This is a genomic window from Streptomyces sp. NBC_00223, assembly GCF_036199905.1.
Classification (GTDB): Bacteria; Actinomycetota; Actinomycetes; order Streptomycetales; family Streptomycetaceae; genus Actinacidiphila.
The window spans coordinates 3,181,915-3,295,070 of the sequence record NZ_CP108109.1 but is presented as its reverse complement, the minus strand read 5'-3'; the positions used below and the strand labels follow the sequence as shown (position 1 = coordinate 3,295,070).

The 113,156-nt window shown below is 72.8% G+C and carries 105 protein-coding genes, 1 pseudogene and 1 riboswitch (2 of these 107 only partly in view); of the genes and pseudogenes, 58 read left to right on the top strand and 48 right to left on the bottom strand.

Annotated features, from left to right (window positions below):
• The 6 genes in view from OHA30_RS13785 to OHA30_RS13760 are tightly spaced (at most 41 nt apart) and all read right to left on the bottom strand, a layout consistent with a single transcriptional unit that may run on beyond the window.
• Positions 1–665, bottom strand: the 5' portion of a protein-coding gene (locus OHA30_RS13785) for a S8 family peptidase (RefSeq protein WP_328914129.1). 190 nt of this gene lie to the left of the window's left edge; the window shows 665 of its 855 coding nt (coding positions 1–665); it begins with the start codon at positions 663–665; its stop codon lies beyond the left edge, outside the window.
• A 4-nt stretch (positions 666–669) separates the two neighbouring features.
• Positions 670–3,843 carry an adenylate/guanylate cyclase domain-containing protein gene (locus OHA30_RS13780; protein ID WP_328914128.1) on the bottom strand — a complete coding sequence of 1,058 codons (3,174 nt, stop codon included), beginning with the start codon at positions 3,841–3,843 and terminating at the stop codon, positions 670–672.
• A gap of 13 nt (positions 3,844–3,856) precedes the next feature.
• The gene (locus OHA30_RS13775) at positions 3,857–4,210 is read right to left on the bottom strand and encodes an aroma-sacti cluster domain-containing protein (RefSeq protein ID WP_328914127.1); all 354 of its coding nucleotides are present in this window, start codon (positions 4,208–4,210) and stop codon (positions 3,857–3,859) included.
• Positions 4,200–4,847, bottom strand: a complete 648-nt coding sequence (locus tag OHA30_RS13770; RefSeq protein ID WP_405786107.1) for an iron-containing redox enzyme family protein — start codon at positions 4,845–4,847, stop codon at positions 4,200–4,202. Before OHA30_RS13770 ends, OHA30_RS13775 begins: the two co-directional genes overlap by 11 nt.
• Positions 4,848–4,888: 41 nt before the next feature.
• Positions 4,889–6,340 (bottom strand): radical SAM protein, encoded by a 1,452-nt coding sequence (locus OHA30_RS13765; RefSeq protein ID WP_328914125.1) that lies wholly within the window; start codon positions 6,338–6,340, stop codon positions 4,889–4,891.
• The gene (locus tag OHA30_RS13760; protein ID WP_328914124.1) at positions 6,328–7,446 is read right to left on the bottom strand and encodes a radical SAM/SPASM domain-containing protein; all 1,119 of its coding nucleotides are present in this window, start codon (positions 7,444–7,446) and stop codon (positions 6,328–6,330) included. Before OHA30_RS13760 ends, OHA30_RS13765 begins: the two co-directional genes overlap by 13 nt.
• 233 nt (positions 7,447–7,679) lie before the next feature.
• On the opposite strand from OHA30_RS13760, the gene OHA30_RS13755 reads away from it, so the two are divergent.
• From OHA30_RS13755 to OHA30_RS13740, 4 genes are all read left to right on the top strand, one after another.
• Positions 7,680–8,045, top strand: coding sequence for a hypothetical protein (locus tag OHA30_RS13755; protein WP_328914123.1), 366 nt, complete (start codon positions 7,680–7,682; stop codon positions 8,043–8,045).
• Positions 8,042–8,449 carry a hypothetical protein gene (locus tag OHA30_RS13750; protein ID WP_328914122.1) on the top strand — a complete coding sequence of 136 codons (408 nt, stop codon included), beginning with the start codon at positions 8,042–8,044 and terminating at the stop codon, positions 8,447–8,449. The genes OHA30_RS13755 and OHA30_RS13750 overlap by 4 nt, the downstream gene beginning before the upstream one ends.
• Positions 8,446–8,820: a hypothetical protein gene (locus tag OHA30_RS13745; protein ID WP_328914121.1), complete on the top strand. Its 375-nt coding sequence runs from the start codon at positions 8,446–8,448 to the stop codon at positions 8,818–8,820. Before OHA30_RS13750 ends, OHA30_RS13745 begins: the two co-directional genes overlap by 4 nt.
• A gap of 73 nt (positions 8,821–8,893) precedes the next feature.
• On the top strand, positions 8,894–10,837 hold the full coding sequence (locus OHA30_RS13740; protein WP_328914120.1) for an ABC transporter ATP-binding protein: 1,944 nt from the start codon (positions 8,894–8,896) through the stop codon (positions 10,835–10,837).
• A 43-nt stretch (positions 10,838–10,880) separates the two neighbouring features.
• Here OHA30_RS13740 and OHA30_RS13735 read toward each other — a convergent pair whose 3' ends face one another.
• Positions 10,881–11,600 (bottom strand): MgtC/SapB family protein, encoded by a 720-nt coding sequence (locus OHA30_RS13735; RefSeq protein WP_328914119.1) that lies wholly within the window; start codon positions 11,598–11,600, stop codon positions 10,881–10,883.
• A gap of 261 nt (positions 11,601–11,861) precedes the next feature.
• Here OHA30_RS13735 and OHA30_RS13730 point away from each other — a divergent pair, with 261 nt between their 5' ends.
• The 3 genes from OHA30_RS13730 (at position 11,862) to OHA30_RS13720 (ending at position 14,643) form a co-directional block, all read left to right on the top strand.
• Positions 11,862–13,217 carry an MFS transporter gene (locus OHA30_RS13730; RefSeq protein WP_328914118.1) on the top strand — a complete coding sequence of 452 codons (1,356 nt, stop codon included), beginning with the start codon at positions 11,862–11,864 and terminating at the stop codon, positions 13,215–13,217.
• 88 nt (positions 13,218–13,305) lie between these two features.
• Complete coding sequence (locus OHA30_RS13725) at positions 13,306–13,992, top strand: TetR/AcrR family transcriptional regulator (RefSeq protein ID WP_328914117.1); 687 nt, start codon at positions 13,306–13,308, stop codon at positions 13,990–13,992.
• Between the two features lie 165 nt (positions 13,993–14,157).
• The gene (locus OHA30_RS13720) at positions 14,158–14,643 is read left to right on the top strand and encodes an SPW repeat protein (protein ID WP_328914116.1); all 486 of its coding nucleotides are present in this window, start codon (positions 14,158–14,160) and stop codon (positions 14,641–14,643) included.
• Positions 14,644–14,752: 109 nt separating this feature from the next.
• On the opposite strand, the gene OHA30_RS13715 is transcribed toward OHA30_RS13720, so the two are convergent.
• The 3 genes from OHA30_RS13715 to OHA30_RS13705 form a co-directional block, all read right to left on the bottom strand.
• A complete protein-coding gene (locus OHA30_RS13715) occupies positions 14,753–15,409 on the bottom strand; it encodes a response regulator transcription factor (protein ID WP_328914115.1) in 657 nt (218 codons plus the stop codon).
• Positions 15,406–16,548, bottom strand: a complete 1,143-nt coding sequence (locus OHA30_RS13710; protein WP_328917856.1) for a sensor histidine kinase — start codon at positions 16,546–16,548, stop codon at positions 15,406–15,408. The genes OHA30_RS13715 and OHA30_RS13710 overlap by 4 nt, the downstream gene beginning before the upstream one ends.
• A 410-nt stretch (positions 16,549–16,958) precedes the next feature.
• Positions 16,959–17,459 (bottom strand): hypothetical protein, encoded by a 501-nt coding sequence (locus tag OHA30_RS13705; protein WP_328914114.1) that lies wholly within the window; start codon positions 17,457–17,459, stop codon positions 16,959–16,961.
• Between the two features lie 572 nt (positions 17,460–18,031).
• On the opposite strand from OHA30_RS13705, the gene OHA30_RS13700 reads away from it, so the two are divergent.
• Entirely contained in the window at positions 18,032–18,979 is a 948-nt protein-coding gene (locus tag OHA30_RS13700; RefSeq protein WP_328914113.1) for a sigma-70 family RNA polymerase sigma factor, read from the top strand.
• 374 nt (positions 18,980–19,353) lie between these two features.
• On the opposite strand, the gene OHA30_RS13695 is transcribed toward OHA30_RS13700, so the two are convergent.
• Entirely contained in the window at positions 19,354–20,976 is a 1,623-nt protein-coding gene (locus tag OHA30_RS13695) for an MFS transporter (RefSeq protein ID WP_328917855.1), read from the bottom strand.
• A 97-nt stretch (positions 20,977–21,073) separates the two neighbouring features.
• Positions 21,074–21,655, bottom strand: coding sequence for a MarR family winged helix-turn-helix transcriptional regulator (locus OHA30_RS13690; protein WP_328914112.1), 582 nt, complete (start codon positions 21,653–21,655; stop codon positions 21,074–21,076).
• A gap of 49 nt (positions 21,656–21,704) precedes the next feature.
• On the opposite strand from OHA30_RS13690, the gene OHA30_RS13685 reads away from it, so the two are divergent.
• Positions 21,705–22,460, top strand: coding sequence for a dienelactone hydrolase family protein (locus OHA30_RS13685; protein ID WP_328914111.1), 756 nt, complete (start codon positions 21,705–21,707; stop codon positions 22,458–22,460).
• A 2-nt stretch (positions 22,461–22,462) separates the two neighbouring features.
• Positions 22,463–22,729, top strand: coding sequence for a DUF6295 family protein (locus OHA30_RS13680; protein ID WP_328914110.1), 267 nt, complete (start codon positions 22,463–22,465; stop codon positions 22,727–22,729).
• A 100-nt stretch (positions 22,730–22,829) separates the two neighbouring features.
• Here the strand turns inward: OHA30_RS13680 and OHA30_RS13675 are convergent, their stop codons facing one another.
• Entirely contained in the window at positions 22,830–23,411 is a 582-nt protein-coding gene (locus OHA30_RS13675) for a TetR/AcrR family transcriptional regulator (protein WP_328914109.1), read from the bottom strand.
• Between the two features lie 136 nt (positions 23,412–23,547).
• On the opposite strand from OHA30_RS13675, the gene OHA30_RS13670 reads away from it, so the two are divergent.
• The 5 genes from OHA30_RS13670 (at position 23,548) to OHA30_RS13650 (ending at position 28,304) form a co-directional block, all read left to right on the top strand.
• The gene (locus tag OHA30_RS13670; protein WP_328914108.1) at positions 23,548–24,561 is read left to right on the top strand and encodes an SDR family NAD(P)-dependent oxidoreductase; all 1,014 of its coding nucleotides are present in this window, start codon (positions 23,548–23,550) and stop codon (positions 24,559–24,561) included.
• Between the two features lie 171 nt (positions 24,562–24,732).
• Entirely contained in the window at positions 24,733–25,275 is a 543-nt protein-coding gene (locus OHA30_RS13665; RefSeq protein ID WP_328914107.1) for an effector-associated constant component EACC1, read from the top strand.
• On the top strand, positions 25,262–26,305 hold the full coding sequence (locus tag OHA30_RS13660) for a caspase, EACC1-associated type (RefSeq protein WP_328914106.1): 1,044 nt from the start codon (positions 25,262–25,264) through the stop codon (positions 26,303–26,305). Before OHA30_RS13665 ends, OHA30_RS13660 begins: the two co-directional genes overlap by 14 nt.
• Before the next feature lie 120 nt (positions 26,306–26,425).
• On the top strand, positions 26,426–27,847 hold the full coding sequence (locus tag OHA30_RS13655; protein WP_328914105.1) for an ATP-binding protein: 1,422 nt from the start codon (positions 26,426–26,428) through the stop codon (positions 27,845–27,847).
• Positions 27,848–27,971: 124 nt separating this feature from the next.
• Positions 27,972–28,304 (top strand): cupin domain-containing protein, encoded by a 333-nt coding sequence (locus tag OHA30_RS13650; protein WP_328914104.1) that lies wholly within the window; start codon positions 27,972–27,974, stop codon positions 28,302–28,304.
• Between the two features lie 46 nt (positions 28,305–28,350).
• Here OHA30_RS13650 and OHA30_RS13645 read toward each other — a convergent pair whose 3' ends face one another.
• A complete protein-coding gene (locus OHA30_RS13645; protein WP_328914103.1) occupies positions 28,351–28,764 on the bottom strand; it encodes a cupin domain-containing protein in 414 nt (137 codons plus the stop codon).
• The gene (locus OHA30_RS13640; protein ID WP_328914102.1) at positions 28,757–29,110 is read right to left on the bottom strand and encodes a DUF2249 domain-containing protein; all 354 of its coding nucleotides are present in this window, start codon (positions 29,108–29,110) and stop codon (positions 28,757–28,759) included. The genes OHA30_RS13645 and OHA30_RS13640 overlap by 8 nt, the downstream gene beginning before the upstream one ends.
• Positions 29,111–29,338: 228 nt before the next feature.
• On the opposite strand from OHA30_RS13640, the gene OHA30_RS13635 reads away from it, so the two are divergent.
• Complete coding sequence (locus OHA30_RS13635) at positions 29,339–30,037, top strand: helix-turn-helix transcriptional regulator (protein ID WP_328914101.1); 699 nt, start codon at positions 29,339–29,341, stop codon at positions 30,035–30,037.
• Between the two features lie 42 nt (positions 30,038–30,079).
• Here the strand turns inward: OHA30_RS13635 and OHA30_RS13630 are convergent, their stop codons facing one another.
• On the bottom strand, positions 30,080–31,171 hold the full coding sequence (locus OHA30_RS13630) for an ATP-binding protein (protein WP_328914100.1): 1,092 nt from the start codon (positions 31,169–31,171) through the stop codon (positions 30,080–30,082).
• 38 nt (positions 31,172–31,209) lie between these two features.
• Positions 31,210–35,661 carry an ATP-binding protein gene (locus OHA30_RS13625; RefSeq protein WP_328914099.1) on the bottom strand — a complete coding sequence of 1,484 codons (4,452 nt, stop codon included), beginning with the start codon at positions 35,659–35,661 and terminating at the stop codon, positions 31,210–31,212.
• 150 nt (positions 35,662–35,811) lie between these two features.
• Here OHA30_RS13625 and OHA30_RS13620 point away from each other — a divergent pair, with 150 nt between their 5' ends.
• The 3 genes from OHA30_RS13620 to OHA30_RS13610 all read left to right on the top strand — a co-directional run bounded on the left by OHA30_RS13620 (position 35,812) and on the right by OHA30_RS13610 (position 38,390).
• The gene (locus tag OHA30_RS13620; RefSeq protein ID WP_328914098.1) at positions 35,812–36,459 is read left to right on the top strand and encodes a GtrA family protein; all 648 of its coding nucleotides are present in this window, start codon (positions 35,812–35,814) and stop codon (positions 36,457–36,459) included.
• A gap of 344 nt (positions 36,460–36,803) precedes the next feature.
• Positions 36,804–37,079: a Sec-independent protein translocase subunit TatA gene (gene tatA, locus OHA30_RS13615; protein ID WP_328914097.1), complete on the top strand. Its 276-nt coding sequence runs from the start codon at positions 36,804–36,806 to the stop codon at positions 37,077–37,079.
• Between the two features lie 204 nt (positions 37,080–37,283).
• Complete coding sequence (locus tag OHA30_RS13610; RefSeq protein ID WP_328914096.1) at positions 37,284–38,390, top strand: PucR family transcriptional regulator; 1,107 nt, start codon at positions 37,284–37,286, stop codon at positions 38,388–38,390.
• A 630-nt stretch (positions 38,391–39,020) separates the two neighbouring features.
• Here the strand turns inward: OHA30_RS13610 and OHA30_RS13605 are convergent.
• The gene (locus OHA30_RS13605) at positions 39,021–39,551 is read right to left on the bottom strand and encodes a MarR family winged helix-turn-helix transcriptional regulator (protein ID WP_328914095.1); all 531 of its coding nucleotides are present in this window, start codon (positions 39,549–39,551) and stop codon (positions 39,021–39,023) included.
• 102 nt (positions 39,552–39,653) lie between these two features.
• On the opposite strand from OHA30_RS13605, the gene OHA30_RS13600 reads away from it, so the two are divergent.
• The 4 genes from OHA30_RS13600 to OHA30_RS13585 all read left to right on the top strand — a co-directional run bounded on the left by OHA30_RS13600 (position 39,654) and on the right by OHA30_RS13585 (position 48,817).
• Positions 39,654–40,193, top strand: a complete 540-nt coding sequence (locus OHA30_RS13600) for a YceI family protein (RefSeq protein WP_328914094.1) — start codon at positions 39,654–39,656, stop codon at positions 40,191–40,193.
• 219 nt (positions 40,194–40,412) lie between these two features.
• Positions 40,413–41,261 carry a hypothetical protein gene (locus tag OHA30_RS13595; RefSeq protein WP_328914093.1) on the top strand — a complete coding sequence of 283 codons (849 nt, stop codon included), beginning with the start codon at positions 40,413–40,415 and terminating at the stop codon, positions 41,259–41,261.
• Between the two features lie 42 nt (positions 41,262–41,303).
• A complete protein-coding gene (locus tag OHA30_RS13590) occupies positions 41,304–43,427 on the top strand; it encodes a flotillin family protein (RefSeq protein ID WP_328914092.1) in 2,124 nt (707 codons plus the stop codon).
• Positions 43,424–48,817, top strand: coding sequence for a DNA repair ATPase (locus OHA30_RS13585; RefSeq protein ID WP_328914091.1), 5,394 nt, complete (start codon positions 43,424–43,426; stop codon positions 48,815–48,817). Before OHA30_RS13590 ends, OHA30_RS13585 begins: the two co-directional genes overlap by 4 nt.
• A 123-nt stretch (positions 48,818–48,940) precedes the next feature.
• Here the strand turns inward: OHA30_RS13585 and OHA30_RS13580 are convergent, their stop codons facing one another.
• From OHA30_RS13580 to OHA30_RS13570, 3 genes and pseudogenes are all read right to left on the bottom strand, one after another.
• Complete coding sequence (locus OHA30_RS13580) at positions 48,941–49,324, bottom strand: rodlin (protein WP_328914090.1); 384 nt, start codon at positions 49,322–49,324, stop codon at positions 48,941–48,943.
• Between the two features lie 68 nt (positions 49,325–49,392).
• A complete protein-coding gene (locus tag OHA30_RS13575; protein ID WP_328914089.1) occupies positions 49,393–50,007 on the bottom strand; it encodes a phosphatase PAP2 family protein in 615 nt (204 codons plus the stop codon).
• A 197-nt stretch (positions 50,008–50,204) separates the two neighbouring features.
• A pseudogene (locus tag OHA30_RS13570) lies at positions 50,205–50,855 on the bottom strand (DedA family protein); the annotation flags it as partial.
• Positions 50,856–50,971: 116 nt separating this feature from the next.
• Here OHA30_RS13570 and OHA30_RS13565 point away from each other — a divergent pair.
• The 3 genes from OHA30_RS13565 (at position 50,972) to OHA30_RS13555 (ending at position 53,708) form a co-directional block, all read left to right on the top strand.
• Entirely contained in the window at positions 50,972–51,379 is a 408-nt protein-coding gene (locus OHA30_RS13565; protein ID WP_328914088.1) for a BlaI/MecI/CopY family transcriptional regulator, read from the top strand.
• 310 nt (positions 51,380–51,689) lie between these two features.
• Complete coding sequence (locus OHA30_RS13560) at positions 51,690–52,625, top strand: M56 family metallopeptidase (protein ID WP_328914087.1); 936 nt, start codon at positions 51,690–51,692, stop codon at positions 52,623–52,625.
• 48 nt (positions 52,626–52,673) lie between these two features.
• Positions 52,674–53,708, top strand: a complete 1,035-nt coding sequence (locus tag OHA30_RS13555) for a DUF2786 domain-containing protein (protein WP_328914086.1) — start codon at positions 52,674–52,676, stop codon at positions 53,706–53,708.
• A 33-nt stretch (positions 53,709–53,741) separates the two neighbouring features.
• On the opposite strand, the gene OHA30_RS13550 is transcribed toward OHA30_RS13555, so the two are convergent.
• From OHA30_RS13550 to OHA30_RS13525, 6 genes are all read right to left on the bottom strand, one after another.
• Positions 53,742–54,806 (bottom strand): rod shape-determining protein, encoded by a 1,065-nt coding sequence (locus OHA30_RS13550; protein WP_328914085.1) that lies wholly within the window; start codon positions 54,804–54,806, stop codon positions 53,742–53,744.
• Positions 54,803–55,339 carry a DUF7144 family membrane protein gene (locus OHA30_RS13545; protein WP_328914084.1) on the bottom strand — a complete coding sequence of 179 codons (537 nt, stop codon included), beginning with the start codon at positions 55,337–55,339 and terminating at the stop codon, positions 54,803–54,805. Before OHA30_RS13545 ends, OHA30_RS13550 begins: the two co-directional genes overlap by 4 nt.
• 287 nt (positions 55,340–55,626) lie before the next feature.
• Positions 55,627–55,842 (bottom strand): dodecin, encoded by a 216-nt coding sequence (locus tag OHA30_RS13540; protein WP_328914083.1) that lies wholly within the window; start codon positions 55,840–55,842, stop codon positions 55,627–55,629.
• A 26-nt stretch (positions 55,843–55,868) separates the two neighbouring features.
• Positions 55,869–57,269, bottom strand: coding sequence for a glutamate decarboxylase (locus OHA30_RS13535; protein ID WP_328914082.1), 1,401 nt, complete (start codon positions 57,267–57,269; stop codon positions 55,869–55,871).
• 50 nt (positions 57,270–57,319) lie between these two features.
• Positions 57,320–57,685 (bottom strand): YbjQ family protein, encoded by a 366-nt coding sequence (locus OHA30_RS13530; RefSeq protein ID WP_328914081.1) that lies wholly within the window; start codon positions 57,683–57,685, stop codon positions 57,320–57,322.
• A gap of 63 nt (positions 57,686–57,748) precedes the next feature.
• Positions 57,749–59,137: an ABC transporter ATP-binding protein gene (locus OHA30_RS13525; protein ID WP_328914080.1), complete on the bottom strand. Its 1,389-nt coding sequence runs from the start codon at positions 59,135–59,137 to the stop codon at positions 57,749–57,751.
• Between the two features lie 238 nt (positions 59,138–59,375).
• Between OHA30_RS13525 and OHA30_RS13520 the strand changes: the two genes are divergently transcribed.
• On the top strand, positions 59,376–60,113 hold the full coding sequence (locus tag OHA30_RS13520) for a DedA family protein (RefSeq protein WP_328914079.1): 738 nt from the start codon (positions 59,376–59,378) through the stop codon (positions 60,111–60,113).
• Positions 60,114–60,117: 4 nt separating this feature from the next.
• Complete coding sequence (locus tag OHA30_RS13515; protein WP_328914078.1) at positions 60,118–61,683, top strand: threonine/serine ThrE exporter family protein; 1,566 nt, start codon at positions 60,118–60,120, stop codon at positions 61,681–61,683.
• An 86-nt stretch (positions 61,684–61,769) separates the two neighbouring features.
• Here the strand turns inward: OHA30_RS13515 and dacB are convergent, their stop codons facing one another.
• Positions 61,770–63,137 carry a D-alanyl-D-alanine carboxypeptidase/D-alanyl-D-alanine endopeptidase gene (gene dacB / locus OHA30_RS13510; RefSeq protein ID WP_328914077.1) on the bottom strand — a complete coding sequence of 456 codons (1,368 nt, stop codon included), beginning with the start codon at positions 63,135–63,137 and terminating at the stop codon, positions 61,770–61,772.
• Between the two features lie 87 nt (positions 63,138–63,224).
• Here dacB and OHA30_RS13505 point away from each other — a divergent pair, with 87 nt between their 5' ends.
• The 6 genes from OHA30_RS13505 (at position 63,225) to folE (ending at position 69,989) form a co-directional block, all read left to right on the top strand.
• Entirely contained in the window at positions 63,225–63,716 is a 492-nt protein-coding gene (locus OHA30_RS13505; protein ID WP_328914076.1) for an inorganic diphosphatase, read from the top strand.
• 306 nt (positions 63,717–64,022) lie between these two features.
• Positions 64,023–65,225 (top strand): zinc-dependent metalloprotease, encoded by a 1,203-nt coding sequence (locus OHA30_RS13500; RefSeq protein ID WP_328914075.1) that lies wholly within the window; start codon positions 64,023–64,025, stop codon positions 65,223–65,225.
• A gap of 159 nt (positions 65,226–65,384) precedes the next feature.
• Positions 65,385–66,380: a tRNA lysidine(34) synthetase TilS gene (gene tilS, locus OHA30_RS13495; protein ID WP_328914074.1), complete on the top strand. Its 996-nt coding sequence runs from the start codon at positions 65,385–65,387 to the stop codon at positions 66,378–66,380.
• Between the two features lie 30 nt (positions 66,381–66,410).
• Positions 66,411–66,965, top strand: coding sequence for a hypoxanthine phosphoribosyltransferase (hpt, locus tag OHA30_RS13490; RefSeq protein ID WP_328914073.1), 555 nt, complete (start codon positions 66,411–66,413; stop codon positions 66,963–66,965).
• A 198-nt stretch (positions 66,966–67,163) separates the two neighbouring features.
• Positions 67,164–69,215 carry an ATP-dependent zinc metalloprotease FtsH gene (gene ftsH, locus OHA30_RS13485; protein ID WP_328914072.1) on the top strand — a complete coding sequence of 684 codons (2,052 nt, stop codon included), beginning with the start codon at positions 67,164–67,166 and terminating at the stop codon, positions 69,213–69,215.
• Between the two features lie 165 nt (positions 69,216–69,380).
• Positions 69,381–69,989 (top strand): GTP cyclohydrolase I FolE, encoded by a 609-nt coding sequence (folE, locus tag OHA30_RS13480; RefSeq protein ID WP_328914071.1) that lies wholly within the window; start codon positions 69,381–69,383, stop codon positions 69,987–69,989.
• Here folE and OHA30_RS13475 read toward each other — a convergent pair.
• Entirely contained in the window at positions 69,973–71,268 is a 1,296-nt protein-coding gene (locus tag OHA30_RS13475) for an alpha/beta hydrolase (RefSeq protein ID WP_328914070.1), read from the bottom strand. The genes folE and OHA30_RS13475 overlap by 17 nt on opposite strands.
• A 210-nt stretch (positions 71,269–71,478) precedes the next feature.
• Between OHA30_RS13475 and OHA30_RS13470 the strand changes: the two genes are divergently transcribed.
• The 9 genes from OHA30_RS13470 (at position 71,479) to OHA30_RS13430 (ending at position 78,745) form a co-directional block, all read left to right on the top strand.
• Positions 71,479–73,335, top strand: a complete 1,857-nt coding sequence (locus OHA30_RS13470) for a phosphatidylglycerol lysyltransferase domain-containing protein (protein WP_328914069.1) — start codon at positions 71,479–71,481, stop codon at positions 73,333–73,335.
• A gap of 16 nt (positions 73,336–73,351) precedes the next feature.
• Positions 73,352–74,257, top strand: a complete 906-nt coding sequence (gene folP, locus OHA30_RS13465; protein ID WP_328914068.1) for a dihydropteroate synthase — start codon at positions 73,352–73,354, stop codon at positions 74,255–74,257.
• On the top strand, positions 74,254–74,754 hold the full coding sequence (locus OHA30_RS13460; RefSeq protein ID WP_328914067.1) for a nuclear transport factor 2 family protein: 501 nt from the start codon (positions 74,254–74,256) through the stop codon (positions 74,752–74,754). The genes folP and OHA30_RS13460 overlap by 4 nt, the downstream gene beginning before the upstream one ends.
• A gap of 4 nt (positions 74,755–74,758) precedes the next feature.
• Positions 74,759–75,118, top strand: coding sequence for a dihydroneopterin aldolase (folB, locus tag OHA30_RS13455; protein ID WP_328914066.1), 360 nt, complete (start codon positions 74,759–74,761; stop codon positions 75,116–75,118).
• Positions 75,004–75,747 (top strand): 2-amino-4-hydroxy-6-hydroxymethyldihydropteridine diphosphokinase, encoded by a 744-nt coding sequence (folK, locus tag OHA30_RS13450; protein ID WP_328914065.1) that lies wholly within the window; start codon positions 75,004–75,006, stop codon positions 75,745–75,747. Before folB ends, folK begins: the two co-directional genes overlap by 115 nt.
• A gap of 72 nt (positions 75,748–75,819) precedes the next feature.
• Positions 75,820–76,320, top strand: a complete 501-nt coding sequence (locus OHA30_RS13445; protein ID WP_328914064.1) for a DUF3180 domain-containing protein — start codon at positions 75,820–75,822, stop codon at positions 76,318–76,320.
• A 262-nt stretch (positions 76,321–76,582) separates the two neighbouring features.
• On the top strand, positions 76,583–77,122 hold the full coding sequence (locus OHA30_RS13440) for a cysteine dioxygenase (protein WP_328914063.1): 540 nt from the start codon (positions 76,583–76,585) through the stop codon (positions 77,120–77,122).
• Positions 77,122–77,541, top strand: a complete 420-nt coding sequence (locus tag OHA30_RS13435; protein WP_328914062.1) for a rhodanese-like domain-containing protein — start codon at positions 77,122–77,124, stop codon at positions 77,539–77,541. The genes OHA30_RS13440 and OHA30_RS13435 overlap by 1 nt, the downstream gene beginning before the upstream one ends.
• Before the next feature lie 211 nt (positions 77,542–77,752).
• A complete protein-coding gene (locus tag OHA30_RS13430) occupies positions 77,753–78,745 on the top strand; it encodes a hypothetical protein (RefSeq protein ID WP_328914061.1) in 993 nt (330 codons plus the stop codon).
• Between the two features lie 85 nt (positions 78,746–78,830).
• Here OHA30_RS13430 and OHA30_RS13425 read toward each other — a convergent pair whose 3' ends face one another.
• Both OHA30_RS13425 and OHA30_RS13420 read right to left on the bottom strand, forming a co-directional pair.
• Positions 78,831–79,973, bottom strand: coding sequence for an NADH-quinone oxidoreductase subunit D (locus tag OHA30_RS13425; protein ID WP_328914060.1), 1,143 nt, complete (start codon positions 79,971–79,973; stop codon positions 78,831–78,833).
• A gap of 86 nt (positions 79,974–80,059) precedes the next feature.
• Positions 80,060–81,019, bottom strand: coding sequence for an SAM-dependent methyltransferase (locus OHA30_RS13420; RefSeq protein ID WP_328917854.1), 960 nt, complete (start codon positions 81,017–81,019; stop codon positions 80,060–80,062).
• A gap of 176 nt (positions 81,020–81,195) precedes the next feature.
• Between OHA30_RS13420 and OHA30_RS13415 the strand changes: the two genes are divergently transcribed.
• On the top strand, positions 81,196–82,278 hold the full coding sequence (locus OHA30_RS13415) for a hypothetical protein (protein ID WP_328914059.1): 1,083 nt from the start codon (positions 81,196–81,198) through the stop codon (positions 82,276–82,278).
• A 75-nt stretch (positions 82,279–82,353) separates the two neighbouring features.
• Here the strand turns inward: OHA30_RS13415 and OHA30_RS13410 are convergent, their stop codons facing one another.
• The 3 genes from OHA30_RS13410 to OHA30_RS13400 all read right to left on the bottom strand — a co-directional run bounded on the left by OHA30_RS13410 (position 82,354) and on the right by OHA30_RS13400 (position 85,545).
• A complete protein-coding gene (locus OHA30_RS13410) occupies positions 82,354–83,289 on the bottom strand; it encodes a 1-phosphofructokinase family hexose kinase (RefSeq protein ID WP_328914058.1) in 936 nt (311 codons plus the stop codon).
• 163 nt (positions 83,290–83,452) lie between these two features.
• On the bottom strand, positions 83,453–84,613 hold the full coding sequence (gene nagA, locus OHA30_RS13405; protein ID WP_328914057.1) for an N-acetylglucosamine-6-phosphate deacetylase: 1,161 nt from the start codon (positions 84,611–84,613) through the stop codon (positions 83,453–83,455).
• Positions 84,613–85,545, bottom strand: a complete 933-nt coding sequence (locus tag OHA30_RS13400; protein ID WP_328914056.1) for an ROK family protein — start codon at positions 85,543–85,545, stop codon at positions 84,613–84,615. Before OHA30_RS13400 ends, nagA begins: the two co-directional genes overlap by 1 nt.
• A gap of 256 nt (positions 85,546–85,801) precedes the next feature.
• On the opposite strand from OHA30_RS13400, the gene OHA30_RS13395 reads away from it, so the two are divergent.
• From OHA30_RS13395 to otsB, 3 genes are all read left to right on the top strand, one after another.
• Positions 85,802–87,088 carry an extracellular solute-binding protein gene (locus tag OHA30_RS13395; protein ID WP_328914055.1) on the top strand — a complete coding sequence of 429 codons (1,287 nt, stop codon included), beginning with the start codon at positions 85,802–85,804 and terminating at the stop codon, positions 87,086–87,088.
• Between the two features lie 18 nt (positions 87,089–87,106).
• The gene (locus OHA30_RS13390; RefSeq protein WP_328914054.1) at positions 87,107–87,376 is read left to right on the top strand and encodes a DUF3263 domain-containing protein; all 270 of its coding nucleotides are present in this window, start codon (positions 87,107–87,109) and stop codon (positions 87,374–87,376) included.
• Positions 87,377–87,909: 533 nt separating this feature from the next.
• Positions 87,910–88,758 carry a trehalose-phosphatase gene (gene otsB, locus OHA30_RS13385; protein ID WP_328914053.1) on the top strand — a complete coding sequence of 283 codons (849 nt, stop codon included), beginning with the start codon at positions 87,910–87,912 and terminating at the stop codon, positions 88,756–88,758.
• Positions 88,759–88,773: 15 nt separating this feature from the next.
• On the opposite strand, the gene OHA30_RS13380 is transcribed toward otsB, so the two are convergent.
• The 4 genes from OHA30_RS13380 to OHA30_RS13365 all read right to left on the bottom strand — a co-directional run bounded on the left by OHA30_RS13380 (position 88,774) and on the right by OHA30_RS13365 (position 93,044).
• Entirely contained in the window at positions 88,774–89,091 is a 318-nt protein-coding gene (locus OHA30_RS13380; protein ID WP_328914052.1) for a hypothetical protein, read from the bottom strand.
• The gene (locus OHA30_RS13375; RefSeq protein WP_328914051.1) at positions 89,088–89,906 is read right to left on the bottom strand and encodes a JmjC domain-containing protein; all 819 of its coding nucleotides are present in this window, start codon (positions 89,904–89,906) and stop codon (positions 89,088–89,090) included. Before OHA30_RS13375 ends, OHA30_RS13380 begins: the two co-directional genes overlap by 4 nt.
• 265 nt (positions 89,907–90,171) lie before the next feature.
• Positions 90,172–91,596, bottom strand: a complete 1,425-nt coding sequence (locus OHA30_RS13370) for an alpha,alpha-trehalose-phosphate synthase (UDP-forming) (protein WP_328914050.1) — start codon at positions 91,594–91,596, stop codon at positions 90,172–90,174.
• 482 nt (positions 91,597–92,078) lie between these two features.
• The gene (locus OHA30_RS13365) at positions 92,079–93,044 is read right to left on the bottom strand and encodes a glucosyl-3-phosphoglycerate synthase (RefSeq protein WP_328914049.1); all 966 of its coding nucleotides are present in this window, start codon (positions 93,042–93,044) and stop codon (positions 92,079–92,081) included.
• A 165-nt stretch (positions 93,045–93,209) separates the two neighbouring features.
• Positions 93,210–93,340: riboswitch (SAM riboswitch) on the top strand.
• A 17-nt stretch (positions 93,341–93,357) separates the two neighbouring features.
• Here OHA30_RS13365 and thrC point away from each other — a divergent pair.
• The 5 genes from thrC (at position 93,358) to OHA30_RS13340 (ending at position 97,927) form a co-directional block, all read left to right on the top strand.
• Positions 93,358–94,668, top strand: a complete 1,311-nt coding sequence (gene thrC / locus OHA30_RS13360) for a threonine synthase (protein ID WP_328914048.1) — start codon at positions 93,358–93,360, stop codon at positions 94,666–94,668.
• The gene (locus tag OHA30_RS13355; protein ID WP_328914047.1) at positions 94,665–94,940 is read left to right on the top strand and encodes a MoaD/ThiS family protein; all 276 of its coding nucleotides are present in this window, start codon (positions 94,665–94,667) and stop codon (positions 94,938–94,940) included. The genes thrC and OHA30_RS13355 overlap by 4 nt, the downstream gene beginning before the upstream one ends.
• A 435-nt stretch (positions 94,941–95,375) precedes the next feature.
• Positions 95,376–95,579 carry a cold-shock protein gene (locus OHA30_RS13350; RefSeq protein WP_009339379.1) on the top strand — a complete coding sequence of 68 codons (204 nt, stop codon included), beginning with the start codon at positions 95,376–95,378 and terminating at the stop codon, positions 95,577–95,579.
• Positions 95,580–96,018: 439 nt separating this feature from the next.
• Positions 96,019–97,641 carry a chaperonin GroEL gene (gene groL / locus OHA30_RS13345; RefSeq protein ID WP_328914046.1) on the top strand — a complete coding sequence of 541 codons (1,623 nt, stop codon included), beginning with the start codon at positions 96,019–96,021 and terminating at the stop codon, positions 97,639–97,641.
• Between the two features lie 121 nt (positions 97,642–97,762).
• Positions 97,763–97,927, top strand: a complete 165-nt coding sequence (locus tag OHA30_RS13340; RefSeq protein WP_328914045.1) for a hypothetical protein — start codon at positions 97,763–97,765, stop codon at positions 97,925–97,927.
• Positions 97,928–98,025: 98 nt separating this feature from the next.
• On the opposite strand, the gene OHA30_RS13335 is transcribed toward OHA30_RS13340, so the two are convergent.
• The 3 genes from OHA30_RS13335 to OHA30_RS13325 form a co-directional block, all read right to left on the bottom strand.
• Entirely contained in the window at positions 98,026–98,367 is a 342-nt protein-coding gene (locus OHA30_RS13335; protein WP_328914044.1) for a DUF5713 family protein, read from the bottom strand.
• Positions 98,368–98,502: 135 nt separating this feature from the next.
• Positions 98,503–99,432, bottom strand: a complete 930-nt coding sequence (gene murQ / locus OHA30_RS13330) for an N-acetylmuramic acid 6-phosphate etherase (RefSeq protein ID WP_328914043.1) — start codon at positions 99,430–99,432, stop codon at positions 98,503–98,505.
• Between the two features lie 43 nt (positions 99,433–99,475).
• A complete protein-coding gene (locus tag OHA30_RS13325) occupies positions 99,476–100,456 on the bottom strand; it encodes a MurR/RpiR family transcriptional regulator (RefSeq protein ID WP_405785590.1) in 981 nt (326 codons plus the stop codon).
• Between the two features lie 940 nt (positions 100,457–101,396).
• On the opposite strand from OHA30_RS13325, the gene OHA30_RS13320 reads away from it, so the two are divergent.
• The 3 genes from OHA30_RS13320 (at position 101,397) to OHA30_RS13310 (ending at position 102,854) form a co-directional block, all read left to right on the top strand.
• On the top strand, positions 101,397–101,759 hold the full coding sequence (locus OHA30_RS13320; protein WP_328914042.1) for a hypothetical protein: 363 nt from the start codon (positions 101,397–101,399) through the stop codon (positions 101,757–101,759).
• A gap of 9 nt (positions 101,760–101,768) precedes the next feature.
• Positions 101,769–102,047: a DUF4031 domain-containing protein gene (locus tag OHA30_RS13315; protein ID WP_328914041.1), complete on the top strand. Its 279-nt coding sequence runs from the start codon at positions 101,769–101,771 to the stop codon at positions 102,045–102,047.
• A 189-nt stretch (positions 102,048–102,236) separates the two neighbouring features.
• Entirely contained in the window at positions 102,237–102,854 is a 618-nt protein-coding gene (locus OHA30_RS13310) for a GPP34 family phosphoprotein (protein WP_328914040.1), read from the top strand.
• Positions 102,855–103,143: 289 nt separating this feature from the next.
• On the opposite strand, the gene OHA30_RS13305 is transcribed toward OHA30_RS13310, so the two are convergent.
• Positions 103,144–104,352, bottom strand: a complete 1,209-nt coding sequence (locus OHA30_RS13305; protein WP_328914039.1) for a glycoside hydrolase family 75 protein — start codon at positions 104,350–104,352, stop codon at positions 103,144–103,146.
• A gap of 771 nt (positions 104,353–105,123) precedes the next feature.
• Here OHA30_RS13305 and OHA30_RS13300 point away from each other — a divergent pair.
• Both OHA30_RS13300 and OHA30_RS13295 read left to right on the top strand, forming a co-directional pair.
• A complete protein-coding gene (locus tag OHA30_RS13300) occupies positions 105,124–106,035 on the top strand; it encodes a radical SAM/SPASM domain-containing protein (protein ID WP_328914038.1) in 912 nt (303 codons plus the stop codon).
• A 6-nt stretch (positions 106,036–106,041) separates the two neighbouring features.
• Positions 106,042–106,836: a protein kinase gene (locus OHA30_RS13295; protein WP_328914037.1), complete on the top strand. Its 795-nt coding sequence runs from the start codon at positions 106,042–106,044 to the stop codon at positions 106,834–106,836.
• A 28-nt stretch (positions 106,837–106,864) separates the two neighbouring features.
• Here the strand turns inward: OHA30_RS13295 and OHA30_RS13290 are convergent, their stop codons facing one another.
• From OHA30_RS13290 to OHA30_RS13265, 6 genes are all read right to left on the bottom strand, one after another.
• Entirely contained in the window at positions 106,865–107,512 is a 648-nt protein-coding gene (locus OHA30_RS13290) for a TetR/AcrR family transcriptional regulator (protein ID WP_328914036.1), read from the bottom strand.
• 246 nt (positions 107,513–107,758) lie between these two features.
• Complete coding sequence (locus tag OHA30_RS13285; protein WP_328914035.1) at positions 107,759–109,318, bottom strand: cellulase family glycosylhydrolase; 1,560 nt, start codon at positions 109,316–109,318, stop codon at positions 107,759–107,761.
• Between the two features lie 686 nt (positions 109,319–110,004).
• Positions 110,005–110,295, bottom strand: a complete 291-nt coding sequence (locus OHA30_RS13280) for a DUF397 domain-containing protein (RefSeq protein ID WP_328914034.1) — start codon at positions 110,293–110,295, stop codon at positions 110,005–110,007.
• Positions 110,255–111,157: a helix-turn-helix domain-containing protein gene (locus tag OHA30_RS13275; RefSeq protein WP_328914033.1), complete on the bottom strand. Its 903-nt coding sequence runs from the start codon at positions 111,155–111,157 to the stop codon at positions 110,255–110,257. Before OHA30_RS13275 ends, OHA30_RS13280 begins: the two co-directional genes overlap by 41 nt.
• Before the next feature lie 96 nt (positions 111,158–111,253).
• Positions 111,254–111,934 carry an HD domain-containing protein gene (locus OHA30_RS13270; RefSeq protein ID WP_405785591.1) on the bottom strand — a complete coding sequence of 227 codons (681 nt, stop codon included), beginning with the start codon at positions 111,932–111,934 and terminating at the stop codon, positions 111,254–111,256.
• Positions 111,935–112,154: 220 nt separating this feature from the next.
• Entirely contained in the window at positions 112,155–112,838 is a 684-nt protein-coding gene (locus OHA30_RS13265; RefSeq protein ID WP_328914031.1) for a TetR/AcrR family transcriptional regulator, read from the bottom strand.
• Positions 112,839–112,959: 121 nt separating this feature from the next.
• Here OHA30_RS13265 and OHA30_RS13260 point away from each other — a divergent pair, with 121 nt between their 5' ends.
• Positions 112,960–113,156, top strand: the 5' end (the start) of a protein-coding gene (locus OHA30_RS13260; protein ID WP_328917852.1) for an FAD-dependent oxidoreductase. It continues 934 nt past the right edge of the window; only the first 197 of its 1,131 coding nucleotides appear in the window; it begins with the start codon at positions 112,960–112,962; its stop codon lies off the right edge, out of view.

Genomic DNA, 113,156 nt, shown 5'->3' with positions numbered 1-113,156 from the left:
AAGAACTCCACCGGCGGGGACGGGTTGTAGAGCACCAGATCCGGGTCGTCCACGTCGTGGCTGCCGACCGAGATCACCGAGGAGAACCGCCAGGGGAAGCTCTCCACCCGCATGTTGTGCGCCGACGCGACGATCACGCTGCGCCGGAAGAACGCGTCGTCGGCGACCTCCCGCAGCGGCGCGGTGAACTTGGGCCGGGAGGTGGACAGGCTCAGATTGATCACGTCGAAGCCCTGCTCCACCGCCCACCGCAGCCCCGCCACGAAGACGTCCCCGGTGCCGCCGAAACTCTCGCCGAGCACCCGCACACTGTGGATCTCGCACTCGGGCGCGAGCGAGCGGATGATGCCCGCGCACGCCGAGCCGTGCCCGCAGACGTCGACGGGCGCGGTCTCGGTCACCCGGATCGAGCCGTTCACTGGGGCGACCACCCAGGAGCCGTCCACCGGGCCGATCATCGGATGCTCCGCCTCGACCCCGCTGTCCACGACGCAGACCCGCACCCCCCGGCCGGTCGATCCGCCCCAGGCCCACTCGGGCGTGACCTCCCCGCCCCACGCGGCGGGGACCTCCGCGGTGCCGCGCTCCTGGGTGAGCAGGCTCCAGGTCAGCGAGGTGCCCGTACGCGCCTGGGCGGTACGAGCGGCGTCGGCTGTACCGGTCACGGTGTCACTCCAACCCGTCGAGGAAGGCGTCGGCCCAACCGCGGCCGACCTGATGGTCCTTGCGCAGGAACTCCGCGCGGGCGGCCCGCGCCGCCGCCGCGGCCTCCCCGCCCCGGCCGAGCGAGGCCAGCACCCGGGCCCGGTCGAGCCGGGCGGTGCCGAGCCCGGCCGGACAGTCGGTGCGCGCGGCGGCGGCCACCGCGCGGTCGGCCAGCCGCAACCCCTGCTCGCCGTCGCCGCGTTCGGCCAGGATCCTGGCCCGTACGCCGTCGGTCTCGGCCGCGTCCACCGGCGAGGACGGCTCCGCGGTGACGGCCTCGATCTCCCGGGCGGCCTCGTCGTAGCGGCCGCGCATCAGCAGCACCCGGGTGAGGTTGCGGGCCGCGGTGGCGGTCAGCGCGCTGTCGCCGAGCCGCTGGGCGGCCGTACGGGACTCCCGCAGCCGGGTCTCCGCGTCGCCGAGCCGGCCGGCCAGCAGGTCCACGGACGCGGTGAACAGCGCGGTGAACGCCTGCGCGTGGCCCAGGCCCAGATCGCGCATGATCGGCTCGGCGACGGCCAGTCCGGCCCGCGCGGGCTCGAACTCCCCGCGCAGCGCGTGCAGTACGGCCAGCGGGTAGTGGACCGCCGCCCGTACCGCCCGCCGGTCGGCGTGCGCGTCCAGCAGCGCCCGGCAGCGGACGACCGCCTCGGCGGCCGGGGTCGGGCCGAGCCACAGCGCGATGGCCAGCGCGCCCAGGGCGTTGGCGGTCTCGGTGCCCGCGCCCGCCGAGTCCGCGTGCGCCAGGGCCTGTTCGAGGTGCGTACGGCTGGCCGCGAACCGGCCCTGCACCTGCTCGTGCTGGCCCAGCCGCAATGTCACCCGGGCCAGGCCCAGATGGTCGCCGTACGCCTCGAAGACCGGCGCGGTCCCGGTGGCCGCCCGTACCGAGGCCGCGAAGTCGCCCGCCGGGTCGGTGCAGGCCAGATGGAGCCGGGCGTGCGCGGCGATCCGGCGCTCACCCGCGGCCGTCGCGTCCGTGTGGACGGTGGCGATCAGCGTACGGCCCTCCTCCGCGCGGCCGAGCCCGCACAGCACCTCGCCGAGCCGCTGGGCGGCGGGCAGGCCCTCCGGGCTGCCCCGGCCGTGCAGATGGACCGCCCGCTCCAGCAGATCGGCGGCCCGGATCAGGTCGCAGCGGTCGGCCGCGGTGAGGCCCGCGGCGCCCAGATGCCGGGCGGCGGCCTGCCGCAGCGGCTCCAACGCCGTGTCGTGGGGCCCGAGTTCGGTACGCAGCCGGTGGGCCCGCTCCAGATGGGCGCCGACCGTCTCGTCGTCGGCGCCGCGGGCCAGCAGATGGTCGGCGAGCCGTTCGTGCCGCTCGGCCCTGGTCCGCTTGGCCATCCCGCCGTACGCCACCTCGCGGATCAGCGCGCTCGCGAAGCGGTACGGGGTGCCCCGGCGGCGGGCCGCGGTGCGCGACGGCTCGACCAGGCGGCGGCGGACCAGCGCGTGCACGGCGGGCTCGACCTCCGCGGCCCGCGCGGGGTGGGCGCTCGCGCCGAGCACGGCCCCCACCTCGTCCAGGGTGAAGTCCCGCCCGGCGACCGCCGCGACGTCCAGGGTGGCCCGCTGGCCCGGCTCCAGCGCCTCGATCCGGGCGGCGAGCAGCGCGTGCATCGTCGGCGGAAGCGTGTCCGGCGGGCAGACACCGTCCGCCGTCCCGGATTCGCCGTCCCCCGGCCCGGACTCGCCCACCATGGCGAGCAGTTGCTCCAGATACAGCGGATTGCCCTCGGCCCGGTCCAGCAGCGCGTCGGCCCCCTCCGAGGCGTGCGCGACCACCTCCCGCCGTGCCCCGCCGGTCAAGTGGCCCGCGAGCAGCCGTACTTCGTCCGGCGTCAGCGGCGGTACGACGGTGGCGCTCGCGTTGAGCACCCCGCCGCCCCAGCCGGGCCGCCGGTCGAGCATTTCGGGCCGCGCGGTGCACAGCACGACCACCGGGGTGTCCCGCACCTCCGCGACGATGTGGTCCACCACGTCGTACAGCACCGGGGACGCCCAGTGGCAGTCGTCGAGCACCAGCGCGAGCGGGCGGTCCCGGCCGGCCGCCTCCAGCAGCCAGGTCACCGCCCAGCAGGTGTCCTCCAGCGACGGGCTCGGCGCGCCGTCCAACAGCAGCCCGCCGCGCAGCACCGCCAATGCCTCGGCCGCGTCCGGGTGTCCGGGCCCGTCGGCCCGGCCCACGGCGTCCGCCAGCGGCCGTACCGCGTCCGCGAGGGCCAGCAGCGAACCGCCCTCCCCGTACGGGCGGCAGCGGCCGGAGCCCACCAGCATGCCCTCGGCCGACGCCTGCGCCAGCCAGTGCCTGGCCAGCCGGGTCTTGCCGATGCCCGCGTCGCCGAAGAGGGTCAGCAGCTGGACCTGCCGTCCGCGTACCGCCCGCTCGGCGATCAGCCGCACCTCGCGCAGCTCGTCCGCGCGGCCGACGAACGGCGAGTCGAAGCGGCGCAGCACGGCCGGGTCGTCGCCGCGCAGGTCGAGCAGCCGGCGCCCGGTCACCGTGTCGGCCTTGCCCTTGAGCCGCAGCGGGCCGACCACCTCGGTCACCACCAGGCGGTGCACGGCCCGGTAGGTCTGCGGGCCGATCAGGATCTCGCCGGGACGCGCGTTCTGCTCCAGCCGGGCGGCGACATTGACCACCTCGCCGGAGACCAGCACCTGGCGGGCGAAGGGGTCGCCGGTCGCCACGACCTCACCGGTGTTGATGCCGATACGGACGTTGAGGCGGACGCCGTGGTCGCGCTCCAGCTCCTCGTTGAGCCGGTCGAGCGCGGTGAGCATCTCCAGCGCGGCCCGGACCGCGCGCTGGGCGTCGTCCTCGTGCAGCACGGGCACGCCGAAGACGGCCATCACCGCGTCGCCGATGAACTTCTCGACGGTGCCGCCGTGCCGCTCAAGGCGTTCGCGCATCACCGCGAAGTACCGCAGGGTGACCGCCCGCAGGGCCTCCGCGTCCAGCCGCCCGGACAGCTCGGTGGAGCCGGTCAGGTCGCAGAAGACGACGGTGACCAGCTTGCGGGCCTCGGGCGCGTCCGACGCCGGGTCGTGCGCGGTCTCGGCGCCGCAGTACGGGCAGAAGCGGGCCTGCTCCGGGACGGCGGCGGAGCAGTGCGGGCAGCGTGCGGTGTCGCTCATCGCAACCTCCCGGTCAGAAGAACAGGCCGCCGATGAGGCCCGCTTCGTGCGCCAGCACCTCCGGCTCGGAGTCGTCCAGCCGCCGCTTGATCTCCAGCAGCACGTCGGTCTCGGCGGGCGTGAGGGCCGCGAGAACGGCACGCTGCTCCGGGGGCATGCCGGCGACGGGGAAGCCCGCGTCGGCGAGGGCGTCCAGCGGGTGGACCCGGTCCGGGGTGTCCGGGTCGTGCGGGTCCCAGGCCGGTTCCGGGTCCCGCTGGTCCCGGGCCGGATTCGGGTCGTGCGGGTCCCGCTGGTCCCGGGCCGGTGCCGGGTCCCGCTGTTCGCGCGGGTCCCGCGGATCGTTCGGTGCGCTGTCATACGGCATGGGCGTCCACCCCCATCGGCCGGCGGTCCGCCAGCCAAGCGAAGAGCCGCGTCGCGGCCGAAACGGTGTGCAGCGCGCTGAGGGCCACCAGCGCCTCGTGGTCGGGCGCCAGCGGCAGGGCGTCCAGCACCTCGTCCAGCCGCGCGCGGTGCGCCGGGTCCTCGGCGACGTGCGCGCGCAGCGTACGGAAGCCCTCCGGGGGCAGACCGGTACGCGCGGCCAGCCGGTCCGGCAGCTCCGGCGGTCCCGGCTGCTCCTCCAGCACGGCGATGTAGCCGAGCAGGCCCACCGGGTGGTGGTGGAGCAGCCAGTAGTACTGCGCGCCGACCAACTCCGCGACGACGGGCGGCGGTACGCGCCGGACCGGCTCGGCCGGGTCCCGGCCGATCGCCGCCAGGTCGGCCAGCAGCCAGGCGTCGTGGTCGCGTTCCTCGACGCAGTGCTCACGCAGGTAGGCGGCGAGCGGTCCGGCCACGGGGTCCTGCCCCGCCAGTTCGTCGCAGCGGGCGGCGGCCGCGGTCATCAGCGGGACGCTCGCGCGGACCACGGCATGCATCAGGCACAGGTACTCGGCGTACCGCTCGGCCGGGCGGTCGCCGCGCCACACCCGGCGGGTGGCCCCCAGCAGCGCCGGCATCGCCACGCCGGTCTTGCCCCGCAGGGCCGCCGCCCGCCCGGTCACGACGCGCTCCCCGCGCCTGGCCGTGACCGGGACGGGCCCGCCGTACCGGCGGTCAGCAGGGCCAGGGCGCGCAGGGCGGGCCCGGCCGGGGGGCGGGCGGCCATCCGCCAGCACAGCGCGCACAGGTCCGTGCGCGGATGGTCTGCGAGGTCGCGGTACGCGGGCAGGGCGGTCAGCGCGGCCGCGCCGGGGCCGCCGAGGACGGTGAGGTACGGGTCGGCCGCGAGCCGGGCGAGCACGTCGGGCTCGCGGCTGTCGCGGCGCAGCCCCGCAGGCCCGCCGCCGGCCGCCACGACCTCGTTGCAGCAGACCGCGATCCGCCCGTCGTACCGCACAACCGGCGCCCCGGCCACCCCACACCGCCCCACCCCGAGCCCGCCCTCGGAAGGCGAACCACCCGTCGCCGCCGCCGAGTCGGCCCCGACGGGCCGGGAGTTCTCCGCCTCGGGCAGCGAGTCTGTTGCCGTAAACCGGGAGTCGGTCGCGGCGCCCCGCGAGTTCGCCGCCGCGGGCGATGAGCCGGTTACGGCGCCGGGTGAGTCGGCCCCGGACGGCGAGGCCCCCGTCGTTGAGGGTGAGCCGGTCGCGGCGGCTCGTGGGGGCGCCTGGGTCGCGGGGCGCGGGTTGGATTCTTCGGGTTGCGAATCCGCTTTCGTGGAAGCCGTGTTGCCCGCCGTGAGTGGCGAGTCGTCCCCGCCGGGCCGGGAGTTCTCCTCTGCCGACGGCAGAGTCGCGTTCGGTGACCACGGGTTGGTCGCTGTCGGCCGCGAGGCCGTCGTCCCGGGCCGGGAGTTCGGCGCGAGCCGAGACCCGGTCGCGGGCCGGGAGGCCGTCGGCGCGGGGTCGGGGGTGGCGGCGCGGCCGTAGGGGAGCAGGGGGACGGGTTTGATCTCCGCGTAGGAGGGCCAGTTCGGGCCGAGGGCCTCGTGGAGCAACCGGCGGGCCGCGTCCGGCTGTCCGCCGTCCGCGAGGACCTGGCAGCCGATCCAGACGCCTTCCTCCGCCGCCGTCCGCGCCGCGTTCACGAACGCGGCCGAGGGCAGCCGGGCGGCGTGGAAGCTGTCCGTGCTGAGCACCAGACACGCGCTGAGCCGCAGCACCTCCCGTATCCACGCCGGAACCCGCCCGGACGCGGCCCAGTTCCCGCTGGTGTACGGCACAAGGTGCTTGCCCGCGTCGGTGAGCCGCCGCGCGGCCAGCGTCAGACCTCGGCGCTCGACGAAGGGCTCCCCGCCGGACACGCCCACCACGGACAGCGGTTCCTCCGCGCACAGCAGGTCGAGCACCTGCTCGAACCGTTCCCAGTCGGTGATCCGCGGCCCCAGCGGCCGCGCGTCGACCGAGCAGTGCGCGCAGCCGACCGGGCAGCGGTCGGTGAGGTAGAGCAGCGCCGCGCGGCCGCGCTCCTCACGCGCGGCCGCCACCTCGTCCAGCGTCAGCCGGCGCACGGCGCCGCCCCCGGGTCGGCGGCGGCGCCGAGCAGAACGAGGTCGGCGTGACGGGCCGACCCGTACCGCCGGGCGAACCCGGCCGCCCCCGCGCGTGCCTGCAACTGCCGTACCGGGCCCTCCAGTACGGCCGCCAGCGCGTCGGTCCGCGGCTCCGTACCGCGCAGTTCGCGGCAGCGGGCGCAGGACCCGGCGCCGAGGGTGCGAATCGCCCGCAGCGCGGGGGAGCCGAGCGTACGGGAGCGGATCTCCGACCAGTCGTCGCGCCCGACGTGCCCGAGCAGGAGGTGCGGGGGCACCGGCCGCAGATCGAGCACGTCCTGGTTGCAGCACGCGGTGACCGTGCCGTCCGGTCCGACGACGGGCCACGCGGCCATCGCGCAGGGCCCGGCGTCGGAGGCCGGAGCGGGCAGGTCCGGCGTTCGCCCCCGTGCGGCGAACAGCAGCGTACGGGCCCGGCCCACCGGGGCCAGCCGCCCGACCAGCATGGGAACCCGGTCGCCGAACTCGCGCCGCACCGCGGCCGCCGTCTCGTCCGGGTAGGGGTCGTCGCCGTCCGAGGCCAGCAGATGGAGGCTGACGTCCTTGCCCCGGTCCAGCAGCTCCCGCAGCGCGCGGAAGACCGCCTCCCTGGGCACCTCGGCCTCGTGGAAGCGGTCCAGGCTGGCCGACACATGGTCGACCGCGTCGAGCGCGGCGGCGACGGGGGCCGGTACGCGGGCGGCCCGGGCGTAGAACATGCCGGTGAGCAGAAAAGTGGCGGTGCCGGACTCCCGGCAGAGGTCGGCCAGTTCACGGACCAGGCGGGGCCGCAGCAGCGGTTCGCCCCCGGTGAGCAGGGCGACGGCGGGCGGCACAGGCGGCACGGGCGCGTTGTCGGAAGCCCGGGCACCCGCCGGAGCACATACGCCGACGGCGTCGCGCCCGGCCGCCCGGGACCCGAACCCCGCCGCGAAGCGGACCAGTTCACCCGCCGGAAGGTCCGTACCCGCCCCCGTGGAGTCCGTCGAGCAGTGCGCGCAGCGCAAGGTGCAGCGCCCTGTCAGCGACAGGACGACGCCCGCCGCCGGAACCGGCCGCAGCGCCAGGTACTCCGCCAGATGCATGCCGCGAGCATGGCCGACCGTACTTTCACGTCGGCTTGCCGCCGGTTCATTTCCGGTAAGCCGCAGCCCGCCAACCCATCCTGGCGTGCGCACTGTTCGTCCGTATACCTGTGCGATACCGCTCCTGAACCGGCGACTCCTAGCTTCGTTCACCAGCAGCCCCCGGTCGCTCCGGCGCCGGGTGGCGGGAAGTCCAGCAGACGCAAGTCCAACGGAAGTCCGGGAGGACGCACATGAACGAGGACCTGAGTCCCGAGGCCGTACGCGACGCCAGTGAGCAGCTCATCCGGGTCGTGACGAGCCCCGAGTACCTCGCGCTCGCCGCCGAGATCAACGCCCTGCCCGTGGACGACCGCTTCGAGGCCACCGCGGCGCGGCTGACCCCGGAGGCCCTGCGTGAGCGCGGCCTGGAGATCCCCGAGGCGCTGCGCATCAGCCCGCGCTGGTTCGAGCCGCCGACGGCCGGCGCGCTGTCCGCCGAGGACGTGCTCGCCCACTCCAACACGACGACCACCGCGCCGATCTCCACCGCCCCCACCCTGTGCGTGTCGGTCGGGGAGATCGTCTGCGTCTCCTACGGCTCCTCTCCGGCCGCGTGACCGCCGGGCCCCTGACGCTGGTCGACGCGGAGGACGAAGGCGATCTGCTGGCCAGCGGGGTGCACCCCGAGCTGTCCCGGTGGATGGCCGAGGGGCTGGCCGCGATCGGGCGGTACACCGCGTCCGAGCCGTTCCAGCGGATGTTCTACGGCGAGATGGCGGCGATGTCCTTCGAGGAGAAGTCGCACTTCGTCCGTAGCGTCCTGCTCAACTCGGAGGAACTGGCCCGCCGGGGCCTGACGCCGCCGGAGGGCATCCGTATCCAGCGCTCGGAGTTCGGCGACCAACGGCCGACAGTTTTCTGCGTCAGCCAGGCCCTGCCCGAAGGCGCGCAGTGGAAACGCATCACCATCACGTTCGACCACGGCAACAGCTTTCCGGTGGAGGAGGGCGGTATCGGATGACGGCGGACACGGCGGCCGGGACGGTGTCGATCGACGACGTCGATCTGGAGACCAAGCGGGCCTGGATGCTCGACGCGCTCATGGACATCTACACCTATGCGCGCACCCCGGGATTCCAGGCGGTCCTGGCGGAGATGAACGAACTCCCCACGCTGGAGGCGAAGACCCTGTTCGTGCGGACGGTGCTGCTCAACCCCGAGGCGCTGGCCGCACGCGGGATCGCCCCGCCGGAGGGCGTGGTGATCCAGCGGTCCCGGTTCGCCGACGACCGTCCGACCGTGTTCTGCGTGGTCAAGTACCTGCCGGACACCACCCGCAAGATGACCCTCACGTTCGATCAGGGCCAGATGCTCTGGCCCACCGAGTACTGACCTCGACCCCGGGGGCGGCGGAGCAGCCTGCTCCGCCGCCCTCTGGGCATGCGGGAAAGGACGGCACACCCCCATGGCCGTACACCCCTCGACAACCGCGCGCGGCGCGCAGCCCTCGTACGAGCCGGGGGTGCGCGGTCTGCTGCGCTTCGCGGCCGAGCGCAGGGCCGCGCTGTTCGGCGCGTTCCTTCTGGTACTGGTCGCCGACGCCGCGACCCTGGCCCAACCCCTGGTCACCGGGCGGCTGTTGGACGCGGTCGTGGGCGGGCGGCAGATCCGCTGGATCATTCTGCTGCTCGTGGCGATCTTCGTGGTCGGCGCGGTGCTGACCGGGGTCGGCGGCTATGTGCTCAGCCGGACCGGTGAGGCGGTCGTCCGCGATCTGCGCATCCGGCTCGGCGCGCATCTGCTCTATCTGCGGATCGCCGAGCACGACCAGCGGCGTTCGGGCGATCTGCTCTCCCGGGCCAGCGGCGACACCATGCTGCTGCGGTCCATCGTCACGTCGGGCCCGGTCGCCGCGATCACCGGGGCCATCACGCTGGTCGCCTCGCTGGTGCTGATGGGCATGGTGGACGTGACGCTGCTCGGCGTCACCGCGGCCACCATGGCGGTCAGTTTCGGCGTGGTCTTCACCATCCTGCCGCGGGTCAAGCCGGCCGCGATGCAGACGCAGGCGAGTATCGGCCGGCTGATCGCCGTCCTGGACCGCGCGCTGCGGGCGATCCGCACGGTCAAGGCGAGCCGTGCCGAGGACCGCGAACTGCGCGAGATCGAGGAGCAGGCCCAGAGCGCGTACGCGGGCGGGCTGAAACTCTCCCTGATCCAGTCGCAGATCACCCCCGCGATCACCCTCGGCGTCCACGGTTCCTTCCTGGTCGTCCTCGGTCTGGGCGGCGGGCAGGTGGCCACCGGGCATCTGACGATCTCCCAACTGATCACCTTCCTGCTGTACTTGACGACGCTGGCGGTGCCGCTGGTGAGCGTCGGGCAGCTGATGTCGGACCTCCAGCGCGGTCTGGTCTCCTTCAACCGGGTCAACGAGATCCTCAACCTCCCGCTGGAGCAGGAGATCGGCGCGCCCGCGCGTGAACCGGAGACCGTGGCGCACACCGCGGGCCACGGCGGCGCCGCCGAAATCGTCTTCGAGGGCGTCGAGTTCGGCTATCTGGAGCGCCGGATACTCAACGGCGTCAGCCTCCGGATCGCGCCCGGCAGCCACACCGCGATCGTCGGTCCCTCGGGCGCGGGCAAGTCCACCGTGCTGGCCCTGGTCGAGCGCTTCTACGAGGCGGACGCCGGCCGGGTGCTGGTCGACGGGCTCGATGTGACCGAGGTCCCGCTCAACGGACTGCGCCGGATGATCGCCTACGTCGAGCAGGAGACACCCGTGCTGGCCGGCACGGTCGGCGCGAACATCCGCTACGCCTGCCCGGACGCCGACGACGCCGAGGTGGCCGCCGTGGTGGCCAGGGTCGGGCTGACCGGCCTGGTCGAACGGCTCCCGGACGGACTGGACACCGACGTCGGCGACGCCGGCGTGCTGATGTCGGGCGGTGAGCGTCAGCGGATCGCCATCGCCCGCGCGCTGCTCGGCGCCCCCCGTGTCCTGCTGCTCGACGAGGCCACCTCGCAGCTCGACGCGCTCAACGAACTGGCGATGCGCGACACCGTACGCAGTGTCGCGGGCCCGCAGTGCACGGTCGTCACGGTCGCGCACCGGCTGTCCACGGTGGTCGAGGCCGATCAGATCATCGTGCTGTCCGGCGGCCGGATCGCGGGCAGCGGCACCCACCATGAACTGCTCGCCGACAACGAGGTCTACCGGGAGCTGGTCCAGGGCCAGTTGCTCTCCGACACGGCGCCGCCGGACGGTACGGGCGTACCGGACGACCTGGACTCCCTGGAAGCCTTCGACGCCGATGAGCCCGAAGTGCTCGCGGCGGGCGCGGACGCGCTCGAACAGTGGCGCCGGGCCCAGCGCGGCAACCCGGGGATGCGCTGGCTCGACCTCTGACGGGGGCCTCTCCGGTCACCCGGCCCCGCCGGCCGCCGCGCTGTCACTCGATCGTGTTGTCCTGGGTGGTACTGACCCGGTGCACACCGTCGATCTCGGACAGCGCGGTGGCCAACTCGACCACCGGGCGCGGGCCCTGCACGGTGAGATGGACGGTGACCGTGCCGCGCTGCTCGGGCGCGTGCTCGTGCTCCGCGGACAGGTCGATCACGTTGAAGCCCATGGCGGTGCAGGAACTCAGCGCGGTACGCAGCACCCCGCGCCCGTCGTCGTAGTCGATCCGCAGCCAGGCCGGGGCGCGGGTCGAGCCCGGGATACGCGCGGCCAGCGGCGCGAAGCCCAGCACGATCAGGAAGTGCCCGGCGGTCACCACCAGCGCGAGCACCGGCAGCCCGGCCCCGGCCGCCATCCCGACCGCCGCGGTGATCCACACCACGGCCGCCGTGGTCAGCCCGCGCACCACGTCCTGCCGGACGAAGATCAGCCCGCCGCCGATGAAGCCGATGCCGGAGACGATCTGCGCGGCCACCCGCGACGGGTCGAGCACGGTGTGGCCGCCGAGCACGTCGGAGAAGCCGTACTTCGACACCAGCATGATCAGCGCGGCCCCGACGCCCACCAGGGTGTGCGTCCGCAGCCCGGCGCTCTTCTGCCGCACCTCGCGTTCCATCCCGATGGCGGCCGACAGCACGAACGCCAGCCCCAATTCCCCGACCTGAGCCCACCCCTGGCCGGTCGCCTCACCCCACGTCGCCAATTCCATCCCAGCCACTGTAGTCACGCCGTCACTCCCGACTTCCCCCCTTCGTACCGAATAGGGGGGTGAATCCGTCCGGTAGACAGTGCGGTCTGGTGGGGTCGCGCTGGACGTGCCGAGGCGGTTGCTCTCCACCGGCTCCAGCTGGGTGTCCGTGCTCACACTTGACGTGGATAGACAGGTCTGTCTATGGTCGGCGAGTGCAATAGACAGCTCGGTCTACTGCTGGGCCACCGGGTGGCCTTCGCGCGACCAGGGAGCAGGACCATGACCAGCACCACGGCGTTGCAGCGGAAGACGGCCGTCACGGCGGGGGCGCCGGGCGGGGAGCGGTCGGCACCGCCCGGAGCCGGGCGGCGACGAGGGCTCGGGGGACGGGGGCTCGGGCGGCAGGGGTCCGGGCGGCAGGGGTCCGGGCGTCGGGGGCTCGGCGCGACCGCCTCGCTCGTCCTGCTCGCGTCGATCATCGTCTCGCTGCTGGCCGCCTCCAGCGCCCCGACGCCGCTCTACGCGGTGTACCAGCAGAAGTGGGGCTTCTCGCCCATCACCACGACCGTGGTCTTCGGCGTCTACGCGCTCGCCGTCCTGGCCGCGCTGCTGACCTTCGGCAAGATCTCGGACCACGTCGGCCGCCGCCCGGTGCTCTTCACGGCGCTGGCCGGGCAGATCGCGGCCATGGTCGTCTTCGCCACGGCGGGAAGCGTCTCGGCGCTGATGGTCGCCCGGGTCGTCCAGGGGGTCTCCACCGGCGCCGCGATCGGCGCGATCGGCGCGGGAATGCTCGACATCGACCGGGTCAAGGGCGCCCTGGCCAACTCCTTCGCCCCCGCGACCGGCACCGCCACCGGCGCGCTGGCCTCCGGACTCGTCGTGCGGTTCCTGCCCGCCCCGACCCACCTGATCTATCTGGCGCTGCTCGGCGTCTTCGCGCTCCAGGCGGTCGGCCTGGTCCTGCTGCCCGAGACGGCGACCCGCAAGCCGGGCGCGCTGGCCAGCATGACCCCGGAGATCAAGCTGCCCCGCTCGGCCCGCGCCTCGGTGGCCGTCGCGGCTCCCGTGCTGTTCGCCGTGTGGGCGCTCGCCGGGTTCTACGGTTCGCTCGGCCCGGCCCTCACCGCCCGGCTGACCCACTCCCACTCGGTGGTGTACGGCGGGCTGGGCCTGTTCGTCCTGGCCGGGTCCGCGGCCCTGTCGGTCCTGCTGCTGCGCGCGGTGCCGGCCCGTACGGTCATGGTCCTCGGCGTCGTCACCCTCATCGTGGGCGTGGCCGTCACCCTGCTCGCGATCGGCTCGGGGGAGGGCGGCACCGGCGCGGAGATCGGCTTCTTCGCCGGCAGCGCGGTGGCCGGATTCGGCTTCGGCGCCGGCTTCCAGGGCGGGATACGGCTGGTGATCCCGCAGGTCAGGGCGCATGAGCGGTCCGGGGTGCTGTCGCTGCTGTACGTCGTGTCGTACCTGGGCATGGGCGTGCCCGCGGTGATCGGCGGGGTGCTGGTGGTGGACGGCGGCGGGCTGCTGGACACCGCGCGGGAGTACGGCGCCGCGGTGATCGTGCTCGCGGGCGCCGCGCTGGCCGGGCTGCTGTTCGGGGGCCGCGCGCCCCGGGCCGTGACAGAGGCGTGAGCGGCCGCGGTCCGGGCCGCTGGATGGACCCGGCGCCGGGCCGAACGGTAGAATAGACAGACCTGTCTGGGACGAGAGGGTGAGGGTGATGGCGACCGGTACCGCGGCCAAGCCGAGCGCGCGTGAGCGCCTGCTCGCGTCCGCCAACGAGCTGTTCTACCGCGAGGGCGTCCACACCGTCGGCATCGATCGCATCATCGAGCACGCCGGGGTCGCCAAGGCCTCGCTGTACAACACCTTCGGCAACAAAGAGGGCCTGGTCAGCGCCTATCTGGCGTCCCGCCACGAGCGCACCCGGGACCGTATCACCCGGGCCCTGACCCGCTTCCGCACCCCGCGCGAGCGCCTGCTGGGCATCTTCGACGCCCAGGGCGAGATCTTCACCGCGCCGGAGTTCAACGGCTGCGCGTTCGTCGCCGCGAGCGCCGAGTCGCCGCGCGGCGGGGTCGTCGAGCACGCGGCGGACGACTACCGGGCGTGGATCCGTACGCTCCTCACCGACCTCTCCGCCGAGGCGGGCGTCGCCGATCCGGAGGGGCTGGCCCGGCAGTTGCACCTGCTCTACGACGGCTCGCTGCTCTCCGCCCGGATGGACCGCGACCCGTCCGCCGCCAGTACGGCCCGCGAGGCCGCCGCCGCGCTGCTGGACGCGGCGCCGCGGGCGGCCGAGCAGAGTGTTCGGGCCGCTCAGGTCGCTGAGGCCGTCGGGGAGTCCGGGGTGGCCGTCGCGCAGGGTCCTGAGCCCGGGGCCGGGCGGGTCGCGGCCGGCGCCTGACCCCCTTTACCGCCGAGATCATCCCAAAACGTCACCCGCTCGGGTGGCAGCCTGGCAGTCAGGAGTTTTACGCTGAGTAAGGATGCGGCAGCTTCGGAATGGAGAACCGAAGGACATCCTGCTGTAGAAGCGACTGCAACTGCACTTGCGAGGGAGGTGGCTTACATGGCCACCGATGCATCAAATTCTCCGAGGACACCCAACACCCAGACGACGAAGACGACGCAGACGGCTCAGATGGACAGCCACCCGGACATCGTGGCCATGCGCGACCGGTACGCGGCCATCTCCGCGAAGCCGGTGGCGGGACTGGTCGAGGGGCTGTGCCTGCTGACCGGTCTGTACCTGGCGATCTCGCCGTGGGTGGTGGGCTTCCAGTCACTCGCCCCGCTGCGGATGAGCAATCTGATCACCGGAATCGCGCTGGCGGTCCTGGCCATGGGCTTCGGCTCCGTGCTGGAGCGGACCCACGGGCTGGGCTGGGTCGCCATCGGGATCGGTGTGTGGACGATCATCGCGCCGTGGGTGATCGCGGGGCACTTCGACACGCACAAGACGATCACGAACAACGCGATCGTTGGAGGTGTGGCGTGCCTGCTTGGGCTGGCCACCATGGGGATGGGCCTGATGAGGCGGCGTACCGCCCGCTGATCCCCACTCGGCGCACCCCCACACGGACGGCTCCCCCAGGGAGCCGTCCGCTCCTTTGCCGGGGCGGCCCGATGGGGGCCCGTACGGCAGGGCGCGCAGCAGGCCCCCGTCAGACCAGGCCGTGCCGACCCGCGTAGCGCGTGGCGGCGGCGCGGTCGCGCGAGCCGGTCTTGGCGAAGATCCGGTTGATGTGCGTCTTGACCGTGTTGCCGCTGAGGAAGAGCTCCGCGGCGATCTCCGCGTTCGTCATCCCCCGCGCGATGAGCGTGAGGATCTCCGCCTCGCGCCGGGTGAGCCCGTCCGGCGGCTCGGCGGCCGCCGGCGCGGGCGCCGGGAGCGTCGCGGCCAGCAGCGTCGCCTGCACCTGCGGGTCGAGCACGGTCAGCCCCGCGACGGCCCCGCGCAGCGTCTGCGCGATGTGCCGGCGGTCGGCGTCCTTCGTGAGGTAGCTGCGTGCCCCCGCCCGCAGCGTGTCCAGCACCGAACGGTCGTCCGCGTACGTCGTCAGGACGACGATCGCGACCTCGGGGTGGTCGGCGGTGAGCCGCCGCGTCGCCTCGATCCCGTCCATCACCGGCATGTGCAGATCGAGCAGGATCGCGTCCGGGCGGTGCTCGGCCACCTGATCGAGCGCCTGCTGCCCGTCCGCGGCCGAGCCGACCACGTCGATGTCCGGCATCAGGTCGAGCATGAGGACCAGGCCCTCCCGTACGGTCGCCTGGTCGTCGGCCACCACGACCCGCAACGGCCGTTCCGGCGCGCTCACTTCGGCACCCGCGCGGTGACGACCCAGCGCCCGTCCCGTACCCCCGCCGCGAGAGTGCCGCCGAGCAGCAGCAGCCGCTCGCGCATCCCGGTCAGGCCGTAACCGCCGTCCACTGTGGCGAAGCCGCCCGCCCCGGCCCCGGCGGTGCCCGGCGGGTTGGAGACGGTCAGCGTCACGCCGTCGTCCGCGTAGCGCAGGGTGAGGGTCACGGGCCGGTGCGGCGCGTGCTTGGCGGAGTTGGTCAGCGACTCCTGGGCCGTACGCACCAGGGCCAGCGTCTGTTCCGGGGGCAGCGGTACGGCCGCGCCCTCGACGGTCAGCGTCACCGGCGAGCCGTGACGCTGTTCGTGCGTGGCCGTCATCCGGGCCAACTCCTCGTCCAGCGGCGGGGTGTCCGTACGCAGCGCGTGCACCGCCCGGCGGGTCTCGGTCAGCCCGTCCGACGCGATGCGCTGCGCCACGGACAGTACGCCCACCGCCCGCTCGACGTCCGGCCCCTCCCCGCCGTCGGTCAGCAGCGCGCGGGCGGCCTGGATCTGGATGCCCAGCGCGCCCAGCGAGTGGGCGAGCACGTCGTGGATCTCGCGGGCGATCCGGGTGCGTTCGTCGAGCACGGCGACCTGCCGCTGCTGCTCGCGCAACTGCTCGACCTGCGCGAGCATCGCCGCGGCCTGCTCGGCCTGTGCGCGGTAGGAGCGGCGGTTGCGGCCCGCCAGCATGATCACGGCGAGCAGCAGGGGGAAGCCGAACGCGGTGGCCCGGTCCACGCCGCCGAGCACGGCGCTCACCACCATGACCGGCAGAGCGGCACCGAACAGCGCCCAGGCGGCGGGCAGCGGGGTCCGGTTTCCCGCGTACATCGCCGCCATCAACGTGAGCGCGATCATGCTGCCCGTGTCCGGCAGCATCGCCACGGCGCCGGAGGCGACCATCACCCCGCCGAGCGCGTACGGCAGCCACCGCGAGTACGGCCCCGCGCCCCGCCGCAGATCCAGCACCGCCCAGAGCGCCATCAGCAGCCCGCTCAGCGCGTACCCGGCGACGGTCACGGGCAGCGCGACCGGGCCGCCCGGCGCCACGGTGAGGACCTGGACGCCGACCAGCGCGAAGACCCCCGCCCTGATCAGCCAGGACACCATGCGCGGCACGACAGCACGATAACCGCCGGACGCGGGGCCGGACCGTGATGGGCGCTGCCCTGCGGGCAACGGGGGCCGGCGCCGCCGGTTCGCGCCGTCTGTCGTCCCGCCGTCGCGGCGGACGGGGACGGCTCGCGCTGTGGCGGGCGTGGCTGCCCCGGGTAGCGGGGACGAAGGGGAGTGTCGGCGTGTGCCCCCTTCTTCCGCCGCCGCGGTGGGACACGGGACGGCGGTTGTCGGCGGTGCCGGACGTGCCGGTTCGGGTCGTACGCGGGTCGCCGGTCCGCCTCCGACGTCCGCCGCCGCGGTGGGACACGGGACGGCGGTTGTCGGCGGTGCCGGACATGCCGGTTCGGGTCGTACGCGGGGCGGGGTCGCCGGTCCGTCTCTGACGTCCGGCCGCGGCGCCGTCAACGGGTCCGTCCGGCCGGGAACACCGAGCCGTCCTTCTCCGGGGCGAAGGCGATGCCCGCGCTGTGCGCCCGGCGGGTGATCATCGCGGCCTGGCCGAGCCGGTTGACCCCCAGCATCAGCACGATCGGCGCAGTCGAGGCCGCCACATGGGCGTCCATCGAGCCCGCGAGCAGCGCCATCACGATCCGCGAGGCGATCAGCGCGCCCCACAGCCACAGCCCGTAGACCGGCATCCGGCCCCACAGCCCGCCGTCGCGCTCTTCGAGCCGGATCACCGAGCCCTGCCCGGCGCCGATCGCGGCGGCGATCACCGCGCCGGCGGCCAGGCAGACGACATCGGCCGCGCCGACCGGGCCGTGCTTGCCGAGGGTGAAGAGCCCGACGACCACCAGGAGCAGCGGCAGCCGGATCACCCGCTTGCCCCGCAGCGGGCCGCCGCGCAGCTGACGGCCGATGACGTAGACCACGATCGCGACGACGGCCAGGGCCTCAAGCACGGATGTCTCCTCCGGACGGGGTGCGGCGGCGAGCGAACGGCCCACCACCTGCGGTGTTGACGAATTCGACGCTACGAATCCCCGCCCCCGACGGCGTCACCCCGCGGTGTGACATCCGGGGTGACGCCGGTCGACGCCGACTCACCCGCCGTGGGGTGGGCGCGCCGGTTCGGGGGCCGTGCGCGTGCCCGCGTGGGGGATGCGGGGGCGGGCGGACAGAATGCCGCGCGCTACGAATCCGTGCCCCCGACGGCGTCGCCCCGGGTGACGCCGGTCGACGCCGACTCACCCGCCGTGGGGTGGGCGCGCCGGTTCGGGGGCCGTGCGCGCGCCCGGGTGGGGGATGCGGGGGCGGGCGGACAGAATGCCGCACGCTACGAATCCGTGCCCCCGACGGCCTCGCCCCGGGGTGACGCCGGTCGACGCTGACTCAGCCCTGCCGTCGGGTGGGCGTCGGTTCGGGAGCCGTGCGCGTGCCTGCGTGGGGCGGGCGGAGAGAATCGGGTCGTGGAGGACCGCGGGACGTGTCACATTCGGCGCGGGCGGGACGTCAGGGGGGTGTGAACGCGTTGATGGACTTTCCCCGTGATGACTCGGGCGTCTCCTCGGGCGGCGGCCGGCCGGACGCCGAGACGTTGGTCGACCGCTTCGAGGAGCACCGCGCGCACCTGCGGGCGGTCGGCTATCGGATGCTCGGCTCGCTGAGCGAGGCCGACGACGCCGTGCAGGAGGCGTGGCTGCGGCTGAACCGTACGGGCGCGGCCGGAGTGGACAACCTCGGCGGCTGGCTGACCACCGTCACCGCGCGGGTCTGCCTCGACATCCTGCGCTCGCGCACCTCCCGGCGCGAGGAACCGTTGGACACGCACGTACCGGACCCCGTGGTGAGCGGGGCGGCCGGGTCCGACCCCGAGCAGCAGGCGCTGCTCGCCGACTCCGTCGGGCTCGCGCTGCTCGTCGTCCTCGACACCCTCGGGCCCGCCGAACGGCTGGCGTTCGTGCTGCACGACATGTTCCACGTGCCGTTCGACGACATCGCGCCCGTCGTCGGCCGTACCCCGGCGGCCGCCCGGCAGCTCGCCAGCCGGGCCCGGCGCCGGGTGCGCGGCGCGGACGCCGCGCCCGACCCCGATCTGCGGCGGCAGCGGGTGGTCGTGGACGCCTTCCTCGCGGCCTCGCGCGGAGGCGACTTCGACGCGCTGGTCGCCGTACTCGACCCCGACGTGGTGCTGCGCGCGGACGCCGGCGCGGGCCTGCCCGGCGTCTCGAAGGAGATCCGCGGCGCCCGTGCGGTGGCGGAGTCGGCGCTGATGTACTCGGCCGCCGCGGCGTACGGCCGGCCGGTGCTGATCAACGGCGCGGCGGGCATCGTCACGGCGCCCGGCGGCAACCCGGTGGCGCTGATGGCGTTCACCGTGCGGGACGGCCTGATCAAGCAGATCCACATCCTCGCCGACCCGGACCGGCTGGCGGGCATGCGCTTCCCCGAATTTCCCGAATTTCCCGAGCGGGAGGGCTGAGGTCGGCCGCGGGGCCGCCGTCCGGCGGTCGGGGGCGGGGCCCGGCCTGTGTGCGCAGCCGCCGGACCGGTACGGCGCCGGACCGCTGTAACGAAACCCGCCCGCGCCGGGCCCGTCGCGCCTCGCGCGCCGACCCGCTCCCGTTAACCGGCCGGGCGAGGCGGCGTACACAGGCCCGGCGCCGTCCGGACCCACCGGGCCCCGCCGCGGCCCGGCGCCGAAACCCGCGCGCCGCGCGCCGCGTCCAGACCCGCTCCCGCCAACCGGCCCGGCGGGCGTACGCAGGCCCGGCGCCGACCCGGCCCGCCCCCGACCGGCGCCGGAATCCGTCCGCGCGCCGCGCGACGCCCGCCGCGCCCAGACCCGCTCCCGCCTCAGCCCTTCCCCTCCTCCAGATCCTCCCCAGGCGTCCCCCGCAGCGCGGACGCCGTGGCAGCCAGCAGCGCCATCCCCGTGGCCGTCGCGAAGACGATCACCAGGCCGTGGTGGAAGGGCGAGGAGATCAGATGCGGGAAGAACTCCTTGCCGGTCAGCACCGCCCGGTTGTGCGCGGGCAACCGGTCGAGCACCCCGCTCGGCCCGAGCAGCGTCTGCACCGGGTTCACCCCGAGGAACGCCGAGAACACCGTCGAGACCGGCGGTAGCTCCGCCGCGTGGTGGGCGATGTCCGGCGGTACGCCCTGCGCCCGCAGCCCCGCGTAGAGCGTGCCCGGCAGCCGGTTGGCGAGGCCCGCGATCAGCAGCGAGAAGAAGACGCCGATCGACAGCGCCATCCCGGAGTTCTGGAAGGTGGACCGCATCCCCGAGGCCGCTCCCCGGTAGGAGGCCGGGACGCTGCTCATGATCGACGAGGTGTTCGGCGCCGAGAACATCCCCGACCCCATCCCGTTGGCCATGATGAGCAGCGCGAACGCCCAGTACGGGAAGGTGATCGGCAGCAGGAGCAGCCCCACGAAGCTCGCGCCGAACAGCAGCAGCCCGCCGGTGGTGAAGTACCGCACCCCGAGCCGGTCGGACAGATAGCCCGACAGCGGCCCGGAGATCAGGAAACCCGCGGTGAGCGGCAGCAGGAAGATGCCGGCCCACAGCGGCGCGTCGTCGAAGTTGTACCCGTGCAGCGGCAGCCAGATGCCCTGGAGCCAGATGATCAGCATGAACTGCAACCCGCCGCGGGCGATCGAGGCCAGCAGCGAGGCCGCGTTCCCGGCCGCGAAGTGCCGGTTGCGGAAGAGCCCGAGATAGAACATCGGCTGCGCCACCCGTGTCTCGATGACGATGAAGGCCACCAGCAGCAGCGCCCCGAGGCCGAGCCCGGTCAGCACCTTGGGGCTCAGCCAGCCCATGGTGTCGTGGCCGTACGGCTGGATGCCGTAGGTGATCGACACCAGCAGCAGCCCGCAGCCCAGGGCGAAGGTCAGATTGCCCCACCAGTCGATCCGGGCCGGCTGGCGCTCCGAGATCTCCCGCAGCGAGCGGTACGCCCAGATGGTGCCGAAGATCCCGACGGGCACGTTCACCCAGAACACCGCACGCCAGTCCCACGCGGAGAGCAGCCCGCCGAGCACCAGGCCGATGAACTGCCCGGACAGCGCCGAGATCTGATTGATGCCCAGCGCCATACCGCGCTGATGGGCAGGGAAGGCGTCGGTGAGGATCGCCGCCGAGTTCGCCATCAGCATCGAGCCGCCCAGCGCCTGGACGACCCGCCAGCCGATCAGCCACAGCGCGCCGTGGGCGCCGTCGAACGGGTCGAAGGACAGCGCGATCGAGGCCAGGGTGAAGACGACGAAGCCGAGGTTGTAGATGCGGACCCGGCCGACGATGTCGCCCAGCCGGCCGAGCGTCACCACCAGCACCGCGGTGACCAGCAGATAGCCCATGATCATCCACAGCAGATAGCTGATGTTCCCCGGCGCGAAGGGGTCCAGGTGGATGCCGCGGAAGATCGCGGGCATCGAGATGATCACGATCGAGGCGTCCACGGTCGCCATGAACATTCCGAGGCTGGTGTTGGTCAGCGCGATCCACTTGTAGCGGCCGGGGCGGTCCCCCGGCCTGTCGGCGGGGTCGGCGGTGACGGTGGCGCCCGGGCGGTCAGACACGGGGGGTGATCCTCTCCAACAGTGGGATCGCGGCGGCCAGTTGCTTCTGCTCCTGTGGGGTCAGCTCCTCGGATATCGCCAGGGCCAGCCGGCGGCCGCGCTCGCGGCGGGCGCCGTTGAGTCCGTCGCGGCCCTCGGCGGTGAGCGAGACGACCATGCGCCGGCCGTCGTGCGGGTCGGGGTGACGGGTCACCAGGCCGCGTTCCCCCAGCGTGTTGACGATCGTGCACATCGACTGCGGGCGGATGCCCTCGGCCGCGGCCAGCTCGGAGGCGGTCGCCGGGCCCTCGCGGTCGAGCCGGACCAGTACCGAGGTCTGGGAGAGGGTGGCCTCGTCGTCCGGCCTGAACTGCCGCAGTCTGCGGACCAGCGGACCGAGGGCGGCCCGCAGATCCGTGGCGATACGGGCGGCGGACTCGGCACGGTCGCTGTCGCGCTCACCGCCGTTGTCGGTACGGTCCTCGGCGCGGGCGTCGGTGGCGTCCGCGGCGGTCTCCGCGTACTCGGCGCTGGGGCCGACCCCGGTGTGCCCGGTGTGCTCGTCCGTGCGGTCCTCGGTGCCGTGGGATGACATGATCGGCAGTATAAACTGATCAGTCCAGGCTTATGATATAGGTGGCGACATGAGTCAATCCCCCACTGGTTCCCTGACCGCGACCACTGTCGGCATCACCGGCCACGGCGGCGACGCGATCGAGGCGTATCTGGCCCGTCCGGAGGACAACACGCGCCGCGGCGGGGTCGTCGTCATCCACCACATGCCCGGATACGACCGTGCGACCAAGGAGATCGTGCGGCGCTTCGCCGAACTGGGCTACGACGCGATCTGCCCCAACCTGTACTCCCGCGAGGCGCCGGGGGCCGAGCCCGACGACGCGGCGGCGGTCGCCCGCGCGCAGGGCGGCGTACCGGACGAGCGGCTGGTCGGCGACGTGGCCGCGGCCGCCGCGTATCTGCGGGCGCTGCCCACCTCCAACGGCAAGGCGGGCGTGATCGGTTACTGCTCCGGCGGCCGGCAGTCCGTACTCGCCGGCTGCAACCTCGACCTCGACGCGGCCGTCGACTGCTACGGCGCCTTCGTCACCGGTACGGTCCCCGAGGGCATCCCGCTGAAGGTCACCAACCTGGTCGACCAGCTGCCGAACCTGCGGCCCCCGCTGCTGGGCCTGTTCGGCGCCGAGGACTCGCACCCGAGCCAGGAGCAGGTCGCCGAGCTGGGGCAGATCCTCACCGAGTACGACAAGGACTTCGAGTTCCACACCTACGAGGGCGCGGGCCACGGCTTCTTCGCGGTGAACCGGCCCAACTACGACGTGGCCGCCGCCAACGACGGCTGGGAGCGGATCGCCGCCTTTTACGGTACTCACCTGGGGAGCTGACCATGTGCACGTACACCACGGTCAAGGACGCGATCGACGGCAGCGCGAAGGGGCCGGGCGGGTCCTGGTTCCATGTCACCGATGTGACGGTCTACTTCGACCACCCGGTCCACGCGATGGCCGAGCACACCCTCAACATCGACTTCACCGACCCCTCGAAGGGCCCCGCGGCGCGGGTCGCGCTCGAACTGACCGCGGAGTCGGCGCGCCAACTGGTGGCGGCGATCCAGGAGGCGCTGGCGGCGGTCCCGGAGGAGATGCGGGTCTGAGCCGTTGCCGCCCGCGCGGCTTCCGGCGGGAGTACGAAGGTGAGTACGAAGGTGCCCGGGGTGCGTACGCGCCCCGGGCACCTGCTGACTGACCGGATGGTCAGGTCGCCGACGGAGGCCGGGTGAGGCGGGCGGCGGCGAGAACCACCGCGTGCCGGCGCAGGGCGATCTCCGTCGCCGTGGCGTCCGGGGGTACGGGCTCCGGGCTGCCGTCCGTCCAGGTGGACGTGAGGGAGAGCAGCAGGGAGAGCAGCACGTGGGGCGGCAGTCCCGCGTCCACGGTGCCCGCCGCCTGGGCCTCGGCGATCGCCGACAGTTTGGCCGCGGTCGCCTCGACGGCGGCCGGCAGGACCACCGTCCCCGGGCGTTCCAGGCTGTGCCAGCGGGCCAGCCTGATGAGCCGCGGGTGGGCGAGGTTGAAGTCGAACAGCGCGCCCGCGTATCCCGGCAGGTCGGAGGCGTTCAGCGGGACGGCTTCGAGGAGGCGGGCGATGGCGGTCTCGCAGACCGCCTCGAAAAGCTGCTCCTTGCTGCCGAAGTACATGTAGATCAGGTTCTTGTTCGCCGCCGCGGCCGCCGCGATGCGGTCCACCCGGGCACCCGCGATGCCGTACGTGGCGAACTCGTCGGTGGCCGCCTGGAGCAGGCGGGCCTTGGTGGCTGCGGCGTTCCTCGTCGACATGGAGGCCAGTCTAGGGCAGCGACACGACTGACTAACCGGATGTTTACAAATGACGGCACTCCGGCGTACGGTTCAAGTGTCTAACCAGTCAGTCACAAACTGGACCGGTACCCGCGCCTGCCCTGAGGAGCCCGCCATGAACGGCTGGACCGCCGACCGCCTTCCCGAGTCGATCCCCTCCCAGAAGGGCCGCCTCGCCGTCGTCACCGGAGCCAACAGCGGCATCGGCGAGGTCACCGCCACCGCGCTGGCCGGGGCGGGCGCGGAAGTCGTCGTCGCCGGGCGCGACGCGGGCAAAGCGCGGGCCGCGGTGGAACGGATCACCGCCGCCGTGCCCGGAGCGGTCGCCAGGCCCGAGGTGCTCGACCTCGCCGACCTGGCGTCCGTCGCGGCCTTCGCCGACCGCCTCACCGCGGCCGGCCGCCCGCTTGACCTGCTGGTCAACAACGCGGGCGTGATGGCGATCCCGGACCGCCGTACGACCGCCGACGGCTTCGAACTCACCTTCGGCACCAACCACTTGGGCCACTTCGCGCTCACCGGCGGCCTGCTTCCGCTGCTGCTGCGGGCGCCCGGCGCCCGCGTGGTCACCGTCAGCGCGATGATCGCCCGCAGCCGGCTGGCCCGCCTGGACGACCTGAACAGCGAGCGGCGCTACCGGCCGATGGGGTCGTACGCCACGTCGAAGCTCGCCAACGTGCTCTTCGCCCGTGAGTTGCAGCGGCGGGCCGACGCGGCGGGGGTCGGGGAGTCGGGTGCCGCGGCCTCGGGTGCCGCGGCCTCGGGCGCCGCAGCGGCCGGGCGGGTCGGGGACGCGGCCGGTCTGACCAGCGTCGCCGTCCACCCCGGCACCGCGCTGACCGGCCTCCAGCAGCACGGTTCGCGTGCCACGCAGGCCCTCATCCGGCTGGTGCTGGGCCGGGTGATCGGGCAGTCCGTCGAGGGCGCCGCCCTGCCCTCGCTCTACGCGGCCACCGCCCCCGGCATCGAGCCCGGCGGTTTCTACGGTCCCACCGGCCGGTTCGAGGGCGCGGGCGTCCCCGGTCCGGTCCGGCCGCCCCGCGCCGCCGAGGAGCCCGCGGCGGCGCGCGAGCTGTGGGCGGCGTCGGAGGAGTTCACCGGGGTGCGGTTCGCCTGGCCGGAGGGGTGATCTCTCCGGGTGGGCGGTCCGTTTGAGGGGGCCGGCTGTTTGAGGGGGCCGGGCCTTCCGTCGGCCGTGCGGCTTGTCGGCGGGGAGTCCGCGCGTGACCCTCCGGAACTCGTAGAGTTGACCCGACAACTGCCGATCCCCGTACGGGCGGGGGGAGTTGGGGGCGCCGGCATGGAGTTGACGATCAGGACCGCGGAGGGCTCGGGGGCCGATCTCTACCGTTGGCTGGCCACGGACCCGCCGGTACGGGCCTTCGCCGCGGCCGCCGCCCCGCCCCCGCCCGCCCCCGCCCCCGGCAGCGGCACCATGGGCACCGGCTTCGACCTGCTCAATCTGATCGTGCCGAACGCCATCGGTCTGGGCGGGCTGCTCGTATCGCTGGTGTCGTTCATCGACCAGCGCCGCCGGGGGACCGGGACGGCGCCGCAGATCTCGGTCGCGGCGGGCGGGGTGGTCGTCGTGGTCAACGGGGACGTGGACCCGGCGGTGCTGACCGCGCAGATCCAGGCGGCGGTGGCGGCGCAGAGCGGGCAGGCGGCTGCGGCGGCGCAGCCCGGCCAGGCGCCGGCTGTATCGCCCGGTGCGCCGTCCGGGCCGCCGCCGTCCGGGGCGTCGGCACAGCCCGCACCGCCGCCCGTACCGCCGCTTCCCCCGGCCCCGCCCGCCGTACCGCCGCCCGCCGCGCCCGGAGGGCCGACCGGTGCCGCCGGCTGACCCCGGGGCCTCGCGGGCCGTGCTGATCGGGGTGTCGCGTTACGACGCGATGCCCGCGGACCGCCAACTGCCCGCCGTGGCACGCAATCTGGACGCCCTCGCCGCCCTCCTGACCGACCCCCGGGTGTGGGGCCTGCCCCCGGAGCACTGCGCGGTGGTCCGCGAACCGGCCGACTCCGAGGCCGTACTCGCGGCGATCCGCGCCGCCGCGAGGGCGGTCACCGGGGACGGCACGCTGCTCGTCTACTACGCGGGCCACGGCCTCACCGACCCGCTCAAGGACGGCGGCGGCGCCCTGCACCTCGCGCTCCCCGGGTCCTACGAGCCCGGCGGCACCCATCTCGCCCTGGACTACGGCCATGTCCGTACCGCGCTGCTGCGCGAGGCGGCCGGGGTGCCGCGCAAGGTCGTCGTGCTGGACTGCTGCTGGAGCGCGCTGGCGATCCCGGGGGCGATGGGCGGCGCCGCGAACGGCACGGTGTTCGCCAACTCGGCCGCGATCGAGGGCACCGCCGTACTCACCGCGTGCGCGGCCACGCGGCAGGCGCGTTCGCCCGAGGGGGAGACGTACACGGCCTTCACCGGCGCGCTGGTCGACCTGTTGGAGCAGGGGCTGCCCGGCGGGCCCGAGACGCTGGACGTCGGCACGGTCTACGCGCGGCTGACGGCACGGCTCGGCGGGCGCGGGATGCCCGCGCCGCAGCTCGGCTGTACGGGGGACGGCAGTGGTATCCCGTTGGTGCGGAACACCGCCGCCGGGCCGTCCGGCGAGCACGAGCGGGGGTGCGGCGAGGCGGAGGAGCCGCCTGCCCGGGATGCCGCCGCGGAGCTGCGGCGCCGCGGCGACTACGACCAGGCGAGCAGGACGCTGCGGTCCGCCGCGGCGGTCGGTGACCGGGACTCCGTACGCGACCTCGCCGCACACCTTCGCCGCTCGGGCCACTACGCGTACGCGGCCGAACTCGAACTGGCCCCACCCGCCACTCTCCCCGCCCTCATCACCCGCCTCCGCACAGCGGGCATCGTCTGACCCCGCACTGCGGGAGGCCACGGGACCGGGGAACCTTCCCTTGGATGGTGCTGTCTCGCGACAATGGTAGCGCGAGAGATACTATCGCTGGAGATACTATCTCTCGCGCTAGGAAGTCGTATGCAGCGTTTCATCGGTCGGAAGCGGGAGCTGCGGGCGCTCGGCACGGCACTCGACCAGGTCGGCGAGGGCGTCGGGGCGGCCCGCCCCGGGCAGTGCGTGCTGATGCGGGGGCGCCGCCGGGTCGGCAAGTCGAGCCTGGTCGAGGAGTTCCTGCGGCGTACGGGGGTGCCGTATGTCTTCTTCACGGCCGCCGGCGGCTCCGCCGAGGACGAGCTGTCCGAGCTGCTCGACGCGGTACGGACCTCGACCCTGCCGGGCCGGGACGCCTTCGTCGAGGAGGCCCCCGGGCAGTGGAACGCGGCCTTCCGGCTGCTCGCCGAGATCCTGCCCGACGACCGGCCGAGCGTGGTCGTGTTCGACGAGGTGCCCTATCTCATGGAACGGATCGACGCCTTCGAGGGCATGCTGCAACGGGCCTGGGACCGGAATCTGAGCCGCAAGCCGGTGCTGCTGCTCCTCGTCGGCTCCGACCTGTCGATGATGGAGGCGCTCAACAGCTATGAGCGGCCCTTCCACCAGCGCGGCCGGGAGATGGTGGTGGGCCCCCTCAACCCCGCCGACATCGGCGAGATGCTCGGCCTGGAACCGGCGGCGGCCTTCGACGCCACGCTGGTCACCGGCGGACTGCCGCTGATCTGCGCGGAGTGGCGGCCGGGAGCGAGCCTGTGGGAGTTCCTGCGCGAGGCCCTGGACAGCCCGATCTCCGCGCTGCTGGTCTCGGCGGAAAGGTCGCTGGCCGCGGAGTTCCCGCCACAGGCCATGAGCCGGGAGGTACTGCGGGCCATCGGTTCGGGCGAGCGGACCTTCACCAATATCGCGCGCGCGGCGGGCGGTGTCGCCCACACCACGCTCACCCGGGCCACCGACCTGCTGATCGAGAAGCGGGTGGTCGCCGCCGACCTCCCTCTCTCGCTGCGGCCCTCCAAGGAACGCCGCTACCGGGTCGCCGACCCCTATCTGCGGTTCTGGCTGGCCTTCCTCGATCCGCACATGGCGGAGATCGAACGGATGCGGGGCGACCTCACCCTGAACCGGATCAAGAAACAGTGGACGAGCTGGCGGGGCCGCGCGGTCGAACCGCTGATCCGTGAGTCCCTGGCCCGTCTGCTGCCCGACGGCAGACTGCCCGCGGCCCCGGCCGTCGGCGGCTACTGGACCCGGAGCAACGACATCGAGATCGACCTGGTGGGCGCCGACCGGCAGCCCGTGGCCAAGGAACTGCTCTTCCTCGGCTCGGTCAAGTGGCTGGAGAACTCCGCCTTCGACAGCCACGACCTCGCCGCGCTGCACAAGCACCGGGCCGCGCTCACCGACGACCCGGTCCCGCTCGTCGCGGTGTCACGCAGCGGCGTGGACTGCTCCGGCCTTCAGGCGTCGTACGGACCGGAACAGCTGCTCGCGGCCTGGCACCGCGACTGACCCGCCCGGGGCGGCGGGGGTGTGGGGGCCGCCGGCGTGGTTTCGGGACGGCGTCGCGTCGGGCCGCCGGCCGTGGTGGGGTGTGCGGGGGCGGGGTGGGGGTGGGGCGGGCAGACTGGGGGGCATGCGCAAACTCTCACTGGACGCTCAGACCCGTGAACACCTGGAGCGCGCCGCCGCGTCCTCGCACGGGCGCAGCTCGGAAACGCTCTTCGGCGGTCACGAGAACGTGCTGCGGCAGACCCTCGTCGCGCTCACCGCGGGCACGGTCCTCGCCGAGCACGAGAACCCCGGCGAGGCCACGCTGATCGTGCTGCGCGGACGGGTCCGGCTGACCGGCGGGTCCACGTCGTGGGAGGGACGGATCGGCGATCTGATCGTCGTACCGCCGGAACGGCACAGCGTGGAGGCGCTGGAGGACTCCGCCGTCCTGCTGACCGTCGCGAAGATCGTCTGAGCCTGAGCCGCCTCCGCACGCGGCGCTGCCCGCCACGCGGCACCCGTTACGCGACGTCCGGGCCCGGATCACCCTCCCGGCGCCCGATCCGCATGCCCGGCCGCCGGCGGTGAACGGTCAGATAGAACAGCCCCCGCTCGCCCGCCGTGATACTGCGCGCGGACCCGTGCGGCAGCCAGAGCAGCGTGCCCTCCGCGAGACGCTGCGGTCGGTGCGGACTGCGCAGCGTGCCCTCGCCGGAGACCACCAGCAGCAGTACGTCCAGATCCGGTTCGCTGTGCGTGTCCACGCGCTGGTGGGGCGGGAGATGGACGACATTGGCGTCCAGTTGGCGGCCGGACTCGGCCAGCTTCCACAGGGCGCCGGCCGAGCCGGGGGCGAGCGTGGTGAGGGCTTTGACGTCGCAGAGGACGCGCGGGGTTGTGGGGACCGGCGCCGGGGCGCCGTCGGCGTCAGACATCGACGGCCGCCCGTCCGATCCGCACCCGCCACAGCTCGGGGCCGGACTCGACGTAGTCCCAGGTGAAGGCGCCCGGGTGGGTGGCCTCGAACTCCCGGCGCAGCGGCTTGGGGTCGTGGTTGTTGACCAGGGTGAAGCCGTCGCCGGGAGCCAGCCGGGCCCAGCGGGCGAAGATCCGCGGATGGCGCTGCCCGTGCGGGATCTCCCGTACGTCGATCACGTCGGCCAGGTCGGCCAGGTCGGACGGGTCGGGCTGCTGAGGACAGCCGTGTTGGACGGCGGCCGCCGAACGGTCGGCCGGGTCGGTCGCGGTGGCCTGGATGTGGATCTCTGAGGACGACGTCACGGTGCTTCCCTTCTCTGCCCCCGGCAGGGGAATCACCATTATTACAGGTACTATTCGTAAAAACATCGGCGAGGGTGAGCGTGCGGAGGAAGAGGACGTCATGACCTGTGTGATCGCGCGGCCGTGCGTGGACGTGAAGGGCCGGGCCGGCGCCTCGAAGCCGGGGCTCGCCGGGCGCGACCGGCCGCTGAGCGCGGCCCTGCCTCCGCGAGCGGAGGGCCGACGGCCATGAACGCGGCACAGCGGGGTCCGCGCAGGTCGGAGGTACGGGACGTGCTGCGGGCCGCACCGACGCCGCTGGGCGCGGCCGAGGTGGCGCAGCGGCTCGGCGTCCACCCCAACACCGCGCGCTTCCACCTGGACGCGCTGGTGGCCGAGGGCTCGGTCGTACGGACCCCGGCGGAGCACTCAGGTCCCGGGCGGCCGCGCACCCAGTACGCGCCCAAGCCCGGCATGGACCGCGGGGGCACGCGCAGCTACCGGCTGCTGGCCCAGATCCTGCTGGGCCGGCTCGCGGCGGCCGGACCCGACGCGGGGGAGGCGGCGGTCGCGGCGGGCCGCGCGTGGGGCGGCTATCTGGTCGACCGGCCCGAGCCGTACGCGCGACTGACGCCGGCCCAGGCGGCGAGTCGGCTCACCGCGCTGCTGGACGACCTCGGCTTCGACCCGCAGCCGGTCCGGGGAGCGGAGGCTCAGGAGGGCGCCGGGAACCTTACGGACGGCGAAGCGCCGGAGGCGATCCGGCTGCGGCACTGCCCGTTCCTCGAACTGGCCGAGACCCACGAGCGGTTGGTGTGCCGGATTCATCTGGGCCTGATGCAGGGCGCGTTGGCGGAGCTGCGGGCCCCGCTGGACGCCACCCGGCTGGAGCCCTTCGCCGAGCCCGCCGCCTGCCTGGCACATCTGGAACGCGCCGAAGCCGCGTAACCCCCGGACCGTACAAGGCACTTCCGAGGGGACCCGCCGGGCCTACGCTTCGACCGCCGACGTCATCACGTACCGCCCGAACGCCGCCGAGAACAGCTCGGGGCGGCCGTCCGGGGCGGTCCTGACCACGCCCATCCGGCTCAGCCGGGACAGTTCGAGCGAGTGCAGGCCCGCCGGGGCCGTCCCTGCGGCGACCTGCCGCAGCAGCGCGGCCACCTCACGCCCGGTGTCGCCGCGGATGTTGCGCAGCAGCCGGGCGAACTGGTCCGCGAAGGTCTCCTCGACCTGCTCGTAGGCCGTACGGAAGTCCAGTGCGCCGGTGGCAAGTTGGACCTCGACGAGGCTGCGGCAGAGCACGTCGAGCAGGAAGGGGTGCGATCCGGTGTGCTCGACGATCCGCGGGCGGGCCGCCGCCAGCCCGATCCCGACGGCCGCCGCGCGGGCCAGCATCAGATCGGTCTCGCTGTCGTCGAACATGCCGACGTAGAGCTTGTTGACGACGACACCGCCGAGGATCGAGCCGCCCGCCGCGTCCGTCTCGATGGACTCGATGTCCCGGCGGGAGACGGTGATCAGGCCCATCGTGCAGCCGGAATCGCTCACCACGGCCCGCAGCAGCTGGAATTCGGCCAGCCGCTTGAAGACGCCCTCGGCCCGGTCGAACTCGTCGAGCACCAGCAGCCCGTGCTGGCCCGCCTCGTGCATGGTGGCGAAGAAGTCATTGACCGCGCCCTCCAAGTCGTGCCACTCGACGGCGAGTTGCACGGCCTGGCTGATGGGCGCCAGCGCGGCGAGCAGCCCCGGCGGAGCCGAGTCGCCCGCCTTCCGTAACGCGGCCACGACCGACTTCGCGATCGTGCGGAAGACATCCATGCCGGACTCCTGCCGGCTGACGTCGATCCACACCTGGATCAGATCGGGCCGGGTGCCGGGCAGGGTGGTCAACGCCCGTCTGACCAGGCTGGTCTTGCCCGTGCGGTGATGGCCGACGACCCGCAGATTGGTCGGCGTGCCCGGGTCGCGCCAGGTGGACTCCACGGTACGCAGCAGCCCGCCGCGCCCGATGAACAGCTCGCCCTCGACCACGCTCCCGGCCCGCCGGTACGGATTCACCCCGGGAACCGGCACCGGCACCGGCCCGGACCCTGGCCCCTGCGGGGGCACCGCCGCGCTCATACCGCGTTGCCGATCGACGCGTTGGAGCCGTACGCGGTGGCGCCGAAGTACCGCAGCAGCCACTCCTGGTAGAGCCTCACCACGATCCGGTAGCGCCCCGACTCGTGCCGTACGACATCGCGCACTTCGAGGTCCTGGAGCAGTTCCTGCAACCGGCTGCCCCGGTACTCGGCGTTGATCGCCTGGAGGGTGGCGGCCTGGTTCCGCGACGCACGGGCGACGGCCAGCAGCACGTCCTGGTACTCCTTGCTGGTCGCGGCGTCCGGATCGGTGTAGCCGGGGGACTCCAGGTTGTCGAAGTCCTTGACCTCCAGCTGTTCGAGGAAGTCGCCGCGGACCTGCTCGACATCGGCCTCGGTGACGAACGGTACGCGCTCGGAGTTCATGTACTCCACCAACTGCCAGCAGAACCGCTGGATGTAGAAGGGGCTGCCACCGGTCAGCTCGATCACCCGGTCGGCCGCCCGCTCCCGGTAACGGCTGATCTCACGGGTGCCGTCGGTGATCCTGATCGGCCGCTCGATGAGCTTACGGGCCTCGGTGTCCACCAGATACGTGACCCGCTCGGTGGTGAACACCCCGAAGACATTGGGGTCCTCCTGGATCAGCCGGTCCAGCGCGTCCTGCCCGACGATCACCAGATGGAAGATCTGACGCTCGATCAGCGCCTTGAACGACTGCATGAAGGACGACGACAGCATCCCGCGCCTGATCCACAGATCGATGTACTGGAACTCGTCGATCAGTACGGTCAGCGTCGGCGGCCGCCCCCGGTAGCGGTCCCGGTGCGCCTGGATCAACTCGGCGCAGTCGTGCACCGGTTCGGGGCTGCGCAGAAAGGCCGCCTTGGTCAGCCCGTCGGGGATCAGCGGCCCGGCGCCGTGGTCGTCGTCCGGGTCCAGCCGGCGCAGCGCCGCGTGCGCGCCCTCCAGGATGCGCCACATCAGCAGCGCCCGCAGCCGGGTGCCGCCCTCGTCGTCCCGCTCGGGCGAGAGCGTGCCGATGTTGCCGACGTCCACCACCGGCAGACCGTCCAACTCCCGCAGCCGCTTGCACAGATGGTGCCGGATCGAGGACTTGCCCGCGCGCTTCTGCCCGAAGATCGCCACCCCGACCCCGGGGTTGCCCGCCTCCCGCAGCCGGGAGCGGATACGGTCGATGAGGTCGTCCCGGCCGTAGAACATGTCGGGGTCGTGCACCGGCCGCCCGGTCGCGCCGTCCTGGAAGGCGTTGGGGATGCGCCGGAACTCCTCCTCGCGGGCCAGCCGTACGGGCAGATTGGCCACGAACTCCGCCTGCTCGTCGCTGATCCGCAGCCGGTACCGCAGGGTGACCGGCAGCGAGAACGCGCCCACCGCGAAGCCCTGTTCGGTGATCCGCAGCTTCACCGCCTGGATCCGGTGCTCCCCGCCGCGCACCACGGTGGCGATCCGGACGGTGGGCTCGCCGACCGTGTACAGCGTCGGGTCGTCGGCGATCACCAGCTGCGGAGACTCGACCGGGGCCATGCCGGGCGCGTTGGAGACCTTGATCTGCACGGTCACCACTCCGTTGTGCCCGCCGCTGCTCTGCTCCAGGGCCAGGCTCAGTTCGGGCCGCGGCGGCTGGCTGGTCAGCAGATATGTACGCGCCTGCTCGACCAGGTCCTGGATGTGCAGCGCGACCGGCTCGATCAGCCCGACGGCCAGGCTCGTCGGGCCGCGGGCGATGTCGGCGCGCACCTCGGCGGCGGCGCCGCGGGCCAGCCGCAGACAGTTCTCGCGCTCCTCGAAGGACACCTCGCGGCCGAACCGCTGGAGCTCGTACAGGCCGTTGAGCACCCGGTCCAGCGGTTCGTGCAGGGACTCGGGGCTGATCTCGATCAACTCGCGCACCCGGGTGATCGCCGACTCCAGGGCGCCGTCCTCGATGGTGAGCTGGCGCAGCTCGTCGCGGGCGTGCTCGATCTGCCGGCGGTAGCGGTTCCAGCGGTCGCCGACGGACTGCCAGGCGGCCAGCTCGGTGCGCAGCGGCGCCCCGGGCCGCTGGGTCACCCCGAGGTGGTCGGCCGCCGCGTCCAGCAGCGCGGGCCGCCGGGCGAGCGCTTCGAGCACCACCTCCCGGGGCTGCCCGGTGTCCGCGAACAGCGGCGGGAAGAGGTCGAAGACGGCCGTGCCGGAGCGCGTGTACTCCTCTTCGAGCACGTCGGCGACCTTGGCGACCAGCGGGATCGACTCCTCGCGGTCCCTGCGCCGCCGGGGCCCGGTCAGCCGGCCGTTGAGCGAGCGCAGATAGCCGATCAGCGCGGTGCGCACATCGCGCGGCCGGTCGTCGTCCTCGCGCTCGTCGGCGGCGGCCAGCGCCGCGCAGTACAGATCGCGGGCGGACTCCTGCTGCTGCCGGTCGCGCACGATGTCGGCCAGGATGATCAGCCCCAGGCACAGATAGCGCTGCGCGTTGGGCTCGCCCAGCTCACGGGCGAGCACGGAGGCGGAGATGTACGCCTGGACGCTGTTCTCCTCCTGGCCGGTGGCCCGCCACTGCCGGGCGGACTCGGCCATGGTGTTGAGGTCGCCGCGGTTGACCCGGCCCCGGCGCCGCTCGCGGCCCTCCTTCGTGCTGTTGGCCAGCTCCGAGTAGTTCTGCACGACGTAGGTGACCAGGGGAGGGGTGGAGTCGGCGAGGACGTCATTGGCCTCCAGCATCCGTTCCATCCAGTCCGAGGCGTCCTGGCCGCTGTTGTCGCCCTGCCGCAGGGCCGCGATCCGCCGTCTGATCGTCTCGGTCTGCCCGGCGACATGGCCGCGTACCAGCTCCTCGGCGCGGTCCAGGTCGCCGGACAGACCGCGCTGGATCAGCGCGAGCGCCAGACCGCGCTGGGCGGCTTGGTCCTCGGGGTTGAGATCGATCACCGACTGCCAGTCGGCGGTGGCGTCCTGGCCGTCGGCAAGCTTGACGTACGCGATCTGGTGCAGCAGGTGGTAACGCTTGCTGCTGGTCAGATCGCCCCTGCGGGCCTGCCGTTCCAGGCGTTCCAGCGCCTCGGGGTAGCGGCGGGCGCCGGTCAGGAAGTCGATCATGATGTTGTCGAGGGCGTCGCCCGGCCTGATCAGACCGGGGAACTCGGCCTCGACCACCCGCAGCGCCGCCTCGGGCCCGTCGATCCTGCGGGTCAGCCACGCCAGGTCCTTCACGGCGCTCTCCCGCTTGGCGCCGCCGCGTTTGATCGCCTTGCGGTAGGCGGCCTTGGCGCGCTCGAACTCCTTGCCGTGCTCCAGGTTCTTGGCCGTCTGGTAGGTGTCCTCGGCCGCCGCCCGCCCGCTTTTGCGCAGGGCCTCGGCGCGGGCGGCGGGCGCGGAACCGCGGACAGGGGTATGGACCAGGGCCGCGGGTCGTGGCGCGGGCGCCTGCCGGCCGCCGGGCAGCGGCAGCGCGCCCGCCGGTCGCGGCGCCGGGACGGTGACCGGGACCGTCGAGCCCAGCGCGGCCCCTACGTCGGCGCGGGCGTCGTCGTCGTGCCCGGGCGCGTCCCGCAGCTCGCCGAGCCGGGCCCGGGTGCCGGCGGCGGCGTCGAGCAGGACGAGCAGCGCCTGCCAGGCCGCGGGGTCGGCGGCGGGCGCGGTGTGCCGGAAGAGGCGCAGCAGCGCGTAGAGCGCGGTGTCGGGGTCGGCCCGGCGGGCGGAGGTCACCGCCAGTAGCCGCCACGCGGTGACGTCCCCGCCCTCGGCGGCCAGATTGAGATAGCGGTGGGCGGACTCCACGTCCTCCTTGAGGATCGCGAACGCGCCGAGCACCCGGGCGAGCGCGGCGTTGTCCCGCTCGGCGTTCCACAGGTGCAGGGTGCGGGCGTAGCACTTGGCGACCCGGGCGTGCCGGGGGTCCAGCTCGTGCGCCTTGACCGCGTACTGGAAGGAGTCCTTGATCCGCAGCAGTTCGCCGCGGTTCTCCGGGGCGACGTCGATCTCCAGGTCGACCGGGAGCACGGGCAGTTCGGCGACGGTGTCCAGCGCGATGGCGACGGCGGCGGCCCGGGCGGCTTCGGCGGGGGCGGTGACGGGCTGCCGTACGGGGGCGGGCTGCCGTACGGGCTCGGGTACGGCGGCGGGCGCGTGGCCTGCGACGGGCGCGTGGCCCGCGACGGGTTCGGGTACGGCGGCGGGCTCTGCCGGGGTCGGGCCGGGGAGGTGGGGTAAGGCGGCGGGTACGGGCGCGGGCGCTGGCGCGGCCTCCGGGGCGGGCGGGGTCCGGTCGGCGGTCGGGGGTAACGCCCCCTTCGACGGCGGCGACAGCGGCTTGACCATGGCGACGGCGGCCAGCGCGACGGCCACCGGGACGCCGTCCTCCTGACGTACCGTCATCCGGTTCAGGGTCAGCTCCTCCAGCAGCCCTTCGCAGCTGTCCCCGCTGAGCAGGGCGACCCTGACCCACGACCCGACCCGGGCCACCGACTGGATGAACTCCACGTCCATGCGCACCCCCTGCGAAAACCGTATCCCGCGCCCGGCGGGGCCGAGAACCGAGCGGCCGTCGACACCCCGCCGACGGGGGATGTCCGCCCCGTGCGTGCCGTGTCAGCGTCGTGTGGGCGCCGTGTCGGCGGCGCCGGGCACAGTGCTGTCATGGCAGAGAGCAGGGGGACGTCCATGGAGACGACGAGCACCGCGAGGGCGGCGGTTCCGGCGGAGGCACCGGCGGCCGGCGTGCCGGCGGCTCGGGCGGGCGTTCCTGCGCCGGCTCCGACAAAGGCCCCGACGAAGGCCCCGGCTGAGGCTCCCGCGGAGGCCCCGGCGGTTCCGGCCGGCGCGAAGCCGCGCGGGCCGGTCGCCGCGTTCGTACGGTTCGTGGTGTGCGGCGGCGGCGTGAGCCTGCTCTCCAGCGGGGTGCTGCTGCTCGTCGCGGGCCGGGTGCCGTTCGCCGTCGCCAACGCGGTCGTCACCGTGGTGTCCACGCTGCTCGCCACCGAGCTCCACCACCGCTTCACCTTCGGCACGGGAGGCGCGGGATCAGCGGGTTGGCGCATTCACGCCAAGTCCGCGCTCACCCTGGCGGCCGGCTACCTCTTCACCACCGCGGCCGTACTCGCCCTGGGCGCCCTCCACCCGCACCCGTCGCCGCTGCTGACCCAGGCCGTCTACCTCGCCGCCTCCGCGCTCGCGGGTACCGGACGCTTCCTCGTCCTGCGGCTGGTCGTCTTCGCCCGCCGACCGGCCCGGCCGCATTACCGCCACCGCGTGCTGCACCGCGGAAAGGTCACCGTCGCCGCGTGACGACCGAACGGGCGCGCTAAAGCTGTCCCACCGGTCCAGACCATTTGCCGTCCCGGTCGTACGGTCCCGGCCATCCGCCCGCGGGAGTCCGTACGGCGGTACGCGGCGCCCGGACCGCCTCCCTGGGCCGCGTACGGCTGGAAAATCCCTGGTCACACGGGGTTTGGCGCCGTGCGCGGCTCCCGCCGGGGGCCCGGGACGGGGGCGCCGGCCGAAGGGGGGTCTTTCCGTTCACGGCGTTTTTGCGCATGCTTTGAGAACCTGGGTGCCGTCGGCGCCGGCTTTCGGGTGACAATGCGAGAGCCGAAGCATCAGCTGTCGGCCCTTCAACGAAGCGAGGTCCCATGTTGCGAAACGGGCTGGAGCCGGGGCACCTGATCCTGGTGGCGATCGTCGTCATCTTGCTCTTCGGTTCCAAGAAGCTGCCGGAGGCCGCGCGCGGTCTCGGTAAGTCGATGCGCATTCTCAAGTCCGAGGCCAAGGCGATGAAGAGCGACGACGCGCCCGCCGAAGGCAGCGCGCCGACCGCCACGTCGACCCCGGCGCCCGAGGCGATCACCCCGAGCGACGTGGTGACGGCGAGCGAGGCGACCGCGACGCCGACCACCTCCGCCAAGTAGGCCCGCGGGTTCCTTCGAGCCCCGCGAGCCCGTTCGGGATCCCGCGGGCGGCCCGCCGTCCGCAGCCCCGCCCGGAGCCGGGCCCAGGGGCTGCTTCTGTATGCCCTGTTTCCGGGATCCGGCAGTCTTGGTACCTTCTCGGTGTCCGGATGTCGGAAGTGGCGTCCCGACCGAGTCGGCAGGGATGGGGGTCGGGGGGCTGTGGTGGCGTCGGCGGCGGGGGAGGGCGGCGGCGCCGTGCCCGCGGAGTTCGTGGCGGGTTTTCCGGAGTCGCTGGCCGAGATATCGCGCAGTTGCCGCGTGCTCAACCGGGCCGAGCGGGACAGCCGGCGGGTGATCGGCGAGCATGCCGCGGACTCCGGGTTCGGGCTGCGTGAACTGACTGCGGAGCATCTGGCCGCGGCCCGCCGCGCGTGGCCCACGCTGCCGGGAGTGGCCAAGGCCCGGGACGCCGCGGAACTGCGCAGGGTCGGTACGGCCGTGCTTGCCGCCCTCGAAACGGGGGTCGCGGCACTCGCGGAGGGCCACGACCGGGCCCAGCGGCACGCCGTGCGCAGGGCCGAGGCGGCACGGCGGACCTTCGTGGACGATCTGCTGTACGGCCGCAGCGACCCCGGGCGGATCGCCGAGCAGGCCGAGGGCTTCGGGCTGCGGCTGGCCGACCGGCATGTCGTCGCGGTGGCCGCGCCGCCCGAGGGGGAGGCGTACGACGCGACGCATACGCTGCTGCGGCGGATCGAACGCGAGCTGGCCGGGCGGTTCGGCGACCACGACGCGCTGGTCGCGCCCAAGGACGGTCGGCTGGTCTGTATCGCGCCCACCACGCAGCGGCCGACGCTCGACGCCTTCGTGAAGCTCGCCGCCGGCGGCCAGGTCGCGGTCAGCCGGGCGCACAGCGGGGCGGTGGGGGTGGTCCGCTCCTACGAGGAGGCGCTGAGCGCGCTGGATCTCGCGGAGCGGCTGGGTCTGACCGCTCCCGTGCTCAACGCGGCCGATCTGCTGGTCTTCCCCGTGCTGATGCGGGACCGGGCGGCGATGGCGGATCTGGTGCGTACGGTGCTGGGGCCGCTGGCGCAGGCGCGGGGCGGGGCGGAGCCGCTGGTCGAGACGATCACGGCGTACGCGGCCGCGGGCTATGTCAACGCGGAGGCGGCTCGTCGCCTGGACCTGAGTGTGCGGGCGCTGTCGTACCGGCTGGAGCGGATAGCGGCGATCACGGGTTTCGCGCCGGACGACCCCCTCCAGCGCTACACCCTCGAAACGGCAGCCCTGGGCGCCCGCCTCCTCAACTGGCCCACAAAGCCCCTCTAACCACCCCGGCCCCGCGCCCGCCCCTCTTTCCCGCTTTCCCGCCGCGACGGCGAGCACCCCGATGATGCGGACCGGCGGTGCGGAGCCCACCTGCCGGCGGGGCGTCTGGGGGCGGCGGCGAGCCCGCCCCTCTTCCCGCCGCGACGGCGGCTACCCCGACGGCGCATCCCGGCGGTGCTGAGCCCACCTGCCGGTGGGACGTCTGCATGGTCGGTGGCGAGCCCGCCAGCTTTTTCCGCCGCGACGGTGAGCACCCCGATGCCGCAGCTCGGCGGTGCCAAGCCCACCTGCCGGCGGGACGTCGGATACGACCGCGCCGCGCGTGCGCCGGTCCTGCCGGGACTGGGCGGTGTCGCCCCGGCGGCCAGGCGGGTTCGGCACCGCCGGTCCGCGCCGCGTGCGTGCTCGCCGTTGCGGCGGGGAGTTACTGGGCCCTTCGGCCCGCGCTGGGCGCTTACGCGGGGGGTCGCTGCCGCGCCGAGGCAGATTTTTGGGCACCGGCCGCCCCGGGCGCTTCCGCGAGGGTCGCTGCCCCGGCGGCCAGGCGGGTTTGGCGCCCCCGGTCCGCGCCGCGGGGGTTGCTCGCCGTGGCGGCGGGGGGTCTGGGCCTTCGGCCCGGGGTGGCTGGGGTTAGCAGGGGGGTGCGCCGGAGGCGGGGTCGCAGGGGTCGTCCTCCGCCTCCGCGGCCCTCGCCTCCTCGCACTCCGCACGGAGCCCCGCACTGATCGCCAGCCCGATCTCCCGCAACGTGTCCAGCTGCTCCGGCGTCAGGACGTCGAAAAGGTGCTCACGGACCGCCGTGACATGCCCCGGCGCCGCCGCGGCGAGCGCCGCGAACCCCGCGTCGGTCAGCTCGCACACCCACCCCCTGCGGTCGGCGTCCGCCGGCTTCCTCCGCACCCACTCGTTCTTCTCCAGCGCCGCCACCGCGTGCGAGAGCCGGCTGCGCGAGGACTGCGACGCCTCCGCGAGATCGCTCATCCTCAGACATCGCCCGTCCGACTCCGAGAGCCGGACCAGGATCTCGTAGTACGCCATGGGCATGCCGGACTCCCGGCGCATCTGCCGGTCGACATACGCCGAGAACTCCACGCTCGACGTCATGTACGCCCGCCAGATCTCCTGCTCCGCCTCCGTCAGCCACCGCACGTCGCCACTCATGGGTCCAGCATAAGGGTGGTTGAACTTTCAATACCCGAGCGTTATGGTGAGTGAAAGCTCAATCATCTACTGCTTGCCCACGCGCCCCCCGAGGAGCCCCCCATGACCACCGAAGTGATCCCTGGCTACGTCGCCGGCACCTGGAAGATCGACGCCGTCCACTCCGACGTGTCCTTCTACGTCCGCCACCTCGGCGTCTCGAAGGTCCGCGGCCACTTCACGGCCTTCGAGGGCACGATCGTGACCGCAGAGAACCCCCTGGAGTCCTCGGTGAACGCCGTGATCCAGACCGCTTCCGTGAGCACCAACAACGAGGGCCGCGACGCCCACGTGCGCAACCCGGACTTCCTGGACGTCGAGAACTTCCCCGAGCTGACCTTCTCCTCCACCACGATCCGCCCGGAGACCTCCGAGGTCTTCCAGGTCGACGGTGAGCTGAGCCTGCACGGCGTGACGAAGACCGTCACCCTCAAGCTCGAGCTGAACGGCTTCGGCAAGGGCTTCGACGGCAACGCCGTGGCCGGCTTCTCGGCCGCGACCGAGATCAGCCGCAGCGACTTCGGCATCACCGGCGGCGCGGCGGGTGCCGCGGTCGGCGACAAGATCCGGATCGCCCTTGAGGTCGAGGCCGCGCAGGTCTGACCGACCCGCTGCCAGGCCCGACCGGCTCGTACCCCACAGCCACTCACCGGCCGCCCTCCGCGCCACCGCGCGGACGGCGGCCGGTGGCGTTTCGGTTGCGGGCGGTCCAGGACGCCAAGGGCCGTCAAGACTGCCGGAAACCGGAAGTGCCGTTCACCTCTCCCCACTGCGAGGATCGTCACGGCGGTCGAAGAGCCACACGGGGGGAGGCGAGCGGGAATGGGGGAGTTCACCGACGTCGTCCTCGGCTTTCCGACCGTGCTGTTCGGAGGGGCGCTGGTGGTCGTGGTCGGCTTCTGGGGTCTGGTGCTGGTCGGCGGTGCCGACGCGCACGGACCCGGCCACCACGACCACATGGGGTCCGACCACCACGGGGGCCCCGACGGGCACGCGGACGGGGAACACGGCGAGACCGGGCTGCTGGCAGGCGCCGGCCTCGGCGGCGTGCCCGTCACCGTCGTGCTGTCGCTGCTGATCGCCCTCGCCTGGTTCCTGAGCCTGGCCGGCTCCGCCGCCGTCGACGGCCGCGGAGTCCACGGCCCGGTCCGCGCCGCCCTGTCCTGCGCCGTCCTGATCGCCGCGCTGATCGGCTCCTGGGCGCTGACCTGGCTGCTGGTACGGCCGCTGCGCCGCCTCTTCCCCGCCGAACCCGCGCCTTCCCGCGCGGACTTCGTCGGCCTGCTCTGCGTGATCCGCACCGGAAGGGTCACCGACCGGTTCGGCCAGGCCGAGGTCACCGCGGCCGACGGCTCCACCGCGATCGTCCAGGTCCGGCAGAACGGCGAGGACACCTTCACCTCGGGCAGCACCGGGCTGCTCTACGGCTATGAGCCCGAGGGCGAGTTCTTCTGGGTCGCGCCCTTCGACGACCCGGCTGCCGATCCCTTCACGGCCGATCCCTTCGCGAGCGCGGCCGCGGGCGGCACCACGGGCAAACGCCCGGACAAACGTGACGACCAGAGCGCCGGCGAACCCGCGGACCAACCCGCGGCCACCTTCGTGGACCCTCGCGCCGACCGCTCCGCGGGCCCCGACGCCGCTCCGCCGGCCGCGCCCGCCAGCACCTGAGACCCGCTCATATCCGTTAGACCGTATCGAGGTTGATCCGCCATGGATGCCACCGCCATCGGGATCGGCGTACTGCTCGCCGTCCTCGCGCTCATCGCACTCGGAGTTCTCTTCACCGTCAGCCGGCTCTTCCGCAAGGTCGCGCAGGGCCAGGCGCTGATCATCTCCAAGACACGGCAGGTGGACGTCACCTTCACCGGTGCCGTCGTCCTGCCGGTGCTGCACAACGCGGAGTTGATGGACATCTCCGTGAAGACCATCGAGATCCTGCGCACCGGCCGCGAGGGTCTGATCTGCCAGGACAACATCCGCGCCGACATCCACCTCACCTTCTTCGTCCGGGTCAACAAGACCAAGGAGGACGTGGTGAAGGTCGCGCAGGCGATCGGCACCCAGCGGGCCAGCCACCAGGAGACGCTTCAGGAGCTGTTCAGCGCGAAGTTCTCCGAGGCGCTCAAGACCGTCGGCAAGCAGCTGGACTTCGTCGACCTCTACACCCACCGCGAGCACTTCCGCGACCAGATCATCCAGGTGATCGGCACCGACCTCAACGGGTACCACCTGGAGGACTGCGCGATCGACTTCCTGGAGCAGACCCCGCTCACCCAGCTCGACCCGGCCAACATCCTGGACGCGCAGGGCATCAGGAAGATCACCGAGCTGACGGCGATCGAGCATGTGCGGACCAATGAGTTCCAGCGCACCGAGCAGAAGGAGATCACCCGGCAGAACGTCGACGCCCGCGAGACGATCCTGGAGCTCGAACGCCGCCAGGCGGAGGCCGAGATCAAGCAGCGCCGCGAGGTCGACACGATGCGGGCCCGCGAGGAGGCGGCCACCGCCCGGGTCCAGGAGGAGGAACGCCTCGGCGCCCAGGCCGCGTTCCTGCGCACCGAGGAGCAACTCGGCGTCCAGCGCGAGAACCAGGCCCGTGAGGTCGCGGTCGCCCAGAAGAACCGCGAGCGCGTCATCGCCGTCGAGAACGAGCGGATCGAGAAGGACCGCGTCCTTGAGGTGATCGCCCGCGAGCGGGAGACCGAACTCGCCCGTATCTCCAAGGAGAAGGAGGTCGAGGGCGAGCGCCGCGAGGTCGCCGACGTCGTGCGCGAGCGGATCGCGGTGGACCGTACGGTCGCCGAGCAGGAGGAGTCCATCAAGCACCTGCGGCTGGTCCAGGAGGCCGAGCGCGAGCGGCAGGCGCTGATCATCACCGCCGAGGCGCAGGCGCAGGAGCAGCTGGTCAAGGACATCAAGGCCGCCGAGGCGGCCGAGCAGGCCGCGCAGTACAAGGCCCGCGAGACGCTGACCATGGCCGAGGCCCGCAAGCGCGCGGCCGAGATGGACTCGGACGCCAAGATCCGACTCGCCGAGGGCATCAGGGCCGAGGCGGCCGCCGAGGGCCTGGCCGAGGTCGAGGTGCGCGAGCGCGGCGCCGAGGCGATCACCAAGGTCGGTGTCGCGGAGGCCGAGGCCACCTCGGCCCGGCTGAAGGCGGAGGCGGAGGGCGCGCGGCTGCTGTCGCTGGCCACCGCCGAGGGCACCACCGCGCAGGCCTCCGCGGAGGCGGCCATGATCGGCGAGAAGCTCAAGGCCGAGGCCGCGGGCCTCACCGAGAAGGCCGCGGCGATGGCCGCGCTCGACGACGCCTCGCGCGGCCACGAGGAGTACCGGCTGCGGCTCGCCGCCGAGAAGGACATCCGGCTGGCCGGGCTGGACACCCAGCGGCAGATCGCCGAGGCGCAGGCGACCGTACTGGCCACCGGTCTGGAGAAGGCCGACATCAGCATCGTCGGCGGCGACACGGTCTTCTTCGACCGGCTGATGGGCGCGGTCGCGGCCGGCCGCTCGGTGGACACCTTCATCGCCAACTCCGAGACCGTGCAGTCGATGACGGCCCCCTGGACGGACGGCTCCTCCCGCTTCACCGAGGACGCCACCCGCATCCTGTCCTCGCTGGGCGCGAACGCGGGCAACCTCACCGTCTCCGCCCTGCTGGCCCGGCTGATCGCCGACGGCGGACCGCGCACCGCCGGCCTCCAGCAACTCCTGGACCAGGCCCGCGCGCTGGGTCTGGCCGACGCCCCGGTCGCGGCGGCGGCCGCGGCGGTGGCCGGCGGGAGCGCCACGGCGGCCAACGGTTCCGTGAACGGGCTCGTGAAGCAGTGAGCGAGGCGAAGCCGGCACACGCGGCCGGGGACACGGCCCCGGCCCCCGTGCTCGACGCCGACGCGTACGACGTGCTCAGGGACCGGCTCACCGCCGCCGCCCGGGAGCTGTCGGCCAGGGCCGAGGGCCTCAACGCCCGCCGCCAGGAGGTCTTCGGCTCGGCCGAGCTGCGGCTGGACGGCACCGGGCGGGTACGCACGGCCCGGCCCGCGCTGCCCGCCGATGTGGCGCCGGTCGGCCCGTATCTGCTCTTCGCCGCCAACCCGGCCGAGGTCACGGACGTCGGGGACGTCTTCCAGGTGCGCCCGGCGGCGGACGCGGGAGACGGCGGGTCCGGCGACGCGCCGGTCGACGGGCCCGCCGGGCTGCTCGACGACCCCGGTTTCATCCGGGACTTCCGCGAGCTGTACCGCTACTACCGGGAGACCCGGGTGCTGCGGGTGCGGGTCGAGGAAGGGCGGGTGCTGGTCGTCTTCAGGACCGGCCCCGCCGTCACCGACGCGCGCGTGCTGAGCTGGCGGGTCGGCCGCGACGGGAGCTGCGGCTACGAGGGCACCGCCCGGGAGAGCGCGGAGCAGCCCGCCGGCGCCGTGGAGTGGGCGGTCGTCGGCCGGGAGGCGTACGTCGACGGGCGGCGCCCGTACATCGCGCTCACCGCGGCGGACGGCGGCACCCTCGCGCTCGACACCACCGGCGGCAGCCTGACCATCCGCACCGGTGAGACCGTCCACGAGGAGCCGGTCGAGGACGCGTTGCAGTCCCTCGCCGACGCCGAGGCCGCTTACGCCACCGCGGGCCCGCTGGTGCTGCTGCGGGTGCGGCCGTACCGGGAGCACACCGACCGGCACTTCGCCGTCAACACCCGCACCGGGCAGGTCGAGCGGATCGACGCGCTCGGCCGGGCGTGCCTGCGGCTGCCCGACGAGCAGGGCGTGGTCTTCCCCGGCGGTTACGCGCTCGCCACCGGCGGTACCCGTACCTTCGACCTCGGGCCCGAAGTCCCCGGCGAGGAGCTGGAGTTCGAGCGCCTGGTCCGCTCGGCCAACGGCGAGGACGTGCTGTACGTCTTCCACGCCGCCGCCGACGGCCGCCGGCTGCTGCTGCCGTACAACCTCATCCGCAAGGAGGCGGCCGCGCCCCTGCACGTCCAGGGCTGCGCGCTGTACGAGGACGGCACGCTGATCACGCTGCGCCCGGCCGACGGCGGCGAACCGGCCCGGGTGCACACCCTCCAGCGCTGGCACACGCCCTTTCTGTCCGACACCTACGCCGCCGCGCAGCCGGTCGGCGAAGGGCCGCTGGAGCGGATCGGCAACCCCGATCTGGTGCGGGCCGTCTCCGACGCCCTGTCGGTGGCCCGCAGCGCCCTGGAGCCCGGCTCCGCGGCGGCCGTGCACGAGGCGCTGGTCGCCGCCGCCGAGCGGGTGCTCGACCGGCACCACTGGCTGTCCGACCCCGAAACCGGCGATCTGGCCACGCCGTTGGCCGAGGTGCGCGACACCGGACGGCAGGTGCTCGCCGAGTACGCGCGGGTCCGTGAGGCCACCGCGCGGGCCACGGAGGCGATCGACGCGGCGGAGGCGCGGATCGCCGCGCTCGGCCGCCGGGTGCGCGGAGAGGCCGCCGCCACCGCCGACGAGTGGGTGCGGCGGCTGACCGAACTGCGCCGGACACAGGGCCAGTTGATGTCCCTGCGCGAGACGCGGTACGCCGACACGGCACGGCTGGACGCGCTCGACGCCCTGCTGGGCAAGGAGTTGGCGACCGCCGCAGGACGCGCGGCCACACACTTCGCCGACGAGCGGGCCTTCGACGGCTACCGCGCGCGGGTCGCCGAGACCGCCGCCCTGGCCGCCGCGATCGCCACCGCCGCCGACGCCGAACCGCTGGCCGCCGTACTGGACGAGCAGGCCGCCGGGCTGACCACCGTCACCGAGACGGCCGGCACCCTGGAGATCAGCGACGCGACCGTACGCACCCGTATCCTGGCGCTGGCCGCCGATGTGCTCGGCGCGGTCAACCAGGCCAGGGCCGTGCTCGACGGCCGCCGCAGGGAACTGCGCGCCGCCGAGACCGAGGCCGAATTCGCGGCGGAGAGCGCGCTGTTGGCGCAGAGCGTCGGCGGGGCGCTGGCCGCGGCCGACACCCCCGAGCGGTGCGAGGAGCAGCTCGGGCGGCTGCTGGTCCAGGTCGAGAACCTGACGACGCGGTTCGCCGCGGACGGTGAGCGGCTGGCCGCGCTCGACGCCCGGCGCGAGGAGATCCAGCAGACCTTCGCCACCCGCAAGCAGGCACTGGCCGACGAACGGGCCCGCCGCGCCCAGCGGTTGACCGCCTCGGCGGCGCGCATCCTCGACGGGATACGGCGCCGCGCGGCCGCGCTGTCCTCGGCCGACGAGGTCAACACGTATTTCGCCTCCGACCCGATGGCGGCCGAACACCGGCGGATCGCGGGGGAGTTGCGCACTCTCGGCGACCCCGCGCGGGCGGCAGAACTCGACGCGGCCTTCGCCGCCGCCCGCCAGGACACCGGGCGCGCGCTGCGGGACCGGCTCGACCTGTACGAGGACGGGGGCGCCGCGATCCGCCTCGGACGGCACCGGTTCGCCGTCAACACCCAGCCGTTCGAGCCGGCGCTCGTACCGCACGGGGACGGGCTGGCCTTCACGGTCAGCGGCACGGACTATCTCGTACCCGTCCGCGATCCGGCCTTCGCGGCCACCCGCCGCTTCTGGAACCGCCCGCTGCCCTCGGAGTCCCCCGCGCTCTACCGGGCGGAGTACCTGGCGGCGAGCCTCCTGCTGGACACCCTGCCGGGCGGGCCCGGGGGCGGTACGGACGGCGACCTCACCGTACTGGTCCGGGAGGCCGCCGCCGCGCGGCCGGGCGAGGGGTACGAGCGCGGGGTCCACGACCACGACGCGGCGCTGATCCTGCGCGCTCTGACCGGCCTGGCCGCGCGGGCCGACCTGCTGCGCTACCCGTCCGCGACCCGTGCGGCGGCCCAGCTCTTCTGGACCCACGGCACGACGGATCGGACCCGCGCCGCCTGGACCACCCGCGCCCGCTCCCTCACCCGCGCGTCCACGGCCTTCGGCGCGAGCCCCTTGCCGTGGGCGGGCGGGGGTTCCGCCGCAGCCGGGCCCGGCATGCCGGCCCCTGGCGCCGCCCCTTGGCCGACCGTCGGCTCGCAGCCGGGAATCGGTCCGGCGCCGGGCGCGCCCGCCCTCGGCGGAACGGCTTCCGGCCCGCGGCCGGCGCCCGGCTCAGGCGTGGGTCCCCGGCCGGGCCCCGGTGCGGCTGCCGGCTCCCGTACGGCGGCATCCCTCGGGACCGGGCCGACGTCGGGTTCATGGTCGTCCTCCGGGCCGCGGTCGGAGCCTCGCCCGTCGCCGGAGGGGCCCGCCCCCGAGGGGACGGCGTCCGGCCCCGGCTCGCAACCGGCGCCGGGCCGTGTGCCGGGCGCCGCCGGCTTCCGCGCGGGGGCCGACCTGGGCATGTTCGGCCTCGCCGGGACGGCTTCCGGTGCGGGTTCTCGGCCGGCCTCCGGCTCGCAGTCGGGGCTCGGTCCGGCGCCGGGCGGGCCCGGCCGTGGCGCGGCGCCGGACACACTGCGGCAGGGCGGCGACGCCCTCCCGGAGGCGGGCTCGGCGCCAGGCCGTGTGCCGGGCGCCGTCGGCCTTGGCACGGGGGCGGACCTCCGCGGGGGTCGGGGGATCGGGGGCGCGCTGGCCGCGCTCGCCGCAGAGATCGGGGCGGCGGCGGGGGAGTTTCTGGCCGGGGCGGGGGTTCCCGGGCCCGGGCCGGGCGGGGGCTGGGGGACCGAGAGCGACCTCCTCGGCGAGTACCTCGTGGCCGAACTGGCCGCCGCCCGCGGCGGCTTCGCCGAAGGGCCCGCCGCCAGGCGTCTGCGGGAGCGGTTCGCCGAGGCGCTGGGCGGCCCGCAGGGCGTCCCGTACAAGGAGTTCACCGCCGACCTGGAGGCGCTGAGCGGCGATCTGCCCGCCCGCCGCCAGCTCGCGGAGGCGTGGCTGGGCGGGCTGGACGCCGACGAGGGCGACCGCGCCGAGGCCGCCGCCGCGCTGGTCTGCGGCGCCGACCTCGCACGGTACGAGGTGGACGCCGAGGTCGCCCTGACCGTCGACGGTCTGCTCGGCTCCCACCCCCGGGTCGCCCGCGGCCGCCTCGACGTACGCCTGGACGAACTCCTCACCCGGGTACGGCGGTTCCGCGCCGACGACATCCCGGCCTACACCGAGTACCAGCGGCACCGCACCGCCGTGGTCGCCGCCGAGCGGGAACGGCTCGCGCTCGACTCCTACCGGGCCCGGCCGCCGGCCGGCTTCGTCCGCAACCGGCTGCTGGACGAGGTCTATCTGCCGCTCGTCGGGGACAGCCTGGCCAAGCAGTTCGGCCCGTCGGGCGGCCTGCTGATGCTGATGTCCCCGCCCGGGTACGGCAAGACCTCGCTCGTGGAGTACGTCGCCGCCCGGCTCGGGCTCGCGCTGGTCACCGTCTCGGGCCCGGCGCTCGGCACCGGCGTCACCTCGCTCGACCCCGAGCGCGCGCCGGACGCGAGCGCCCGACGCGAGGTGGAGAAGATCGACCTCGCCCTCAGGCTCGGCTCCAACGTCCTGCTCTATCTGGACGACATCCAGCACACCTCGCCCGAACTCCTCCAGAAATTCATCCCGTTGTGCGACGCGCAGCGCAGGATCGAGGGCGCGGAGGGCACTTACGACCTGCGGGGCCGACGCTTCGCCGTGTGCATGGCCGGGAACCCGTACACCGAGTCGGGCGGTCTGTTCCGCGTGCCGGACATGCTCGCGAACCGCGCCGACGTGTGGAACCTCGGCGACGTCCTCACCGGCCGCGAGGCGCTTTTCGCGCTGAGCTACGTGGAGAACGCGCTGACCGCCAACCCCGTTCTCGCGCCGCTGGCCGCCCGCGACCGGGCCGACCTGGAGATCCTGGTCCGCCTCGCCCAGGGCGACCCGACAGCCCGCGCGGAGGACCTGAACCACCCGTACTCCGCCGCCGAACGCGCCGAAGTCCTGGCCGTGCTGCGGCACTTGCTGCGGGCGAGGGACACGCTGCTGACGGTCAACGCCGCGTACATCGCCTCCGCCGGGCAGTCCGCGGCCGCGCGCACCGAGCCGCCGTTCCTGCTCCAGGGCTCGTACCGCAACATGACCAGGCTGGCCGGGCGGATCACCCCGACCATGAACGACGCCGAACTGGAGGCGGCCGTGACCGACCACTACCGGGCGGAGGCGCAGACGCTGGCGGCGGGCGCGGAGGCGGCGCTGCTCAAGCTCGGCGAGCTGCGCGGCACGCTCACGGACGAACAGGCCGCGCGCTGGGCGGAGTTGAGGGCGACCTACCGCTGATCGCGCTGATCGCACGGGCCCTCGACGTACCGCGCGGAGCCCTGTCGTACGGACCGCCACCGCCGTTGTACGGACCGCCACCGCCGGTGGGTGCGGCGGTGGCGGCCCGTACGGCCCCGGCGGTCAGCGTCGGGCGGAGAGCAGCGAGTCGCCGCTGAGGATGTGGGAGAGGGGCCCGTCACCCTGGATCTGGCTGGAGTTCTTGGTGCACTGCTGGTTCTGCGTGCTGTTCAGGACGTTGACGTCCTGGACGGTGATCGGGATCAGACCGATCAGCGAGCCGAGGTTCGCCTTCACCGGGACCCCCGCGCAGAGGTTGTTCAGCGAGCCCTGGACCAGCCCGATCTGCGGGCTGAGGTTGCCGCCGGTGACCGTGTTGCCGACGGCGTCGACCGAGCCGTTGCCGTTGACGGTGGTGGGCCCGCCGGCCGCGGCGGCGACCCCGGCGGTGCCGACGAGGAGTGCGGCGGCGACGCCGCAGGCGGACATAATCGTACGGATGCGCATGTCTCTCCGTTCAGTGTCGAACATACGGAAGTACGACAATTGCATTGATATAAGGTGAATCATCCCATTCATCTGAACGTGGGCGTGCCGTCCGGCGACGCCTTCAGCACCGGCCGCAGCCGGGTGCCCCGCAGTCGATTCACCGCGGGGGCCGCCCGCCGCGTGGCGACCGCGAGCGGCCACGCCACCAGCGCGCCGAGCGCCAGCCCCGCCACCACGTCATGCGGATAGTGGACGCCGATCCACACCCGCGACGCGGCCATCGCCAGCGCCAGCGGTACGGCGATCAGGCCCGCCCGGCGGTGCGCCAGCAGCAGCGCGACGGCCGCGGCGGCGGCGATGGCGGAATGGTTGCTGGGGAAGGACCAGTCGCCGAGCGACGGGCAGGACTCGACGGTCGTGGTCACATGCAGCGTCCGGCAGGGCCGCTGCTCGTCGAAGACCGACTTGACGCCGTCGTTGACGAGGTAGACGGCGACCACGATCAGCGGGACGGCCAGCGCGGCGGCCATCCGCGCGGAGTCCGCGGGCCGGGCCCGCCACCACGTGAGCAGCATCAGCACGGCGAACAGGCCGAGGCCGTAGTCGCTGAACAGGCGGATCGCGGTGTCGACCGGCTGCGGGGTGTGCGCGGCCAGATCGACCACCCAGCGGTAGAGGCCGGCGTCGAAACGGGGGGTCACAGGCCCTCCGGATGCGCGGCGGGGGCGGCGGGCCCGGCGGTCGGGGGCTCGGCGGCGGGGCTGTGGTGGTGGTGCGGGCTGTGCGGGGTGTGGGGGTGGTGGTGGGTGCGCTCGGTGCGCGGGATCGAGGCGTACGGGGTCGGCGCCTGTGCGGCCGGGGCCGGCGCGTCCGCGGTGGCCGTCCCCGCGCCCTTCCCGCGTCCGCGCCGCAGCTCCAGCGCGAGCGGTGCCAGCGAGACCAGGACGATCAGCGCGACGATCGGCAGGAGGTAGGTGTCCACGTGCGGGATCGACGAGCCGAGGCCGTACCCGCCGAGCACCAGGCCCACGCTCCAGACGGTGCCGCCCGCGAGCTGCCAGACCGTGAAGGTGCGGGCGGGCACCCCCAGGGCGCCGGCCAGCGGGTTGAGCACCGTGCGGACCACCGGGATGAAGCGGGCCAGCACCACGGCCTTGGCGTGGCCGTACCGCTCCAGCAGCTCACCGGCCCTGGCCGCGCCCTCGTGGAGTTTGCGGCTGCGGGTCCTGGCCAGCAGCGCGGGTCCGCCGCGCCGCCCGATCACATATCCCGTCTGCGCCCCGATCAGTGCTCCCGCGAGCGAGGCGATCAGCACCTGCCACAGCGTGAGGTGCACGGCTGCGGACGAGCCGGACGCGCAGAGCAGCCCGGCGGTGAACAGCAGCGAGTCGCCGGGCAGGAAGAAGCCGACGAGCAGGCCGGTCTCGGCGAACATCACGACGGCGATGCCGAGCGCGCCGAAGGACGACAGCAGGGAGGTGGCGCTCAGGACGTTCACGGCCTGGTCGAACACGGGGCCGGACGGCGGTAGGGGCACGGGCAGGGGCATGGCGGTGGGGCCCTCCCATAATGGGTCGGGGGGCGCGGCGGGGCACCCCTGCCGACTACAGTCGTGTAGTCGGTCTACGGAACTGTAGACGAAGAGTGGGAAGGGGCGATCCATCCATGCCGGAGGCCAACGCGGCGCGCCGCCCTTCGGGTGAGCTGGAGGCGAGCGTGCTCGCGGCGCTCTGGGCGGCGGGCGGCCGCGCGCTGACCCCCTCGGACGTCCAGCGCGACCTGGGTACGGCCCTGGCGCGCACCACGGTGACGACGATTCTGGGGCGGCTGTACGAGAAGGGGTCCGTGACGCGGGTGCGGTACGGGCGCGGCTACGCGTATCTGCCGGTCCAGGACTCGCCGGGGCTCGCCGCGCGACGGATGCGGACGGAACTCGACAAGTCGGCGGAGGACGACCGGGGGACGGTGCTGGCGCGCTTCGTCTCGGAGCTGAGCCCCGACGACGAGGCCCTCCTGCGCACCCTCCTCGCCGACGCGCCCCCGCCCCCCGATGCCGAGGCCCCCACGTGCTGACCCCCCACCGCCGACCACATGGCGACGCCCCCGGCCACCCCCTCCGCCCCGCCGAGCCCCCACCACCGAGCGCGTCGCCCTTCCCCCTGACGCCGCCCGCACCCGGCCGCACGGCCTGCCCCGCGGCCGGTCACTCGCTTGTCGGCGCTCGCCGCCTCCTCGCACCAACCTCCGCGCCCGGCCGCCCGCTTGGCGCGGGGTGCGTCGGTGGGGGTGGGGCCGTGGCGGGATGGCCGCCGGGCCGGGCGGGGCGAGGGAGCACGGCCGTGTGCGGGCTCGCGGGTGGATGGCTCCCCGGAGGGGTGGTCGCGTGAATTGGGTGGTGTGGGGGCCGCTTGTCGCTCCCGTGCTCGGGGCCGCCGCCGCCAGGCGGCTCGCCGAGGCGCTGCCGCCGCGCGCCGCGGCCTGGCTGATCGCCGTGTCCGCCGTGACGCTCGCCATGTGCGGCACCGCCGCGCTCGCCCTGCTCGCCGGCGCGGGAGCGCTCCGGCTGCCGCCGGTCGCCGCGCTCGGCCACCTCGTCCTGCCCGTGGTCGGCGACGAGGTGACCGTACCGGCCGCCTGCGCCGCCGCCGTCCTGCTCACCGCCGTCCTCGCCGCGCTGGCGCGGACCCTGCGGCGGCACGTCCTGCTCCCCGCCCGGGCCAGGCGGCTGGCCGACGGGACCGGGACCGCCGCAGGCGATCTGACCGTGCTGCCCGACGCCGGGCCCGACGCGTACGCCCTGCCCGGCCGCCCCGGCCGGATCGTCGTGACCAGCGGCATGCTCCGCGCCCTCGACCCGGCCGAACGCGAAGCCCTGCTCGCCCACGAACGCGCCCACCTCGCCGGCCGTCACCATCTCTTCCTGACCGCCCTCGCGCTGGCCTGCGCCTGCCACCCCGCGCTGCGCGTCCTGCGCGGACCCCTGTCGTACGCGCTCGAACGGTGGGCCGACGAGGCCGCCGCCGAAGCCGTGGGCGACCGTCGGCTCGCCGCCCGCGCGATCGGCCGCGCCGCCCTGGCCTCGCGCCCGTCGCCGCGCCCGCACGCGGCGGTTCTGTCGGCCACGGCCGGACCCGTACCGCGCCGGGTCGCCGCCCTGCTCGGTGTGGACCCGGCGCCGTCCGGACTGCGCGCCCGTACATCGCGGGTGACGGCCGTCCTGCTGGCCGCCTGCCTCGCCGTGTCGGCCGCGTGCGCCCTGGAGGCGGCCCACGACCTGCACGGCTCCATCGAGGTCGCCCAGGGCGAGCACAGCCGCTGAGCCCCGGCACTGTCCGTGCCACCCCGCCGCGTCACGGACAATGGCCGGGTGGACGAGTTCGAGCAGGCGTACGGCCGGGCGCGCGCGGCCGGCGGCGCAGAGGCCGAGGTGGACGCGGCCGCCTCCGTACTCGCGGCCCGCGGCGAGACGTGGAGCGCGGCGGCCGCCGCGTTGGCCACCCGGCTCGTACGGGAGTGCCTGGCCCGAGGGTGGGAGCGCCCCGACCTCGTCCGCATGGCCGGCCGTGCACTCACCGCCCGTCACCAGCGGCTGGCCGAAGCGCTGGAACCCGGCGCCGACGACCTCGCGCGCTTCGCGGCGCGCGAACGGCTCGACCGCTTCTCCGCCGCCTCCGTCTTCGTCGAACTGCTCTGCCTGTACGGCCGCCTCCCCCGTATCACCGCGGTGACCCCCGCGACCGAGGCCCCCGCCACGCCCCCGGCGCCCGGCGCGTCCCGGATGCTGGGGCGGATTCGCGCGCTGCTCGCGAAGGCCGAGTCCACCGGCTTCCCCGAGGAGGCGGAGGCGCTGTCCGCGAAGGCCCAGCACCTGATGGCCCGGCACAGCATCGACGAGGCACTGCTGTCGGCGCCCGGCAGCGGCGGCCCCGGCGCCCGCCGGATCGGCGTGGACCGGCCGTACGAGGGCGCCAAGGCGCTGCTGCTCGACGCCGTCGCCGCGGCGAACCGCTGTGAGTCCGTCTGGTCGGGCGACTTCGGCTTCTCGACGGTCGTCGGCCACGCGGCGGACCTCGACGCGGTGGAACTCCTCTACACCTCGCTGCTCGTCCAGGCCGACCACGCGCTGCACCGGGGGAAGTCCTCCCGCTCCCGGGACTTCCGCGAGTCCTTCCTGATCGCGTACGCGTCCCGGGTCCGTGAACGGCTCACCGCCGCGACCGACGAGGAGGTCCGGGCCACCCCGGGGGCGCCCGGCCTGCTGCCCGTGCTCGCGGCCCGCGACCTGGCGGTACGGACCGAGACCCGGCGGCTGTTCCCCACGACGACCACGTCCCGCCTCAAGGGACGGGACGCGGAGGGCTGGAGCCACGGCGAGGCGGCGGCCGACCGCGCCCGGTTCTGAGGCCGCGCGGGCCCGGAACCGGGCGCCTCGCCGTTACACCGCCAGCGCTTCGAGCGACATCGCCCGCACCTGGCCCTCGATCATCGCGCCCAGCCCGCACACGGCCACCGTGTCCGGGTGCGGCGCGATGTGCACGGGCATCCCCGTGGCCCGCCGCAGCATCAGATCGAGCCCCGGCATGTGCGCGCTGCCGCCCGCGAGCATGATCCCGCGGTCGCCGAGGTCGGCGACCAGATCCGGCTCGCAGCGCCGCAGCACCGAGGTGATCGCGTCCAGCACGGAGGTCAGCGGTGTGCGCATCGCCTGCCGTACGGCCTCGGTCTCGACGAGCACCGTGCGGGGCATACCGCTGACCACGTCGCGCCCGTGCACCTTCGTGGTGGTCGTACCGCCCGTGCCGGGCCCGCCGAGCACCTGGTGCAGCGGCCGTACGGACTGGCTCGGCAGCAGCAGCTCGTGCCGGTGCCGCAGATGCTCCACCACCGCGCGGTCGATCGCGTCGCCGCCGACGGGGACGGTCTCCGCGGCCACGATCGACCCGAGCGAGAGCACCGCGACCTGGGTCGTACCGGCCCCGCAGACCACGACCATCGTGGCCTCCGGGTACTCGACGGGCAGCCCGCAGCCGACGGCCGCCGCGATCAGGGTGTCCACCATCTCCACCCGGCGGGCACCGAGCCCGTAGAGCGTCTCCATCGCGGCCCGCCGGGCGATCGGCTCGGCGCCGTGCGGCATGCACACCGCCGCCCGCATCACGGGCATCCCGCGCAGCAGCGAGAGCCGCAGCCAGCGCCGGCCGAGCTTGTCGCCGAGCACGTGCCGCAGCATCCGCTGGGCCATGTCGATGTCGACCACCGCGCCGCCGGCCACCGGGCGGGCGACCCGGATGTGGTCGGGGGTGCGGCCGGCCATCGTCTCGGCGCGGGCGCCGACCGCGATCAGCGCGCCGGTCCGGATGTCGACCGCCGCGACGCTCGGCTCGTCGACGACCAGCCCGGAGTTGCGCAGATAGACCCGGGTACGGGCGGCTCCCAGATCGACGGCGATCGTGCAGCGCCGCAGCTGGTCAAGGGTGGGTGTGAGCGGGTTCGGGATCACAGCAGGGCCCCCGTCCGTGCGTTGCCTCGGTGGTATGTGGCCAGCGACCAGATGATGAACGTGTCGATCGCGATCATGATGATCGACCAGACCGGCTGGTAGGGCAGGAACATGAAGTTGGCGATCAGGTTCAGCGCGGCGATCAGGATGCCCGCGTACCGCGCCCACTCCAGGCCGGAAAGCAGTCCGAAGCCGATGAGCAGCGCGATGACGCCGAGGACCAGATGGATCCAGCCCCACGCCGTCACGTCGAACTTGTAGGTGTAGGAGCCGCGCGTGACGACGTACACCGTGTCCTTCGCGATGCCGACGACGCCTTCGAGCACCGCGAGCGCGCCGCCGATCACCAGCATCATCCCGGCGAAGAGGGTGCCGCCGCCCGCCCAGCCGTTGCCCGGCCCGTGCCCCTGGTGCGGCTGGTGGCCGCCGTGCGGGGTGTGGGCGGGGGTCGGTCCGGTCGGGGCCGGACCGCCGGGCCCCGGCGGTCCGGCGCCCGGCGGTGGGGGACTGGCGGGTGGATCGTGCTGACTCATGACGGCTCCCGAGAATGCGTCGCGTCCACGGCGGTGACGACGGGACTCGGGTGCGAATCCGTCGTATGTCCGCCTTGACGACAAAAGGATTTGACGAATTGTCGGATTTGGCGACCTTTGTTGAGCCGTCCAGGGAGCCGCCGTCCGGGAAAACGCCCCCGGACGGCGCAACCAGGGCGCGAAGCCGGGGTACGAAGCTCGGGTGACGAACCAAGGTGCCGAAGGGCGCGGACGGGCGCTCGTGCCCGTCCCTCCCGTACGAGCCGCCGTACGGGAGGATCCCGCGCCTACTCGGCGTCCTCCAGGCGGAAGCCGACCTTGAGCCCGACCTGGTAGTGCTCGATCTCCCCGTCCACGATGTGCCCGCGGACCTGGGTGATCTCGAACCAGTCCAGCCCGCGCAGGGTCTTGGCGGCGCGCCTGACGCCGTTGCGGACGGCCGCGTCGACCCCCTCGGGCGAGGTGCCGACGATCTCGGTGACGCGATAGGTGTGCGCGGACATGGGGGTGCCCCTTTCGGCGGTGGGACTCAGTGGTGGAAGGCGGTCGCTACGGACTCCGGACGGTTCAACGGGTGCGCCTGGCGGCGCAGTTCGGGCAGCAGCCGGGTGATGTCGTCCATCAGCAGGTCGGCCAGGTCCTGCGAGAAGGCGTTGCGGCAGACCAGCCGCAGCACGGCCAGGTCCTGGCGGTCGGCCGGGAAGGTGTACGCGGGCACCAGCCAGCCGTGCTCGCGCAGCCGCCGCGAGACGTCGAAGACGTCGAACGAGGTCACGCCCGGCGCGGTGGTGACGGCGAAGACCGGCAGCTGGTCGCCCTTGGTGACCAGCCGGAAGTCGCCCAGCTCCGCGAAGCTCTTGGCGAGCGAGCGGGCCACGTCCCGGCTGGACTGCTGCACCGCCCGGTAGCCGTCCCGGCCCAGCCGCATGAAGGAGTAGTACTGGGCGACGACCTGCGCGCCCGGCCGGGAGAAGTTCAGCGCGAAGGTCGGCATGTCACCGCCGAGGTAGTTCACCCGGAAGACCAGCTCCTCGGGCAGCGCCTCCGCGTCCCGCCACAGCGCCCAGCCGACGCCCGGGTACACCAGGCCGTACTTGTGGCCCGAGGTGTTGATCGACGCCACCCGCGGCAGCCGGAAGTCCCACACCACGTCGGGGTCGAGGAAGGGCGCCACCATCGCGCCCGAGGCACCGTCCACATGGACCGGGATGTGCGTCCCGGTCCGCTCCTCGTAGGCGTCGAGCGCCGCGCAGATCTCGGCGACCGGCTCGTACGACCCGTCGAAGGTCGAGCCGAGCACGGCCACCACGCCGATGGTGTTCTCGTCGCACAGGGCGAGCGCCGCCTCGGCGTCCAGGTGCAGCCGGTCGCCGCTCATCGGCGCGAGCCGGGCCTCGACCTCCCAGAACGTGCAGAACTTCTCCCAGCAGACCTGGACGTTCGCGCCCATCACCAGATTGGGCCGGGCGGTCGCCGGATACCCCGGGGTGCGCTTGGTCCAGCGGCGCTTGAGCGCCATGCCGGCCAGCATGCACGCCTCCGAGGAACCGGTGGTCGAGCAGCCGACGACCTGACCGGGGTCGGGCGCCTGCCACAGGTCGGCGAGGATCGACACACAGCGCCGCTCCAGCTCGGCGGTCCGCGGGTACTCGTCCTTGTCGATCATGTTCTTGTCCGCGCACTCGGACATCAGGAGGGCCGCCTGCGGCTCCATCCAGGTGGTCACGAAGGTCGCGAGGTTGAGCCGCGAGTTCCCGTCGAGCATCAGCTCGTCGTGCACGAGCTGATACGCGGCCGTGGGCGTCATCGGCCCCTCGGCCAGCTTGTGCTTGGGCGGGGCGGCGTTCATGTCGGCGACCGGATCGGCGGCGCCGAAGAAGGGGTTGACGGCGACGTCGTTCCGTACGCTGGAGCCTTTGTGCAGGGCCATGGGGGTGCCTTCCGGCGGGGGGACGGTGGGCGCTGGCTACCCGGGACGCCCTACTCGCGGGCGAGCACCACCGCCGTGCCGTACGCGCACACCTCGGTGCCGAGGTCGGCGGCGTCGGTCACGTCGAACCGCATGGCGAAGACGGCGTTGGCGCCGCGCGCCCGCGCCTGCTCGACCAGCCGTTCCATGGCCTGGTTGCGGGTCTGCACCAGGGTCTTGGTCAGACCCTTCAGCTCCCCGCCGATCATCGATTTCAGCCCCGCGCCGATCTGGCTGCCCAGATGCCGGGACCGCACGGTCAGCCCGAACACCTCGCCGATCACCCGCTCGACCCGGAAGCCCGGGGCGTCGTTCGTGGTGACGACGAGGATGTCCGCGCCCGCGGTCTGACCGCCGCCGTAGTCGTCGATACTCATAGCCGCAGCCTGCCCGCCCTCACCGGGATACGCATCCGGGCGTAGGCCGCTCGCGGCCCCCGGCTACTCCAGACGCGGCTGCTCGGCCGGGGCGGGGCAGATCCTGCGGCCCTCGTGGTCGAAGACGTACAGCTGCGCGAGGTCCACCAGCAGCGGGACACGGTCGCCGCGGCGGACCCGGATGTCGGGTCCGGTGCGCACCACGATGTCGCCGGTCTGGGTCTCCGGCGTGGAGTTGGGGCGGTCCATCACGGAGACCGGGCCGTGGCCCGGCGAGTGGGACGGCTTCGCGGGCGCGCCGCCGTCCCGGTCCATCACCGACGCCTGGAGCCGGCGCGCGGCCTTCTGCGCGAACTTGCCGAGGCTGCCGGAGCCGTTCGACGACCGGCGCGAACCGGGGCGCACGCCGGGCCCGGTGGGCCGCGGCGCCTCCAGTTCGGGGACGACGGCCGGACGCGAGCCGGTGTTGAGGTGCACCAGCGACTCATGGCCCTGGTACTCCACGTGCTCGACGATCCCGCTCAGCACGACCTCGCCGGCGTGCGCCTGGCTGGGCTGGGCGATCCGGACCGCCTCCGAGCGCAGCCCGACGATGATCGGACGGCCCTGCTGGATGCGCAGCATCTGGTGGTCGTAGCTCAGCGGCTCGGGCAGGCCGAGCCGCTGGCGGCCGAAGTCGATCCACATGCCGCCGCTGAGCGGGGCGATCACGGTGGCCTGGAGCAGATTGATCCTCGGGGTGCCGACGAAGGCGGCGACGAAGACGTTCTCCGGCAGGTGGTACGCCTCGCGCGGGCTGCTGATCTGCTGGAGCACCCCGCTGCGCATGATGGCGACCCGGTCGCCCAGCGACATCGCCTCGGCCTGGTCGTGCGTGACGTACACGGTGGTGACGCCCATGCCGTGGGTGAGGCGGGCGATCTCGGCGCGCAGGTGGGCGCGGAGCTTCGCGTCCAGGTTGGACAGCGGCTCGTCCATCAGGAAGACCGAGGGGTGGCGGGAGATCGCGCGGCCCATCGCGACACGCTGCCGCTCACCGCCGGAGAGCTGTCCGGGGTAGCGGTCCAGGATCTCCTCGATGCCGAGGATGCGCGCCGTCTCGTCGACCCGGGGCCCGTGCTCCTCGCCGGGCATCTCGAACCGCAGCGGGAAACCGATGTTCTCGCGGCTGGTCATGCTCGGGTAGAGGGCGAAGTTCTGGAACACCATCGCCATCTTGCGGTCGCCGGGCGCGAGGTCGTTGGAGTATTCGCCGTCCAACAGCAGCTCGCCGGTCGTGATGTCCTCAAGGCCGGCGATCATGCGCAGAACGGTCGATTTCCCACAGCCCGAAGGACCGAGGAGCACCAGGAACTCACCTGGTGCGATGTCGAGCGAAAACCTGTCCACGGCCGGCGACGGCTGCTTCGGGTAGTACTTGGAAACTTCGTGCAGGGTGATGGCGCGAGTCATAACGGGAGCCGCCAGGTGGTCGGACGCGGTGACGGGGCACGTGGGGGGTACGTGTGGGGCAGATCTTGTGTGACGCAAGAGCCGTACGAGACGTACGAGACCTGTACGAGTCTTACTAGTGGCCTGTCTGGGTACTTGTCGGACTTAAGAGGGTGCAGGATGACGCTGCGGAGAAGGTAGTCCACTACCCGTAGGTTGCGAAACGTTTGTATCAACACTGGATTGATACTTTTGGATCGTGACGACACTCGCCCTTGGCCCGAGCTGGCTCGACCCCGACCATCTGATCAACACATACGGTCTGTGGGGCGTGCTGCTGATCGTGTTCGCCGAGTCCGGCCTGCTCATCGGATTCTTCCTGCCGGGCGACTCCCTGCTGTTCACCACGGGGCTGCTGGTGGCCACGGGAACGCTGGACCGGCCGCTGGCGCTGGTGGCCACGCTGATCGCGCTGGCGGCCGTCCTGGGTGAGCAGGTCGGCTATCTCTTCGGCCGCAAGGTGGGCCCCTCGCTCTTCCGGCGGCCCGATTCCCGGCTCTTCAAGATGGAGAACATCGAGAAGGCGCACGCATTCTTCGAACACCACGGGCCCAAGGCGATCGTCATGGCCTGCTTCGTGCCGATCGTGCGGACGTTCACCCCGATCGTCGCAGGCGTCAGCCGGATGAACTACCGCACCTTCGCCACCTACAACATCATCGGCGGCACGCTGTGGGGCGCGGGCGTCACCGTCCTCGGTTACTGGCTCGGCCAGATCGAATTCGTGCACGAGAACATCGAGGCGATGCTCGTCCTCGTCGTGTTCATCTCCCTGGTGCCGATCGGGATCGAGTACCTGCGCTCGCGCGGCAAGGCGAAGACCGCCGCGCCGGCTACCGAGGGTGCCGAAGGTCCGGCCGGCGCCGGGGCCGCGGTGGCGCCCGCCGAGGCGCTGTCGGCGCCGCGCAGCGGCCGCCACCGGGCGCAGAAGCGCTGATGTCTTGAACGGCGAGCGGCACGACGGCGGGCGCGGCCCGGACGAGCAACCCCCGGAGCGCCCGCCCGGGCCGTCCGCAGCGCCCGGTGCGCCCGCCGGGGCCGGCGCGCGTGACGTCCCCGGGGTCCGCTCGGGGTTCACCCCGCCCGAGGGCATCCCCGTGGTCGTGCTGCCGCCCGACGACGCCCGCTGGCAGGACCGGATGCGGGCGTACATCCGGCTGCCCGCCACCGAGCGCCCGGCGCTGCCCCCGGGCCGCTCCGAGGCCGCCCCCACCGCCTCCGTGCCGCGTGTCCTCGACCTGACCCTGCGGATCGGCGAACTGCTGCTGGCCGGCGGCGAGGGCGCGGAGGACGTCGAGGCGGCGATGTTCGGCGTGGCCTTCGCCTACGGGCTGGCCCGGGTGGAGCCCACCGTCACCTTCACGCTGATCGGCATCTCGTACCAGCCGTCGCTGACCGAGACCCCGGTCACCATGAGCCGTACGGTCCGCCGCCGCGGCACCGACTACACCCGGCTCGCCGCCGTCTTCCAGCTCGTCGACGCGATCACCGCGCACGAGGCGACCCTGGAGGAGGCGTACCGGCGGCTGACCGTCATCCGCCGCAACCGGCACCCGTACAGCAACTGGACGCTCACCGCCGCCTCGGGGCTGCTCGCGGGCGCGGCCAGCGTGCTGGTCGGCGGCAGCCCGGTGATCTTCGCGGCGGCCGCGCTGGCCGCGATGCTCGGCGACCGGCTGGCCTGGCTGCTGGCCGGACGCGGACTGCCGGAGTTCTACCAGTTCGCGGTCGCCGCGATGCCCGCCGCCGCGATGGGCGTGGTCGTCGACCGCTACGCGCACTGGATCCCGGGCGCGGGCGGTGTGCAGTCCTCCGCGGTCATCACCGGTGGGCTCTTCGCGCTGCTGCCCGGACGCGCCCTGGTCGCCGCCGTCCAGGACGGCCTGACCGGCTACTACATCACCGCGTCGGCCCGGCTGCTCGAAGTGATGTACCTGGTGGTCGGCATCGTCATCGGCGTCACCCTGGTGCTGTACGCGGGGGTGTCGCTGGGCGCCGACCTCAACCCGGAGCTGCGCCTGCGGGCGTACAACCACCCGTGGGTGCAACTGCTCGCCGCGATGGTGGTGACGCTGGCCTTCGCGGTGCTGCTCCAGTGCGACCGCTCGGTGCTGCTGCTGGTCACCCTCAACGGCGGCGTCGCCTGGACGGTCTTCGGGGTGCTCCACCAGAGCGCGGGCGGCAACCAGGTCGCCGCGACCGCCGCCGCGGCGGGCCTGGTCGGCCTCTTCGGGCAGCTGATGGCCCGCTACCGGTATGTCTCGGTGCTCCCGTACGTCACCGCCGCGATCGGGCCGCTGCTGCCCGGCTCGGCGACGTACTTCGGGCTGCTCGCGCTCACCCAGCACCACCCCGACCAGGCGTTCACCCAGCTCACCAAGGCGGCGGCGCTGGCGCTGGCCATCGCGGTCGGCGTCAACCTCGGCAACGAGATCGCCCGCCTCTCGCTGCGGCCCCCCGGCCCCTCGGCCCCGCGCAAGGCGGCCAAGCGCACCCGCGGCTTCTGAGGCTTCCGAGGGGTGCGGGGGCCGGGCCCACTCGCCGACCGGGCCCACTCGCGGACCGGGGCCGGGCGTACGGGCGTTCACGGGCGTTACGGCTTGGTGAGCGCCGCCGCGAGCCGGTCGAGGGCCGCTTCCGCCGCCGCGGGGTCGCTCGTCTCCTGCGTCATGAACGAGAAGGCGAGCAGCCGGCCCGAGGGCGCCACCACGATTCCCGCGATCGTGTTGGTCCCGGTCAGCGTCCCCGTCTTGGCGCGCACGACCCCGGCCCCCGGTGCCGCCCGGAACCGCTCGGCCAGCGTTCCGCTGAACCCGGCCACCGGCATCCCCGTCAGCACCGGGCGCAGCTCGGCGTGGTCCGGCGCGGCCGCCAGCGCCAGGATCCGGGCCAGCGTCACGGGCGCCAGCCGGTCGTCGTGGTCCAGCCCGCTGCCGTCCCGGAACACCGCGCCCGACAGCGGCACCCCGTACTTCCGCAGCGCCTCGGGGATCGCCTTGGCCGCCCCGGCGAAGCTGCCCGGCTCCCCGGCGGCCAGCGCGACGTGCCGGGCCAGCGCCTCCGCCAGGTCGTTGTCACTGTTCGTCAGCATCCGCTCGACCAGCTCGGACAGCGGGGCCGACCGGTGGACGGCCAGCCGCGTACCGCCCTTGCCGCTGCCCGGACGCGGCCAGTCCTCGACCGTCACACCGCGGTCCCGCAGCAGGCCCGCGAAGGCGCTCGCCGCCGCGGCCGCCGGGTCGTACGAGCGCTGCGCGGGACCGGCGGTGCTGTGGTCGAGCCGCCCCTCGTCCACCATCAGCGCGGTGACGGACGCGAGGTTCTCGTTCCAGCCGATGGGGTGCTGCGAGGAGCCGCTGTACAGCGAGGTGTCGTACGACAGCCGTACGGCCGTGGTGCCGCGCGCGGTCAGCGCGGCGGCGGTGTCGTCGGCGAGCTGCCCTAGATCGAGGGTGGGGTCACCGCCGCCGACCAGCACGATCCGGTCCTCGGCGGTCGCCACCACGGAAGTGGTCAGCCGGTGGTCGGGCCCGAGCATGCCGAGCGCGGCGACGGCCGTGGCGAGCTTGGTGGTGGAGGCCGGGGTGGTCGCGGCGCCGCCTCTGTGGTCGTAGAGCGACTTCCCTGTGGCCACGTCGATCACGGCGCCCGTGCGTATGGAGCCGAGTCCGGCCGCGGACATCAGCGGGTCGAGCCGGGAGGCGAGCGCCCGGGCGGGCGGCGCGTCCGTCCCCGCGGGGAGGAGCACGGGCGCGGCGGTCGGCGCGGGCGGCAGGACGGGCCCGGACACCGCGGAACGCGCGGACACCGTGGTCGCCCGGTCGTACGCCCCGGCCCGGGACCGTTCCGCCGTCCGCTGCCCCGACTCCCACGGTCCGGCGGCGGCCACCGCCCCGGCGGCCACCAGCAGTCCTGTCGCGGCGGACCCCGCCACGAGCTGCCACGTTCTGCCGAGCGGCACCGGCGACCAGCCCCTTTCGCAACCACCCTGACGCGTGGGAGACACTTAACCACCCACACTGTGCGCTGATCATGGAGGAGTAGGGCCTTGGAGTTCGACGTCACGATCGAGATCCCGAAGGGTTCGCGGAACAAGTACGAGGTGGACCACGAGACCGGTCGTATCCGCCTGGACCGGCGGCTCTTCACGTCGACCAGCTACCCGGCCGACTACGGCTTCGTCGAGAACACCCTCGGCGAGGACGGGGACCCGCTGGACGCGCTGGTCATTCTGGACGAGCCGACGTTTCCCGGCTGCCTCATCACGTGCCGGGCGATCGGCATGTTCCGGATGACGGACGAGGCCGGCGGTGACGACAAGGTGCTCTGCGTGCCCGCGTCCGACCCGCGGGTGGAGCACCTGCGTGACATTCACCACGTCAGTGAGTTCGACCGGCTGGAGATCCAGCACTTCTTCGAGGTCTACAAGGACCTGGAGCCCGGCAAGTCCGTCGAAGGCGCGGACTGGGTGGGCCGCGCGGAGGCCGAGGCGGAGATCGAGGAGTCCTTCCGCCGCCTCAAGGAGCAGGGCGGTCACTGACCCCTCCCCGGGGTGGGCGAGCGGGGTTTCCCCGGCGCGCCCACCCCGGACCTCTCCCTGCGCTCAAACGCCGCGCGGGCTTTTTTTGTGCGCTCAAACGCCGCGCGGGCTTTTTTTGTGCGCTCAAACGCCGCGCGGGCTTGGTTGTGGTCGACGCCCGACCACAACCAAGCCCGCCCGGCGTCTGAGGGCAGAGTGAGCCCGCCCGGCGATTGAGGGCAGGAGGCGGGGGGCGACGGACGCAGGCCCCAAGTCCCGCCCGTGGGCGGAGCCCCCAAAGCGGGAGCGGCAACGTACCGTGAAGACATGACGAGCAGCGGTGGAAGCGAGATGGTCGACTGGAACCTCGCCGTGGCGACCGCACAGCGGCTGACGCGGCCGGGTCCCGAGGTGAGCCGGGACGAGGCCCGCGCGATCGTGGCCGAGTTGCGGGAACACGCGGAGGCGTCCGAAGCACACGTCCGGGCCTTCACCCGGATGTACGGCGACGGGGAGGGCAAACCGCACGGCACCCCCGTACTGATCGTGGACCGTCCCGGATGGGTGAAGGCGAACGTCGCGGGCTTCCGCGAGGTGCTGAAGCCGCTGATCGGGAAGATGCAGGCGCGCAGGCCGAGCGGCCCCGGCGGGGTCGTGCTCGGCACCGTCGGCGGCAAGGTCACCGGCGTCGAGGTCGGCATGCTGCTGAGCTTCCTGTCCTCCCGGGTGCTCGGCCAGTACGAGACCTTCGCGCCGCCGACCCGGGAGCTGCCCGCCGGGCCGGTGAAGCCGGAGCCGGGCGAGGCCAAGGCCGGCCGGCTGCTGCTGGTGGCCCCCAACATCGTCCATGTCGAGCGCGAACTCGACGTGGATCCGCACGACTTCCGGCTGTGGGTCTGCCTGCACGAGGAGACCCACCGCACCCAGTTCTCCGCCGTGCCGTGGCTGCGCGACCACATCGAGGGCGAGATCCAGTCCTTCCTCGGCGAGACCGAACTCGACCCGTCGACCGTGATCGAGCGGATCAGGCAGGCCGTGCAGAGCTTCGCCGGCGGCAACGGCGCCAAGGACGCCGGCGGCGCCAACGGCACCAAAGAGGGTGCCGAGCAGGAGGAGGCCGCCGACGAGGAGGGCCGCAGCCTGGTCGACTTCGTGCAGACCCCCTCCCAGCGGGAGATCCTGGCCCGGCTGACCGCGGTGATGTCGCTGCTCGAAGGGCACGCGGACTATGTGATGGACGGCGTGGGGCCGGACGTCGTGGCCACGGTCGCCGAGATCCGCGAGAAGTTCAGCCAGCGCAGGGCCAGCGGCGCGGGCCGGCTCGACCAGGCGCTGCGCAGGCTGCTCGGCCTGGACGCGAAACTGCGCCAGTACCGCGACGGGGAGCGCTTCGTACGGGCGGTCGTGGGCCAGGTCGGGATGGACGGATTCAACCGGGTGTGGACCTCGCCGAACACGCTGCCCACCAAGGCGGAGATCGCCAAACCCGCGGATTGGGTCGCACGGGTGCACGGCCGCAGCGATTCCTGAGCCCTCACCCCGTCCGATTCACCCGTCCGAGGGACCGTGGCGCAGGGTGGCGCGTGCGATGCTCGGGTAATGCCCGGGCTTCTGTCACCATCTCAACACCCTGCGTCATCTTCCTTGCTCATAGCAGCCCCTCACAGCCTCCCCAGGAGGAATCCGGACATGGGACCCCACCCCACGGTCGCGGCGATACGCCTGGCGGTCCGTCGCGTCCTGCACGACGTGCTCACCGCGTCCACCGAACCCCAGCCCCTGGTGCTCGCCGCGTGCAGCGGCGGAGCCGACTCCATGGCGCTCGCCGCCTCCCTCGCCTTCGAAGGACCCCGGGTCGGCGTGCGCGCCGGGGCAGTCACCGTCGACCACGGCCTCCAGGACGGCTCGGCCGGCCGCGCCCAGGAGGTCGCCGGACGGCTGCGCGCGCTCGGCCTGGACCCGGTGGACGCCGTCTGCGTCACCGTGGGCCGTCAGGGCGGGCCCGAGGCCGCCGCCCGCGACGCCCGCTACGCGGCGCTCGACGCCACCGCCGACGAACGCGGCGCCGCCGCCGTACTTCTCGGCCACACCCGCGATGACCAGGCAGAAACGGTGCTGCTCGGGCTCGCCCGCGGCTCCGGCACCCGCTCCCTGTCCGGCATGGCCGCGGTCTCCGGCGCGGGCGGCCGCTACCGCCGTCCCTTCCTGCTGCTGGACCGCGACACCGTGCGGCAGGGGTGTCTCGCCCAGGGCATCACCGTATGGGAGGACCCGCACAACCACGATCCCGCGTACACCCGCTCCCGGGTCAGGCACGAGGCGCTGCCGGTGCTGGAGAAGTCGCTCGGCAAGGGGGTGGTCGAGGCGCTGGCCAGGACCGCCCAGCTGTCCAGGGACGACGCCGACGCGCTCGACCAGTGGGCCGCCGACGCGCAGGCCGACGTGGCCGGCGACGACGGCAGCCTCGACGTCCTGCGGCTGTACGCGCTGCCCCCGGCCGTACGCCGCCGGGTGCTGCGCAGAACCGCGGTCGCCGCGGGCTCCCCGCCCGGTTTCCTCTTCGCCCGGCACATCGAGGAGGTGGACCGCCTGGTCACGGCCTGGCGGGGGCAGAAGGCGCTCAACCTGCCGGGCGGCGTCGCCGTCCTCAGGGCGAATGGCAGACTGTTCTTCTCGCCGTCGTAGAGCCGCATAGCCGTAGGGACGTACCGCGCAGTGAACGAGAACGACATGGGTGCCGAGCTGGAGAAGGTGCTCGTCTCCAAGGCAGAGATCGACGCGAAGCTGGTCGAACTGGCCGCCGAGATCGACCGGGACTACGCGGGCAGGGACCTGCTGATCGTCGGCGTGCTCAAGGGCGCGGTCATGGTGATGGCCGATCTGGCCCGCGCCCTTTCCACCAACGTGACGATGGACTGGATGGCGGTGTCCTCCTATGGCGCCGGCACCAAGTCCTCGGGCGTGGTGCGCATCCTCAAGGACCTGGACACCGACATCGCCGGCCGGGACGTCCTGATCGTCGAGGACATCATCGACTCCGGACTGACTCTCTCCTGGCTGATCACCAACCTGGGCTCGCGCGGCCCGGCCTCCCTGGAGGTGTGCACGCTGCTGCGCAAGCCCGAGGCGGCCAAGGTCGAGATCGATGTCAAATACACTGGCTTCGACATCCCCAATGAGTTCGTGGTCGGATACGGCCTGGACTACGGGGAGAAATACCGCAATCTGCCGTTCGTGGGCACGCTCGCCCCGCATGTCTACGGCGGCTGACACCCCCGGTGGGAACCCCCACTGGTTTCCCGCCGTTGGAGCAGGGGAAAGCCGGATTGTTAACGGTCGGCGGCAACCTCGGGTGACAATGCTGGGGTACCGTCCGAAGGTCGGGTCAATACACCGGATGCACGCGCCGCCAGCCGGCGGCCGTGCCTCACTGTGGCAGGAGGGACGGGGCGCAGTCGCCCCGCATGGATGGACGTGAAGCGCTATTTCCGTGGGCCAGTCATGTGGATCGTGCTGGCTGTCCTTGCCGTGGTCGTGTTGATGCAAGTCGTCGGATCCGGCGGCGGCTACAAGACAGTGGACACAGGCCAGGTACTGCAGGCGATCGACACCAATCACGCCCGTTCCGCACAGCTGACGACCGGAGACGACAACTCCATCAAGGTCCAGCTCCGGGACGGCTTCAAGATCAAGGGCAGTGACAAGGTCCGGGCCAGCTACATCGGCAACCAGGGCGCGGCCATCGCGGCGGATCTGCAGAAGATCGTCGACAAGAAGGTGCCCGGGACGAACCTGCCGGACGGCTACACCGTCTCGCCATCGAAGCAGAACGCCTTCGTCGGCATCCTGCTGTCGCTGCTGCCGTTCGTGCTGATCGTCGTGGTCTTCCTCTTCCTGATGAACCAGATGCAGGGCGGCGGTTCGCGCGTCATGCAGTTCGGGAAGTCCAAGGCCAAGCTGATCACCAAGGACACCCCCAAGACCACGTTCTCCGACGTGGCGGGCTGTGACGAGGCCGTCGAGGAGCTCCAGGAGATCAAGGAGTTCCTCCAGGAGCCCGCGAAGTTCCAGGCGGTCGGCGCCAAGATCCCCAAGGGCGTGCTGCTCTACGGGCGTCCCGGTACCGGCAAGACGCTGCTGGCCCGGGCCGTGGCCGGCGAGGCGGGCGTGCCCTTCTACTCGATCTCCGGCTCCGACTTCGTGGAGATGTTCGTGGGTGTCGGCGCCAGCCGTGTCCGCGACCTGTTCGAGCAGGCCAAGGCGAACGCCCCGGCCATCGTCTTCGTCGACGAGATCGACGCCGTCGGCCGGCACCGCGGTGCGGGCCTGGGCGGCGGTCACGACGAGCGCGAGCAGACCCTCAACCAGCTGCTGGTCGAGATGGACGGCTTCGACGTCAAGGGCGGTGTGATCCTGATCGCCGCGACCAACCGGCCCGACATCCTGGACCCGGCGCTGCTGCGTCCCGGCCGGTTCGACCGGCAGATCGCGGTCGACCCGCCGGACCTCCTGGGCCGTCTGGAGATCCTCAAGGTCCACCAGAAGGGCAAGCCGATCGCGCCGGACGTCGACCTGATGGCCGTCGCCCGCCGTACCCCCGGCTTCACCGGCGCCGACCTGAGCAATGTGCTCAACGAGGCGGCGCTGCTGACCGCCCGCAGCGACAAGAAGATCATCGACAACTTCGTCCTGGACGAGGCGATCGACCGTGTCGTGGCCGGCCCGCAGAAGCGCACCCGGATCATGTCGGACAAGGAGAAGAAGATCACCGCGTACCACGAGGGCGGACACGCCCTGGTCGCGGCGGCTTCCCCGAACTCCGACCCGGTGCACAAGGTGACGATCCTGTCCCGCGGCCGCGCGCTGGGCTACACGATGGTGCTGCCCGACGAGGACAAGTACTCCACGACGCGCAACGAGATGCTCGACCAGCTCGCCTACATGATGGGCGGCCGGGCCGCGGAGGAGCTGGTCTTCCACGACCCGACCACCGGGGCGTCCAACGACATCGAGAAGGCGACCGCCACCGCCCGCGCCATGGTCACGCAGTACGGCATGACCGAGCGGCTCGGCGCGATCAAGTTCGGCTCCAGCGACTCGGAGCCGTTCCTGGGCCGTGAGATGGGTCACCAGCGCGACTACTCGGAAGAGGTCGCGGGGCTCGTCGACGAAGAGGTCAAGAAGCTCATCGAGACGGCGCACAACGAGGCCTGGGAGATCCTGGTCGAGAACCGCGACGTCCTGGACAACCTGGTGCTGGCCCTGCTGGAGCGGGAGACGCTCAACAAGGCGGAGATCGCCGAGATCTTCGCCCCGATCGTCAAGCGCCCCATGCGTCCGGCCTGGACCGGCTCCGCCCGGCGCACCCCGTCCACCCGGCCGCCGGTGCTCTCGCCGAAGGAGCTGGCGCTGACCAACGGCAGCCAGCAGCCCACCAACGGCAACGCGCCCTCGACGGTGTCCACCACCAAGCCCACCGAGCCGGTGGAGCTGCCGGAGGACAAGGGTTCGGAGAGCTGATCCCGACCGGTTGAGCACCGACAGCACGGACAGCTGAGCACCCGGCAGCTGAGTACGAACAGGAATGCGAGCCGCGGCCCCGAGGTTTTAGCCTTGGGGCCGCGGCTTTGCATCCGGGGCCGTCCTCTGTCGGCCGCCGCAGTACAAGGAACGAGGCACTCACCCATGACCGACCCCCTGACGTTCGACGGCCAGGCGCCGGCCGGCGACTTCGACGAGAAGCGGGCCGAGGCCGCGATCCGCGAGCTGCTGATCGCGGTGGGCGAGGACCCGGACCGCGAGGGCCTGCGCGAGACCCCGGGCCGGGTGGCCCGTGCGTACCGGGAGATATTCGCCGGGCTGTGGCAGGAGCCCGAGGACGTACTGACCACCACCTTCGACCTGGGCCACGACGAGATGGTGCTGGTCAAGGACATCGAGGTGATGTCTTCTTGCGAGCACCACCTCGTGCCGTTCGTCGGCGTCGCCCATGTGGGCTACATCCCGTCCGCCAGCGGCAAGATCACCGGGCTGTCCAAGCTGGCCCGGCTGGTCGACGTGTACGCCCGCCGCCCGCAGGTGCAGGAGCGTCTCACCACGCAGATCGCCGACGCCCTGATGCGCATCCTGGAGCCGCGCGGGGTGATCGTGGTCGTCGAGTGCGAGCACATGTGCATGACGATGCGCGGGGTGCGCAAGCCCGGCGCGAAGACCATCACCTCGGCGGTCCGCGGCCAGCTGCGCGACTCCGCGACCCGCTCCGAGGCGATGAGCCTGATCATCGGCCGCGGCTGAGGGCCTTCCGCTTGTCGCTCTCGCCCCGGGCCTCGGCGCTGGTGTCACCGGCCGCCCGGGTCGGCTCCGTACCGGACCGCGGGGGCTTCCCGCCGGGGTGACCGGGCTGGACGCGGTGCACCGGGACGGTGCGCGGCGCCTTCGCGGGGGCCTTCCCCGCGGGCGGCGCGTCCGGGACCAGCCGGTCCGACAGCCAGCGCATCGCGGCCGGCAGCTCCCGGCCCCAGGTGGTGAGGTTGTGGCCGCCGCTCGGCAGGATGATCGCGGAGACCCGGGTCGGGCCCTTCACCAGGCTGATGAAGTGCTCGGTGGCCCGGTAGTTGCGCTCCCCGTGCCTGCTGCTGGTCACCAGCAGGCTCACCGGCGGCTGCGGCAGGTGGGTCAGCCGCCAGGGCAGGTTGTTGGCCCGGCGCACGGCCGCGCTGCCGCCGAACAGATCGCCGGTCGTCCGGTCCTCCGGGCAGACGTAGTCCGCGGACAGGGCCACCGCCGCCGAGTAGCTGCCCGGGTCCTGGAGCGCCAGTTTCAGGGCGCAGTAGCCGCCGGTGGAGTCCCCGATGATCCCCCAGCTCCCCGGGCCCGACCCGACCCGGTAGTGCGACCTGATCGCGGCGGGCAGGTCCTTGGCGAAGTACGTCTCCGTCCGCGGCCCGCCGGGCACGTCCACGCACTCGGTGTCGCGCGGGGGGACGACCGTCGGGCGCATCATGATCAGCACCATCGGCTGCTCTATTCCCTGCCGCACCTGGGAGGTCGCCACCGACGGGTACTTCAGCCGCCGGTACAGGCTCTCGGCCGTGCCCGGGTAGCCCGTCAGCACCACCGCCGCCGGGAAGACCCGGTGGGGCTGGGTGAAGTACTCCGGCGGCAGGTACACGAAGGCGGGCGAGGTGATCCCCGAGCGGCTGCCGCCCAGCAGCACCTTCTCGATCCGGCCCGCCTTGCGCGGCGTACCCCCGCCCGGCATGCTGGCCTTGATGAGTTCGATCACCCGCAGTTGCGAGGCCGCGTCGGCCGTGGTGTGGTCGATGACCGTCCCGGGTGTGGTCTCCTGGCCGAAGAGGTCGGCCCAGGAGCCGTAGAAGCCGAAGTAGGTGTTGGCCGCGAGGCCCAGTGCGGCCAGCAGCGACAGCTGAGTGGCCAGCAGCGCCCCGACCCGGCCCAGCACCGGGGTCACCCCGCGCCGGGCCAGCCGAGGCCAGAGCCACACCGTCGCCGCGAACAGGCAGATCGCGAGTACGACGGCCAGGAGCAGCATCTTCTTGCTCATCAGTCCCATGGCGGCAGATGTACTTTCCGTCTCGACCCAGTTGTGCCTGACCGGACGGAACCCGGAGGGGCGGGTTCACGTCCTAGAGGACGCAAAATATTCATACTGGGGAACAACACGGGTAAATGCCCGTGATCCTCGTTGATGTTGGGGTTTGGTGGCCCATGTCTGCTCAGGTAGAGGGCGAAAGCCCGGTCCAGGTTCCGCGAGGTGCCGCGGATGTCCGCTGACCACTCCTGTGACCGGCGACGCCGGCTGTGGCTGCTGCGTTCCTCGGCTGTCCCGGTGATCATCGGCACCGCGGGGGCCGTGATCGGCCTGCTCGATGTGGTGTCGGCGGTCTTCCCGGCCTTCCGCAACGGCCGGATGCACAACCTGGCGGCGGTCTTCCCCGGCACCGTCAGCTCACTGGCCGCCGCGACCTCCGTGGTCACCGGCATCCTGCTGCTGATGCTCGCCCACGCGCTCAAGCGCGGAAAGCAGCGTGCCTGGTGGGCGACCGTCGCGCTGCTGCCGGTCGGCGCCGCCACCCAGCTGATCTACCGGCACTCGGTCTTCGGCGCCCTGGTCTCGCTCGGGCTGCTGGCCCTGCTGATCAGACACCGCGGCCAGTTCACCGCGCTGTCCGACCCGCGCACCCGCTGGCGGGCCCTGCTGAACTTCACCGTCCTGAGCGCGTCCGCCTTCCTGCTCGGCCTCGTCATCACCAGCGCCCACCCCTCCTCCGAGCGCGGCGAGCCCGGCTTCCTGGACCGCTGCCGCCATGTGCTCTACGGCCTGTTCGGCTTCGACGGCCCGGTCCACTACACCAGCGACCGGGTCGGCGACGTCGTCAGCTACTCGCTCGGCGGCCTCGGCCTGCTCATCGCCTGCTCCACCGTCTATCTCGCGCTGCGCCCGGCCCGCCCGGTCGCCGAGCTCAGCGAGCAGGACGAGGACCGGCTGCGGGCCCTGCTGGCCCGGCACGGCGCCCGTGACTCCCTCGGCCACTTCGCGCTGCGCCGCGACAAGTCCGTGGTCTTCTCGCCCAGCGGCAAGGCCGCGATCTGCTACCGGGTGGTCTCCGGGGTGGCCCTGGCCGGCGGCGACCCGATCGGCGACGTGGAGGCGTGGCCCGGCGCCATCGACGCGTACATGGAGCTGGCCCGCGCCCACGCCTGGCTGCCCGCCGTCGTCGGGTGCAGCGAGACCGGCGGCGAGGTGTGGACCCGGGAGACCGGCCTGGACGCCCTGGAGCTCGGCGACGAGGCCATCGTGACCACCGCCGCCTTCACCCTCCAGGGCCGCGCGATGCGCAATGTCCGGCAGATGGTCAAGCGGATCGAGCGCAGCGGATACGTCTGCCGGGTGCGCCGGGTCGGTGAGCTGACCGAGGGCGAGAAGCAGAAGGTACGGCTCGCCGCCGACGCCTGGCGCGGCACCGACACCGAGCGCGGCTTCTCGATGGCGCTCGGCCGCTTCGGCGAGGACGCCGACGCCGACTGCGTGGTCGTCACCGCGCACAAGAACCGCGAGCCGGGCGCGCCGAACCCCGAGCTGGGCGACCTCCGGGCCGTACTGCACTTCGTGCCCTGGGGCCCCGACGGCATGTCGCTCGAACTGATGCGCCGCGACCGCTCGGCCGACCCCGGGCTCAACGAACTGCTGATCGTCGCCGCCCTCCAGCAGGCCCCGGCGCTCGGTGTGGCCCGGGTGTCGCTGAACTTCGCGATGTTCCGCTCCGCGCTGGCCCGCGGTGAGCGGATCGGCGCGGGTCCCGTGCTGCGCGGCTGGCGCGGTCTGCTGGTCTTCCTGTCGCGGTGGTTCCAGATCGAGTCGCTGTACAAGTTCAACGCCAAGTTCCAGCCCGAATGGGTGCCGCGATTCCTGGTCTTCCCCAACTCCCGCGACCTGCCGAGGATCGGCTTCGCCATCATGCAGGCCGAGGGATTCGTGACCCTCTCCCTGCCGCTGCCGGCCGCTCTCCAGCGCTTCCTGCCGGGCCGCGCCAACCGCCCGCCGCACCGCCACAAGCCCGGCTACGCGACCCCGCAGACCACCGCCGCGGACCCGCGCAAGCAGAGCGCGGTCGCCTGACCCGTACGCTGGCCTCATGAGTACGTCACAGGGCCGGACCGGCCCCCGCGGGCTGCCGGAGTGGGACCGCTGCGCCGTCATGGGCGTGGTGAACGTGACCCCCGACTCGTTCTCCGACGGCGGGCAGTGGTTCGACCCGGAGCTGGCGGTCAAGCACGGCCTCGACCTGGTCGCGCAGGGCGCGGACATCGTGGACGTCGGCGGCGAGTCGACCCGGCCGGGCGCGGCCCGGGTGGACGAGTCCGAGGAGCTGCGCCGGGTCGTCCCGGTGGTCCGCGAGCTGGCCGCGGCCGGCGTGCTGGTCAGCGTCGACACGATGCGGGCCGCCGTCGCCGAGCGGGCGCTCGCCGCAGGCGCCCGGCTGGTCAACGACGTCAGCGGCGGCCTCGCCGACCCCGGCATGATCGCGGTGGTCGCGGCCGCGCGGACCCCGTTCGTGCTCATGCACTGGCGCGGGCAGAGCATCGACATGAACAACCGCGCGGTGTACGGCGATGTGCTCGCCGAGGTGCTGGCCGAGCTGCGGGCCGGGATGGAGCGCGCGGTGGCCGGGGGAGTGGACCCCGAGCGGATCGTGCTCGACCCGGGTCTCGGCTTCGCCAAGAACGCCGAGCACGACCTGGTGCTGATGGCCCATCTCGCGGAGCTGCGGCGGCTGGGCCGCCCGCTGCTGGTGGCCGCCTCGCGCAAGCGGTTCCTCGGCCGGGTGCTGGCCGGGGACGGCGGCGCCCCGCCGCCGGCCAGGGAACGCGACGCCGCCACGGCGGCGGTGAGCGCGATCGCCGCCCGCGAGGGCGCCTGGGCGGTCCGGGTGCACGAGGTCCGGGCGACCGCCGACGCCGTCCGGGTGGCGCGGGCCATCGAGATCGCGCAGGCGTGCCCGTCCACCGGCCGGGACACGGCCGCCGGGGACGCGGCGTGACCGCCCGTACCGCGGAGGCGCGCGCGGTCGAGCGCGCCAACCAGGCGTTCTACGACGCCATCGAGACCTCGGACCTGGACGCGCTGGAGTCGGTCGTGCTGGACGGCCCGCTCGCCGAGTCGGTGACCGTGGTCCACCCCGGCTGGCCGGTGCTGCGCGGCCGCCGCGAGGTCATGCGCTCGTACGCGCTGATCATGGCCAACACCGAGTACATCCAGTTCTTCCTCACCGATGTGGAGGTCGCCGTGGACGGCGACTGCGCCCTGGTGACCTGCACGGAGAACATCCTCACCGGCGGGCCGGCCGAGGACGACGGCTCGGCGGGCTCGCTGGTCGGCGGGCTGGTCGTGGCCACCAATGTCTTCCGCCGCACCGCCGGCGGCTGGCATCTGTGGGCGCACCACGGCTCGCCGGTGCTGGCCGAGGAGGACGACGAGACCGACGGCATCGACGGCACGGACGACACCGACGGACCGGCCGACAACATGGAGGAGTGAGAGCGTGGATCGCGTCACGCTGCGCGGACTGAGCGTCCGCGGGCACCACGGGGTGTTCGCGCACGAGCGCGAGAACGGGCAGATCTTCGTCGTCGACCTCGCGCTGAGCCTGGACACGGCCCCGGCGGCGGCCGGTGACGACCTGACGAAGACCGTGCACTACGGTGTGCTCTCCGAACAGGTCGCGGCCGTCGTCTCCGGCGAGCCGGTCAACCTCATCGAGACGCTCGCGCAGCGCATCGCGGACACATGTCTGGGGCACACGCTGGTGCAGGAGGTCGAGGTGACCGTCCACAAGCCGGACGCGCCGATCACCGTGCCCTTCGACGACGTGACCGTCACCATCACCCGGAGGCGCCCGTGAGCTCCCCGAACCCCGAGTACCCCCGGAACGGGGCCGATTCGCCGGCCGACCCCGTCGTACAGCCGGTACCGGCCGCCGTGACCGCCGCCGTCGACGCGGCCGACAGCACACTGAGCAACCCCAGGACCGCCGTGATCGCCCTGGGCAGCAACCTGGGCAACCGGCTGGAGACCCTGCAAGGCGCGGTGGACGCGCTGGAGGACACCCCCGGGGTGCGGGTACGGGCCGTCTCGCCGGTGTACGAGACCGAGCCGTGGGGCGTCGAACCCGGCAGCCAGCCCAGCTACTTCAACGCCGTCGTGCTCGTCCGCACCAGCCTGCCGCCGAGCGCGCTGCTGGAGCGCGGCCACGCGATCGAGGAAGCGTATCTGCGGGTCCGCACCGAGCGCTGGGGGCCGCGCACGATCGATGTGGACATCGTCACGTACCAGGACGTCGTCTCCGACGACCCGGAGCTGACGCTGCCGCACCCCCGGGCCCATGAGCGCGCCTTCGTGCTCGTACCGTGGTACGACGCCGACCCGGCGGCCGCGCTGCCCGGTCACGGTCCGGTCGCCGATCTGCTCGGCACGGTCGAGCGCGAGGGTGTGCGGCGCCGTACCGATGTGGAACTCCGACTGCCCGAGTAATCGTTGGGACCTTGGCGTCCGTACGTGCGGCGCGGGGCGGGAAACGCAAGAGGACGTGGAGGCGGGCACTCGGTGAGGACGCTGCGGATCAGGACGCTGGTCGGACTCTTCGCGGTCGCGGCCGTGCTGTCGTGGGCGGGAGCCAAGCTGTGGGACAGCGTGGGCACACTGCCGGGGGTGCCGGTGGCCGCGCCGATCGTGCTCGCGCTGATCGCCGCCGCGCTCTTCGCCACCGCCCTGTCGCTGCGGGCCCGGCTGCGAGCCCAGCGCGAGCGGCGGCCGGGCGCCAAGGCCGTCGATCCGCTGGCCGCGGCCCGCGCGGTGGTCTTCGGCCAGGCCAGCGCCCTGGTGGCGTCCCTGGTGGTGGGGATGTACGGCGGCACCGGCGTGTATCTCGTGATGTACAAGCTCGACATGGACCCCCGTCGTGACCAGGCCATCTACGCCGGCGCCGCGGTCCTGGCGGGCATCGCGGTGGTGGCCGCGGCCCTCTTCCTGGAACGGGTCTGCAAGCTGCCCGACGACGACAACACACCTCCGCACGCGGGCGCGCACATCCGTCATCAGCGCTGAGACCGCCCGGGGCGGCGCCCCGGGCGGCCTGTCCGCGGAAACGTTCCGCTTGACCGGCGGGCTTACGGCGTGATTCAGTCCTTGACGTGAACGGTCTCGGCCTGCGACTGCACCGGAGGGTCCATCTCGACCTCCTCCGGTACGCGGGCTGCGTGTGTACGGCCGCGCGCTGAGGCGCGCCCCCGGCCCTCCGTTCCGTCACGCGTCGTAGCCCACCTGTTCTGTGGTGGTGGCCGACGCGGCAGCCCCAGGGTGGTCCCCCTTGCCGACTTCCGCCGTACCCGCGTCCCCGACCGCGCCCGCCGATGCCGAGGCGCCCACGCTCACCGAACTCCTCGCCTTCGCCCGCGAGGTGGCCGCTGACTCCGCCCGCGTCGCCGACCTGCCGCTCGACCCCGAAGGCCGCACCTGGGTGCGGCTCGAAGGCCCCGGCGGCGCCGAGGCGTGGCTGCTGGGCTGGCCGCCCGGCGCCGAGACCGGCTGGCACGACCACGGCGGCTCGTACGGGGTCTTCGTGACCGCCGCCGGTGAGCTGACCGAGGAGTCGCTCGCGGTGCCGCTGCCCACCGAGGGCTGGCGGTCGCTGGAGCTGGCCGAGGGCGTCGACCGCCACCGGGTGCTGCCGGAGGGCGTCGGCCGGGCCTTCGGTCGCAACCACGTCCACCAGGTCGTCAACGCCTCCGAGAGCAGCCACGCCGTCTCGGTGCACGTCTACTACCCGCCGCTGCCGCTGATCCGCCGCTACAGCCGCAAGGGCAGCACCTTCCGGCTGGAGCTGGTCGAGCACCCCGAGGAGTGGTGATGACCGCGCGTTCGATAGACGACCACCTGGACGCCGTACGGACCCGGCTGACCCGCGTCGAGCCCGGGGAGGCCGCGCAGGCCGTCCGGGAGGGCGCCCTGCTGGTCGACATACGGTACGCGGCCCTGCGGGACCGGGACGGGACGATCCCCGGCGCGGTGGTCGTGGAGCGCAATGAACTGGAGTGGCGGCTCGACCCGTTGGGCAGTCACAAGCTGCCCGAGGCGACCGGCCACGACCTGCCGGTGATCGTCGTCTGCAACGAGGGCTACGCCTCCTCGCTGGCCGCCGCCTCGCTCCAGGACCTCGGACTGCACCGCGCCACGGATCTGGTCGGCGGCTTCCAGGCGTGGCGCGCCGCGGGCCTGCCGGTGACGGCTCCGGCGGGCGCTTCCGACCCGGCTTCCGCGGATTCCTGAAGGCGCTTTTCGATCTTGACGTGGACCACGTCAAGATCGAAAAGACAGTGATCAACAAATGTCCCGACCGGCCAATTCCCCGGCAATTCGGGACACAGCGTGTGCCGGTCAATGCCCTGGGTGGGGGGCCGGGGAAACCGGTGGGCAAACCGCCAGGAATTTCCGGCCCCCGCTACCCCACGAAGGCGTTCCGCACGCTAAATTTCTGGCCATGCCCCGTGGAAGACACCGCCATTCGCCGCCGTTGCACCGGATGCTGCCGCCGCTGACCGTCGCAGGCTGCGCCGCGGCATTCGCCGCCGCCTCCCTGCTCGCCGCTGATACGGCCGTGCTCCGCGTTCTGACCGTCGCCGCCGCGCTCACCGCGGGCGCCGGCGCGACCCTCGCCCGCTCCTGGGACCGCTCGGCCGGCCGCCGGGTCGCCGAGCTGATCACGGCCCGCACCCGCGAGGAATGGCGCGCCGACGAGCGCGTCGCCGAGCTGGAGACAGACCTTGAGGAGTCCCGCGACATCCGCGGGCGACTGGAGAAGAAGCTCCGCGCCAAGCGCTCCGAGCTGGCCCGACTCCGTACCGAGCACGCCGATCTGCTGCGCCGCTACGCCACCGCCGAGAGCGAGCGGGCCCGCGCGCTCGAAGCCCGCCGCAAGCTCCAGACGGAGGGCGCCGGGCAGAAGCTCGCGCTGTCCGCCGGGCCCTCGCCGGTCGGCCCGGCGGCCTTCCTCAAGGCCGAGCAGGCGCTGCGCGACCTGACCCGCAACGGGGCCAAGCAGCAGGCGCAGCGCACCGTCGACGACGCCCGCCGCCGGGAGGCCGCGGCGCCCACGGAGGAGGAGCCGCAGGGCAGGCACGCCGCCGACGGGACCGCGCCCGCCGTTCCCGCGGCCCGTGAGCACCATCTGGTTCCGGCCACCGCGGCCACCGCCGCGAAGGCCGTACTGCCCTACGCCCAGCCGCCGCAGCGGACGGCCCCTCAGCACACCCCGGCGCACCGGGCGATCGGCGGCTTCGACTTCTTCGGCACGCAGGTGCCCGCGGCGCCGGAGGCCGGGAAGGACCAGGCCGAGCCCGCGTCCTCCGCGGCGCCCGCGCCGGCGTCCGAGGAGCACGCCCAGGCCGGGGAGCCGGCGTCCGAGGTCATCGACCTCACGGCGCACGACGACACCGAGCAGCTGGACATGAGCGGGCTGCGCGCCCAGGCGTGACCGCCCGTACGAACCGAGGCCCCGCGGCGTCCTGCCGCGGGGCCTCGTGCGTTGTGCGCGCTTGTCGGCGGCTGCTTGTCGGTGCCTACTTGTCGACGTCGCCGACGACGAAGAACATCGACCCGAGGATCGCCACCATGTCGGCCACCAGCGTGCCCGGCAGCAGCACGGCCAGCGCCTGGATGTTGTTGTACGACGCCGAGCGCAGCTTGAGCCGGTAAGGGGTCTTCTCGCCCTTGGAGACGAGGTAGTAGCCGTTGATGCCCAGCGGGTTCTCGGTCCAGGCGTAGGTGTGGCCCTCGGGGGCCTTGAGCACCTTCGGCAGGCGCTGGTTGATCGGGCCCGGCGGGAGTCCGGCCAGCCGGTCCAGGCAGGCGTCCGCGAGGTCGAGGGAGTTGTGGGTCTGGCCGAGCAGCACCTCGAAGCGGGCCAGGCAGTCGCCCTCGGTCCTGGTGACCACCTTGAGCGTGTCGGCCAGCTCCCCGTACGCGAGATACGGCTCGTCGCGGCGCAGGTCGAAGTCCACGCCGGAGCCGCGGGCGATCGGTCCGCTCACCCCGTAGCCGTGCACGTCGGAGGGGGCGAGCACGCCGACGCCGCGGGTGCGGCCGCGGAAGATCTCGTTGCCGAGGACCAGGTCGTCGAAGCGGCTCATCCGGGAGCGCACCCCGGCGACGGCCTCGCGGGCGCGGCCCAGCCAGCCGTTGGGCAGGTCCTCCTTGAGGCCGCCGACCCGGTTGAACATGTAGTGCATCCGGCCGCCGGATACCTCCTCCATCACCTGCTGGATGTGCTCGCGCTCGGTGAAGGCGTAGAAAATCGGGGTGATGCCGCCCAGCTCCAGCGGATAGGAGCCGAGGAACATCAGATGGTTCAGCACGCGGTTCAGCTCGGCGAGCAGGGTCCGGGTCCACACCGCGCGCTCGGGCACTTCCATGCCCAGCATGCGTTCGACGGCGAGGACGACGCCGAGTTCGTTGGAGAAGGCCGAGAGCCAGTCGTGACGGTTGGCCAGCATCACGATCTGCCGGTAGTCCCGGGCCTCGAAGAGCTTTTCCGCGCCCCGGTGCATATAGCCGACGATCGGTTCGGCGCTCGCGATCCGCTCGCCGTCCAGAACGAGCCGCAGCCGCAGCACGCCGTGCGTCGAAGGGTGCTGCGGGCCGATGTTCAGCACCATGTCGGTGCTCTCGGCCGCGCCGCCGATCCCGATCGTGGTCTCCGTCATGGGCTCATTGTCTCAGCCGGAGCGCCCGCCCTTCGCGCCGGTCCACACCGTCCGCGGCGGCCCGCCGGTGCCGTACTCGGGAGCGGTCAGGGGGTGAGGAGGGCGGCGCAGTCCGGGGAGGCGGGGGTGGTGAGCCAGGTGAAGTCGCCGAGGCCGCCCGGGGCGGTGAGTTCGGCCGCCTCGCCCGCGGTGGACAGGGCGCGTACGTAGGCGGCGGGGTCCGTCGAGGCCAGGGCGAGCGGGGGGCGGCCGCCGGAGACCCCGAGGGCGCGCAGGGCCTCCCGCTGGGTGCGTACGGTGCCCGGCAGCGCGTCCACCGCGACATGCGCGGTCAGATCGCAGCCGCCGTCCGGCACCGGCGGGACCTGGCGGCCGTCGCGGTAGCCGGTGAGCGTGCCGTACGGCGGCCGGGCGGCAAGGGTGTGGGCGTAGTCGACGGCGACGGCCAGCCCCGCGTCCAGCGTGGCCACCGCGTCGGCCCAGGCGGCCTCCCGGGGCCGCCCGATCTCGGCCCGGAACGCCGCGCCCTCCTCGGGAGCCGCCGCCGGCCAGGGCCACCAGCGCGCCAGCCACCCCGCGTCCCGCGCGCTCACCGGCCCGCCCAGCCGCTCCGCGCCGTCGCGGGCCCGGACCAGGACGTAGTGCGGACGGCCCCCGGGACCGGGCGCGGCCACCGGCAGCGGCACGTTGTCGAGCCATTCGTTGGCGAAGAGCAGCCCCCGCACCCCCGCGGGCGGCTCCGCCGACCAGCCGATCCGCGGATCGAGCCCCGGCGGCCGGGCCGCCCGCTCCACCGCGTGCGCCCGGACCCGCCCGGCGACCCCGGCCGGCAGCGCGGCGAGCACGCCGAGCGCCAGCTCACCGCGGCCCGCGCCCATGTCCACGAAGGCCAGCGGGTCCGGCCGCCCGAGCGCCGTGTCGACCCGCAGCAGCAGCTCGGCGACCGCCCCCGCGTACCGGGCCGAGGCGTGCACGGACGTGCGGAAGTGCGCCGCGGGCCGTTCCCGTACGAAGAAACCGGCCGGTCCGTACAGCGCGCGGTCCATCGCCGCACACCACGGCAGCCACTCGTCGTCCACGGCGTTAACGGTACGTGACAATGTCCGTGGGACTGGTCACAGGGAACCTTCCTGACCTGGTCCTGCGTCGAACGACTAGGGCGGTGTGTCTTCCGGGGCCGGTAGGGTTTCGGCATACCACAGCACAAGGGAGTGGACAGCGGATGACTGCCGGAAACGACGGCACCCCGGAGAACGACGACCCGTTCGCGTATCTCTACCGGTCCGAGGGCGGCGAGCAGCCTGACCCCGCCGAGGGTCAGCCGGGCCCGGGCATGCCGCGTACGTCCTACAACTCGGTGCAGCGGGTCGGTGAGCGCCGCACCCCGCCGCCGCAGCAGCCCGGCGGTTACGGCTACCCGCCCCAGCAGCCGGGCGGTTACGGCTACCCGCCGCAGCAGCCCCAGCAGCCCGGCGGCTACGACCAGGGCCAGGGCCAGGCTCCCGGCCAGGTCCCGGGTCAGCCGTACGGCGGCCCGCCCGGATACGGCCGGCAGCAGTACGCCCAGCAGCCGCCGTACGGCCAGGGCCCCGGTCAGGGCCCCGGCGGCCAGGACCGGCCCCCGTACGAGCAGCAGCCCCCCGGCGGCCGCCGCGGCGGCGGGCAGGGCTACGACGACGGGCCCGGCTCCCCGAACCGCAAGGGCCTGCTGATCGCGGCGGTCGCCGTGGTCGCCGCCGTGGCCATCGGCATCGCCTTCGCGATGACCAACGGCTCGGGCGGCGGCAAGAAGCAGGCGACCGACCAGCAGACCACCGCGCCGGCCACCAGCACCGCGCCCAGCACCGAGCCGACCACGCAGGAGCCGCCGAAGCCCTTCGACTCCAAGAAGGTCGACGCGTCCACCCTGGTGCTGGCCGGCGGCGCCCAGCAGAGCACCGAGCACTCGGGCGCGAACGCGGCCGGCGGCGTCTACGTCGACCACATGGCCCAGGTCGGCGCCTCCGCGACCTGGACGGTCACCGTGCCGAAGGACGACTCGTACACGTTCTTCATCAACTACGGCAACGCGGGCCCGGACGCGACGCTGACCCTCGGCGTCAACGGCACCCCCCGCTCGAACCCCGTCAACCTCAAGAACTACGGCAGCTACACCGACTGGGCGAAGGCGTGGAACAACACCACCTTCGCCTGGGTGGACCTGAAGAAGGGCGCCAACACGCTCGCGCTGAGCTGCGGCGACGGCAACCAGTGCGGGGTCAACCTGGACCAGGTGTGGCTCAAGGAGGGCCAGGTCACGAAGTAGCGGCGGGCGGCGGCTCGGCGGGGGCGCCTGCCCGGTGGGCCGCTCCCGCGTCGGGCCGCTCCCGCGTCGGGCCGCTCACGCGACGGGCGCGACGGCCACCTTCGGCAGCAGCTCCTCGTACGCCGCCGCGTCGTACTCCCCGGCGGCCGGCGCGACCACCGTCGCCGCTGACAGCGCGACCGCCCGGGCCAGCCGCTGCGGCCAGGGCAGGCCCTCGGCGAGCGCCGAGAGCAGCCCGGCCACCGCGGAGTCGCCCGCGCCGGTCGGATTGCCGGACAGCCGGCCCGGCGGCAGCGCCCGCCAGTCGCCCTCCTCGGTGACCGCGAGCATGCCGTCGGGGCCGAGTGAGGCGGCGACCGCCCGCGCCCCGCGGCGCCGGGCGTCGCGCGCGGCCCGGTCCGGCTCGGAGAAGCCGGTGAGCCCGGCCAGCTCGTCCGCGTTCGGCTTGATCAGATCGGGCCGCGCGGCCAGCCCCCGGCGCAGCGGCTCGCCCGCGGTGTCCAGCAGGACGAAGACCCCGCTCGCCCGCGCCTCGCGGACGAGTTCGGCGTAGGCGCCGACCGGCACCCCCGGCGGGAGGCTGCCGCACAGCGCGACCGCCGCCACGTCCCCCGCGGTCAGCAGCTCCCGGTAGACGTCGACGAAGTCGGCCCACTCGGCGGGGCTGACGGTCGGCCCGGGCTCGTTGAACATCGTGGTGTCCCCGGACGCGGTGTCCACCACGCCGACCGTACGGCGGGTGGTGCCCGCGACCTGGACCAGCGCGTCGGTCAGCCGCTCGGCGTACGGGTCGGCGGCCAGCCCTCGGCGCAGCTCGTCGCCCGCCGGGCCGCCGGCGAAACCGGTGACGGTCGTACGGTGTCCGAGCGCGGCCAGCACCCGGGCGACGTTGAGTCCCTTGCCGCCGGGTCGTTCCGCGGTGTCGAGCACCCGGTGAGTGGTGTGCGGGCGCAGGGCCGGGACCCGGTAGGTCACGTCCAGCGCGGCGTTCAGCGTGACGGTGATGATCACCTGATGATGATGGCAAATCAACGGCGGCCAGCCCAGAGCGGACCGGCCGCCATTTCGCGGCCCTTGGTCGTACGATCGTCTGATTTCGCTATGAATCGCCGGAAAAGGCCGCGGGTTGGGAGTCGTCGGGAGTCGCCGAGCGCCCGCCGGGGTCCGGGCCGGATCAGGCGGGCCGGACCACCCACTCGCCCTTGCGCATGACGCCGACCAGGTCGTACCCCTCGTCCAGGACCACCAGGTCGGCGTCCTTGCCGGGCTCCAGGGTGCCGATCCGGTCGTCCAGGCCGAGCAGCCGGGCCGGGTTGGTCGAGATGGCCCGTACGGTGTCGGTGAGCGAGAGCCCGTCGAGGGTCACGGCCCGCTGGAACGCGGTGTCCAGGGTGAGCGTGGAGCCGGCGATGGAGCCGCCCTCCACCAGCCGGGCGACGCCCTCCAGCACCTCGACCTTCATCGGCCCGAGGTCGTACATGCCGTCGCCGAAGCCGGCCGCGTCCATCGCGTCGGTGATGAAGGCGACCCGGTCCGCGCCCGCGCTGTCGAAGGCCAGCTCCAGGATCGACGGGTGCAGATGCGTGCCGTCGTTGATCAGCTCGACGGTGACCCGCTCGTCCTCCAGCAGCGCCGCGATCGGGCCCGGTGTGCGGTGCTGGAGCGGCGGCATCGCGTTGAACAGGTGGGTGGCCACGGTCGCGCCCGCATCGATGGCCTGCCGGGTCTGCTCGTAGGTGGCGTCGGTGTGGCCGATCGCGGCGATCACGCCGAGGTCGGCCAGCAGCCGTACCGACTCGATGCCGCCGGGGAGTTCTGCGGCCAGGGTGAGCATCTTCGCGGCGCCGCGCGCGGCTTCGACCAGCTTGCGCACGTCCACCGGGTCGGGGTGCCGCAGCAGGCCCTCGTCGTGCGCGCCCTTGCGGCACGGCGAGATGAACGGGCCCTCGAAGTGGATGCCCGCGAGGTCGCCCTGCTCGACCAGTTCGGAGAGCAGCGCGGCCCGGCCGGCCAGCGTCTCCAGGTTCTCGGTGACGGTGGACGCCACGAGCGTGGTCGTGCCGTGCTCGCGGTGGGTGCGCACGCCGGTGAGGATGTCCTCGGCGGTGCCGGAGGTGAAGGACGCGCCGCCGCCGCCGTGGTTGTGCAGGTCGACGAAGCCGGGGACGATCGTCAGGCCCTGTCCGGCGAGGTCGAGCGTGGCCTGCTCGGCCTGCTCGTTCGCCGCGATCCGGGTGCCCTCGACGGTCAGCCGGCCGCCTTCCACCACTCCTGACGGCAGGACCACACGGGCACCCGCCAGCACCGTGCGCTGCGTTGTCGTTACGGGGGCCATCAGGCCGATACCTCCACGGAGATCAGGTCCCAGGCGAGCAGACCCGCGCCCAGGCAGCCGGCGGTGTCCCCCAGAGCGGCGGGGACGATGAGGGGGAGCTTCTGGAACGTGATGCGTGCCTCGACGGCCGCCCGCAGCGGGCCGAAGAGGGTGTCCCCGGCTTCGGCCAGGCCGCCGCCGATGATCAGGACCCTGGGGTCGAGCAGGGTGAGACCGGTCACCAGGCCGTCGGCGAGCGCGTCGATGGCCTCGCGCCACACCTCGATCGCCTCCGGGTCGCCCGCCTCGACGGCCAGCGCGCAGGCCGCCGCGTCCGCCTCCGGGTCGCCGCTGGCCGCCGCCCAGGCGCGGGAGACCGCCCCGGCCGAGGCCAGCGTCTCCAGACAGCCGTACTGCCCGCAGCCGCACTTCGGGCCGCCGGGCCGGACCACGATGTGCCCGATCTCCCCCGCGTACCCGTGCGCGCCCGCCTCGATCCGGCCGTCGATGCCGATGGCGCCCGCGATGCCGGTGCCCAGCGGCAGGAAGAGGAAGCGGTCGGCGCCGTTGCCCGCGCCGATCCGGCCCTCGGCCAGCCCGCCGGCCCGTACGTCGTGCCCGAGCGCGACCGGCACACCGCCCAGCCGCTCGGACAGCAGCGCCCGCAGCGGGACGTCCCGCCAGCCGAGGTTGGCGGCGTACACGGCGATGCCGCGCACGTCGTCGACGATGCCGGGCACGGCCAGGCCCGCAGCGCAGGCGGGCTCGCCGTACGCGCCCAGGCCGTGGTCGCGCAGCTCGGCGGCGAAGTCGAGGATGGCGGCGATCACGGCGTCGGGACCGCGGTCCCGGCCGGTGGGGCGGCGCGCCTGGTGCAGCAGCGTGCCGTCCTCCGCGACCAGGGCGGCCTTCATCCCGGTGCCGCCCACATCGAGGGCGATGACATGTCTCACGGGGACAGTGTCGCGGTTAAACCCCTTAAAGGTCTAGTCCACTTCACCGGGTGATCGAATTCAAGCAGTGAACGAGGCGCGACCCGGCCGGCCGGGCCGCGCAAAGCTCCACGTGGGAAGGGGACCCGCCTCTGAAGAGATATCACTCATGGTGTAGACCTTGGCCCAAGGTATGGGCAAGACTCGGCGCTTCCACAGTGGCGCGGGCGGTCGGCCGGCAGTCGGCAGGGCAGTACTTCAAAGGGCGGTAGGAACAGTGCAGCGGCGACGACTTCTGGGCCTGGCGGCGGCCGGGCTCACCTCCGTGATGGCGTTGACCACGCTCAGTGCCTGCGGCAGCAGCTCCCCGCTCAGCAAGAACGTCACCCTGCACCTGATCGCGGCGGACTACGGCGACCCGAAGACGGGCAACAGCTCCACCGAGTACTGGAACGACATCGTGCGGAGCTTCCAGAAAGACAACCCGCGCATCAAGGTGAACGTCGAGGTCGTCGACTGGACGCACGTGGACGACAAGGTCGCCGAGCTGGTCAAGGCGGGCAAGGCCCCCGACATCGCGCAGATCGGCTCCTACGCCGCCTACGCCGCCCAGGACCAGCTCTACACCGCCGACGAGCTCTTCACGGTCAGTCAGCAGGCCGACTTCATCCCCTCGCTCGCCGACGCCGGTTCGGTCGACCACACCCAGTACGGCATTCCGTGGGTCTCCAGCTCCCGGCTGTTCTTCTACAACAAGAAGCTCTTCGCCAACGCCGGCATCACCAAGGCCCCCGAGACCTGGGACGACCTCGCCGCGGACGCGAAGCTCCTCAAGGACACCGGCGTCAAGGAGCCGTACGGGCTGCCGCTGGGTCCCGAGGAGGCGCAGGCCGAGTCGCTGATGTGGATGCTGGGCTCGGGCGGCAACTACACCGACACCGTCGGCAGCTACACCTTCGACTCCGCGCCCAATGTGGACGCCTTCGCCTGGGTCAAGAAGAACCTGGTGGACGCCGGTCTGGTCGGTCCCAAGGACCCGGCCAAGACCGACCGCAAGCAGGTCTTCGCCGACTTCCTCGCGGGCAAGGCGGCCATGATCAACGGCCACCCGACGCTGCTCGCGCAGGCGAAGAAGGCGGGCATCAACGTGGGTGTGGCCCAACTGCCCGGCGAGACCGGCGCCGACACGAACACGCTCGGTGTCGCCGACTGGGTGATGGCCTTCAAGCAGAACGGCAATGTCGAGGCGGACGGCAAGTTCCTCCAGTACGTCTACCAGCAGCAGAACCTGGTCAAGTTCCTCGACCAGTACGGACTGCTGCCGGTGACCACCAGCGCGTCGCAGGCCATGCGGAAGAATCCCAAGGACAAGGACCTGGTCAAGTTCCTCGACCTGCTGCCCGAGGCGATCTTCTACCCGGTCAGCAAGACGTCGTGGGGGCCGGTGAGCGACCGGGTGAAGAAGGTCATCGGGACGGCGGTGCATGGCGATCCGAAGTCGGTACTGTCGGATCTGCAGATTTACGCGGAGGCGCAGGACGCGGACAGCGGCGCCAAGCAGTGAGGCTCTGAGGATCGGAGGGTGGGCGTGACGGAAGAGGAGTCTTCCGGGCGCGGGCTCTCCGAGCGGGGGCTCTCCGAGCGGGATCGGGCGGTGCTGGACATCGCCGGGCGGACGTGGAGCGGGCCCGGGCCCCGGGAGCGGGCGATTCGGGAGCGGCTGGGGATGTCGCCGACGGCGTACTTCCAATTGCTGAACGCGTTGCTCGACGAGGAGAGCGCGTTGCGTTACGCCCCGGTGACCGTCAACCGCCTCCGCGCGTCCCGCGCCCGCCGCGCCACGGACCGCTAAGGCTCTTCTTCTTCTCGGACCTCGGGGGCCACCGCCGTCGTGGCTTGTCGTGCAGTTCCGCCCCCAGGCTCCGCCCGGGGGTACCCCAGCGCCACCTTGGGGTGGTCGCCCCCGTCGTTCCCCTTTGCCGCCGTCGTGGCTGGTCGCGCAGTTCCTCGCGCCCCTTCGGGGCACGTTTCTTCGTTGCTGTCCGCGCCGCCGAGGTGGAGGGCCCCGTTAGGGGCGCGGGGAACTGCGCGAGCAACCGGCCACCGGCCGGCGGTGGAGGAACTGACCGGATGGGGCAGTGCCTGTTTGGGGGCGCGAGGAACTGCGCGACAAGCCCCGTACCGGCCGGTGGCGGAAGAACCGGCCGCAAGGGGCAGTGCCTTTCAGGGGCGCTGGGGGTACCCCCGGGCGGAGCCTGGGGGAGGAACTGCGCGACAAGCCCCGTACCGGCCGGTGGGCGGGGAACCGGCCGGAGGGGGCTGGGCGGCGGGCGGCGCGCGCAGCGCGGGGGGCGGCGAAGCGCAGCGCAAAGGTAATCTCGACGTATGGCTCTCGCCGACATCCTCGCTCCCCACACCCCCGAGGGAGCAAAGGGCCTCGCCGCCCTGCTCGCGCAGCCCGACCGCGCTGTGGTCGCCCTCGACTTCGACGGCACCCTCGCCCCCATCGTCCCCGACCCCGACCAGGCCCGCGCTCATCCCGGCGCCGTACCCGCCCTGGCCCGCCTCGCCCCCCACCTCGCCTCGATCGTGGTCGTCACCGGACGCCCGGCCGGCGTCGCCGTACGCTACGGCGGCTTCGCGGGCGTCCCCGGCCTCGACCACCTCGTCGTCCTCGGCCACTACGGCGCCGAACGCTGGGACGCCCACACCGGCGAGGTCCACACCCCCGGCTCCCACCCCGGCGTCACCGCCGTCCGCGCCGAACTCCCCGGCTTCCTCGACCGGATCGGCGCCTGGCGCGGTACCTGGATCGAGGACAAGGGCGGCCGCGCGGTCGCCGTCCACACCCGCCGTACCGAGGACCCGGACGCCGCCTTCGCCGCCCTCAGAGCGCCGCTGACCGAACTCGCGGAACGCCACGAGCTGATGGTCGAACCCGGTCGCTACGTACTGGAGTTGCGGCCGCCCGGCATGGACAAGGGCGTCGCGCTGGCCGCGTACCTGCGGGAGACCGACGCCGCGTCCGTCCTCTACTGCGGCGACGACCTCGGCGACCTCGCGGCCTTCTCCGCGGTGCGCGGCCGCCGCGAGGAGGGACACCCCGGGCTGCTGATCGCCAGCGCGGGCACCACGGAGTCGCCGGACGAACTCACCGAGCAGGCCGACCTCGTGGTCCCCGGCCCGGACGGTGTGGTCGACGTGCTCAACGCGCTCGCCGACGCGCTGGAGTAGCCCCGTCGGCGGACATCACGTGGCCGGGCCGCGCCGGTTGACGGTCGTGTAGAGGCCGCGGCCGTGCCGGTTCAGCAGATCGGCGTAACGGTCGCCCTCGTCGAACTCGACGTAGTCGGTGACGGGGTCGCCCGCGTGGACGAGTTCGACCGCGCAGCCCAGGCACCACACGAGACCGGTCTCGTGGTCGCGGAGGTCGGCCGGGTGGACCCGGCAGAAGGTGCAGGGGCGGCGGTGCCGGCCGCGTTGCGCGGGCGGCGACGGGGGCTGGGCCTCGCGCTCGGGCCGGGGCCCCGGCTGCGGTTCGGGCGCCGGCCCGACGGCGTCGCTCACCGGCCGGGCCCCTGGGCGGCGAGGGCGTCGGGGCCGGCGCCGGCCGGTCCCGGCGGGAGGGCGGCCCGCAGCCGGGGGTCGGCCATGGCGTGCCTGAGCAGCTGCTGCACCAGCCGGAACCGGGTCGGCGCCTGCACGCCGAAGGTGATGTGCAGCGAGCTGCGGCTCCCGGTGTACCCGTGGTGCGCCCAGCCCCGCGGCACGAACAGCACGTTCCCCGCGGTCAGTTCGACCTCCAGGTCCGGCATGTCGGCGGCCCGCGAGAGCCGTTGGGACGTACGGCCGACCACCGTCCAGGGGTCGCCGCCCGGTGGATCCGCGCGTAACGGCCCGCTCAGCCGCCACACCTTCGCGCCGTGCGTCTGCGCGAAGAAGAGGTGATGGGTGTCGCGGTGCGGCCCGTGACCGCGCGCCCGACGCGGGGTGCGGTACGCGTTCGCGGTCACCGGATGGCCGAGCTGGGCGGCGAGTCGGTCGCAGAAGGCGGTCAACGGCGGCCACGTCAGGTGGAGTCCGTGCAGGACGAGGGTGCTCGTCGGGTCGTCCGGGTCCGGCCGCCGGGGGTCGATGACGCCCTCCCTGACCATGCCCATCGCGACCGGCCGCAGCGCCGGTTCCGCGGCGATCCGCCGTACCGCGGCCGCGTCGAGCAGCGCGGCCAGCTCCGCGGGGCGGCGCGCGTACACCACGGGCTCCTCGGGCCACGCCCGGCCGAACGCCTCGGGGTCACCGGTGAGGCGTTCGAGCGCGGAGACGGGCACGGCGGTCGTGGCGACGGGGGCGGCCGGTACGGGTTCGGGCGCGGGGGCGGGCATCACAACTCCTGGTCCAAGGCGTCGGGTTGGCGCACGGACAGCCCGACGTACGGAACGTCACTCACACAGTACGCAGGGTGCCGGAGTGTCGGGTCAATGTCATACCCCTGTGGTGGAGTCGAAGTGACGGAATTTCACGGGAGTGGGGTGACGCGGGTGGTGAGCCGGGAGCGGCGGCGGCCGTGGCCGGAACGGCTCGCCGCGCACGCCCCCGGCGAAGGACCGGCCCACCCCGCGCGGGTGACCGCGCGGGGCCGGGGGCGGGTCAGCCGCCCAGCGCGTTCAGCTGGTCGAGGAACCAGCGGGTCGGGGGGAGCGCGGTGGCGGCCGCCGCCAGGCGTTTGGTGCGGTCGGCGCGCTCGGCCTCGGGGAGGGTGAGCGCGGTGTTGAGGGCCGCGGCCGTCTCGCGGATGTCGTACGGATTGACCGTGATCGAGTCCTCGGCCATCTCCTCGTACGCGCCGGCCTCGCGGGACAGCACGAGGGCCACGCCGTTGTCGGAGAGGACGGGGACCTCCTTGGCGACCAGGTTCATACCGTCGCGGATCGGGTTGACGAGCGCGACGTCGGCCAGCCGGTAGGCGGCCAGCGAGCGGGCGAAGTCGTCGTCGACCTTGAGCAGGACGGGCAGCCAGCCCTCGGTGCCGAACTCCTCGTTGATCTCCTCGGCGACGCGGGCCACCTCGGCGGTGTAGGCGCGGTAGGAGGCGAGGTCCTGTCGGGAGGGGTACGAGAAGGCGACGTGCACGACGCGCTCGCGCCACCCCGGGTGGTCGCGCAGCAGCTGCCGGTACGCCAGCAGGCCGCGGACGATGTTCTTGGACAGCTCGGTACGGTCCACCCGGACGATCAGCTTGCGGCCCGGCCCCGTCTCGGCCCGCAGCGCGGTCATCCGCTCGGCCACGTCGTCGCGGTGGGCGCGCTCGCGCAGGAAGTCCGCGTCGGCGCCGAGGCCGTGCACGCCGAGCCGGGTCGTACGGCCGCGGTGGGTGACCGCCCGGCCGTCGTCGGAGAGCGTCGCGCCCAGCACGGTGACGCAGCACGCGGCGAAGGCGTCGGCCCAGCGGCGGGTCAGGAACGCGGCGCGGTCCGCGCCCAGGATGCCTTCGAGTACCTGTACGGCCACGGAGTCCGGCAGCAGCCGGAAGTAGTCCGGGGGCGCCCACGGGGTGTGCGAGAAGTGGCCGATGCGCAGGTCGGGGCGGCGGGCGCGGAGCAGCGCGGGGGTCAGGGCGAGGTGGTAGTCCTGGATCAGGACGGCGGCGCCCTCCGCGGCTTCCTCCGCGAGGGCGTCGGCGAAGGCGGCGTTGTACGTCTCGAAGGACGCCCACTGGGCGTGGAACTCCTCGCCGAAGGCCGGTTCGAAGGGGGTCTGGTAGAGCATGTGGTGGACGAACCACAGCACGGAGTTGGCGACGCCGTTGTAGGCGGCTTCGAAGTCGTCCGGGTCGATGGCGATCATGCGGGCGCCTGGTTCGCCGACGCCGCGGCGGACCGCTTCGCGGTCGCCGTCGGAGAGGGCCGCGCACACCCAGAGGGCGTCGGCCTCCGGGCCGATCGCGCTCAGGCCCGAGACGAGGCCGCCGCCGCCGCGCTTGCTGTGCAGGTTGCCTTCGGCGGTGAGGGCGTACGAGACGGGGCCGCGGTTGGACGCGACCAGAATCCGGGCAGCGGGCTGCGTTCCGACCATGCCGAAACCCTAGCCCCGCGCGCCCCCTCTCAAACGTCCCCCGGCCCCGGGGACCACCGGGCCACCGGGCCCAGCCACCCCAGGCTCCGCCCGGGGGTACCCCCAGCGCCACCTTTGGGGCGCGTCTCTCCGCCGCCGAGGCAGGAGAGCCCCGTCAGGGGCGCGAGGAACTGCGCGCTCAGCCATGACGGTGGCCCGCTGGACTATGGGCCTCAGCCACCCCAGGGGCGCGGGGAACTGCGCGAACGGCCACGACGGCGCCGCAGCGGGCCACGGGGTCCTGCCCCGTACGGTCGGTTCTTCGGCCACCGCCGGTGGCCGGTTGCTCGCGCAGTTCCTCGCGCCCCTGGAGGGGGCTGCCCCGTACGGTCGGTTTTTTGGCCGCCGGGCCGGTGGTGGGCTGGTCGCGCAGTTCCTCGCGCCCCTGAAGGGGCGGTGCCCCTTGCGGTCGTACGCGATCCACCGGCCGGTGGGGGGCGGGGTTAGGCCGCGCGGCGGGAGACGTATTCGTGGATCTCCACCATCGGCACCCGCTCCACCGTGTCAACGGGAAGCGTGCTGGGGACGAACCCCTCCTCCCCCCGCTCGAACTGCGTCAGCCGCGGCCGCACCAGCGGCCCGCGGCTCAGCCGCGACTGAGCCGTCCGGTAGATCGCCGCCGCCATCCGCCCCAGCGCCTGCCCGTCCTGGTGACGGTGATGCCGCACGCCCACGTCCACCTGGGCGAGCGCGTCCAGGCCGACCAGGCCCAACGCGTCGATCAGCATCGCCAGCTCCACCCCGTACCCGACAGGGAACGGCAGCCGTTCGAGCAGCGAGCGCCGCGCCGCGTACTCCCCGCCGAGCGGCTGGACGAAACCCGCCAGCCGCGGCCAGTGCAGATTCAGCAGCGGCCGCGCGACCAGCTCGGTGACCCGGCCGCCGCCGGCCGGCACGACCGCGCCGCCGGTCTCCAGCGGCCGGTCGTACATCGCCTTGACCAGCTGCACCCCGGGATCGGTCAGCAGCGGCCCGACGATCCCGGACACGAACGACGCGTCGAACTCCCGCAGGTCCGCGTCCACGAAGCAGACGATCTCCCCGCCGGTCACCAGCAGCGAACGCCACAGCACCTCGCCCTTGCCCGGCGCCGCGGGCAGCCGCGGCAGGATGTCGTCCCGGCGGATCACCCGGGCCCCCGCGCGCGCCGCGACCTCGGCCGTGGCGTCCCGCGACCCGGAGTCGATCACGACCAGCTCGTCGACCAGCGGCACCCCGGGCGACATCAGATCGCGGCGGATCGCGGCGACGATCTCGCCGACCGTCGCCTCCTCGTCCAGCGCGGGCAGCACCACGCTGACCGTGCCCTGCGGACCCGCCGCGCGCTTGGCCGCGAGCAGCAGGTCGAGCGGACGGTCGGTGCCCGGCCACGACCGGGTTTCCAGCCAGCGCTCCACCTCATCGAGCACGTACGATTCTCCCTGCTGATCGGGGCTGTGATCCATCTCGCGGTACGGACGACTATCTCAAGGGTCACCCCTGTCGGTTACAGTCTTGAACAACGCGTACGCCCGCCGCATGCCGGGGGTCGTTACGTATGACAAACGCCTGGACCGAAGCGTCCGGTGCCATACCGCTCATCCAGAGGGGCAGAGGGAACGGCCCGTTGAAGCCCCGGCAACCCTCCCGCCGACCGCGAGGTCATCACGGTGGGGAAGGTGCCAATTCCGTCTCGTGGCGAAGTGCGTCGCGAGGAAGATGAGGAGAAAGGGCCTCGCCACCATGGCTGCGCAGACCGTCGAGAACACGACTCCGGACACCGCGACCGACTCCGCGCCCGCGGACACCCCCTTCGGCCCCGCCGCGGCGCTCTCCTGCCGCGAGTGCGGCACCCGCTTCCCGCTCAGCCCGATCTTCGCCTGCCAGGAGTGTTTCGGGCCGCTCGAAGTGGCCTACGACCTCCCGCTCGGCGACCCCGAGGCGCTGCGCAAGCAGATCGAGGCGGGCCCGGCCAACATCTGGCGTTACGCGCCGCTGCTGCCGGTCCCCGCGGACGTCGCCGACAAGCCGAACATCAACCCGGGCTGGACCAAGCTCGTCAAGGCCGACCACCTGGCCCGCGAACTGGGCGTCACCGGCGGCCTGTACGTCAAGGACGACTCCGGCAACCCGACGCACTCCTTCAAGGACCGGGTCGTCGCCATCGCCCTTGAGGCCGCCCGTACCTTCGGCCTCACCACGCTGTCCTGCTCCTCCACCGGCAACCTGGCCGGCGCGGTCGGCGCCGCGGCCGCCCGGGCGGGCCTGCGCAGTTGCGTGTTCATCCCGCACGACCTGGAGACCGGCAAGGTCGTCATGGCCGCGGTCTACGGCGGCGACCTGGTCGGCATCGAGGGCTCGTACGACGATGTGAACCGCTTCTGCTCCGAGCTGATCGGCGACCCGATCGGCGAGGGCTGGGGCTTCGTCAACGTCAATCTGCGGCCCTACTACGGCGAGGGCTCCAAGACCCTGGCGTACGAGATCTGCGAGCAGCTCGGCTGGCGGCTGCCGGACAACCTGGTCATCCCGGTCGCCTCCGGCTCCCAGCTCACCAAGATCGACAAGGGTCTCCAGGAGCTGATCAAGCTCGGCCTGGTCGAGGAGAAGCCCTACCGGATCTACGGCGCCCAGGCCGAGGGCTGCTCCCCGGTCTCGACGGCGTTCAAGGCCGGCCAGGATGTCGTACGCCCGGTCAAGCCGGACACCATCGCGAAGTCGCTGGCGATAGGCAACCCGGCGGACGGGCCCTACGTCCTGGACATCACCCGGCGGACCGGCGGCGCGGTCGAGGACGTCAACGACGAGCAGATCGTGGACGCGATCAAGCTGCTGGCCCGCACGGAGGGCATCTTCGGTGAGACCGCCGGCGGGGTGACCGTAGGCGTGCTGAAGAAGCTCATCGACAGCGGACAGCTCGACCCGGCCGCCGAGACCGTCGTGCTCAACACGGGCGACGGCCTGAAGACTTTGGACGCGGTGGCGCCGACCACCGGACCGACCGCGACCATTCGCCCGACCCTTGACGCGTTCCGAGAGGCTGGCCTCGCATGAGTGCTTCTGTACGTATCCCCACCATTCTCCGTACTTACACCGGCGGCCAGGCCGAAGTGCCGGCCGAGGGCTCGACGCTCGCCGAGGTCATCGAGTCGCTGGAGAAGAATCACGCGGGTATTTCGGCCCGTGTTCTCGACGACGCCGGAAAGCTCCGGCGTTTCGTGAATGTGTACGTCAACGACGACGACGTCCGCTTTTCCGAGGGCCTTGCCACGGCGGTGCCGGAAGGCGCCAGCGTGTCGATCATTCCGGCGGTTGCCGGCGGCTGACACGGTCCGCTCCGGTTCTTCCGGTTTGTGCCCCGTTCACCCCTTTGGGTGGGCGGGGCACCCGTGTCTCCCGGGGTAGTTGAAAAGTTGTACAGTTGCCAGGGGCAAGTGAGACGCCGCTGAGGTTGGTGCGGCGATTTATCGCCAAATTCATGGTCGTAATATTCCCTTGGTCCCCTTTTGTCTGGCCCGAGATGCCCCGCATTATCGTTTTTTCCTGGGGTATTTCCGATGGATCGGGCCCAGAATTCTCGTCCGATTGACCTGTTGCAGTGGGCATCCGTGCAGATACATTCAGCCGCGGTCGACGCGTTCCGGCGCACGCCTCACAGGGTCCCCAACCTGCCGATGGTAAGGGGTACTTCGTGAGGTGAGGTCTGACCCGGCCCCGCGGAGTGCGGGGCCGCGATAGGGCCAGTAATAGGGGAGTTAGGAATGGCTCAGGGCACCGTCAAGTGGTTCAACGCGGAGAAGGGCTACGGCTTCATCGCGGTCGACGGTGGTGCGGATGTTTTCGTCCACTACAGCGCGATCCAGATGGACGGCTACCGCACCCTCGAAGAAGGCCAGCGAGTCGAGTTCGAGATCTCGCAGGGTCAGAAGGGGCCGCAGGCGGACATGGTCCGACTGGCAGGCTGACATCCCGGCGCGTTCGGCCATCGACGCGACGTACTCACGCATGAAGGGTCCGCACCTCACCGGGTGCGGGCCCTTTGTGCGTGCTGTGCGTGCGCGCGGGGGTGCGTTCCGGGGGTCTTCCGGGGGCGCCCCTCGGGGCCGTTCGGGGGTCGTCGAGGGGTCGCCCGGAGACCGTTCGGCGGGCGCCCGGAGGCCGTTCGCGGGCCGTCCGGGGGGCGGGAAACCGACCGGGGGCGCTTGCACTCGATGGGGGTGAGTGCTAATCATTGGCGTTAGCACTCTCCGAGTGAGAGTGCTACAGGACCGGGTCGGTGAGGCCCGTTCGGGCGCCGGGAAGGAACCGGCGTACGACTGGCCGTCCGTCGCGGGCGCCACACGGTCCGATCCACCGCCCCCTGCCTCGGTGGGGGAACCCCCAGTCCGCGGAGGACACTTCACAATGGCTAAGATCATCGCGTTCGACGAGGAGGCGCGGCGCGGACTCGAGCGCGGGATGAACCAGCTCGCCGACGCCGTCAAGGTCACTCTCGGCCCCAAGGGCCGCAACGTCGTCCTTGAGAAGAAGTGGGGCGCCCCCACGATCACCAACGACGGTGTGTCCATCGCCAAGGAGATCGAGCTCGAGGACCCGTACGAGAAGATCGGCGCCGAGCTGGTCAAGGAAGTCGCGAAGAAGACCGACGACGTCGCCGGTGACGGCACGACGACCGCGACCGTCCTGGCCCAGGCCCTGGTCAAGGAAGGTCTGCGCAACGTCGCGGCCGGCGCCAACCCGATGGCCCTCAAGCGTGGCATCGAGAAGGCCGTCGAGGCCGTCTCCGCCGCCCTGCTGGAGCAGGCCAAGGACGTGGAGACCAAGGAGCAGATCGCTTCGACCGCCTCCATCTCCGCCGCCGACACCCAGATCGGCGAGCTGATCGCCGAGGCCATGGACAAGGTCGGCAAGGAAGGCGTCATCACCGTCGAGGAGTCGCAGACCTTCGGTCTTGAGCTTGAGCTCACCGAGGGCATGCGCTTCGACAAGGGCTTCATCTCCGCCTACTTCGCCACCGACCTGGAGCGTATGGAGGCGTCGCTCGACGACCCGTACATCCTGATCGTCAACTCCAAGATCTCCTCGGTGAAGGACCTGCTCCCGCTGCTGGAGAAGGTCATGCAGTCCGGCAAGCCGCTGCTGATCATCGCCGAGGACGTCGAGGGCGAGGCCCTGTCCACGCTGGTCGTCAACAAGATCCGCGGCACCTTCAAGTCCGTCGCCGTCAAGGCCCCGGGCTTCGGTGACCGTCGCAAGGCCATGCTCGGCGACATCGCCATCCTCACCGGTGGCACGGTCATCTCCGAGGAGGTCGGCCTCAAGCTGGAGAACGCGGGCCTGGACCTGCTCGGCCGCGCGCGCAAGGTCGTCATCACCAAGGACGAGACCACGATCGTGGACGGCTCCGGCGAGGCCGACCAGGTCGCCGGCCGGGTCAACCAGATCCGTGCCGAGATCGAGAACAGCGACTCGGACTACGACCGCGAGAAGCTCCAGGAGCGTCTGGCCAAGCTGGCCGGCGGCGTGGCCGTCATCAAGGCGGGCGCGGCGACCGAGGTCGAGCTCAAGGAGCGCAAGCACCGCATCGAGGACGCGGTGCGCAACGCCAAGGCCGCCGTCGAGGAGGGCATCGTCGCCGGTGGTGGCGTGGCCCTGCTCCAGGCGTCCGCGGTCTTCGACAAGCTGGAGCTCGAAGGCGACGAGGCGACCGGTGCCAATGCCGTCAAGCTCGCGCTTGAGGCCCCGCTGAAGCAGATCGCCGTCAACGGTGGTCTTGAGGGCGGCGTCATCGTCGAGAAGGTGCGCAACCTGCCGATCGGCCACGGCCTCAACGCCGCGACCGGCGAGTACGTCGACATGATCGCCGAGGGCATCATCGACCCGGCGAAGGTCACGCGCTCCGCGCTGCAGAACGCCGCGTCGATCGCCGCGCTCTTCCTCACGACCGAAGCGGTCATCGCGGACAAGCCCGAGAAGGCGGCCGCCGCGGCTCCGGGCGGCATGCCCGGCGGTGACATGGACTTCTGATCTCGCGATCAGCAGCCCAACCGGCAGTACCCGGGCGGCGTCCCCTTCCACGGAAGGGGGCGCCGCCCTTGCTTTGCCCGGCTCAGGCCCGGCCCGCGGTTCGGCCCGGCGCGATGGCGGGGTGCTTCGGATCGACCGGGCGGCCCTGCGCTTCCTCGACGTGCCGGCGCTCAACGCGTTTCTCGCCGAGGCGGGCTTCGGGGTCGAGGCGCAGTACGGCGACTGGCAGCGCGGTGCCATCGGCGACGCGAGCCGGGAGATCATCACGGTCGCGCGCCGGGACTGACCCACGTCGGCGGAGGCCCGGGCAGGTCCGGCGTGTTGACGTCCCGTCGGGCGCGACGGCCCGGGCGGATCCGGCGTTCCGGGCGGGCGCGGGCCTCGTTACCAGTCGCGGGCGGCGATCAGCTGCTCGACGTCCGCCTCCGGGAAGCCGTACGCCGACGCCACGAACCAGAAGTCCTCGGCTATCTCCTCGCGCGCGACCGTCTCGATCTCGCTGCCGGCCGCCTCGAACTCGGCCTCCAGCGCGTTGAACTCCTCGGTCGCGGGCTCCGTCAGCGCGTACAGCGCCGCCAGGTCCGTGGGCCGCTCGGCCTCGATCCGCGCGCACAGCCGCAGCAGGACGTCCTTCCCCTTGTCCACCACCTGGTCGGGGAAGTACGCGTCCTTGTAGAGCCCCTGGAGGAAGGCGTACTCGGTCACCTGCTGGTTGGTGATCGACATGGCGATCCCCCCTTTCGACGTTCCGACGATCCGACGCTTCGATCATGCACCACGGCACTGACAACGCCCTTCGGGCCGCGAACGGGTGACCGTCGTCGCCGCTTCCGTCGGGACACGGGGCCGGCCTCGGAGCGGCTACCGGTGGGCGGAGTCCAGCGCGGCGCGCAGGTGTCCGTTCGCCTCGGCGAGCAGGCGTCCGGCGGTGGGCGCGTCGACATGGGCCAGCAGCGTGAGGATCGCGGGCTTCACCTCGCCGTCCGTGGCGGTCAGCGCGTCCTCGATCGCCGCTTCCCCTGCTCCCGTCGCGAGCGCGACGATCCGCCGGGAACGGGCTCGCAGCTTCTCGTTGGACGCCCGCACGTCCACCATCAGATTCCCGTAGGTCTTCCCCAGCCGGATCATCGTGATCGTCGACAGCATGTTGAGCACGAGTTTCTGCGCGGTCCCGGCCTTGAGCCGGGTGGACCCGGAGACCAGTTCGGGCCCCACCACGACCTCGATCCCGTGCTCCGCGGCGGCGGCCAGCGGCGAACCCGCGTTGCAGGAGAGCCCCACCGTCAGCGCCCCGAGCCCCCGCGCGTACTCGACCGCGCCGACGGCGTACGGCGTGCGCCCGGACGCCGAGATCCCGACCACGCTGTCGGCGGCGGTGAGCCCGAGCCGGGCCAGGTCGGCGGCGGCCAACTCCTTGCTGTCCTCGGCGCCTTCGATGGACGTGACCATCGCCTCCGGCCCGCCCGCGATGAGTCCGAGCACTTCGCGCCCGGGCGTCGTGTTGAAGGTCGGCGGGCACTCGCTGGCGTCGAGCACGCCGAGACGTCCGGCCGTACCGGCGCCCGCGTAGATCAGCCGTCCGCCGCCCTCCATCCGGGCGGCGATCCCGTCGATCGCCGCGGCGATCCGCGGCAGTTGGCCCGCGACGGCGGCCGGAACGGTGGCGTCCTCACCGTTCATGGTCCGGGCGATCTCCAGGGTGGAGAGCCGGTCGATCTCGGCGAGCTCGGGCCGGAACGCCTCGGTGGTGAGCGTCTCCAACTCGCGGCGCAGCTCGGTGTACTGGGTCATATGCGGCTCGTTCGTCCTTCTCGTGCGGGGGTGTCGATGTGGTTCAGGCGCGGCCGGGCCGCGGGGTGTGCCGATGGGCCAGGGCCTCGTACGAAGCGGAGAGAGCCGGCGCCGCGTTGTCGTATGTGCGCTGCGCGACCCCGATGAACAGGCAGTCCACGACGAGGAGTTGACCGGTACGGCTGGACATCGCGGCGGGCCGCAGCTCGCTCTCGCGCGAACTGGCCGTGGTGAGCACGAGGTCGGCGTACTGCGTGACCGCGCCGTTCGGGCGGCCCGTGATGGCGACGGTGGTCGCGCCCCGGTCGAAGGCCGCCCGCAGCGGCTCGATCACGTCGTGCGTGCTGCCGGAGTGCGTGATGGCCAAGGCGACGTCCCCGGGGCGCAGTTGGACGGCGTTGGTGACGGCCAGATGCGGGTCGGTGTGGGCGTGGGCTATCAGCCCGATCCGCAGCAGCTTCTGCACGAGGTCCTGGCCGACCAGGCCCGACGCGGCGATCCCGTACACGTCGATCCGTCGCGCGGCCGCCAACGCGCTGACGGCGGCCTCCAGTTGGGTCATGTCGAGCTGTGCGGCGGTGTCGGCGAGGGTGCGCTGCTCTTCGAGCGCGAGCTTGGTGACGACCTCGGCGAGCGGGTCGTCCACGGCGATGTCGGCGGTGACGGCGGGCGGCGCGCCGGTGGCCTGCTGGGCGGCGAGCGCGGCCAGCGCGAGCCGCAGGTCGCGGTAGCCGGGGTAGCCGAGCAGGCGGGCGGTACGGACGACGGTGGCCTCGCTCGTGCCGGTGCGTACGGCGAGCGCGGTGACGGTGAGCTGGGCGCAGCCGGCCGGGTCGCCCGCGACGGCTTCCGCGACCCGGTGCATGGAGCGGGTCATCGAGGGGGCGAGGGTGCGGACCTTGGCGGCGAGGGCCCCCGGGTCGGGGGGCGTGACAGGTACGGCGGGCGCGCCGCCGGGCGCCCCGGGCACGCCGCGCAGGGGGCGGGCGCCCGGGGAGAAAGTTTCCTTCACGCTGTAGGTCACGGACTGAAAGGTATTTTCAGCACTGGGCAGCGTCAAGAGTGCGCCGGACGTACTTTGCGCCACACGCGGTGAGCCAGGCCCCCGGGCGCGGGGGCCGCGCCGGGCGGGACGCCGAACCCTCGGCCGGCCGAGGGGGCCGTACCGGTACGGGGTCCGGGCGGCCGTGCCCTCCCCGGAGGGGCCGTGCGGGCGGGCCCGCTGGGCACCCCCGGTGGTCGGAGCGCGGGGCCCCGGGCCCGGGGGCTTCTCGCGGGCCCGGGGCGGGCGGGGGCGCCGAACCCTCGGCCGGGCGCCCGGCGGCGGGCCGCCGGCGGCGTCCCTGGGGGCGAGGGCCGTGTCCGTGCGCGGTCCGGGTGGCTGTGCTCTTTCCGGAGGAGCCGTGGGGGTGGGCCCGCTGGGTATACCCGGTGGTCAGGGCCCCGGGCCCTGGGCTCCGGGTGCGGGGCCGTGGGCCCGCGGTGAGCGGGGGCTCTGAACGCTCGACCGGGAGCGGTCCGGGTGGCCGTACCGCTCCCGGGGAGGGGCCGTGCGGGTGGGCCGCCAGCGGGCCGAGGCGAATCGCTGCCGCGCGAGCGGTGTCGTGTGGCCGCGCGTCTGCCCGGAGGGCCCTCCTCCGCGCGGTCCCGGAGCGTACCCCTCCCGGGAGGGGTACGTACCCGTGCGCAGCCCGGGTGGCGGTGCCTCTCCCCGGAGGGACCGGTGGGTCCGCTGGGCAGCGTCAAGGGTGCGCCGGGCGTACTTTGCGCCACGCCCGGTGGGTCAGGGCCCCGGGGGCGGGGGCCTGTCGCGTGCCCGCGGCGGGCGGGGGTGCCGAACCCTCGGCCGGGCGGGGCCGTACCCCTGTGCGGGCCGGGGGGCGTACCTCCTCCCGGGAAAGGGGCCGCGCGCAATTGCGCGCAGGGCGCTCCCCTCCGCGGGGTGGCGTTGAGACAATGGACGTATGGAAGGTCATGCCGACAGCCAACCCACCGAGCCCGTGCTGCACGGCGCCCGCGCCCTCGTACTGGCCGATCTCACCGCCCGGGACGTCGCCGAGGCCCGGGTCGTCTCCCTGCTGGAGGAGGCGCTGAGCAAGCGCCGCTGGTGGCTGGAGCAGTGGCCGGACGGCGCCGCGTACGTGGCCGGGCTGCTCGCGCAGGACGTCCAGGACGCGCTGCTGGAGACGTACGGCCGCTGGCCGCTGTGCCCGCGCTGCGACGAGCCGCACGCGCTCGCGGTCGAACCCGAGCTGGGCCCCGACCCGCACTGGGTGTGCGAGGCGCGCGGCGAGGCCGTCGCCCCCGTCGGCGCGCTCGGCCGGTAACCGCGCCCGATGCCCGTCTACATCGACCCGCCGACCTGGCCCGGCCACGGCCGCCACTGGTCGCACCTGGTCAGCGACCTGTCCTACGCCGAGCTGCACACCTTCGCCGCCCGCCTCGGCGTCCCCGAACGCGCCTTCGAGCGCGACCACTACGACCTGCCGTCCACGCGCTACGCGGACGCCGTGCGGCTCGGCGCGATAGAGGTCGGCAGCAAGGAGCTGCTGCGGCGGCTGACGGAGGCGGGGCTGCGGCGCCGCAAGCCGCGGAGGGGTGACGTGCGGGCGTAGGGGCCGGCCTTCGCGTGGGTGCCGACCTTCGCGTCGGGGTACGGAGGGCCTTACGGCGGACCCCCGGCCGGAGGGCCGTACGGCGGACCCGTACACCCCGGCCGTGTCCCTCCCGGGTCGGCGGGGCCCGCGCGGGCGACAATCGGCTCGGGCGGGCCGACTGCCGATGCGCCGGACGTGGAGCTGTGGATGACGACACCGCGGGACCTCTTGATCATCACCATGGACATGCCGACCACCCGGCCGGTGGAGAGAGGCGACCTGTCGCTCGCGCTCGCGGGCGCCGAACTGGTCGACCTGCTGCGGGCCGGCGCCGTACGGGTGGAGGGTGAACACCTGCTGGCGGACGACACCGCGCGGCCGATCGCCGACCGGCTGCTGGACGAGGCCGCGTCCTCGGTACCGCACCGGGCACCCTTCGAGTCGGTCGCCGAATTCCTCTGGCGCCGGGGCCGCGGGCTGTCCGCCGCGTATCTGGCGGCCTTCGACGAGGAGGGCCAGCTGACCCGGCCGGGGCGCCGCCGCTGGGGGCTGTTCCGTACCCACGAGCGGGTGCTGCTCGACTCGCCGGACCGCCGGCGGGCGGCGAATCGCTGGGCGGCCGAGGAGCCGGTGCTGACCGCGCTCGCGACGGACATCGGCGTCCGCGACAAGCGCACCGAGGAGTCGCCGGAGGTGGCCGACGAGGTGGTGGCGGACGTACTGGCCTCGGTCACCGAAGCGTTGGCGGAGCTGGCGGAGGAACGGCAGCGGCGGGCCCGCAAGTTGGACGACGCGGCGGTCACGAACTACCGACGCGGTTACTGAACCCCGGCCCGACCGGGGGCCGTTCAGCGCGCGGGTCCCGTAAGAGGCCCGCGACGACCGCCGTCACGGCCCGGTGGGTGCCGAGGACGAGGGGGAGGGATCGTCCTCGGGCCGAGGCCGTCGAGAGGCGGGCGTCGGAATTCCGCTCGTCGGATCTCCACTTGTCGGATCTCCGCCCCGACTCGTCCGCCCCGCCCCCGTGGACGCGCTCGTGAACCACGGAACGGGGTCGGCGGGACATCGGCGGAAAGACGCCCCGGGGCACGGGTGGCCCCGGGGCGTCGGTGGGTCAGACGACGATGCGGTCGAGGTTGGGCGCCCCGGCCGAGGGGTTGGAGAACTTGATGGTGTTGCTGCCGGCCTTGAGCTGGACGGTGACGTTCTTGGTGACCACGGTGTTGTAGTCCGGTGTCTCGGGGAAGCTGACGGTCTGGTTGACGCCGTTGACGGTGACGACGGCGGTGCGGGCCTGGCCGACACTCATGAAGGAGATGCTCATGGTGTAGCTGCCCGCCGCGGGCTCGGTGACATTGTTGAAGGTCGCCGTGCCGCCGTTGCCCAGGTAGCTGAGCTTCTGGCCGCCCGAGCAGTGCGCGCAACTGGTGATCGTCGTGCCGCCGGCCAGGGCGGCCGCCTCGGCCTCGTACGACGTGTTGCCACCGCTCGGCGGGGACGTCGACGGCGGAGGAGTGGTGGGAGGCGGGCTGGTGGGAGGCGTGGTGCCGTTCATGCTTGCGCCGAGGCTGTCCAGGGCCTTCTGGACCAGGGCCTGGGTGTTGTCGTTCAGGTTGGCGTTGGTGCCGTTCACGACCCAGTTCGAGCCGGAGAACATCACGACGGTCACGCCGTTGTCGACGCCGCCGGTGGTGCCGCTGCTGGGGATGCCGAGCAGCTGGGCCGCCTTCACGGACGCCTCGCCGAGTTCGCGGGAGTCGTTGTCGGAGGTGGTCTGGTTGTTCGCGGTCTGCGTGTCACCGAAGATCGAGCCGATGACCTTGCCGTTGTAGAACATCAGCGCGAACTGCCGCCCGGACATGCCGCGTTCTTTGTAGTAGAAGTGCGGGCAGGGGGTCTTGCGGTCCCAACAGTCGTCGCCCAGCACGTAGAACGGCACGTGGTGCGCGCCCAGGGCCTTGCCGTTGCTGTCTTCCCAGGTCGTCTCGCCCTGATGGTCGGGGTCGGGGTCGGAGTCGCTGCCGTCGGTGTCGATGGCCATGCCGGAGGTGTAGGCGTAGACGCCGGAGGCGACCTGGTAGACGTTCACGTTCTGGGCCCGCGTCATGGTGTTGATGTGGGGCTTGGTGTTGACCTGGTTCGCGGCCGTCGAGTGCTGCTGGATGCCGGCCAGTACCTGGGCGGCGGTGTACGAGGTGGCAGCCGAGGCGGCCTTGACCGTTGTGGGGGTCGTCGCGGCGTCGGCGTTGCCGACGGCGAGCGGGACGGCGAGCGCGAGGGCCGCGGCGGCTGCCAGGGCCAGGCGCGTACGGATTGATGACATGGCGGTGTGGGGCCTCCGTCAATCGTTAGGAATGGTTCCTAACAGATGGAAGCACTGTGACTCCCGTCATACATCGCCTCGTTGCGTAACTTTACTAAGTGCATACCTTCAACCGGGAACTCGGCTGACGGTCCTGACGCCGAGTCGATCTTCGAATGCGCAGGTCAAGGCGGTGCTCACGTTCCACTGACCTCGGAACGGCCGGCCCGGCCCATGCTCCGGCTCACCGCGATGCCCGACCCCAACGGCGTCCCCCAAGCCGCCCTGGCCGGCCCACTCGCCCTCGCCTGCCTCATCCAGGACCTCGCTCACCGGCGGGGGTGGGGCGGGCGATCCGAAGCCCCGGGTGGCCACGGAGCCGTGCGGGCCGCCGTGATGCCGTCCGGGGCGGTCATCCGCCGGGCGGAACGGGGCCGATGACCGGAGGAACCGCCGACCTCCAGGTTCGTCACCCCCGATCAGGGTCGTGATCCCGACAATCGAAGCGTTGGCGTGCCTATTTCTGACCGTGGCGAGAAATTTCTGCTGTCCGTTGCGTGCTTCTTTTCTGCCCCTCCGGTAGACGGTGAAGTGTGTCCAGCTCAAGGGATTCGATGGACCGCCGACGGCAATTAGGGTTGCCCTGCTGAGCTGGAAATGCGACGCCAGGCCGCGGGGCGTTCCCGCAGGTAGCGGCGTCACCGCCGCCCCACCGTGCCGCCGTGCGGCCGCTCGGTAAGGGCGCCCCGACGCGGCAGAATTCTGATACTGGCGGATGGCAGGAGAAAGTCAGTGGCAATCGAAGGGTTATCGGGCCGGTCGGCCGGCACACGGCTGTTATGGCTGGACCTGACGCGGAACTGCCAGCTCCATTGCACGCATTGCTACAACGGGTCGGGGCCCAGGGGCGATCACGGCACCATGACCCGCGAGAACTGGATCGGCGTGCTCGACCAGGCCGCCGACGGCGGTGTCCGGAACGTCCAGTTCATCGGCGGCGAGCCGACCATGCACCCGGACTTCCCCGAGTTGGTCGACCACGCCCTGAACCTGGGTCTCGACGTGGAGGTCTTCAGCAACCTCGTACACGTCTCCGCCCGGTGCTGGACGCTCTTCCGGCGCAGCGGCGTGCGCCTCGCCACGTCCTACTACTCCGACCAAGCGGCTGACCACGACGCGATGACCCGCCGACGGTCGCACGGCCGCACGCGCGCCAACATCGGGCAGGCCGTGAGCCTGGGCATCCCGGTACGCGTCGGCATCATCACCGGGGAGGACACGCGGCACGTGGGGGCGGCTCGGCGTGACCTGGAGAGCCTGGGCGTGACCCGTATCGGCGTCGATCACGTCCGCCCCTTCGGGCGAGGCGGTCAGGCCGGGGCGCCGGACCTGTCGAAGCTCTGCGGCGGCTGCGGTGACGGGACCGCCGTCGTCGGGCCGGACGGCACGGTGTCGCCGTGCGTCTTCTCCGGGTTCCTCGACACGGGCAACGTCAGGACGACCCCGCTGGCCGATATTCTCGGCGGCGACGCGATGGCGGCGGCGGCCGCGTCCATCCGGAAGGCCGTGGTCGGAACGCGTGCCTGCTACCCGGATCAGGCTCCGTGCGGGCCCGACACCTACCCGCCGCAGATCTGCGGCCCCGATGAGGAAGCCGGGTGCCGTCCTGGGACGCCGCCCACCACGTGCAACCCCAGGAGATGAGCGTCAATGAACCCCGGACCTGAGCTTCGGGCGCTGATCCGTCCGCACGCGGGCGAGGTTTCCGAGATCCGCCCGACCACGTACGGGTACAGCTCGGACCTCACGGCCGTCATCGAGTGCGAGAAAGGGCCGTTCTTCGTCAAGGTGATGCGCAACCGCCCTGGCGGGTGGCGGGATTCGATTGTGCGGGAAAAGCTGATCAACCCCTTCGTACAGCCGATCTCGCCGGCCCTGCGGTGGGTTGCCGAGGACGAGGAGTGGATCGTCCTCGGGTTCGAGGCCGTCGAGGGGCGGGCGTCGGATTTCCGCCCCGATTCGGCCGACCTGCCGACCGTGGTCGAACTCATCAATGCCGTCGCCGAGTTGCCGTTTCCCTCCGTGGCGCGGGACTGGCCCGAGACGCGGTGGGACAGGTTCGCGGCCGACGCGGCAGAGACGGAACTCTTCCGGGGCGACGCCCTGCTGCACACGGACATCAACCCGGACAACGTACTGATCGGGGGCCGGAACGGCTGGATGGTGGACTGGTCGTGGCCCACGCGGGGAGCTGCGTTCATTGATCCCGCGTGTCTCGTCGTCCAGTTGATCTCCTCCGAGCACAGTGCGGAGGAGGCCGAGGGGTGGGCCGCGCGCTGCCTGGCGTGGAAGGAGGCGGATCCGCGGGCCATCGACGTGTTCGCCGCGGCCAACCTTCGGATGATGCGGCGGTTCGCGGAGCGCCGGCCCGACGAGGAATGGCGCGGCGCGATGGCGGCGGCCGCCCGCGCGTGGGTGGACCACCGCGGCGTCACGGTGGCCTGACCCCGAGCGCGGACAGGTCAGCGCCGGGTCAGCGCCGGGTACGCGCGTGGTACGCGAACAGCACCTCGGCCGCGGCCTGCCACTCCCGGACCAGATCGACGCTCTCCGGCGCCCGTAGCCACTGGATCTGGAGGCCGTCCATCATCGCCACGATGTGCCGGGCCAGCGCTTCGGGGCGATCCGTGAGCTCCTGGGCCAGCCCGGCGAACGAGGTGATCACCCGCTCCTGCCGCCGTACGAAGTAGTCGTGCGCGGGATGGCTCGGCGCGAGCGCCTCCGCCTCCAGCACGGTGAACAGCCGTACGATCTCCGGCTGTTCACCGTTGCGCCGCATAGTGGCCTCGCACAGCTCCCGCAGATCGACCCCGTCGGGACCGCCGGCGGACCACTCGTCCGGCAACTCCTCCTCGCCGACCCCGAGTTGCGCACGCAGTGAGCGCGCGTCCTCGACGTCCCGGTGCGCGAGCACCTCGATGAGCAGCCCCGCCTTCGAGCCGAAGTGCCGCAGTACGCCGGGCACGGTCAGCCCGCAGCGGTCGGCGACGTCCTGCATCGACAGTCCCCAGAAGCCGCGCTCCGCGATGAGCGCCGACGCCGCCGCCATGATCTGACGCCGACGCTCGGCGGCCGGCAGGCGTGCCCGGTCGCGCCGGAACGCGGGAGCCCCGTCAGCCATCTTCCCCAAGACCCTTTCCGTCCGGCCGCACCCCGCCCCGGTCCGGTCCGCCGCTCGCTCCGGCACACCACCCGTTCCAGTTCGCCGCCGTGATCACAGTACAAGGAGCGGACACCCGGCGACAGCGCGCTCACCTGCGCCCCGGGCAGCCCCCGGCCGCCCCCCCGGGCAGACCCCGGCAGCCGTGTGTGCCACCCGCCGCCGCGGGTGGCACACACGGTCAGGGCCGGGAACGCCCCGATCGGATCAGGAGTACACGCCCGAGAGCCGGTCCACGATGTTCGGCCAGCGCCAGGTCGCCGTCTGCCGGGTCAGCAGCCCGAACTGGTCGTCACCGAGCCCCGTGCTGTTGTTGTCCCACACGACCGTCTTCTGCCCGTACTGCTTGGCGTACGAGGCGAAGTGCGTCTCGTAGTTGGCCACTTGGTCGGAGTTGTCGCCGCCGTTCAAGGGCTTGACGGTGGCGCCGAACTCCGTCCACACGACCGGGATTCCCCTGCTGCTGAACAGCCGGTTGGCGTTGTTGATGTCGCCGTCCGGCAGGTAGTTCAGCGAGCCGTCCCAGGTCAGGTAGTTCGGGGCGGTGGTCGATGCGAAGGCCCACGGGTTGTAGCTGTGTACGGACACCGCGATGTGGCTGCCGGCGGGGACCACCAGATTGTTCGCGCCGGTCTGCGCGTTGGCGCCGTAGGGCACCACGAGCAGCCAGCGGGAGGCGTTGTTGCCGCCCGCCGCGCGGACGACGTTGACGAAGTCCTGGTTCAGCCGGTTGATCACGGGCCAGTTGTCCGCGGTGCCGCCGCCGTAACGGTTGCCCCCGTTCGCGTCCTGCGGCTCGTTCAGCGACTCGAAGAGCAGGTGCTCGTCGTAGCTGCTGAAGTAGCCCGCGACCTGCCGCCAGATGGCGGTGAACTCGGGTTCCACCTGCGGGAGTCGGGCCGAGCTGGGGATGAGCCAGCTGTCGCCGCCGCCGTCGTGGTGCACATTGATGTCGACGTACATGCCGTCGGCGATCGCCCAGTCGACCACCTGCCGCAGCCGCGCGAGGAACGCCGGGTCGATGGTGTAGTTCGGCGCCCCGCCGGTCAGGTGCGGGTACCACGTCACCGGAATCCGCAGGTAGTTGAACTTCGTCGCGACCCGGTCGATCATCGCCTTGGTCGTCGCCGGATTGCCCCAGCAGGTCTCGCAGGGGGTCGCGTCGAAGGAGTTGCCGAGGTTCCAACCGGCCTTGATCCGGCTCCAGATGTCGGAGTCACCGGGGTTACCGGGGTCGGTGGTGCCCGCGCCGTTCACCGTCCAGTGCTGGTTGGCCGAACCGGCGCAGTCCCAGATCTGGAGATAGGAGCTGTTCGCGCTGCCGTTGGCGTCCAGGCACTTGCCCGACTGCGGGTTGGTGAGATTGCCGCCCGCGCCCACCTGCCACTTCTGCGCGCCGGTGCCGTTGCAGTCGTAGATCTGCACCCGGGCGCCGTTGGCGGTCGACGCGGCGGTGACGTCGAGGCAACGGCCCGAGGCCGGGTTCACCACGGAGCCGTCGGAACGCTGCTGCCACTGCTGCGCGCCCGTTCCGTTGCAGTCGTAGAGCTGGACCGCCGTGCCGTTCGCGGTGCCGGCGGCCGTGACGTCGACACAACGGCCGCTCTGCTGGCCCACGATGGTGCCGGGTGTGGTCACCGCGGCCGAGGCGGAGCTCAGGCCCGTCCATGCCGAGGCCATCGTCATGACGCCGACCGCCGTCACGGCGGTGGCTCTGCGCCACGTGCGTGCCCGGTGCCGGCCGGGGCTCTCTCGTCGGAAATGCATGGTGCGTTTCCTCCAGGATTTCCAGGATGCGGTCGATGTGCCGCGTCACGCATCCGTCGGTGGGGGGTTGAGGTGGGGAACCCTGTCCGCCGGGTCCCGCTGTGCCCCGGCGGACAGAGGTGTCGCCGGCCGGCCGGTCACGGATGGCGTTGCTGACCGGTGCGGCCGTACTGCTCAGTCAAGTTACTAGCTAGCAGCTACTAACTTGACGGCACTGTAATGCGCCCTTGTTCGCGCCGACAAGGGACATGACACGTCGGATTTCCCGACCGGGAGACGGCGTACTTGGCCGTGACGGTGGGGGAGGAGGTCGGCAAGTCCGTTACGGGCTGGGCGACATGATCGGCCGGCAGCAACGCGTCGCGTGGGACGTCCAGTGACTCGTCGCCGTAGGCGAGCGCGGCGGCCCACTCCCGCGGGTCAGTGGTGAGCGCCGAGGCCCGCTGCCACAGGCCGTCGTTCGAGGGTAGGAACACGCTCGGCCACAGGGAGAGTGCGGGGTACGGCCCCAACCGCTGCCCGCCATGCCAGCGTACTCAGGGCGTCGCGCGGCGCTCGGGGGCTGTGTTGGGCGGGGACATGCTCCTCCTTGGTCCAGCAGGTCGCCGACTGGGGGTTGGGCGGGACAGGTTCCGCCTCGCCACGGGAGGGCGGTGTCGGCGACCTGCTGGAGGAGGCGAGGCTGGCTAGGGGGTGGGGAATTCGTTGGCTGCGGCGGCTTGGACGAAGGCGGTCCACGCGGCCGGGGTGAAGGTGAGGGCCGGGCCGTGGGGGTCCTTGCTGTCGCGGACCGGGATCACGTCGGGGAGGTTGTCGGCGACCTCCACGCAATCGCCGCCGTCGCCACCGCTGTACGTGCTCTTGCGCCAACTCGCCGTCGTGAGGCTGTCGCTGGCCTCGATGCAGTTGTCGCCGCTACCACCGCTGTAGCTGCTCTTACGCCAAGTGACCGCCGTCGGGCCGTACTTGAACTCCATGCTCGTACTCCTCGGCTACCGCTTCGATGAGGGTCAGAGAGTCGTCCGGCGACAAAGCCGTCGCTCCGAGGAGATCGTAAGTCAGCGAACTGCGCTTGACCGTTGCCGGATCGTCGACCAATGCACCAGTCTCCTGGCCCTGGAAGTACACGACGGGGGCGTCGTCCTCGGTCGTCATCAGCTTCATCGAACCGTCCAGTCCGGCGTTCGCACCCGCGCTGAACGGAAGCACCTGGAAGACGATCCGGTTCCGACGGATCATCGCCGCGATGTGGCGCAGTTGGCCGGCCATGACCGCCGCGCCCCCAATCTGGCAGCGGATGGCGGCTTCGCCCACTACCGCCCAGAAGAGCGGCTTGTGCGGGTCGTTGAAGATGACGGCACGGGACAGCCGGGCCGCCAACCGTTCCCTGACCAGGGCGTCGGCGAGCACCGGGTCGTATCCGCGAATGACGGCCAGCGCGTACGCCTCGGTTTGCAGCAAGCCCGGTACCAGGGACGGTTCCCATTCTCGAATGGTCAGGGCGAGGGCCTCGATCTCCACCACGTCGGCGAAGTGCTCCCGGTACTTGGACACGCGACCCGCGGCCAGGTTCCGGACGAAGAAGCCGTCCGTCTTGAGGATGCGGTCCAGCATCTCGGCGTTGTCGGGGCGGACGCGGCGTTCGCCGGTCTCGATCTTGGCGAGTTGCGAGGCGCCCATGAACAGCTTCTCGCCCAGTTCGGTGCGGCTGAGACCCGCCTGCTCGCGCTTGAAGCGCAACTCCGCGCCGTACAGCGCGCGCGGCGACTTCTCGGGCTCGATCCGCTTCGCGTTGCTGGGGGTCTTGGGGGGTTCGGCGTTGGGCTTGTTGTTGGCCATGGGGCTCTCCCGTACGTGCCATGGATGGGTGGGGTGTAGCGCGCCACAACCCACAGTAGCGCGCTAGTACCTCCACGTACGGGTGAATCTGGGGAGCTAGGCCTCCAGCAGGTCCAGCTCCGTGGCCATGTTGCGGCGGGCGACCGCCTCCCACTCGTCGTGGCCGTACGGGGTGCGGAACAGGCGGGGGAGTGCCAGAAGTTGACGCAGGATCGCGGCCCGCCCGGCGCGGAAGTCCTCGTCGGGGACGAAGCCGTACTCCTTGCGGACGGCCGCCGCGTATTCGGCGTAGTCCGTGGGGCTTCCGGCGAGTACGGCCAGGTCGGCGTCGCACAGGACGGTGCCGTTGCGGTCGCCGTCATCGGGGTCGTGGCTGACGGTGAGGCGTACGAGGCGGGCGACCTCGGCCGTACGGTCGGCGCCGATGCCGGCCTCGGGCAGGGCGCGTTCGGCGAGTTGGGCGCTGCGCTCCTCGTTCTCGCTGCGGTCGGGGCGGTAGACGGCGTCGTGGAACCAGGCCGCGAGCGCGACGGCGTCGGGGTCGACGGCGTACGCAGTCAGCTCAGTAGTTCTGCGCAGTACCGCTACGATGTGGTCCAGGCTGTGGTAGCGGCGCTGGGGTTCGGCCCAGCGGTCCAGCAGGTCCTGCCCGTAGGGGGCGGGGTCGGGCGCGGTGTGCGGCTCCTCCTGGCAGCGGCGGACCAGTTCGCACCAATGGGCGAGCAGAGCGTCGTAGCGGGGATGCGCGGCGGCGTTCGACATGGGCATGCGGATCATTCTTCCCGTGGGGAATGCGGGGCGCCCGGCGGGGTGGGGCATGGTTGCGCGGGGTCGGTGCCTAGGCGGCGAACGGGAGGTCGCCGCCAGGGCGCGAACGTGCGGACGGGAGTGCGGCGCCAGGACGCGAACGTGCGGCTCGGTACGGATTCGTACGGCCCCGGGGCTGAGCGAGCGCGTTCCCGCCCGGCCCGCGGCCGTCGCGGTGCGCGGGTAGCGGCTAACGGACGGTTTCGATGCCGGCCAGGATGAGGTCGATCCCGGCGAGGAACTGCTCGCGGTCGTCGTGCGCGGGCAGCTGTGCCGCCACCTGGTGCACGAACGGGTACCGCGCGGGATCGAGCTGTTTCCACCGCGCGGCGGCCGCGTCGAGGAAAGCCACGCGATCGGTCCCGTGCGCGTGCAGGCGGGCGTTCGCGGCGTTCTGACCGGCGACGCCGAGGGTGTAGCTCACGAGTGCGGACGCGGCGTCGAGCTGCACCCGTTCGGGAACGCCGAGCGCCTGGAGCCGGCTGCCGATGCCTTCGAAGATCTGCGGCATCGCGGCCAGCCACGGCGCTCGGGAGAGCTGGGTGCCCACCCAGAGGTGGGCGTCGATCGCGTCGAAGACGCCCAGGGTGATGGCCCGGATCGCTTCCCGCGGTTCCGCGTCACCGGCTCCGTCCGTGACGACGCGGGCGATGACGTCGTTGGTGGCCGCCGCGAGCAGGTCGTCCTTGTTGGCGACGTGCCAGTAGATCGCCCCGCTCCCTGTCGCCAGGCGCGCCGCGAGCGCGCGGAAGGTCAGGGCGCTCTCGCCGCCGGTGTCGAGGATCTCGATCGCGGCCTCGACAATGCGCTCCTTCGAGAGCGCGTCCGTACGCCGCTCGGTCCGCTGTGCCCCGGTCTGTGCCCTCGTCGCCATGGGGACAAGTTTGACATGAGTGGAACGTTGTTCCAACATCGAGGAATGGAACGAGGTTCCAATCATGCTCGGGCGCTCACGCCCTGACATTCATGTTCCGGAAGGAGTCACGATGACCACGATGACCACGCCCGTCACGATCGTCGGCGCGGGCCTGGGCGGCCTCACCCTCGCGCGCGTCCTCCGCGTCCACGGCATCCCCGCGACGGTCTACGAGGCCGACCCCTCGGCCGGGGCCCGTACGCAGGGCGGCCAGCTCGACATCCACGAGGACGACGGGCAGCGCGCGCTCGCGGAGGCCGGCCTCACCGACGAGTT

Coding starts and splice junctions, on each gene's coding strand:
- OHA30_RS13780 (WP_328914128.1), bottom strand. CDS start 3,843: ATGAGCGACACCGCACGCTGCCCGCACTGCTCCGCCGCCGTCCCGGAG.
- OHA30_RS13775 (WP_328914127.1), bottom strand. CDS start 4,210: ATGCCGTATGACAGCGCACCGAACGATCCGCGGGACCCGCGCGAACAG.
- OHA30_RS13770 (WP_405786107.1), bottom strand. CDS start 4,847: ATGCCGGCGCTGCTGGGGGCCACCCGCCGGGTGTGGCGCGGCGACCGC.
- OHA30_RS13760 (WP_328914124.1), bottom strand. CDS start 7,446: ATGCATCTGGCGGAGTACCTGGCGCTGCGGCCGGTTCCGGCGGCGGGC.
- OHA30_RS13755 (WP_328914123.1), top strand. CDS start 7,680: ATGAACGAGGACCTGAGTCCCGAGGCCGTACGCGACGCCAGTGAGCAG.
- OHA30_RS13745 (WP_328914121.1), top strand. CDS start 8,446: ATGACGGCGGACACGGCGGCCGGGACGGTGTCGATCGACGACGTCGAT.
- OHA30_RS13740 (WP_328914120.1), top strand. CDS start 8,894: ATGGCCGTACACCCCTCGACAACCGCGCGCGGCGCGCAGCCCTCGTAC.
- OHA30_RS13735 (WP_328914119.1), bottom strand. CDS start 11,600: ATGGAATTGGCGACGTGGGGTGAGGCGACCGGCCAGGGGTGGGCTCAG.
- OHA30_RS13730 (WP_328914118.1), top strand. CDS start 11,862: ATGACCAGCACCACGGCGTTGCAGCGGAAGACGGCCGTCACGGCGGGG.
- OHA30_RS13725 (WP_328914117.1), top strand. CDS start 13,306: ATGGCGACCGGTACCGCGGCCAAGCCGAGCGCGCGTGAGCGCCTGCTC.
- OHA30_RS13720 (WP_328914116.1), top strand. CDS start 14,158: ATGGCCACCGATGCATCAAATTCTCCGAGGACACCCAACACCCAGACG.
- OHA30_RS13710 (WP_328917856.1), bottom strand. CDS start 16,548: ATGGTGTCCTGGCTGATCAGGGCGGGGGTCTTCGCGCTGGTCGGCGTC.
- OHA30_RS13700 (WP_328914113.1), top strand. CDS start 18,032: ATGGACTTTCCCCGTGATGACTCGGGCGTCTCCTCGGGCGGCGGCCGG.
- OHA30_RS13695 (WP_328917855.1), bottom strand. CDS start 20,976: ATGTTCATGGCGACCGTGGACGCCTCGATCGTGATCATCTCGATGCCC.
- OHA30_RS13690 (WP_328914112.1), bottom strand. CDS start 21,655: ATGTCATCCCACGGCACCGAGGACCGCACGGACGAGCACACCGGGCAC.
- OHA30_RS13685 (WP_328914111.1), top strand. CDS start 21,705: ATGAGTCAATCCCCCACTGGTTCCCTGACCGCGACCACTGTCGGCATC.
- OHA30_RS13680 (WP_328914110.1), top strand. CDS start 22,463: ATGTGCACGTACACCACGGTCAAGGACGCGATCGACGGCAGCGCGAAG.
- OHA30_RS13675 (WP_328914109.1), bottom strand. CDS start 23,411: ATGTCGACGAGGAACGCCGCAGCCACCAAGGCCCGCCTGCTCCAGGCG.
- OHA30_RS13670 (WP_328914108.1), top strand. CDS start 23,548: ATGAACGGCTGGACCGCCGACCGCCTTCCCGAGTCGATCCCCTCCCAG.
- OHA30_RS13665 (WP_328914107.1), top strand. CDS start 24,733: ATGGAGTTGACGATCAGGACCGCGGAGGGCTCGGGGGCCGATCTCTAC.
- OHA30_RS13655 (WP_328914105.1), top strand. CDS start 26,426: ATGCAGCGTTTCATCGGTCGGAAGCGGGAGCTGCGGGCGCTCGGCACG.
- OHA30_RS13650 (WP_328914104.1), top strand. CDS start 27,972: ATGCGCAAACTCTCACTGGACGCTCAGACCCGTGAACACCTGGAGCGC.
- OHA30_RS13645 (WP_328914103.1), bottom strand. CDS start 28,764: ATGTCTGACGCCGACGGCGCCCCGGCGCCGGTCCCCACAACCCCGCGC.
- OHA30_RS13635 (WP_328914101.1), top strand. CDS start 29,339: ATGAACGCGGCACAGCGGGGTCCGCGCAGGTCGGAGGTACGGGACGTG.
- OHA30_RS13625 (WP_328914099.1), bottom strand. CDS start 35,661: ATGGACGTGGAGTTCATCCAGTCGGTGGCCCGGGTCGGGTCGTGGGTC.
- OHA30_RS13620 (WP_328914098.1), top strand. CDS start 35,812: ATGGCAGAGAGCAGGGGGACGTCCATGGAGACGACGAGCACCGCGAGG.
- tatA (WP_328914097.1), top strand. CDS start 36,804: ATGTTGCGAAACGGGCTGGAGCCGGGGCACCTGATCCTGGTGGCGATC.
- OHA30_RS13605 (WP_328914095.1), bottom strand. CDS start 39,551: ATGAGTGGCGACGTGCGGTGGCTGACGGAGGCGGAGCAGGAGATCTGG.
- OHA30_RS13600 (WP_328914094.1), top strand. CDS start 39,654: ATGACCACCGAAGTGATCCCTGGCTACGTCGCCGGCACCTGGAAGATC.
- OHA30_RS13595 (WP_328914093.1), top strand. CDS start 40,413: ATGGGGGAGTTCACCGACGTCGTCCTCGGCTTTCCGACCGTGCTGTTC.
- OHA30_RS13590 (WP_328914092.1), top strand. CDS start 41,304: ATGGATGCCACCGCCATCGGGATCGGCGTACTGCTCGCCGTCCTCGCG.
- OHA30_RS13580 (WP_328914090.1), bottom strand. CDS start 49,324: ATGCGCATCCGTACGATTATGTCCGCCTGCGGCGTCGCCGCCGCACTC.
- OHA30_RS13565 (WP_328914088.1), top strand. CDS start 50,972: ATGCCGGAGGCCAACGCGGCGCGCCGCCCTTCGGGTGAGCTGGAGGCG.
- OHA30_RS13545 (WP_328914084.1), bottom strand. CDS start 55,339: ATGAGTCAGCACGATCCACCCGCCAGTCCCCCACCGCCGGGCGCCGGA.
- OHA30_RS13540 (WP_328914083.1), bottom strand. CDS start 55,842: ATGTCCGCGCACACCTATCGCGTCACCGAGATCGTCGGCACCTCGCCC.
- OHA30_RS13535 (WP_328914082.1), bottom strand. CDS start 57,269: ATGGCCCTGCACAAAGGCTCCAGCGTACGGAACGACGTCGCCGTCAAC.
- OHA30_RS13530 (WP_328914081.1), bottom strand. CDS start 57,685: ATGAGTATCGACGACTACGGCGGCGGTCAGACCGCGGGCGCGGACATC.
- OHA30_RS13525 (WP_328914080.1), bottom strand. CDS start 59,137: ATGACTCGCGCCATCACCCTGCACGAAGTTTCCAAGTACTACCCGAAG.
- OHA30_RS13500 (WP_328914075.1), top strand. CDS start 64,023: ATGACGAGCAGCGGTGGAAGCGAGATGGTCGACTGGAACCTCGCCGTG.
- tilS (WP_328914074.1), top strand. CDS start 65,385: ATGGGACCCCACCCCACGGTCGCGGCGATACGCCTGGCGGTCCGTCGC.
- ftsH (WP_328914072.1), top strand. CDS start 67,164: ATGGACGTGAAGCGCTATTTCCGTGGGCCAGTCATGTGGATCGTGCTG.
- folE (WP_328914071.1), top strand. CDS start 69,381: ATGACCGACCCCCTGACGTTCGACGGCCAGGCGCCGGCCGGCGACTTC.
- OHA30_RS13475 (WP_328914070.1), bottom strand. CDS start 71,268: ATGGGACTGATGAGCAAGAAGATGCTGCTCCTGGCCGTCGTACTCGCG.
- OHA30_RS13470 (WP_328914069.1), top strand. CDS start 71,479: ATGTCCGCTGACCACTCCTGTGACCGGCGACGCCGGCTGTGGCTGCTG.
- folP (WP_328914068.1), top strand. CDS start 73,352: ATGAGTACGTCACAGGGCCGGACCGGCCCCCGCGGGCTGCCGGAGTGG.
- folK (WP_328914065.1), top strand. CDS start 75,004: ATGTCTGGGGCACACGCTGGTGCAGGAGGTCGAGGTGACCGTCCACAA.
- OHA30_RS13435 (WP_328914062.1), top strand. CDS start 77,122: ATGACCGCGCGTTCGATAGACGACCACCTGGACGCCGTACGGACCCGG.
- OHA30_RS13430 (WP_328914061.1), top strand. CDS start 77,753: ATGCCCCGTGGAAGACACCGCCATTCGCCGCCGTTGCACCGGATGCTG.
- OHA30_RS13425 (WP_328914060.1), bottom strand. CDS start 79,973: ATGACGGAGACCACGATCGGGATCGGCGGCGCGGCCGAGAGCACCGAC.
- OHA30_RS13420 (WP_328917854.1), bottom strand. CDS start 81,019: ATGGACCGCGCGCTGTACGGACCGGCCGGTTTCTTCGTACGGGAACGG.
- OHA30_RS13415 (WP_328914059.1), top strand. CDS start 81,196: ATGACTGCCGGAAACGACGGCACCCCGGAGAACGACGACCCGTTCGCG.
- nagA (WP_328914057.1), bottom strand. CDS start 84,613: ATGGCCCCCGTAACGACAACGCAGCGCACGGTGCTGGCGGGTGCCCGT.
- otsB (WP_328914053.1), top strand. CDS start 87,910: ATGGCTCTCGCCGACATCCTCGCTCCCCACACCCCCGAGGGAGCAAAG.
- OHA30_RS13375 (WP_328914051.1), bottom strand. CDS start 89,906: ATGCCCGCCCCCGCGCCCGAACCCGTACCGGCCGCCCCCGTCGCCACG.
- OHA30_RS13370 (WP_328914050.1), bottom strand. CDS start 91,596: ATGGTCGGAACGCAGCCCGCTGCCCGGATTCTGGTCGCGTCCAACCGC.
- thrC (WP_328914048.1), top strand. CDS start 93,358: ATGGCTGCGCAGACCGTCGAGAACACGACTCCGGACACCGCGACCGAC.
- OHA30_RS13355 (WP_328914047.1), top strand. CDS start 94,665: ATGAGTGCTTCTGTACGTATCCCCACCATTCTCCGTACTTACACCGGC.
- OHA30_RS13350 (WP_009339379.1), top strand. CDS start 95,376: ATGGCTCAGGGCACCGTCAAGTGGTTCAACGCGGAGAAGGGCTACGGC.
- groL (WP_328914046.1), top strand. CDS start 96,019: ATGGCTAAGATCATCGCGTTCGACGAGGAGGCGCGGCGCGGACTCGAG.
- OHA30_RS13335 (WP_328914044.1), bottom strand. CDS start 98,367: ATGTCGATCACCAACCAGCAGGTGACCGAGTACGCCTTCCTCCAGGGG.
- murQ (WP_328914043.1), bottom strand. CDS start 99,432: ATGACCCAGTACACCGAGCTGCGCCGCGAGTTGGAGACGCTCACCACC.
- OHA30_RS13320 (WP_328914042.1), top strand. CDS start 101,397: ATGGAAGGTCATGCCGACAGCCAACCCACCGAGCCCGTGCTGCACGGC.
- OHA30_RS13315 (WP_328914041.1), top strand. CDS start 101,769: ATGCCCGTCTACATCGACCCGCCGACCTGGCCCGGCCACGGCCGCCAC.
- OHA30_RS13310 (WP_328914040.1), top strand. CDS start 102,237: ATGACGACACCGCGGGACCTCTTGATCATCACCATGGACATGCCGACC.
- OHA30_RS13305 (WP_328914039.1), bottom strand. CDS start 104,352: ATGTCATCAATCCGTACGCGCCTGGCCCTGGCAGCCGCCGCGGCCCTC.
- OHA30_RS13295 (WP_328914037.1), top strand. CDS start 106,042: ATGAACCCCGGACCTGAGCTTCGGGCGCTGATCCGTCCGCACGCGGGC.
- OHA30_RS13290 (WP_328914036.1), bottom strand. CDS start 107,512: ATGGCTGACGGGGCTCCCGCGTTCCGGCGCGACCGGGCACGCCTGCCG.
- OHA30_RS13285 (WP_328914035.1), bottom strand. CDS start 109,318: ATGCATTTCCGACGAGAGAGCCCCGGCCGGCACCGGGCACGCACGTGG.
- OHA30_RS13280 (WP_328914034.1), bottom strand. CDS start 110,295: ATGGAGTTCAAGTACGGCCCGACGGCGGTCACTTGGCGTAAGAGCAGC.
- OHA30_RS13275 (WP_328914033.1), bottom strand. CDS start 111,157: ATGGCCAACAACAAGCCCAACGCCGAACCCCCCAAGACCCCCAGCAAC.
- OHA30_RS13270 (WP_405785591.1), bottom strand. CDS start 111,934: ATGATCCGCATGCCCATGTCGAACGCCGCCGCGCATCCCCGCTACGAC.
- OHA30_RS13265 (WP_328914031.1), bottom strand. CDS start 112,838: ATGGCGACGAGGGCACAGACCGGGGCACAGCGGACCGAGCGGCGTACG.